The sequence below is a fragment of the Staphylococcus sp. Ze2 genome (assembly GCF_048568365.1).
GTDB lineage: Bacteria > Bacillota > Bacilli > Staphylococcales > Staphylococcaceae > Staphylococcus > Staphylococcus xylosus.
Genome location: NZ_CP183486.1, coordinates 1,787,814 through 1,903,156 on the forward strand (window position 1 = coordinate 1,787,814; position 115,343 = coordinate 1,903,156).

Here is a 115,343-nt window from a genome sequence, read left to right on the forward strand (position 1 = left end):
TATTAAACATGCGCTTGAAATCATTCAGGATGTCCCGTTGTTCGAGCAGAGCAAACAAAACATAGATGACACACTTGCACGACTAGATAACAAAATAGTCAAAATAGGTGTATTCGGAACATTTAGTGCAGGTAAAAGTAGTTTAATTAATGCTTTGTTAGGCGATAATTATTTAGTGAGTTCGCCGAATCCTACAACGGCCGCTATGACAGAATTAACATACGGGCACGATAGCCAAATTACTTTAAAATCAGCCGCACAACTTTTAGAAGAAATAAACCAAGTTTTTGAAGTGGAAAATATAACATTTGATAGTATCGAGGCGCTTTTAAATAAAAATACAAATAAATTAAAAGCATCATTAGAAAAAAATAAGTTAGCTTTCGTAAACGCTGTAGAAAAACACTATGACATGTATCAAGACATGTTAAAAGAAGGTTTAATACACACAATAGACCAAGATGAAATTAAAAAATGGAGCGCAGAAGACGAGTATGCTACATTTGTTAATACTGTTCATTTAAAATTACTTGTAGATTGGTTGAAAGATAAAATTATAGTAGATTCACTTGGACTCCATTCTAATAATCAGCGTCATACTAATGAAACTGAAAAAGTATTAACATCAGCTGATTTAATTTTGTATGTAAGTTATTTTAACCATTCATTTACAGATAACGATAAACGCTTTATTGAACATATGAAAGCAATGAACCAATTAAACGAAAATCAAGCATTTAAAATGATAATTAATGCAACAGATTTAGCAGAAACAGAGGAAGATTTAAATGCAGTTATTGAATACGTAGGGGATGCTTTAACCCAAGTTAATATGGATTCAGATATCTTCGCTGTTTCAAGTAGAGAAGCATTAAAAACAAACGACATAGGTATCGATAGACTTAAAAAGAGTATTGAACATTTTGTTCAAGTTGAATCCAAAAACATTCTGCAAAAACAAATGTTGGGTCAACTTAACCATATTTCTGAAGCATATGAACAAATGATTGAAGCATTTCATAATGATAAAGCAGAAATCACCCAACGCAATCAGAAGTTAAAAAGTTATGCTAAAGCAACAATTTTCAAAAACAATCTTCTTCAAATCGCTGAACAACGCACATCAAACGAAGTAGATGACCAGATTTATCATTTAAATGAACGATTAAAATTACAATTATTAGATGAAGTAAAATCAATCTATAACGGGCAAATGACTAAAAACTCGAATTTCAATGAGGAAAAACGTCAATCAACAAAATTATACTTAGATCAAATTCACCAACGGTTATATCTGGAGCAATCATTGCTTGTACAACGTATTAAAAAATATTTCCATGAACAATTACACACTGAAATCGCACCATTAAAACAAAAGTTACAGCAGTTGCACGTGTTTATTGAACCTGAATTTGATAAAAATGAAATTGAGTTAGATAATCCTTACTTAAAAATCGATTTAACGCATATGATTGACGCGTTACCAAAATCACTTTCCAAAAAGAATATTTTACAACCTAAAACACAAAGTACAATTCAAGAACAAATCACACAAGAAACAATTAATTTATTAGCACCTTGTATTGCTAATTTAAGAAAAGCAGTTAACGAAACAGTTGTACAAATGCAAAGTAATGCCGAAGATAAATTTAACCAATTTGAAAATGATGCACATAGTCAAATTAAGGAACTTTTATCTTTTGAAGTAGACGATGCATTTATTCAACAACTACAAGAAACAAATGAAAATTTAAAACCATATATGTAATTAGAGGAAGAGGTACTTTTATGTCCAAAAAAATATTATTAATTGATGGCATGGCTTTACTATTTCGCCATTTCTTTGCCACAAGTCTTCATAAACAATTTATGAGAAACTCTTCAGGAACACCAACAAATGGTGTTCAAGGGTTTGTACGCCATGTCTTCAATGCAATAAATGAAATTCAACCAACACATGTAGCTGTATGCTGGGATATGGGTAAATCTACTTTTAGAAACGATATGTTTGATGGTTACAAACAAAATCGCCCTGCACCACCTGATGAACTGATACCACAATTCGATTACGTTAAAGAAGTCTCTAACCAATTTGGTTTTGTTAATATTGGAGTCCAAAATTTTGAAGCAGATGATGTCATTGGTACACTAGCAGAAGCCTATTCTGAACAAAACCAAATCTATATCGTGACAGGGGATAGAGATATTTTACAATGTATTAATCCAAATGTTGAGATTTGGCTAACTAAAAAGGGGTTTAATATATACAATCGCTACACATTAAATAGATTCCAAAGTGAATATGGTTTGAACCCATCGCAACTTGTAGACGTGAAAGCATTTATGGGGGACACTGCGGACGGATATTCTGGCGTGAAAGGTATCGGAGAAAAAACAGCAATCAAATTAATTCAAAACCATGGCTCAGTTGAATCTGTTATTGCTGCTTTAGACCAGTTAACCCCTGGTCAACGTAATAAAATAGAAGCCGATATGGACAATCTTAAACTTTCAAAAAACTTGGCTAAAATCCATACTGAAGTTCCCTTAAACACGAGTGACTTATTGGATGATATGGCATTTGGTACTGAAATAACAAAAGTATTAAATATATGTAAGGAACATGAATTATATGTATCTGGTAAATATCTAGCTACTCATTTTAGCTAACTCAAATACATGAAACTAAGACTAATAAACAATAAATAGAGCGGGCACATGAAATCAAAGTGAAAACTTTAAACTCATATGTCCGCTCTTTTCATTTTTAATAATTTACTAGTAGAGAACTTACTTTTTATTTTGCTTTGTTATTTTATAAAGTTCATTTTTAGCATGATGATTCGCTTCTTTGTTTTGGTTTCTAGGTACCCATCTTACAAAAAATAATTCGAAATGCTGTTCTAACTCTAACATCTTATCGTAATAAAGTTTGAATCTTTCATTTTTAACACTACCTTTATGAATACTATCTTCGATAAGTTTCGAATCTGTATACACTAAAGCTGTAGATATATCATGTTTAACAGCACATTCCAAAGCAAATATTAAAGATGCCCATTCAGCACTATGATTATCCATAACACCTAAATCTTTTGTATAGTGAAAACGTTCATTATCAATTGCTAACACGACCGCACATGCGCTTATGCCAGGATTACCAGCTGTAGCAGCATCAAAGTAAATTTTCGCCATAATTTCCACCTTTATCTATCAATATATGTTTATTTTATCAAACCAAGGACATATATACTATTTACTCGGCATTTAAATATTTGTGAAATTAAATGATATAGCTTATACTTTTAATTATTCCTACTAATAGAGTCGGATTTGAAAGGCGTTGATATATTTGAAAAATATGTTTATTATACACGGTTATCAAGCTACTACTGAAAGTCATTGGTTTGAGTGGTTAACTACCGAAATGAAGCGTTTTGGTTACTCTACGGAAATCGTATATTTACCGAATACAAACCATCCCGTTTTAGATGAATGGATCACAGCTATACAAAATAGTTTAGAAAATAAGCTAAATTCAGAAAGCATCATCGTTGCACATAGTTTAGGTGTCATAACTATACTTGATTATCTATCTAACCTAAAACACACTCCGAATATTAAAGGTCTATTTCTTATTTCTGGGTTTAATGAGCAATTAATAAATTTACCAGAACTTGATTGCTATATATCACAAACCCAGATTGATTATCGTAAGATTAATGCACAACACATCGTAACGATTGCCGGTAGCCATGACCCTATTGTTAATATTGAAGCAACCGACAGATTATCTCACGAATTGAACACAGAAACATTACGTGTATCACATAAAGGGCATTTCCTTGATAGCGATGGATATAAAACATTTGAGTTTCTAAAAAATCAAATCACTCATTCATTAAATAATAAAAACTCTAGAATTGGTAGTTAACCAATCCTAGAGTTTTTTAGTAACCTTCATCTAGTTTATTTATTTTACCCTTACGGTACATTGATTTAGCCCAATAACCAAAAGGAACGTTAAATATTGTTGATATTACTTTCAATAGGTAAGTAGTTATAAAAATCTCGAAAACTGCGGCATTTGGCATAGAACCAATAAATGCAATTGATACAAATAATGCAGTATCAATAATATTACTGATAATTGTACTACCATATGCTCTAATAATAAACGTTTTATCTGAACTAAAAAGTTTTTTTATTAAAGTAAATAGTAATACGTCTAGATGTTGGCCGATAATGTAAGCAATCACAGACCCCAATGCGATTCTAGGAACAAGGTTAAAGATACTTTCTAATGCTTGTTGTGAACTATCAATTGGCGATGGTGTGAAATGTAAAGACAATTGCATAACAATAATCATAACCAATGTAGAACTAAAACCTATCCAAACTGCACGTTTTGCAACTTTCCTACCATAAATATCATTTAATATGTCTGTCGCAAGATAGATAGAAGCGAACATGACATTACCCAAAGTTGCAGAAATCGTAAATATATCTACAGTTTTAATCACTTGAATATTTGCAATAATGGTACCTATTGCTATCCAAGCAATCAGACCATGTTTACCAAATAATCTATACATGGCTACTAATAAAAGAAACGTTACTAAAAATGTTACTACTCCAAATATTTCATTAAACAATTTATTTGCCTCCTAAATTTTGTTGATGCGGGTGTTTAGAAACCGCATATTAAACAACTAAATAATTCTATCAAATAAGACAAAAAATACAAGTACCTCAGATAAAATCATTGGTATAAGCTGATAAAAATTATGCATAAATTTTAAGATTAAACAAACATTGTTACAAATGATATAATGACTCTAAGTGTCAAAACCTTGTAAATTAAATGTATTTATTAGGGACATTTTATTTATAGAATAACAGGAGAGTGACGAGTATTCTAACTTATTCTGAAAAAGAAGCAATTGAAGCAATAGATCATCTAATGAATACGTATTGCAATAAATGCTTACTTAAACATCACATTAATAAAACCCAAGGAAAAACACATGCCCACCATTTTTGCATATCAGAATGTTCGGTAGGGAAAGAAATTAAACAATTAGGCAATGAGCTGCAATAATTAGGAGGAATTTTAAATGGAAATCGTAGAGGTATCACAAACACCAAACCCAAACACAATGAAAATCGTTTTACAATTATCAGGTGAAGACTATAAACCTAACACTTATACTTCTGTAAAAGATGGTCAACCTGATTTTATCAACGCAATACTTGAATTAGAAGGCATTAAGTCTATTTTTCAGGCCATGAATTTCATATCTGTAGATAAGAATTCCGATTCCAATTGGGACGACTTATTACCAAGAGTAACCGAAACATTGGAACATATTTAATAAGGAGGTTCTAAAAATGGAAATCGTACGTGTTGAACCAACGCCAAGTCCTAATACGATGAAAATTGTATTAAATGATAAGAGAAAAGATAACAAATCAAATACGTATAATACTATCCAAGATGACCAACCTAATTTTATCAATGACGTATTAGCCATAGAAGGTATTAAATCTATATTTTATGTTATGGATTTTCTTGCAATAGATAAAAAGCCAAAATACGACTGGGAGTCATTATTACCTAAAGTCACAGCTACATTAAATAATGATGTTGTAGAAATAGAAGACCCTATGCCAGATGAGCATTTTGGAGAAGTTAAGGCTGAAGTTTTAAAATTTAAAGGTATACCTTATCAAGTAAAACTAACAACTAATTCAGAAGAAAAACGCAAGCAATTACCAGAAATTTATATAGATAGCATGCTTGCAGCACAGAAAGACGACGATAATATCGTTTTTCAACGCAAATGGGAAGATTTAGGAGTTCGTTACGGTGAACTTGATGAAATTATGTCAGAAGTTTTCGAAGAGATATTAGCAGTTTATCCCCATGACAAATTAGAAACACTCGTACAAGATGCATTAAACACAGATGTAGTAATTCCTGAAAAGCATTACCAGCATGTGACACTTGAAACTTATCAGGCTACAGAAGATTGGAAAGAACGCTTAAGAATGTTGAAAGCTTTTCCAACACCAACAGAACAAGATTTCCCGTTATTAGGAGATGCTGTTAGTGAAGAAGAGAAAACACCTTTAAGACGTGAGGCTATCGTCTTACTTGGCATGGTAGAAGATACGGCTGTACTGCCATATCTATTCAAGGGTTTACACGATAAGAGCCCCGCAGTAAGACGAACTGCAGGTGACTGTTTAAGTGATTTAGGATTTAAACAAGCCTTACCCGAGATGGAAAAAGCATTAGACGACCCACAAAAAATTGTTAGATGGCGAGCAGCAATGTTCATCTTTGATGAAGGTGGCAAAGAGCAATTAGAATCTCTACATGCACATGTGAACGATCCAGCATATGAAGTAAAACTTCAAATCGAAATGGCGATTGAAAGAATTGAAAATGGGGATCAAGCTCTAGGCTCAGTTTGGAAGCAAATTGCTAACAGAAATAAAGTATAATTGTTAGAATATTTATTATAAGATTTTAAGGAGTGTTTGAAATGAATGCGTATGAAGCATATATGAACGAACTGGCTACACAAATGCGTAGCGAATTAACTGGGCGTGATTTTGAAAGTTTAGAAACTTCAGATGATGTGACAAACTATATGAACAACGTTTCACCAGACGACACTACATTCGTTGTAATCAATTCAACGTGTGGATGTGCAGCTGGTTTAGCTAGACCAGCTGCTGTAACCGTTGTAGAGCAAAATGAACAAAAACCAACAAATAAAGTAACTGTTTTTGCTGGTCAAGATAAAGAAGCTACTGAGACGATGCGAAATTACATTCAACAAGTACCATCAAGCCCATCGTATGCATTGTTTAAAGGACAAGAACTGAAACACTTTATTCCTCGTGAACACATTGAAGGTAGAGATATTCAAGATATATGCATGGATATCAAAGATGCCTTTGATGAGCACTGTTAAAGTAGCCAAAATATATTTTATCTTAAGTAAGTTAACTAATATAAATGCGAAGCGGTAAAATAATTTTATACAGTTTCAAATAAACACTAATAAAACAAATTGAAATGCCAACTTACTACATATCTATTTTCAATCTTGAGATATGTCTAAGTTGGCATTTATTTTTAAAAAATAATGCGACTTTTATAACGTTTACACTGAAATGTTGTATAATTTACCTAACATGCAATATTTTTACACAATCTTTTTTACACAATCTATAGTAAATTCTTTTATTTGTTGCTAATATCCAATAAGATTAAATAAAAATATAATTGAAAGGAGTGTGCTATTATGCTAAATAGTTTTGATCAATCTTACCATAATATGTGCGAAGAAATTCTTGAGATAGGAAAGCAAAAAAATGATCGTACAAATACAGGTACAATTTCTAAATTTGGACATCAACTCAGATTTGATTTATCAAAAGGGTTTCCTTTACTAACAACAAAAAAAGTTTCATTCAAATTAATAGCTACTGAATTATTGTGGTTTATTAAAGGGGATACAAACATCAAATATTTACTTCAATACAACAATAATATTTGGAATGAATGGGCTTTCGAAAATTACGTGAATTCATCAGATTATCACGGACCAGACATGACCAATTTTGGCCATAAAGCACAAACTGACGAAGCTTTTAATGCAATTTATAAAGAAGAAATGCAGAAATTCAAGCAACAAATTTTAAATGATAATGATTTCGCCTCAAAATACGGTGATTTAGGTAATGTTTATGGTAAACAATGGCGTGATTGGGAAGATAAACAAGGTAATCATTTCGATCAGTTAAAAACAGTAATTGATCAAATTAAAAATAACCCTAATTCTCGTAGGCATATTATTTCTGCATGGAATCCGACTGAAATTGATACAATGGCTTTGCCGCCATGTCATACAATGTTCCAATTTTATGTTCAAGACGGAAAATTGAGTTGTCAATTATATCAGAGAAGTGCGGATATATTCTTAGGTGTGCCATTTAACATTGCTAGTTATAGTTTGTTAACTCACTTAATAGCTAAAGAATGTGGTTTAGAAGTGGGCGAATTTGTGCATACTTTTGGTGATGCCCATATTTACTCAAATCATATCGATGCAATAGAAACACAATTATCACGTGAAAGTTTCGATCCACCTAAACTTAAAATTAATTCTGACGCTTCAATTTTTGATATAGATTATGAAGATTTAGAAATTGTAGATTATGAATCTCACCCTGCTATTAAAGCACCGATTGCAGTTTAAAAATAAGCTATTATTTAAATTAATAAACCTTTTACTATATAATTAAAACCACGAAATTTATAGATGCTTATTTATAATTTCACTATTAGGAGGAAAATTATGACACTATCAATACTAGTAGCTCATGACCAACAGCGTGTCATCGGGGTAAATAATCAATTACCTTGGCACTTACCTAGTGATTTGAAACATGTAAAAGCTTTAACCACGGGCAATACGCTAGTCATGGGCCGTGCAACATTCGATTCTATTGGGAAGCCGCTTCCTAATAGACGTAATGTTGTTTTAACAAGGAATAAATCATTCCATCATGAAGGTGTAGATGTCATACATTCAATGGAAGATATTTATAACTTACCAGGGCATGTATTCATTTTTGGTGGTCAATCTCTTTTTGAAGAAATGATTGATAAAGTTGATGATATGTATATCACTGTGATAGAGGATAAATATAATGGCGATACATTTTTCCCGCCATATACTTTTAAAGATTGGGAAGTTGAATCATCTGTTAAGGGGAAAATTGATGAAAAGAACACAATTCCTCACACTTTTTTACACTTGACGCGTAAGGAAACTTCATAGGAGGAAATTATGATGAAAAAGAAAATTGTAACCGATTCAACATCTGATTTATCACACGCGTATTTGTCTGATAATGATATACATGTGATACCACTTAATTTAACAATCAATGGCGAAGCCTATGTAGACCAAGTAGATATTTCATCTGAAGCATATATTCAAAAAATGCAAGAAGATGCAGATGTTAAAACAAGCCAACCAGCAATTGGTAAATTTATTGAAATGTACGATGAACTAGGTGCAGATGGTTCAGAGATTATAAGTATTCACATGACTTCAGGTTTAAGTGGCACATACCAAACAGCGCTACAAGCAAGTCAAATGAGTGATAGTAAAGTAACAGTAATTGATTCTAAATCAATTTCTTTCGGGTTAGGCTATCAAGTACAGCATATTGTAGACTGGAGTAATGAGGGATACGACACTGCAGATATCGTCTCTAAAATTACTGAATTACAAAAAAATATAAAACTATATGTTGTAATTGGTCAATTGAACCAACTAATTAAAGGTGGACGTATTAGTAAAACTAAAGGTTTGATAGGTAATATGATGAAAATTAAACCAATTGGTACGCTTGAAGATGGCAAAATCGAATTAATACACAATTCGAGAACTCAAAATGCAAGTGTACAATTTTTAAAGAAAGAGATTAGCGCATTTATAGGCGATAGAAATATAAAATCTATAGGAATTGCGCATGCAAATATTATTGAATTTGTAGATAAAGTAAAAAAACATTTTTCAGAAGAATTCAACTTTACACAGTTCGACACAAACGTAACAACACCTGTAATTAGTACGCATACAGGTCAAGGTGCGATTGGTCTAGTCGTGTTAAGATCATAAGAACTGTTAAGAAGCCGCTATAAATATACTTAATGTAATATGTCTTAATTAATAAATAAACAATTTTATAGCGTATCTCTTAAAATAATGGTAACTTTATGACAAAATAGATTTAGGAGGTATATTATGGCTTTTGCAACATTAGCTGGAGGTTGTTTTTGGTGTTTAGTTAAACCATTCACTTCATACCCAGGCATCGAGAGTGTTGTTTCTGGATACAGTGGTGGTCATACTGATAATCCTACTTATGAAAGTGTAAGTACTAATCAAACGGGTCATGTAGAAGCAGTTCAAATCACCTATAATCCGGAAATTACTTCCTTCGAAAATATATTAGATGTTTATTTTAAAACTTTTGATCCAACAGACAATGGCGGTCAATTCTTTGATCGTGGCGAACATTATGAGCCGGCAATTTTTTATCATGATGAAACGCAAAAAAAAGCTGCTGAAGCAAAGATACAACAATTAAACGAACAAGCTATATTTGATAAGCCTGTTATCACGCCCATTAAACCATATAAAAACTTTTATCCTGCTGAATATTATCATCAAGATTATTACAAAAAGAACCCGCTTCATTATGAACAGTATCAACGTGGTTCAGGACGCAAAGGTTTTATAGAAAAGCATTGGGGGAAACAAAATGATTAAAAAGAATAAGAATGATTTAAACGAAATGGAGTACTTAGTTACACAAGAAAATGGTACAGAACCTCCATTTCAAAATGAATATTGGAATCACTTTGATAAAGGTATCTATGTTGATAAAATTTCTGGAAAGCCATTATTCACTTCAGAAGAAAAATTTGAGTCAGATTGTGGTTGGCCAAGTTTTTCAAAAGCAATTGATAATGAAGAAATTATTGAACTTGTAGATAAAACATTCGGTATGGTAAGAACAGAAGTACGTTCAGAAGATGCCAATAGCCATTTGGGCCATGTTTTTAACGACGGACCAAAAGAAAGTGGTGGTTTGAGATATTGCATTAACTCTGCTGCAGTACAATTCATACCATACGACAAGCTAGAAGAACTAGGTTATGCAGATTTAATACCACATTTTGAAAAATAAGGAGCGAACAAGATATGTTTAAAAAATTATTCGGTAAAGGTAAAGAAGTAAATAAAGATAGCGCTATTTATGCACCACTTTCTGGAGAATATGTAAAAATTGAAGACATACCAGATCCAGTCTTCGCCCAAAAAATGATGGGTGAAGGTTTTGGCATTAATCCGTCGATTGGTGAAGTCGTTTCACCAATCGACGGTAAGGTAGACAATGTTTTCCCGACAAAACATGCTATTGGCCTAAAAGCTGATAACGGCTTAGAATTACTTGTTCATATTGGTTTAGATACTGTTCAATTAGACGGTCAAGGTTTCGATATTCTTGTCGAAAGTGGCGATACTGTAAACGTTGGAGATCCACTCCTTAAATTTGACTTAGACTACATCAAAGAACATGCTAAGTCTGTAATTTCTCCAATCATTATTACAAATTCTGATAATACATCTTCAATTTCTGTTTCTGATGTAACTACAGTTACAAAAGGTGAAACTAAAATCGTTGATGTAACAATGAACTAATGAAAGACCATTCATTTTATCAATTTGCACTTACGGCACGAGGCCGTAGAGATTCAAAAGGCGAATTAGCAGAAGAAATTTTTGATGACTTATCTTTCCCAAGACAAGAAAAAGATTTTCATATACTTTCTGAATATATCGAAACTCGAGGAGACTATACAGTTTCACTAGCCGTATTCGATGATTTATATGAAGAATATACAGAGTGGCTAAAATTTTAATACTTAAATAATTGAGGAGATATAGTAAAATATATTAAAATATTTAAGTATCATTTACAGGGCTGGGATTAAACTAAATGGTTCAATCCCAGCTAATTTTATTTTTACATATGTATTGGAAGTGATTAAATGTCAGATCATAAAGACATGAACGAGCAAAATATTGACGCTAGCGAAGATAAAGAGCACCAATCTTATCCAAAAACTTTTAAATTCAAACGCAGTTATTTCATTTTACTATTATTAGCTACCGTGATGATTACAGTAGTAATTACTGTTTTTGCTACAATAGGAATAAGTAATTGGAAAAGCGGCTTAACAAGTAACCAAAGGCAAGAAGTACAAAAAATAGAAGAAGTATATAAAACTTTAAACAATGAATACTACAAAGACACAAATCCAGAAAAACTCTCTTCTGCAGCAATTGATGGTATGGTAAAAGATTTAGGTGATCCTTATTCAGATTACATGACTAAAGATGAAACAAAATCCTTTAATGAAGATGTTTCTGGTGATTTTGTTGGTATAGGAGCAGAAATGCAAAAAAAAGGTGATAAAATTGAGATTACAAGTCCAATGAAACAATCACCAGCAGAAAAAGCAGGTATACAACCAAAAGACATCGTTAAAAAAGTTAATGGTAAATCTATAAAAGGACAGCCTTTAGAAGCTATTGTAAAAAAAGTGAGAGGTAAACAAGGTACAGAAGTTACTTTAACGATTGAACGAGCTAATCAAACTCATGATATTACAATTAAACGTGATAAAATCCATGTAAAAAGTGTTGAATATAAAAAACATAAAAATGTGGGCGTCTTTACAATTAATAAATTTCAAAATAGTACTTCTGGCGAACTCAAATCAGCATTGATTAAAGCACACGAAGATGGTGTACGTAAAATCGTTTTAGATTTACGTAATAATCCTGGTGGCCTTTTAGATGAAGCTGTAAAAATGGCTAATATTTTTATAGATAAAGGAAAACCTGTAGTTCAACTTGAGAAAGGTAAACACAAAGAAGAAATACAAACATCAAATGACGCATTAAAAGAAGGAAAAGATATGGATGTATCTATTTTAGTTAATAAAGGATCAGCAAGCGCATCAGAAGTTTTTACCGGGGCTATGAAAGACTATGGTAAGGCAAAAGTATATGGCTCTAAAACATTTGGTAAAGGCATTGTTCAAACAACACACGAATTTGATGACGGCTCTTTATTAAAATTCACTAATATGAAATGGTTAACACCAAAATCTCATTATATCCATGGCAAAGGGATTAAACCTGATACTAAAATAAACGAACCAGCATATCAATCTTTAAATGTAATCCCTAATGATAAAACATATAAGTTGGGTGATAATGACAAAAATGTTAAAACAATAAAAGTAGGTTTAACTGCATTAGGTCATAAGACGTCAAATGAATCCAAAGAATTTGATAGTTCATTAGAGACTGCCATTAAGTCATTCCAAAAAGAAAACGACTTAAAAGTAGATGGCACTTTTAATAAAGAAACAAATGCGAAGTTCACACAACAATTAGTAAATAAAGCTAATAAAGAAGACACTGTACTCAATAAACTTTTAAAAATAATAAATTAAAATTAGTGAGGTATAAGTTTCATGATTAGAATTGCTAACAAAAATGATTTGTTAAGTATATTAAATATTGTTGAAGAAGCTAAAGCGACGATGCAACAAGATAACAATAACCAATGGGATGAGCATTATCCATTAGGAGAACATTTCGAGAGAGATATAGAGAAAGAATCACTCTTTGTACTAGAAGAAAATGATAAAATTTATGCGTTTATTGTTATCGACCAAGAACAAGCAGAGTGGTATGATAATTTAGAATGGCCTGTTAATAGACAGGGTGCATATGTCATTCATAGGCTTGCCGGTTCAGCAAGCTATAAAGGGGCTGCAACACAATTATTTGATTTCGCAGTTAATCTTGCACTTGATCATGGCATTCATGTGATATTGACAGATACTTTTGCACTAAATAAGCGTGCGCAAGCTCTATTTAGTAAGTTTGAATTTAATAAAGTAGGCGAAGTAGAGATTGATTATCATCCTTTTAATAAAGGGGAACCATTTTATGCCTATTATAAAAAATTAGAAGAATAGAGGTAATAATATGACGAAAATCGCATTTACCGGTGGAGGCACAGTTGGCCATGTATCAGTTAATTTAAGTTTAATTCCTACTGCACTCGAAGAAGGTTACGAAGCTTTTTACATCGGTTCAAAAAATGGTATTGAACGTGAAATGATCGAATCTCAATTACCTTCTATCAAATATCATTCAATATCTAGCGGTAAATTGAGACGGTATGTATCATGGGATAATATCAAAGACGTTTTTAAAGTTTTAAAAGGTATTTTAGATGCAAGACGTGTATTAAAAAAGGAAAAACCTGATTTATTATTTTCCAAAGGTGGTTTTGTTTCTGTACCTGTAGTTATGGCTGCTAAATCATTAAAGATTCCTACTATTATACATGAATCTGATTTAACACCAGGCCTAGCAAATAAAATTTCACTCAAATTTGCTAAAAAGATTTATACGACATTTGAGGATACCTTGCAATTTTTACCTAAAGAAAAAGCGGATTTTGTAGGGGCAACTGTCCGAGAAGATCTTAAAACTGGTGACAAAATGAGAGGTTATCAACTCACAGAGTTTAATGATAACAAAAAAGTGCTATTAGTCATGGGAGGCAGTTTAGGAAGTAAAAAGCTTAATAGTATCATCAGAGAAAATCTTGATGCATTGCAGACATCATATCAGATTATTCATTTAACAGGTAAAGGCCTAATCGATGAACAATATACGAATGAAAAAGATTATATTCAATTTGACTTTGTTAAAGATGATTTAACCGATTTACTTGCTATTACTGACACAGTAATTAGTCGTGCAGGTTCAAATGCAATTTATGAATTCTTAGCGCTTCGTATACCGATGCTTCTAATACCATTAGGACTCGACCAATCCCGAGGCGATCAAATTGATAACGCTAAGAACTTTGAAGCTAAAGGTTTTGGTAAAACGATCCCTGAAGATGCTTTAACAGAACAAAAATTAATAGATCAATTAAATGATATTGAAACGAATCGTGATACAATAATTAATCAAATGCAAACGTATAAAGAAAGCTTCACACGACAAGATTTATTTAGAAAAATAATTAAAGACGCATTAAATTAATAAGGAGGTTATGCAATGAGTCGTTGGAAAAGAATATCTTTACTCATCATTTTCACGTTAATATTTGGCATCATTGCATTCTTCCACGAATCTAGGCTAGGTAAGTGGATTGATAACGAAGTCTATGAGTTTATATATTCTTCCGAAAGTTTTATCACTACAACTATTTTCCTTGGGGTGACTAAAATTGGAGAAGTTTGGGCAATGGTTTGTTTATCGCTTTTATTAATAGCTTATTTAATGTTAAAGCGCTTAAATATTGAAGCACTATTTTTTGCAATTGCTATGGGATTATCAAGTACACTAAATCCACTATTAAAAAATATCTTTGATAGAGAACGTCCAACATTACTTAGACTCATAGATATCTCAGGTTTCAGCTTTCCAAGTGGTCATGCAATGGGCTCTGCAGCATTTTTTGGTAGCACCATGTACATTGCCAATCAAGCAATGAAAGGAAAATCAAAAGCATTCATGATTGGTTTATCTGCTTTATTTATTATTATGATTTCAACATCGCGCGTGTATCTTGGCGTGCATTATCCTACCGATATTATTGCAGGTATTATCGGAGGTGCATTCTGCGTAATTCTATCAACATTAATATTACGCCACAAGTTACAAATTTAATTCTTTTCAATTCAATGCTCTCCTAAAAGTTCATACTTTGCGAGAGCATTTTTGTATTAACTTAATAGAGCAACAACTTAAATGAAATTATAAACTGATAGATTATTAACATAAAAAAGGCAGCTAAATGATAATTAAATCATCTTACTGCCTTTTTATGTGTCAAAATTTATTATAAAAACCGATTTTACAAAGTAAAACCGGTTTTTATATTCACGTTGTCTCGCAACGTTAGTCTTTTACGGGCATATAAAAGGGGATATTTTTGAAAATGATCAATCCAATTAAGAACGAAATATGTGTGGGGGGGAATGTCTTAAGTTTGGAATTGATAATCATTTTCAATTACATTATACAACAATGAGAATGATTGTCAATTAAATTTTCTAAATTTTTTCATTTCATAAGAAAACTCTATAAACTTGCATTAATCACATTAATTCATCATGTCTTTTAATATATAATTATTTTTAGTAATGACTTTCTACAATGGGCTATTTCATTTAATATATAACTTGAGGTGTTACTTATGACAAAAATTTTAATAGTGGAAGATGAACAAAATCTTGCTCGTTTTATTGAACTTGAACTCGAGCATGAAAATTATGAGGTCGACATTGAATATGATGGACAACCTGGTCTAGATAAAGCGTTAACTAATGATTATGATTTAATCCTCTTAGACTTAATGCTACCAAATATAAACGGCCTAGAAATATGTAGACAAATTCGCCAACAACAAACTACGCCAATTATCATTATTACAGCAAAAAGCGATACATATGATAAAGTAGCTGGATTAGATTACGGCGCAGATGATTATATTGTAAAACCATTTGATATAGAAGAATTATTGGCTAGAATTCGCGCTATGTTACGACGCCAGCCACAAAAAAATGTAATTGATATTAAAGGTATTATCATTGATAAAGATGCATTTAAGGTAACTGTCGATGGCCATCCTTTAGATTTAACTAAAACAGAGTATGATTTATTATATCTATTAGCAGATAATAAAAATCATGTATTACAAAGAGAACAAATTATCACGGATGTATGGGGATATGACACAGAAGTAGAAACAAACGTCGTTGATGTTTATATCCGCTATTTAAGAAATAAACTTAAACCATTTGGCAAAGATAAATGTATAGAAACTGTTCGTGGCGTTGGGTATGTGATTAGACAATGAAGCAACGTAAATTAAAAACTAAATGGATGATGATTACTACAACCATTACATTTTTAACTATATTCGTATTTAGTCTAATTATTATATTCTTTTTAAGTAGCTCTCTCAGACATAATGAATTAAGTGAAGCTAATCGTAGTTCTAAAGACATTGTCCAATTATTTGAATCTAAAAACATTGATCATATAACGCCATTGGACTTAAATGCTTCATTAGGAAATTTTCAAAAAGTGATTCTCTTTGATAATAATGAAAAAAAATTAATCGAAACCTCAAATGACAATTCAATTACATACTCACCTGAAGTAGTGCCTAAAGATAGGAATAATATCGTGATTAAAAAACATCACAACACTGATTATTTAATCATCACGGACTATATAGATTCACCAAAATTCAAAGGCTACAGTGTGATTATACATTCCTTAGAAGATTATAATGCACTCGTTAACTCTCTTTACTTTATCGCATTAATATTTGGGGTAATTGCAACGTTTATTACAGCAATTATTAGTTATTTCTTTTCATCACAAATTACAAAACCTTTAATATTAATGTCTAACAAAATGCAACAAATACGTCGAGATGGTTTCCAAGAAAAAGTTGAGCTCTCTACAAATTACGAAGAAACGGATAACTTAATCGCTACGTTCAATGAAATGATGTTTCAGTTAGAAGAATCTTTTAATCAACAAAGACAATTCGTCGAAGATGCTTCACATGAACTTCGAACGCCTTTACAAATTATACAAGGCCATTTGAATTTGATTAATAGATGGGGCAAAAAAGATGCAGCTGTTTTAGAGGAATCTTTAGATATCTCGTTAGAGGAAATGTCTAGAATTACAAAATTGGTAGAAGAATTATTATTACTTACGAAAGAAAATAATAACAGTCGTGATGGAAATATTGAAAATGTAGAAATCAATGCAGAAATTACGTCACGAATTAAATCCTTAAAGCAACTTCACGAAGATTATACTTTTGAATTTGACGCGTTTCCTAAGCCACTAAATATAAAAATCGATCGCTATCAATTAGAACAAGTCTTGATTATTTTTATTGATAACGCTATGAAATATGACCAAGTTAACAAACATATTCGTATTCAGACAAGGTTAAGAAATAAACAAACATCTATAGAAATTACAGATCATGGTGTTGGCATTCCCAAGGAAGACATTGAATTCATCTTTGATAGATTCTACAGAGTAGATAAATCACGTTCACGTAAACTAGGCGGTAATGGACTGGGTCTATCAATCGCCAAAAAAATAATAGAGTTAAATCATGGTAAGATCCAAGTAGATAGTGTGGTAGGTCAATATACAACTTTTAAAATCACATTTTAATAATGCTTTGATTAACTTTCAAATCATAGTACGAGACAAAATCATTTGCATTATAATTTAAAAATATCTTCAGTGTGAGTTAATTCTAATCTATTGTTGTTCGAAAAATGTACAAGTGACACTCCTTATAGCAAACAAAGTACACTTAAAACGAACTTTTTCACCATTATAATTACTTACTGGCGGTGAGAAAGAAATCTTATTATTATAAATAGATTTCTTTCTCACCTCTTTTTTCGTATAAGTAAGTTATTGGTACTTTAATTTGTATATATTTAATGCTATTATTGATTTGTAAGCGTTTCAACTATTTTGTGGAGGGTGTAATATGAGCAACGAAAGTCAGGTTTCCGAGGCACCTGTAAATTTCGGAGCAAATCTTGGATATGTTTTAGATTTATATGATATATATCTAAATGATCCTAGTGCAGTTCCTGAAGATTTGCAAGTCCTTTTTAGTACAATTAAAAACGGTGAAGCAAACATCACAACAAATAATGAAGGTCAGAGTAACATAACTAAAGGGGATAGCACAATCAAACGTGTTATGCGCCTTATAGATAATATTCGTCAATATGGGCATTTATTGGCAGATATTTATCCAGTAAATAGACCAAAAAGAGAAAATGTTCCCAAGTTAACAATCGAAGATTTTAATTTGGATAAGGAAACACTTGAATCTATTTCAGCCGGTATTGTTTCTGACCATTTTAAAGACATTTATGATAATGCATACGAAGCAATTGTGCGTATGGAAAAACGTTACAAAGGTCCAATTGCCTTTGAATATACCCACATTAATAACAACAGAGAACGTGTGTGGTTAAAACGTAGAATTGAAACTCCATATAAAGCAACATTAAATGATAATCAAAAAATTGAACTATTTAAAAACTTAGCCCACGTTGAAGGTTTTGAAAAGTATTTACACAAAAATTTTGTTGGAGCTAAACGTTTCTCCATCGAAGGTGTTGATACTCTTGTACCTATGCTACAACAAACAATGAGAATTGCTAGCGACGAAGGCATCCAAAATATCCAAATAGGTATGGCTCATCGTGGTAGATTAAATGTTTTAACACATGTTTTAGAAAAACCATATGAAATGATGATTTCTGAATTTATGCACACAGATCCTATGAAATTCTTACCTGAAGATGGCAGCTTAGAATTAACATCGGGTTGGTCTGGTGACGTTAAGTATCATCTTGGTGGGGTGAAAACAACTCAATCATATGGTATTAAGCAAAAGATTTCCTTGGCTAACAATCCAAGTCATTTAGAAATCGTATCACCAGTAGTCCTTGGTAAAACACGTGCTAATCAAGATACAACAGATAAACCAGGCTCAGTAACTACCGAATTCATAAAATCTATGCCTATATTAATTCATGGTGACGCCGCTTATCCTGGGCAAGGTATTAATTTTGAAGCTATGAACTTAGGTAATTTAGATGGATATTCAACAGGTGGTTCACTTCACATTATTACAAATAACCGTATTGGCTTTACAACCGAACCGCAAGATGGACGTTCTACAACATATTCCTCAGATGTTGCAAAAGGATATGACGTTCCAATCATGCATGTAAATGCTGATAATGTTGAGGCGACAATTGAAGCAATTGAAATTGCTATGGCGTTCAGAAAAGAATTCCATAAAGATGTAGTCATCGATTTAGTTGGTTATCGTCGCTACGGACATAATGAAATGGATGAACCATCAATTACAAACCCACTACCATATCATGAAATACGTAAACATGAGTCAGTTGAAATCTTATATGGTAAACAACTTGTCAGTGATAATATCATTTCAGAAGATGAAATGAATGATATTATTGATGAAGTTCAAAAAACTTTAAGAGCTGCTCATGACAAAATTGATAAAAACGACAAAATGGACAACCCAGAAATGCAAAGACCTGAAAGTTTAGCAGAACCAATACAAAATGACGACTCGGAGTTAAGCTTTGAGCAATTAAAAGAAATTAATGATGCAATGCTTACTTATCCATCGAATTTCAATGTATTGAAAAAACTAAATAAAGTACTAGAGAAACGTAAAGAGCCATTTGAAAGTGAAGATGGATTAGTTGACTGGGCTCAAGCAGAACAATTAGCTTTTGCAACTATTACTCAAAATGGAACACCTATACGTTTAACTGGTCAAGATAGTGAACGTGGTACATTCAGTCACCGTCACGCTGTATTACACGATCCAGATACTGGCGAACAGTATGTGCCATTACACAACGTGCCTGATCAAAAAGCAACGTTTGAAGTGCATAACTCTCCATTGTCAGAAGCCGCTGTTGTAGGTTTTGAATATGGCTATAATGTACAAAACAAATCATGTATGACTATTTGGGAAGCACAATATGGGGACTTTTCAAACATGGCTCAAATGATTTTTGACAACTTCTTATTTAGTTCACGCGCTAAATGGGGAGAACGTTCAGGACTGACTTTATTCTTGCCACATTCATTTGAAGGACAAGGCCCAGAACACTCATCTGCACGTTTAGAAAGATTTTTACAATTAGCTGGTGAAAATAATTCAACTATCGTTAATTTATCTAGTTCAAGTAACTATTTCCATTTATTACGTGCTCAGGCGGCTAACCTTGGTACACAGTCTATGAGACCATTAGTAGTTATGTCACCGAAGAGTTTATTACGTAATAAGACTGTTGCAGATCCTATCAGTAAATTCACTTCCGGTAAATTCGAACCAATTTTACCAGAAGATCACGATAAAGCATCAGTGAAAAAAGTTATTTTAGCATCAGGTAAAATGTTCATTGATTTAAAAGAGTATTTGGCTAAAAATCCAAATGATTCAATTTTAATCGTAGCAGTAGAAAGACTTTATCCTTTCCCTGCTGATGAAATTAATGCATTATTAAACGAATTACCTAATTTAGAAAATGTAGCTTGGGTACAAGAAGAACCTAAGAACCAAGGTGCATGGTCATTCGTCTATCCTTATCTAAAAGAATTAACAACTGATAAATACGATTTAAGTTATCACGGTCGTATCCAACGTTCAGCTCCTGCTGAAGGTGATGGTGAAATTCACAAACTCGTACAAAATATGATAATCGAACAAAGTACAAACATTAACTAGGGGGAAGTTAAGCATGCCAGAGGTAAAAGTTCCAGAATTAGCAGAATCCATAACAGAAGGTACCATTGCAGAATGGTTAAAACAAGTAGGTGATAGCGTAGATAAAGGTGAAGCTATTGTTGAATTAGAGACAGATAAAGTTAACGTTGAAGTTGTTTCAGAAGAAGCAGGTGTGCTTCAAGAATTATTGGCTGACGAAGGCGACACAGTAGAAGTTGGTCAAGCCATTGCAGTAGTTGGAGAAGGCAGTGGTAATAATACTTCTGAGTCACCAACGAAACAAGAAGATACAAAAGCAACTGACAATTCAAATAACGAACAACAATCTTCTGAATCAACAGAAAGCAAACCAGAAGCGTCATCACAAGATAACGGCCAACGAGTAAATGCTACACCATCTGCTCGTAAATACGCTCGTGAAAAAGGTATTGACTTATCTGAAGTATCACCATCTTCTAACGATGTAGTGAGAAAATCTCATGTTGATCAAAGTCAAAAACAATCAAGCACTCAACAATCACAACCAGCTGCTAAAGAAGAAACTAAAAAACCAGCACAACAAAACCCATCAAAACCAGTTATTAGAGAAAAAATGTCTCGTCGTAAGAAAACAGCTGCCAAAAAATTATTAGAAGTATCTAATAATACAGCTATGTTAACTACTTTCAACGAAATCGATATGACAAATGTTATGGACTTACGTAAACGTAAGAAAGAACAATTCATCAAGGATCATGATGGTACGAAACTTGGTTTCATGTCATTCTTTACAAAAGCAGCTGTAGCAGCATTGAAAAAATATCCAGAAGTAAATGCTGAAATTGATGGCGATGACATGATAACTAAACAATATTATGATATCGGTGTTGCAGTTTCTACAGAAGACGGTTTACTTGTACCTTTTGTTAGAGATTGCGATAAGAAAAACTTTGCTGAAATAGAAGACGAAATTGGTAATTTAGCTAAAAAAGCGCGTGACAAAAAACTTGGATTAGATGATATGGTTAACGGATCATTTACAATCACAAATGGCGGCATCTTTGGTTCAATGATGTCTACACCTATCATTAACGGTAGTCAAGCTGCGATTTTAGGTATGCACTCAATTATCACTCGTCCAATTGCTATCGATGCAGATACAATTGAAAACCGTCCAATGATGTACATCGCTTTAAGCTATGACCACAGAATCATTGATGGTAAAGAAGCTGTAGGTTTCTTAAAAACAATTAAAGAATTAATTGAAAATCCAGAAGACTTACTATTAGAATCTTAATCCACAACACAAAATAGTTTACTAACCCTAATACAACGGCGTTCAGCGTCGTTGTATTTTTATGTATTTATATATAATTTAAAAAGCACCTAATAAAAAACTATCAAAATTACATAGTGTCATGTATTAAAAAAGCATAGAAAACAAAAGGAAGTGTCATATAAGCATAATTTTCAAATTAATGGGGGACAAAGCCAGAATTTCTATTGTTAAGCTAAATACACCTTTAAAATGCAAATTTTAATTACATAACACTTAGGAATTTAAAAAACACACTTTCGCAATGATAAAATATGCACAATATAAAATTGTTATTATAAAGTGTGAAGTATAAATTTAAAAACATTAGTAAAAGGAATGATTTTATGACTTTTAAAAACGCATTGAGATTCGGTATCATTATGTCATTAGTCATGTGCACAGCATTTTATATTATCTCACCACCTGAACACATATTAGGAAAAACAGTTTATTCTTTAATTACTAACTTGCATCGGTTTATTACTAACTTATTTTATACTAGGCAAAGAAAACATGAAAAGAAAATAAGGTTATAAACTTATGAATTTAATAAATAATATCTATAATGATATAGATATTAAACTATGTTGATGATACTCTGAATAAGTTAATAAATTAAATCCAACACCTATTAATAAAGCGTGAAATATTCAGGAATAGTTATAGTAATTATTCATATAAAACATTATTAATCAATACAAATCGCTATAGGAAAGTTGTATTATGCATTAAATTGTCAAACAGGAAAGAAGGGATAAAAACTATGTATCATCATCAAATCAATTATATAACACCTATAGAGCGTGATTTCACGCTAATTTTCAAACTAAATTCTGATTTAATTAATCAGCTAATGAAACGAGGAATACATCACTATGAAGATATTAGCAGTTAGTATTTTCGTTATTACCTTAATTTTTGTTATTTGGCAACCAAGAGGTTTAGACATAGGTGTATCCGCATCTATTGGTGCAATTTTAGCAATAGTAACTGGTGTCGTTAGCTATGCTGATATATTAGAAGTTACAGGAATCGTTTGGAATGCAACCTTAACATTCGTCGCTATTATACTAATTTCACTAATTCTAGATGAAATAGGATTCTTTGAATGGTCTGCTATAAAAATGGTTAAAGCTTCTCATGGCAATGGATTAAAAATGTTCATCTATATCATGATATTAGGAGCAATTGTTGCAGCATTCTTCGCAAATGATGGAGCTGCACTTATATTAACTCCTATAGTTCTCGCTATGGTACGTCATTTAGGTTTCAACAAGAAAGTAATTTTTCCATTTGTTATTGCAAGTGGCTTCATTGCTGATACAACTTCTTTACCGCTTGTTGTGAGTAATTTGGTCAATATCGTTTCTGCTGACTTTTTCAACATCGGGTTTTTAGAGTATTTTTTAAGAATGTTTATCCCAAACATTTTCTCATTAGTGGCTAGCATAGCAGTACTATGGTTATATTTTAAAAGTTCTATACCAACTAAATTTAATTCCGATAATATAAAGGATCCATCTACAGTAATTAAGGATAGACGCCTTTTCAAACTTTCATGGATTGTCCTCGCTATTTTAGTTATAGGCTATTTAATCAGCGAATTTATCGCCATACCAGTATCGGTTATTGCTGGTCTTGTAGCATTGATATTTGTTATTCTTGCTCAAAAATCAAGTGCCGTACATACGAAAAAAGTAATAAAAGAAGCCCCTTGGAACATCGTCATATTCTCTATAGGAATGTATCTTGTTGTCTTTGGCTTAAAAAATGTAGGTATCACATTAATACTTGCTGACATTTTGACGCACATTTCAAATTATGGCTTGTTTAGTAGTATTATGGGAATGGGTTTTATAGCAGCTATACTATCTTCGATTATGAATAATTTGCCTACCGTTTTAATAGACGCAATTGCTATCAGTCAATCTAGTGCTACTAATATAATTCAAGAAGGTATGGTTTACGCTAATGTAATAGGCTCAGATTTAGGACCTAAAATAACACCAATTGGGTCGTTAGCTACATTATTATGGCTTCATGTACTCACAAACAAAGGTGTGAAAATATCATGGGGGACTTACTTTAAAACAGGTATTATAATTACTTTACCTGTACTATTCTTTACACTTGTAGGTTTGTACCTAACTTACCTTATATTCTAATAAAAAATAGCGCCTACGCAAATTTATGCGTAGGCGCTATTTTTAATAATGAATAATCATATTCATTCTCATCGTCGTCTCATGCTCGTTTAAATATTTATGAAACGTGTTCCCATTAAACTTTAGCGATTCATCTTTTTTCACAACAACGCGTTCGTCACCTAATATAAGCGTCAATGTACCATCAAATACAGTAATGTATTCACTTGCACTAGAGCCACGCGGTTCTCCATTCATGGTGCCTCCAGGCTCTATTACAACCATATGGCTTTCAAATTTTTTAGCAATATCAAATTTGAAGTAAGGATAAACGCTATATTTATGCTCAGATGATGATAAAGGTTGTATGTCTTGAATCGTAATTTTTTTAGCGAATTCCTCATTGTCTTGTGTCAATTCGGCAAAAGACATCTTTAAACCCTCAGCAATTTTCCACAATGTAGTAATAGATGGTACCGACTCTTTGCGTTCAATTTGTCCTAACATTGTTTTACTTACCTCTGTAAGAACCGATAAATACTCTAATGAATAACCATTTTGTTTTCTATATAATTTTAGATTTTCTGCAATAATATCATTAATTTCTTTCATCTAAAAACACCTCATTATACAATATAACGTACAAAAAGAACGATATAAAGTAATACGCTATAACGTTTTTATAAGCGTTATAGCGTATTAATAGGTGGGGTAGGGGAAGTGTATTGTGTATAAACCCCTTATCAACAACGTTCATAGGGTTCGTTAAATAAATTCATCTGATTAAATATTCACTCTAATAACATTAAATTATAATAATATTTATTATTTATAGATTTTCAAAAATTACACATTCAAGAAAAATATATTATTATATTTAATTAACCATTAGCTAAATGTTGTTGATAATAACTTTTAGGACTACACCCGTATATTGTTTTAAAACGTCTATAAAAATTCGAGTAATCACTAAAACCACATAATACTGCTACTTGCTGTGGGCTTTCTCCTTTTTTTAACATTCTTTGTGCATTTTGTAGCCTTATTTGTAATAAATAGCGGTAAGGAGGATATCCTACTATTCTTGTAAAATGCTGTGTTATTTTATATCGACTAACATAGAATTTCTTTTCCAAATCTTCTAAAGATATTTGATCAGCATAGTGTAATTCCATATAATCTAGGACTTGTCTAACTAACTGCATTTGTGGATCGTCCTCTATCTTTACTTCAGCATTTTCTATGGAAACTCTGTTAAGTAGAATGAAAAATTGAGTCAACATAGATTCTTCAGCTAGTTTTTTGCCGTATTTATTATTTTCTTGCTCATTCAAAAGGCCTTGTAATAAATAATAAAGCTCACGTTTTTGTACCTCTGTTAGTTGTAGTGAGTGCTTAAAATTAGGTGATTTGGTATCAAAACATTGCATTAAATTACACTCAGGAGTGGAAAGCGACTCTAATAGCTGTCCATCAAATCTCAGACCAATTCTTTCCGCATGTCCATCCATTTGTTCATTTAGCTGATGAAATTCATACGGCGTAATTACCAACATAGAACCCACGTCTAATTGAAATTGCTCTCCCTCAATTGTGTACATCATATTTCCAGATAATGAAAAGAAAATTTCATAATGATCATGATAATGTAGCTCGTTACCAAAGTGGCCATCACTAATTTTATGCCATACTGCATATTCTCCCTCGAACGGTAGTGAAATAGTATCAAATTTCAGTTTAAATGTTTCATCGTCTAACATCGATATACCTCCCACTCAAAATACAATCTTTTTATCTTTTTTTACAATGTTTAAAATTTTCTAATAATTTATACTCACATTATAGCACTTAAAGTTGATTATCATGAAAGGATGATTTATATGGTTAAACCACAAATTGGTGTACAAATGATGATGTTAAAGCAAAAAGTGGAAAAAGATGGAATCTACAATGTATTGCGAACGATTCATGATCTTGGGTACCAAGCTGTAGAAGTCTCACAAATTGAAATGACTCCTCATAACATTTCTGAAATGCAAAAAGCCATCAAAGATTTTGATATGAATATTGCTGCTATGTCATGTGGAGTAGAAGATATTTCAATTAATCAAAAATATCCTGGTGATACTTTACAAAATGATTTTGAAAAGATTGTTGCAGATTGTAAGGCGGTTGACTGCAATATATTAAGAATTGGTATGTTGCCGATGAATTACATGGGCTCAAAGGAGCGCACACTTAACTTTGCAAAAATTTGCGATGACTATGCACAACGATTAAAAGCAGAAGGCATTGATTTATATTACCACGCACACAATCTTGAATTTGTTCGCTATGATGGGCAATTTATGCTTGATTTAATGCGTGATAATACAGAAAATCTAGGGTTTGAATTAGATGTGCACTGGATATGGAGAGCCGGTCTTAACCCTATAGACGTTATACCAAATTATGCGCAACGTATTCGTGCAATTCATTTAAAAGATTTTCGTGTAGGCGAAATAGACATGGATCAATATCCTGGTGAAGGTCACGAGAAAATATACTATATGCTACATATGATTACGCAATTTGCAGAACTAGGTGAAGGCACTTTACCTTTAAAAGATATTATTGAGGTTGGGTTAGAAAGTGGTAGTGAATACTTCTTCGTCGAGCAAGATGAATTATATGGTGCCGATCCTTATGATTGTTTAGTTACAAGTCTAGATCATTTATTAGAATTAGGTTATAAACATTGGTTTTAATATCTGATTACAATTATAGACAAAGTGGATATTTCACAAATTCACGACCAAAAAATTGTAAGCGATTACAATAATAAGCGTTATTCTTTTAGAAATTGGAGGTAATTTCATGTTAAATAACATTGCTATATCAGGTTTTTCTGATGAAATATCATCAGATTTAGACACACAATTGCAAAAGGTATCAGAATTAGGTATGCATTACATTTCATTACGTGGCATTGACGATGAAAATATAGGTGATTATACAGTCGAGAAAATAAAAAAGAATGTTATTCCAAAATTAAAAGAATGGAATATCTCAGTTTCTTCTATTGGCTCTCCGATTGGTAAAATATATATTCAAGATGAAGAAGCGTTTGAAAAACAATTAGAAGTCTTAAAAAACATGTGTCAAATCGCAAATGCAATGTCTTGTAAGTATATTAGAATTTTCAGTTTCTATATACCTAAAGAGCAAAATTTTGATGATTATCAGCATACAGTTATTAAGAAATTAAAAGCATTTGCAAAAATTGCAGAGCAATATAACGTCGTTTTACTGCATGAAAACGAAAAAGATATTTTTGGTGATATAGCTCGTCGTTGTAAATTCATCCTTGATGAAGTAGGGTCAGACCATTTTAAAGCGATTTTTGATTTTGCCAATTTTGTTCAATGTGGAGAAGACACACAAGCTTGTTATGAACTATTAGAATCTGACATTGAATACATCCACATCAAAGATGCGGTCTATAAAGACAGTATTAACGTTGTTTGTGGCACAGGCGATGGCCAAATTGAGTCTATTCTTAAACAAGCGATAACTAGTGGCTATAAAGGATTTTTAACTTTAGAACCTCATCTTGTTGTATTTGATGCAATTAAAGATTTAGAAATAGAGCATTCCACCGAAACAATTCAAAATACAGCTGCAAAAGATGGCGCTGAAGGATATCAAATTCAATACGAAGCGCTTTTAGAAATTTTAAAGAATATTGAAAATAAGGAGAATGTATAATGACAAATATTCGTTTAGGTATAATTGGATTAGGGGCACAAGGCAATACTTATGCTGACTTTATCAACGAAAACAAAGTAAAAAATGTAGTGATTGGTGCCATTTGTGATATCGATCCTGATAAAAAAGCACTAGCTACCGAAAAATACCCAAATACGCCTTTTTATAATGATTATATTGATTTATTAGAAAGCGGAGATGTCGATGCTGTTGTGACAACAGTACCACATTATTTGCACACTGAAATAGGTAAAGCCGCATTAAACAGAGACATACATGCGCTATTGGAGAAACCAGCTGATATCTATGCCGAAAAAGTAAAAGAAATTAGCGACTTAGCCGCTTCAAAACCTGAATTGACATTTGGTATTTTCTTTAATCAAAGAACTAATCCACTTTATCAAAAAGTTAAAGCCTTAATTGATGATGGTGAAATTGGACAAATTAGACGTACAAATTGGATTATTACTACTTGGTGGCGACCACAAGCATATTATGATCAAAGTTCATGGCGTGCAACTTGGAATGGAGAAGGCGGTGGTGTACTAGTTAACCAAGCACCACATCAAATTGATTTAATGCAATGGTTATGCGGACTACCAGAAAAAGTATATGCCAATGTAAAATACGGTTACCAGAGAAATTTAAATGTTGATGATGATGTGACGACCGTATTAGATTACGGTAATGGGGCGACAGGTGTTTTCATTACATGTACGCATGACATCATTGGCACGGATCGACTAGAAATTACAGGAGATAAAGGAAAAATTCTAGTAGAAGATAGTAAGAAAATAACAATCAAACGTTTAAAACAATCTGAAAACGAAATGAATGAAACTATGACTTGGGCAGATGTAGCAGAAATATTCAAAGGTGATGGTATGGGAGATATCTATGAAACAGACACCTTTGAATTTGATAGTGTGTGGGGAGAGCAACACATCAATGTACTCGAAAACTTCGCTGCAAATATCATTGATGATACACCGCTTATAGCACCTGGTAGTGATGGAATTAATGGTGTTAACTTTGTAAATGCAATTTATCTTTCTAGTTGGTTAGGTAAAGAAGTAACACTCCCTGTAGACCCAACAGAATTCAAAAATGCGTTACAACATAAAATTAATTCAGAAGATCAATAAATCCAGCTATAACAGGAGATGGTAAAATGTTGAAAGTTGGTGTAGTCGGTTTAGGCGATATCTCACAAATTCATATACATGCAATACAACAAAATCCTAAAGCTCAATTAATCGCAGTATGCGATGAAGATATGACATTAAAAAACAAGGTGCCTCATAGCAATTTTTACAATGATTTAAATAGCATGTTAGATTCAGAGACATTAGATTGCGTTCATATTTGTTTACCTCACCATTTACATGTATCTGCAACTACAACATGTGTTGAAAGAGGTGTTCATGTATTACAAGAAAAGCCCTTAGCTGTAAATGCAAAAGAAGGACTCGAATTAGTCACACTACAACGTCAATTTCCAGAAATTAAGATAGGTATATGCTTTCAGAATAGATATAATGATACCTTCCAAACATTAAATCGCATTGTTAGAAGCGGACAATACGGTGAGGTCATTGGAGTAAAAGGTCTAGTAACATGGTTTAGACCTGAATCCTACTACACAGAGAAACCTTGGCGTGGACAAATGGATTATGCAGGTGGAGGTGTTCTAATCAATCAATCCATTCATACATTAGATTTAATGCAACTACTTTGTGGCAATATAGCTTCGATTAAAGGAACTGTATCTCAGTTATTAGATTATGATATCGAAGTAGAAGATACCGCATCCGCACATATTAAATTTGAAAATAATGCAAACGGTATGTTCTTTGCTACTAATGCTAATTTCGGAAATTCCAGCGTAGAGTTACAGGTTATATTTGAAAACGAAAAATTAACAATTAAAGATAATATACTTACACGCATGAATAAACAGGGTTATAAGATTCAAATTAAAGAAGATGAAAAACTAGATGGTGATAAATCATATTACGGACCTAGCCATGGTAAACTGATTAACCAATTCTACGATTGCATTATTAATGATGAAAATGATTATATACAACCTAAAGATGCATTAGCATCTATCGCCATGATTGATGCTATACAAAAATCTTCCAAATCAAATAGTGCGGTCTATTTTACAAGTAATTAAATAAATTTATTATCATTCGAAATTATTGCACATCGATTTTTATCGTTGTGCATTTTTAATTCGAATTTATTTATATTAAAATTATTATCAATTGAAATCATTCATATATTTCCATATACTAAATATAAAATCGATAATGGCAGGTGTTAAGGTGAACAATCAATCGAAGGTTATTTTAGATCTCGCCGTAAGTCTAGATGGCTATATAGAAGGACCTAACGGAGAAGTTGACTGGTGTATTATGGACCCCGAAATGAATTTCAACACTTTTTTAAAACAGATTAGCGCTATCATATATGGCAGAAAAAGTTATGATTTATGGGGAACTTATACCCCTCCACTCGGTAATGCAGAAAATGGGGACGACACTATGTGGCAAGAGATCCATAGTAAACAGAAATATGTATTTACTCACCAAAAAAGTCTTGTTTCTGCTAATGCTGAATATATACATTCAAAAGATATGGTAGTAAGTTTAGACGAAATCAAAGCACAACAGACTAAAGATATTTGGTTATATGGCGGTTCAAGTATTATAACTTCTTTTATAAATAATAACTTAATAGATGAATATCGCTTATCTATACACCCAGTTGTGTTAGGTTCTGGAAAACCTTTATTTGAACATTTAACAAATAGAGTTAACCTGATACATGTAGAAACTAATACATATCAAAGCGGTGTCGTGCAACTTATATATAATAAAAACAATTCATTATAGCTAAGCATTGTATAAAGGAGTATATTTATGGCTGAAATAGCAGTAGCAATGGACCAGGTTACATTAAAGCTCAACAACAAAACAATCATCAATAATTTATCATTTCAAATACCTAAAGGCTCAATCACCTTGTTAAAAGGGAAGAATGGCGTTGGTAAAAGTTTAACACTCAAATTGATGACACAGTTAATAACACCTAACGCTGGTAATATTACTGTCTCGGGCCATACAAGTTACGCGCCTGATAGTTTTCCTGAAAATATAAAACTAACAACAAAATCATTTCTAACAACTATTCAAAATTTGAATATGAAGCGGAAATCTGACAGCCAAACCGTCGATGACTATTTAGCACTATTAAACCTATCTTCACTTCAAAACACTAAATTACATCATCTTTCAAAGGGCTCTTTACAAAAAGTGAACATTATCCAAAGCTTATTAACGGATGCTGATATATTAGTATTTGATGAACCTTTTTCAGGTTTAGATAAAACGTCAGAAGCACAATTTTTAACCCGATTACAACAATTATCGAAAACTAAAACAATAATTATTACAGATCATGATGCAAATATTGAACATACAATTGCGACTCATATATTAAGTTTAGATGATTATACATTCATCCCACAATCTAAGCATCAAGAGTTGAAGACTATCACGATTAGCAACCAACAATCTGTTGGTGATGTCATTGAACATGATTTAGCGTCATGGGTACACGTTAAAGCAACTTCTAACCATCAATATGTAACCTTGCAAGTTGACAAAGAAAATGTAAATATCGTTTTACAACATTTGCTAAAGCACAATTGCGAAATCATCGAAGTAAAGGATCTTTAAAATGATATATTCTTTTTTAAAATACGAACATTTAAAATTTTTAACATCATATCAATTCATTGCACCAGTATTCACATATTTACTGTGGATCATTGGCATTTATATCTATCGAGATATGCCTGTGCTATCAAGCTATGGTTCTACAGCGATTGGTTTATTTATAGTGATGACGTGGATAACTATTATTAATTTCGGTCGTGACACTTTAAATGAACGTCATATCTTCTATATGCAATTACAATCAAAAACTACTTATTTGTTAATAAAGATACTTTATATATTTTTATTTAGTACATTATTGGTTATTGTTTCATTGATTTATCCTCTTTTACTTAATGTATTTGATAAACCTGTTTCATTGAATTTCGTCTTAATTGGCATAGTTACCCATCTATTGTTAAGTATGTTTGGTATTATGTTAGGCGCTTTTATTACAAATACGCACATTGCCACTAAATCTTACAGATGGTTATTAACAATATTTATTATGCTCATCATTTTCACTAAAGAGGTAATTATAACAACTGTACCTTTTACAAAATGGTTACTCTGGTTATTACCACCAATTAGTAATCTTTTAAACCAATTGAATAGCGATAATTTGTCAATTCTGAATAGCCATTTTCTCCTGATATGTTTATTTGCTGTGATTTATATTCTGATAGCACTTAAATTGCTTATTGTACTATTTAAAAAGGCCTGACTAATTCGTAAAAAAAGACATCCCTACAAGTTAGAATGTACAACAAACTTGTAGGGATGTCTTTTTATTGATTTAAAGAGTCAAAATATAACTAAAATTACAATTAAGCAATATAAACAAACAGCTCAATAATAGCAATAATTAAAAATACCAAAAATACAACGCCGTAAATATTATTCTTTTTAGCGCTTTGCTCATTTTGAGATTTTTGTTTTGCTTTATTGTTTATGTTAGTGAAGAAGGTAATACCAGAATAAACTGCAATAAGTACGGTTATACCAAACACAAACCACATACCACCCATTATGACAAACCTCCTTTAAAAATAATCAATATGCTACTAATCTTTTTTTAAGATTAAAATCATGATATATACCTATATTAATACATTTTTGGGGTTCATCCAATGTATATTCTAAAAATTTAATTAATATACATATTTACCTTAAACTTCATCGTATAAATAACGCATGAAATAAGTTATAATGATTGAAAAGCTATGAATAAAGGAGTTAATATAATGAATGGTCTTAGAAGTGTAACCACAGGGACAGATAATTTAGAAAAAACTAAAACTTTATTTAAAGATGTATTAGGTCTAAATGTTGCAGATAAGGGGCAAGCTCTCCGTTTCGGCGATGCAGAACTCAACTCTGGCACACGTATCCATTTTGTAGAAATACCAAATTATACGAATCAAGACAATCATATTGAAAATATTGGTTTACGTTTACCAAGTGACGAAGGTTTAGATGAATACCGAGCTATCTTAGATGACCATCAAATTGATCATAGTGAAATTACTGATTTAAATGGGCATAAGTATTTTGAATTTAATGACCATAATCATCAGACATTCAATATATATTCAAACGAGCATAATACGGGTGCCCCTCTAGGGATGCCCACATTTGATAGTACTGTTAATCCACTGCATCAAATTCAAGGATTAGGGCCAGTCTTACTTAAAGTAAATGAATTACTACTTACTCAATCTATTTTGACAAAAGTGTTTGGACTTACGCATTTTGCAGAATACACATCACATCCTGAATCGGACTATAAAGTACAAGTATTCCGAATCGGAGAAGGCGGTTTAGGTGGAGAATTGCATTTATACGCTGCTGATGAAGATTTGAAGATGCCGAAACATGGTATTGTAGAACAAATTGAGTTTGCAACTGAATCCAAGGCACAATTCCAAAATGCATTACAACAACTTGAATCTATAGGTATCCCTTATCAATCATTAGATCAAGAAGGTGAAAAATCCTTAAGAATTAGTGAAAAAAGTGGTATCACTTTTATATTGACTTTAGAAATTAAATCATAGAAAGAGGAATGTTTATTTATGTTACATGAAACATGGAAAGAAAATACACCAGTGAAAAAAGTTGAAGTTATCCATACAAATGCTAAGAAATTTACAGTTTCTGATATGCTAACTGTTGGGCAACAATATAATGTTATAAATGAAACTGAAGAATATTACCAAATCATTGATAACTCTGGCCTTGTTGGTGGTTATTACAAAGAATATTTCAAAGAAGTATAGAATTAATTTGAATTAGTTGATAAATATTGCGCTCATATTGTGTTGCGCGTTTAAATAATTTCTTAACAAATAAGGCTAGGGCGAAATCTGATGATGTATTCATGCCCCAGTCTATTTTTAATGATTTCTTATTAAACAAATAAGCCATATTTTATATAGAGGAGACAATTCACAATGACAAGTACAAACTATATTAATAGAGATGAAACAGTCTTTAACGACGCAGAAGCTTTGATGCAATTAAACAAAAATATCTTACTAAAAGGGCCTACAGGATCTGGTAAGACAAAATTAGCAGAAACATTAAGTGAAACAACAAATCGCCCAATGCATCAAATCAACTGTTCAGTCGATTTAGACGCGGAAAGCTTACTCGGTTTCAAAACTATACAAACCAATGACAATGGGACACAAGAAATTGTTTTTATAGATGGACCAGTAATTAAAGCCATGAAAGAAGGCCATATATTGTATATAGATGAAATTAATATGGCTAAACCTGAAACGTTACCTATTTTAAATGGCGTACTAGACTACCGTAGAAAACTAACGAATCCATTTACAGGGGAAGTAGTCAATGCAGCACCCGGATTCAATGTAATTGCGGCAATCAACGTTGGCTACATAGGAACCTTGCCAATGAACGAAGCATTGAAAAATCGTTTTGTTGTCATTCAAGTAGACTACATCGATGGTGATATTTTAAGTGATGTCATTAAACAACAAAGTCAGTTAAATGACGATGCGTTAATTCAAAAAATCATTAAATTTAATGAAGATTTACGTACAATGACTAAACAGGGTCAAATTTCAGAAGAAGCGGCTAGTATTCGTGCACTTATAGATTTAAGTGATTTAGCTACTATTATGCCAATCAGACGTGCTATTCAACGAACAATAATAGATAAGTTAGAAGATGAGCGAGAACAGCAAGCTATTTTAAATGCAGTAGAATTAAACTTTTAGTGAGGGATAAACATGAGTGATCGTTTTATAAAATTTAATGACGAACAGCTAGATGCTAAACAAGTGATGATGCTTCAGGATTTAGCACGTCTTTTACTGAAAAATGAGCAAACACAAGTTAAGATTCAAAAGTTCCCTTATTACGATCCAATTAATAACACTTTAATCACTAGTTCTTTTTGGTCACATAGAGATGCTAATGTTGAAACTACGGGATTAAAAACTGACGTCATGCTCGCTGCTTATGGTTATCAGATGATGGACGAAAAGATTGTGAATCATGTTATACAGAACCAGGAGTTCAAACATCCCAAATTTTATCAACAACTTTTCAAATTACTTGAAGATCAACGTATCTTAGGCGCAATAGCAAAAGAACGTCCATCGACGAAATCAGCTATTCAGATGCGTAATGAAGTTAGACTCAACTACACTAAGACACAAATCAATGTATATAGAACCAAAACTACTTTTACAGATTTATTATTTTTATATTTAGAAGCTTCTTTTATAACAGAAAACTTTTACGATATACCACAAATACATCCACAAATTGATGATGTGTTAAATAATATGTATATGTACTTACCAAACTTTTTCTATAACAAGTCTTCCGAAGATAATATGTATTTAGTTGAGCGCATTATGTTCCAAATTGACGATATATTAAAAGAGGATATGCTAAACGAGTATTATCATTTACCAAAAAAAGTTTATGAATCTATACAAGCACTTCAATTTGAGGATTTAACTAGAACAGATGCGAGCAATACGGACGGTACTTCAAAAGAAGACAAAGACGAAGATTCAGTAAGTGAAGAGATGGAATCAAATAACCAAGATAGTGCCTCACAAGGTGGCGCGTACTTAGAAATGGAATTACACGAAGGCGAAAATAGTGACGTTATGGGAGATAATGATAATGCGCGTGAAGGCGATGCCGGCGATGATATGACTGATATGCAAACTAAAAAGGGTAAAGGTTCATCTAACAATATAGAAGACGATCAAGGTGGTTCAGTTGGACTTAATCAAGCGTTTGCCTTAAAAGGAATTAATGAAAATGTCGAAATCAAATGGAACATCCCTGAAATCAAACCCCAATTTATTCATGAATACCACGAGGTTGAATCTGATGTCCAGTTTGAAACCAAAGATTTAATTCAAATCATACAAAAAACCATTGATAGAGAATATCAAGATGAACGACATAATTTAACAAAAGGTAGATTACAGAAGAATCTACTCAATTGGTTTATAGATGATCAATATAAGTTATTTTATAAGAAACAAGACTTAAGTCAGTCATTCGATGCTACGTTCACGTTATTAGTAGATGCTTCAGCCAGTATGCAAGATAAAATGGAAGAAACAATAAAAGGCGTCGTGCTATTTCACGAAACATTAAAGAGTCTCAATGTAAAACATGAAATATTGGCATTCAATGAAGATGCTTTCGATGCCGATGAAGCAAACCAACCTAATATTATTGATGAGATCATCACATATAATCGTTCTATGATGGATAAAGAAGGTCCAAGAATAATGGCGTTAGAGCCTCAAGATGATAATAGAGATGGTGTTGCTATTAGAATTGGTAGCGAAAGACTCATGCGTCGCTCTCATAATCAACGTTTTTTAATTGTCTTTTCAGATGGAGAACCTTCTGCATATAATTATAGCCAAGATGGTATATTAGATACGTATGAAGCGGTTGAGACAGCTCGTAAAATGGGCATCGAAGTCTTCAATGTATTTTTGAGTCAGGAGCCTATCACAGAAGATATTGAGCAAACGATTCACAATATATATGGACAATATGCTTTATTTGTAGAAGGTGTTGAAAATCTTCCATCCCAATTATCACCATTATTGAAAAAACTATTATTAAAGTCATTTTAAATAGGCTATTTTTGATAAATAATAAACGATATATTTAAATATTCTGAAATTTATATAGACGATATCTAATTAACCATGATAGAATAGGTAATATTATTTTATTGGTTAGAAGGAGCAAGTCATATGAATAAAAATACATGGATTATAGGTTTTACATTGTTCGCAATGTTTTTTGGGGCAGGTAATCTTATTTTCCCACCAAATTTAGGCTTAGATAGTGGACAGTATTTCTGGCCATCAATCTTAGCATTTGCTTTAACTGGTATCGGACTACCACTATTAGGCGTTGTCGTAGGCGCGTTAGATAAACAAGGTTATATAGGATCGTTAAATAAAATTTCACCTAAATTCTCTATCATATTCCTAGTCATCATCTATCTTACAATTGGACCACTGTTCGCGATTCCTCGTACAGCATCGACATCGTTTGAAATGACAGTAACACCTATTGCACACACAAATAGTAGTTTAGCATTACTTATCTTTACGGTTTTATTTTTCTTGATAGTCTTATATTTATGTATTAACCCAACTAAAATGGTAGATCGCATTGGTTCTCTATTAACACCACTGTTATTGATCACTATTTTAGCAATGATTATCAAAGGATTTGTTGATTATGGCAGTAATTCGCATAGTCAAGCTGCTGAAACATTCACATCGAACTTTGCAGGTTTCTCACAAGGATTTACAAATGGTTATCTTACTATGGATGCCATCGCAGCTATAGCTTTCTCGATGATTGTCGTTAATGCAGTAAAATCAACAGGTATTACACATGCCAACCAAATCTTCAAGCAAACGTTAATGGCAGGTATTATCGCAGCTGTAGCTTTAATGTTTATTTATATCTCATTAGGATTTATAGGTAATCATATGGCTGTTCCTCAGGAAAAAATAGCTAGCTTGAATGCAAATGACCAAAATATTGGTACATATTTATTAACGACTATGGCCAGTGTTGGCTTTGGGACATTTGGTAAATATTTATTAGGTATTATTGTGGCACTTGCTTGTCTCACAACAGCTTGCGGATTAGTCGTAGCTGTATCAGAATATTTCCATAGAATTTTCCCAAGAATTTCTTACAGAATATATGTAATTGTGTTTACACTAATTAGTTTTATTTTAGCAAACCAAGGACTTAACTCAGTCATTACTATGTCTGTGCCAGTATTAAGTATTGTGTACCCTGTAGCAATTACATCGGTATTACTTATTTTATTAGCACGTTTTGTACCTACAAAACCAATTGCACAACAAATTCCTGTTGCAATCGTTACGATTGTATCTATTTTAAGTGTCATTCATACACAAGGCTGGCTAAAATTGAGTTTCATTGAAAGCTTGCCACTAAAAGACTATTCACTTGAATGGTTCCCAATTGCTGTTGTGACAACAATCATAGGTTATATTGTAGCTGCAATGGTTAAAAATCAAAAACCAATTGTTTACGAAAAAGAATAATAATAATAAAGGCAAATTAGCGCTTAAGCTGGCGTTGATTTGCTTTTTTATGTAATTAATCGATAAATAGATACTTCTATCTTATTCAAACTTCTTGTTAACTGAATATGTAAACTTGAAGAAAATAAATTTGAAAAATCGATTTGATTAGTTTTTAAAAATAGGCTATACTCTTTACTTCAAGTGTTTCGTCAAAGAACAATATAAGAGTATTACAGTGATAGTCAATTGGTATTTACATAAGTGCGTAATAGTGTATTTTTTACGGAATGTGATTTTTTAATATAGATAAAACAGCTTACATAAAGTATTTGTGGTTGCCACACAAACGCTCAAACCTCTCATATTATAGATTCACCTTTACTATTTAATGTACCAATAAGTATCTTATTCAAATTATTAAAAGCGACATCATAAACTCAATAATTATATTGTTCAGAACACGTATAATAGAGGGGTCGAATAATATTAAATATTCACAATGGAAAGATAAATTAGATTGGCCAGTATTTTTGATTAGTGGGGGCATCCTTGTTTTATTTGTATTGATGTCATCCATTTTTACACAGACAACTTCGAATTTCGTACAAAAAGGTTTTCAAATTTCAATTACTTATTTTGGAGCTTTTTGGCAAGTATTACTTTTAGCAACATTTGCAGTAGGTGCATTTTTGGCATTTTCAAAATATGGTCGTGTTCGACTAGGAAATGCTTCTAAACCAGAAATGGGTTATTTTAGATGGGCTGCTATCGTAATCACATCGGGCTTAGGCGCTGGTGCTATTTTTTGGGCTGCAGCAGAACCGATGTATTATTTTATAGATGTGCCTCCAACCATGGATCCTGACATTAAAAATGGCAGTACTCAAGCCATTCCAGCTGCTATGGCACAAAGTTTTACTTCTTGGGGCTTTACAGCGTGGGCAGTTTATGGCGCTGTTAGCGGTATTATTATTATGTATGCACACTATAATAAACATTTAAAAATGCGTCCTCGTACACTACTATATCCAATTTTTGGTAGTAAAATAGAAAAAAATAAAATTGGATGGATTATAGATGTGTTTTGTATTTTAGGTGCTGTCGCTGGTACTATTGGAACAATTGGATTCTTCGGTTTTCAATTTAGTTACTGGTTACATAGCATTTTTGGTATACCCGATAATATAATCACTCAAATATTGTCTGTTACAGGCTTAATGGTTGTTGTAACTATCTCTGCTACTACCGGCATTGAGAAAGGTATTCAATTTTTAAGTAAATTAAATGTATGGTTAGCACTAGCACTTGCAGCATTTATATTATTATTAGGTCCTGGGCACTTTATTATAGATACATTTATATCTTCATATGGTGTTTATATCACTCATTTTCTAGAAATAAGTACATTTAGAGGAAATGATAAATGGGCTGGCGCATGGATGCTATTTTTCTTTGGTTGGTTTATAGGATATGGGCCATTAATGGGAATGTTAGTTGCTCGTGTATCTAGAGGTCGTACAATTAGAGAAATATTTTTACTTGTATCAATAGTAGCTGCAGTAGTTTCTCATATATGGTTTTCTATTCTTGGCGGTAGCGGACTTTTTTATGAAATCAAAAACAGTGGTGCAATCAGTGGGCCATTAACAGATAACGGCTTACCTGCAGCAGTCATTTCAATTGCGTCTCATTTACCATTAGGCACTGTTATTGTCATTGTTTTATTACTATTGACGTTAATATTTGTCATCACCACTGCCGATACGATGTCGTATTCAATTTCGATGTCTGTTACAGGAGAAGGTGACCCACCTAAAATGATAAGACTCTTTTGGGTTGTTATTATGGGCGTTATTTCAATTGTTCTAATTAATATAGGGGAAGGTAGTATCAATGCTATTCAATCTTTTATTATTATTACGGCCGTTCCTATATCAATCATTATGCTGCCAGCAGTTTGGACAGCACCAAAAATTGCACATAAATTAGCTGTAGAACAAAACATAGTAGCTAATAAAGATGCAGAGACTTCAAAAGACGATATTTTAGCTAAAAAAACTTCTAATAACGATTAAACTAATTGTAATTTCAAAACATATAATAGAAATGTTTCAGTTTAACACTAAAATTAAATTGAAAGTAAACTTATATTAGATTCAAAAAGGGCGTATCCATTATGAAAATGGGTACGCTTTTTACTATAATATTTTACTATAATAAATTTTTTGGCGTATACGCCCCTAAGAGAAAATAGACTTATAACAAGTTTTCACGACTTAATGTACTATCAACAAAAACTCCGAGACATCTATTTATGTCCCGGAGTCACTGCTCAAAGTAAATATTTAATTAACCATCAAGAATTATTTATTTTGTTTCATATCTAAAAGTTGATTTTGTAATTCGGTTTCAAGTTGATTCAATTCGGACTCAGCTTGTTTACGTTTATTACGACCTTGTTCTTGAATCTGTAATGTCTGTTCTATTGTTTCAATAATGTCATTTTGCGTTGTTTTAAGAGTCTCAATATCAACGACACCACGCTCATTTTCAGTAGCAGTTGCTAGAGCATTTTGTTTCAATAGTTCAGAGTTCTTTAATAATAAATCATTTGTCGTATCAGTAACGGCTTTTTGAGCAGTTACTGCATTTCGTTGTCTCATTAAAGTTAATGCAATTGACATTTGATTTTTCCACAATGGTATACTTGTCAGAATAGAACTTTGAATTTTTTCTGCTAATGCTTGGTTAACATTTTGAATCATTCGTATCTGTGGCGCTGTTTGTATCGCAATTTGTCTAGATAATTGTAAATCATAAATACGTTTGTCTAAGCGATCGATAAATTGCTCCATATCAGATGCAGCTTGCACATCCATTTGATTACCTGTTGATTTTGCTTGCGCTCTTAATTTAGGCACATCCTCTTGTTGCAAATCATGCTGCTTCTTTTTGGCAGCTTCAATATACAGTGATAATTCATCAAAATAGTCTTTATTCATATTATATAATTCATCTAGCATATCTACATCTTTAACTAAGTTGTTTTTATGCTTATCTAACTCAATAGATATGCGATCTATCTGTGAGCCAACCGACTGCATCTTTGAAAATATTTCATTTACAGAGGCTTTTGTTCTTCTAAAAATACGCTTTAATTTCGATTGGTTTTCTGGATTCAATTCATCAGGATTTACTGATTTTAATTTGCTCATCAGTCCATTTAACGATTCACCAACTGGTCCAACGTCAGTTGTTTTGACCTCATTTAATATACGGTGTGAGAATTGTGACATATGTGATTGTGCTTCCGTACCATAATTTAGTAAGCCATCATGATCCATAGGTTTTATTTTTTCGCTCAACTCATTAATCTTTTGTTGCTCTTTTTCAGTATATTGGGTAGAGTTGACCACTTCAGACTTACTTGTAGAATTTTCTTCTATATATTTATCTAATGGATGCGAATTTATATAGTCTTGTTCTCTTGCCATAAAATCTCTCTCCATTCTTATTTTAATTTGCTACTTCTTATTTCGACTTTGTTCAATTTTGTTTAATTCCATCTCTATATCTAACTTGCTATAATCTTCATCATTAATTCTTCTTAAATCAGCTACCAATGTTCTTTTAACTTCATCCAAAGTAATTCTTGTTTGTTCTAATTTTTGTTTTTCTTCTTTAGTTTTCTTAGGTGACTTAGACAATCTTGTATATGCTTCAATTAAATTCAATGCATTATCAATATGGGAGTAGAAGAAACTTTCGACTTTAAAAAATGAACTTGGTTGTTGTTTTACTGCATAAAATATAGCCCGAGATATTCTATAGATTTCATTTACTTGTCTAAAGTCTTTAATAGATCTAACATTTACAAATGATTTGAATATGCGTCTAATTTTATCCTGTGTATTGTTTAATTGACCGTTTACAAAGTGATAATCTCGACGAGTTAAACCAATTTCTTTTAAATATTTTCTAGAAGTTAAACGTTGAATAGGGAAGTAAAACGTTATAAATGTTGCTACGGAAATCAATAAATCAAAAATAAAATAAATATCTAAGGCAAATATACTAACAAACCATGCGATAACTGCTGCTGGCAAAGCAATAATTGACCCGAAAATACGAGAAATATTATATCTCAAACTTCATCTTCCTTTATATAGTTTTAAAATCTTTCAATGATTGCTCAATTTCTATCTCTTCAGTAGTAAAGTCCTCAACATGGGATGCGGGCGAAGCGCCATCTGTAACTGCGTTAATAAACTGTGTTAAAGATGGTTCATCACCTTGAGCATATATATCAACGTAATTATCTACATTTTCAACGGTACCAACAATATGATATTTTCGTGCTATTTTTTGGGTATAATAACGAAAACCTACACCTTGTACCATCCCAAATACTTTAATGTGTTTACGTTTCATAAAATCACCTCTTAATTAACATTATACGAAATTTAACGCTACAAAACTAATATTTAAGTTTATAAATTGATAGTCTATCGGTCTAAAGTATGAGTCAGATAACTTGATTTTGTATATTAACTCTTTAAAATATTACACATAGACAAAAAAATTGTACGTCTCTAAATCAAAATAAAAACGTCTATATTTAGTTTTATTTTATTTCTATTTATAAACATGGGGGATTTAATTTAGAGTATATGTGTGATCGAAATACATACATAAGTATAAGCACTTTGTTCTATAAGTCTAAATAGCGAGGTGCGATCTCAGTTACACCAAAAAATGATTTAGACTATATATGAAAGGGTGAAGATTTATAATGTGGACAGTTGCAAAAATTCGAGCTGATTATGAAGGCTGGTGGTTATTTAGTGACTGGACTGATCATATCGTAGAACAGTATGACTTCGAGACTTACGATGAAATGTTAAATTTCTACAAATCATTAATTTTAAAAAGCAAAAATTCATTTGATAACTATTTAGTTGGAAAGCACAATATTCATGCATTTTATAACAATTGCGAATTAGGATTTTGTGAGGATTGCGATGAAGATTTACAAATATTCTATAGTTTTATAGTTTTAAATAAAAATGAAGTTTATTTTAATTTGCCTATAATTGAATAAACTATAAATTAACGTTTGCCTTGCAATTCAACTGAAAATATCCTATAATGTTAGTCAAGCAATTGTTTTATTCCATATTGCAAAGAATATTGTACTTACAGACTCGTACTGTCTTATTGTATTTTTTGTAATATGCGAATAACGCATATTGAATGAATATTAGTCTTGGAGGTTTCACATTTATGAAACAAGGTACAGTAAAATGGTTTAACGCTGAAAAAGGATTTGGTTTTATCGAAGTTGAAGGAGAAAACGATGTATTCGTACACTTCTCAGCAATTAACCAAGAGGGTTACAAATCATTAGAAGAAGGTCAATCAGTTGAATTTGAAGTAGTTGAAGGCGACCGCGGTCCTCAAGCTGCAAACGTTGTAAAACTATAATATAGATTGCAATATTGACTATTTAAAGAACCTTGTTAAAGGTTCTTTTTTTATAGAACCCCTTGCTTATTTGATAAACAAGGGGTTCTTAATGCATGCGTTCTCGCATGTATTCCTATTTAATGCTTATTTATAGAACTAGATATTTTAAATAAAAAGTGGTTCCATCAACCTTAAAGGAGATGGAACCACTTTTTTAAATTTATTTCGTATCATTAATGATTAATTGACGTAATGATTGACGTTTAATAACTTCTCTAGCTTTACCGTCTTTTAAGAAGAATACTGAAGGCTTCTGCATTTGATTATAGTTTGAAGCCATTGAATAATGATAAGCTCCTGTAGATAAAACTGCTAAATAATCGCCACGTTTTACTGTGCTAGGTAATTTTGCATCTTTGATAATAACATCGCCAGACTCGCATAATTTCCCTGCAATTGTAACCGTTTCATCTTTAGGGTCATTTCTATTAACAAGTAGTGCTTCATATTGCGCATCGTATAATGACGTTCTAATATGATCGCTCATACCTCCATCAATAGAAACGTATTTATTAACATTAGGGATTTCTTTAATTGTCCCAACTTCATATAAAGTGATACCAGCTTCACCTACAATTGAACGTCCAGGTTCAATACCGATTTCAGGAATAGGGTAATTAACTTCTTCTACAATCGATCTAACCGCAGTAGTAATTTCCTCAATCCCTTCTTCGATAGGAAAACTTACATCTCCTTCAACATATTTAATGCTGAAGCCACCACCAAGATTTATTAACTCTACTTCAATATTATTCTCTTTCAACCAGTGAACTACAAGTTTTGTAGTCTCAATCATTGCTTCAGTACCCTCAATTTGAGAACCTACATGAAAATGAACACCTTTAAGGTTTAAATGTTTTGAAGTTCTAACTTTCTGTACACCTTGAATAGCTAAACCATGCTTAATAGATAAACCGAATTTACTATCTTCTTGTCCTGTTTGAATAAATTCATGCGTATGTGCTTCAACACCTGGGTTTAATCTAATGACTACATTGACTTCTTCACTTGCGTAACGATCAATAAGATCAATTTCTTCCAATGAATCTATAACGATATAACCAACTTTACTTTCTAAAGCATATCGAATTTCATGTTTTGTCTTATTATTCCCGTGAAAGTGAATATGTTGTGGGGCAAACCCAGCTTCTAAAGCTGTGTATAGTTCACCTTCAGAGACAACATCTAACTCAAGATTTTCTTCTTGTACCAACTTAACCATTTGTAAACAAGTAAATGCTTTAGATGCATATGAAACATTGTAATTTAATCCACTTTTTTTAAAAGATTCATGAAAACGTCTCATTTGATTTCTAATTTGCACTTCATCATATACAATCGTAGGCGTCCCAAAACTTTGCGCTATAGTTTTAAGACTTGTACCTCCCATTGTAAGTTCGCCACTATCATTATATTCTACTACCATAATTTATCTATACTCCTTTATTAGTGAGTCGTGATTCATTGCACTCAGTTGTTCAGAATTGGCACCGACACCTTTAAACGTATATTCATCAACACGTATATCATTATTATATAATATAACTTCATCTCGTGCATTCACGCTATCATCGACTTCTACAAACATATGACTCATCATCAACGCACAAATAGGGAAACGTTTGCCGTTTATCATCGCTTCATGCTTCGCTCTTGATTTAAGAATGCCGTCACCATAACCAATATCAACCACTGCTAGTTTAGTTTGATCTCTTGTAGCTTCAAACGCAAAACTATAACCGCAGTAATCACCTTTATTTACTTCTCTTACTTGAATGATATTGCCTTTAACGGTTAATGATTGTTGAATGACCGTTTCGTCTATCTTACTATATGGTCTAGATCCATACAAAGCAATACCTACACGCGCATGTGTATGATTAGGGAATATACCTTCTTCTCTATAATAACTTGCGCTATTTTGAGCATGAATCATATCAAATTGGTAGTTTTCAGCTAATAATGCTTCTACAATATCTAACCATGCCTCACGTTCAATCTTATAATCAGTCACATCAAATTCATCTGCATAACCAAAATGGGTCCACAATCCAACAATGCTCATTTTATTAGTATTTTGGTTTTGCTCATGGTGTGAAAGCAGTTCTTTAATTTCAGCTATCGTTTTCATTCCTGAACGATGTAATAAATTCTCATATTCTACATGTACTTGTATATCATATAGTTCATTTAAATTCTCATAATAAAATGATAGGGAAGGTAACGTCATTTGTATGTTATAAGCACGCACTTTATCAAATTCATAGACAGCATTCATTAAAAAAATAGTAGCATCTGGAGCTAGTTTACGAATCCGTATAGCTTCCCTTAATGAAGTCGTGCTAAATGTATTAATGCCTATTGCCAAAAATTGTGTAACAGCAAACTCTAATCCATAATGATATGCATTGTTTTTGACGACAGCCATCAATTGGTTGTCTTGTTTTACATTTTCAGCGTTTTTTCTAAATGTTGCTGTATCCACAGACCAAATAGCTGTCATTTTGCGCGCACCTCACTGTAAGAATTTAATATTTGTTCATAATAATCAGCAATTCTAATAAGCATATGTTCATTAAAGTTCAAATGAGAGGTATGTAATCCCGTCACAAATCCTTTGGCTTCATCGCGTACACCTACGAAAACAAAATAACTTGGAGCTAGTTGGCTATAAAAACTAAAATCTTCTCCAAATAAATATGGCGTAGGTTTATCAATCACTTCAAATTTCGCATTTTTCAAGCCATTTTCTACATGTTTACGTAAATTCGGATCATTATAAGTAGGGGGATAACCTTCTTCAAACTTCACTTCACAGTCTACATTGAATAATAATTTGACACTTTCTGCAATTTTAGCCATTTGTTGCTTAACTATTTCTAAATCATTAGTATCATAAGTACGAATAGTACCCTCCAAATATCCATGGCTAGGTACCGTATTAATAGCTTCTCCAGCTTCAAAATGACCCATATGGACTATATTTCGTTTTAAACCATTTAAATGATATTGTTGAATTTGACCAACTTGACTCAGTACATGTTGTAATGCCTCTCCACAAGAATATCCTTGTTCTTTATCCGCTACATGACTTGATAGACCATTCAAGAAGAATCTATATTCTGTAGCACTCGCAGTAATCTCTTCATCTCTGATGACAACACGACCTTCATTTTCAAATGGCATCACATGGACTCCAAACACTGCTTCAATAGGGTATTGATTAAATGCTCCGGCTCTAATTAGTCGATTTGCACCACCACCTGTTTCTTCAGCAGGTTGAAAGATAAAGACAATATTTTGAGGAAGCTCACCACGATCAGCTATGACTTTACAACGTTTAACAAAGAGCATTAACGCCGTTGTATGTCCATCATGCCCACATGCGTGCATCACATTATCCGTTTTACTTCTAAAATCTATATCATTTTCTTCGAATATTGGTAACGCATCGATATCTGCGCGATAAGCAATTGTGTGTTCACCATTACCAGGTATGTATGCAATAATCCCTGTATCAAGTGGTTTTTGATATGCGACTCCCAATTCATCTAAAAAGTTAGCAATATATTCAGTTGTTTCATATTCGTGTAGGCTCAATTCTGGATGTTGATGTAAGTAACGTCTATGTGTTGTAACAAATTCTAACTCATTCATTAAAATCAAATCCTTTTAGTTAAAGTTATATTTAGACTCTAGTTCATTCGCACAAGCCTATTATGTATCATTAAATATTATAAAAATGAGGAGGTAAGACGACCTTTTAATATATGAAATCACTATCACATATTAAAAGTTGAGACATTATAATAAATTTTATGCAGTCTCGTCTATACCTCCCATTTGGCTATTTCAATATTCATTTAAATGAATATCTTTGTTTTAATTAAGTATTAGTCATTTAATTTTCTTAATGCTGAAACAATCTCGCGTTTAGAATCTTCAACTTCACTTGTTTGCTTAATGACTTTTGCAGGAGTACCAGCTACTACAGAACCTTCTGGTACATCTTGGGTAACGATTGCGCCAGCCGCAACAATAGAACCTTTACCAACACGAACACCTTCAAGAATTACTGCATTGGCACCAATTAACACATCATCTTCGATGACTACTGGCGATGCACTTGGTGGTTCAATTACACCTGCTAATACTGCACCAGCTCCAACATGAACATTTTTACCAGTAGTAGCGCGTCCACCAAGCGTTGCATTCATATCTACCATAGTACCTTCGCCAACTACAGCTCCAATATTAATTGTAGCACCCATCATGATTACTGCACCATCTTCAATAATCGCTTGTTCACGAATAAAAGCACCAGGTTCAATTCGTGCATTTGTATTTGTTAAGTCTTTCAATGGAATTGCAGAGTTACGACGATTCATTTCAATTTCTAATTCATCAATACTTGATTGATTGCTTTCGTAAAATTGTTTCCATTCATCAGCTTCACAAAAGATTACTTTTGAATCAGCTGAACCAAATACTTTAAAGCTTTCAGGGAAACTCACATTTTCAAAATTTCCGTTTGCATAAACTTTTAGTGGTGTAGATTTTTTTGCATCACTTATAAATTGAATAATTTCTTCTGCCGTTAAATGTTGTACCATAATTAAATACGCTCCTTAGGGTTTATAGGTTGTCAAATGTATAATAATCATTTGCTTTATTGATTAATTTTTCTGCTGCGCCAATTGCACCATTGGCAAAAATATCTTTAGACTGTGCACGATGCGTTATTTCAATCGTTTCATCTGTACCGGCAAAGAGCACGTCATGTTGTCCTACAATTGTACCTCCACGAATTGAATGAACTCCAATTTCATCTTGAGTACGTTTTTCATTGTTTTCATGTCTATCATAAACTGGTGTAGATTGTGAACGTAAGGATTCAATAACATCGTAAAGTTTAACTAACGTACCACTTGGTGCGTCAACTTTTTTATTATGGTGAGCTTCTGTAAGCTCAATATCAAAGTCTTCGAGTAAGGGCACAGCAGCTTCTAAAATTTTAGTTAACGCATGAACACCATAACTCATATTTGCACTGAAAAATACAGGCATGCGATTACTTAGTTCTTTTAGTTTATCAATAATTGTATCTTTTTCACCAGTGGTCGCAATAACCAATGGTAAAGTGAAATCCTCCTCTAATAGAGGTAATAATAATTCAGGATTTGAAAAATCAATAGCCACGTCTGCGTCTTTGACATCCGCAATATGTTGAAAAGTAGGGTAAGAGTAGTCTTTAGTTTCATCCCTTACAATTAGCCCTACAATTTCATGTCCTTTTTCTTCAGCTAGTCTAGCAACACGTTGATTCATTGCTCCATAGCCAATAAGTACTACTCTCATGCTTTTTCACCTGCTTTAAAATTTTCATAAGCTTGTTCTAATGTTTCACGTTCAGCATCTTCAAGTGGAACTAGTGGTAAACGCACTTCATAATTTCCAAATCCTTCCAATGCTGTTAATACTTTCACTGGAATAGGGTTTACATCTACTGATAGGGCATCAAGCAATGTTTGAATTGGTTGAAATTGCGTTTCAATATTTTGCCCATTTTGTTTAGCATCGTATAACGCTTGGAATGACTTCGGAATCACATTTGCAACAACTGAAATTACACCGTGACCACCTTTATTAAAATATTCAACCACATTATCGTCATTTCCACTATATAAAGCGAACTCATCTAGTTTTAGACGTTTTTTTAAATCATCTAAATAATCAAAATCATTTGTTGCATCTTTTAGTGCGACGATATACTCATTTTGACTTAATGTTTCGACAGTTTCTGCTTCAATTGTCATATTGGTACGAGAAGGCACATTATATAAAACGACTGGTAATTTAACTGCATCAGCAATTGTCGTAAAATGCGCAATTAAACCACGTTGATTTGTTTTATTATAGTAGGGCGTAATCAACATGATTGCATCTGCGCCTAATTCTCTAGCACGTATCGAAGCTTGAATAGATTTTTGTGTATTGTTAGTGCCTGTGCCTGCAATTACCGGTACTCGGCCATCTACATGGTTAATAACAATCTCTAATATTTTATCTTTTTCATCGTCAGTAAGTGTAGGATTTTCTGCAGTAGTACCATTGACTACGATAGATTTTGTATCGTTTTCTATCAAATAATCAATATGTCTTCTAATGGCTTCATAGTCTACTTCATTGTGTGTGAATGGTGTTGCTAAAGCTACACCAACGCCTTCAAAAATGTGTCCCATCTTATTTAACTCCTTTCAAGCTCATTACTTGTTCAAGAATTTGCACTGCATTTAATGCTGCACCTTTCAATAAGTTATCAGAAGTACACCATACGTGGAATGTATTGTCTAAACTATCATCACGACGAATACGTCCTACAAAAATTTCATCTTTATCAGTAGAATGTATCGCTAACGGGTATTCGTTATTCTGTGGATTGTCTACAAGAACAACGCGATCATCATTTTCAAATAATGCTTGTATTGCTTCAACCGTAGCTTCTTTTTCTAATGTTACGCTCATGTGTACACTGTGGCTATCTTGCACTGGTACACGAACACAAGTCGCTGTAACTTTTAAATCATCTGCATTTAGGATTTTACGTGTTTCATCAATCATTTTTTGTTCTTCTTTTGTATAGCCATCTTCAAGAAAACTATCTATATGTGGTAACACATTATTATAAATTGGATGTGGGTATGCTTCTGGCGCTTTGCCATTTGCACCTTCTGCTAAATCTGCTTTACCTTTAACACCAGATCCAGACACTGCTTGGTAAGTTGTGTATGCGACACGTTTCAAACCATATGTTTCTTGTAATGGTTTAAGTGGCACAACTGATTGAATCGTAGAGCAGTTAGGATTTGCAATGATTTTTCTATCTAGTTTAGGTTCATTGACTTCCGGTACAATTAAATCAATACCTTCAGTCATTCTCCATTGGCTAGAATTATCAATGACGATAGCTCCTGATTCTTCAAAGATAGGTGAGAAGTGTTCACTTGTACTTCCACCAGCGCTCATCAATACATAATCAAATGGTTCTTTAGCCGCATCTTCAGTTAATTCTCTAACAGTATATGTTTGACCTTGGAATTCTACTTGTTGTCCAGCTGAACGTGCTGATGAAAATAGCACCAATTCATCAAAAGGGATTTCTTTTCTATCAATAGTTTCTAACATTTTTCTTCCTACTAAACCGGTTGCACCTGCGATCGCTAATCTTGTCATATACAATACACTCCAATATTATTTTTTAATAGTACTATAATTTTGAAAATTCAGATATCAAAAGTTTGATAAAGGGTTTGAACAGCACGTTCGCCATTCACAGCATCAATAACACATGAAATACTAATTTCTGAAGTTGTTGTTTGATAAAATGAAATATTATTTTCAATTAATGTTTTGAATGCTTTTGAAGCTACGCCCGACATGTCTCTCATGCCAGAACCAATTAAAGAGAGTTTAACGTAATCTTCATTTATCTTAAAGTCTAACGCACTAAACGATTCTTTTAAAGACTCTAAAATCGTAGAAATTTGAATGACATCTGTATCTTTAATCGTAAAGGACATTTGTAATCCTTCCAAATTGATGATTTGTGATATCATATCAACATTAACAGAACCATCTTCTAAATGATTGAATAATGCAGTTAATAATTCATTATCGGGTAGGGGATAACTAATTGTAACGTGCATCATATGCGTATCTAACGCAACGCCTGTAACGGCTTTTCTTTCCAATATTTCAGTTTGGGGCATAATCCATGTTCCTTTCACATTTGATAAAGTTCTTCCTAAGTATAGTGGAATACTATAATTGTTTGCCAATTCTACACTTCTTGTTTCGAGCACACCTGCGCCTAAAGCACTCATCTCCATCATTTCTTCATAAGAGACATAGTCTAAACGCTTAGCATCCTTGTACAGTCTCGGATCTGTTGCATAAACACCATCAACATCAGTATATATTTCACATGATGTGTTATTGCTTGCTGCTAATGCGACTGCCGTAGTATCGGATCCACCACGACCTAATGTAGTTACTTCAAAGTTATCATTAATACCTTGAAAACCTGCTATGACTAAAATGTCATTTTCAGTAAATGCTTGTTCGAATGTATCAGGGTCAATTTCTGCTATACGACTCTTCAAATGATGGCCAACAGTCTTAATACCTGCTTGATAGCCAGTCATAGCTTTGGCGTTAATACCGATATCATTTAAAACCATCGATAAATAAGAAACTGTTTGTTGCTCTCCAGTGGTAAGCAAGAGGGCAAGTTCTTGATCTTTAGGGCTACTAGTTAAAGTCGAAACATTGGCCATTAATTCATCTGTTGTTTTACCCATAGCACTTACAACCACAATTAATTGTTCACCTTGCTCAACTCGTAATCTAAGCATTTCGGCAATATTTTTAATTTTAGTAAAATCACTTACTGAAGAACCTCCAAATTTTAAAACACTTCTTTCCAATTTCTATATCCTCCTCAACGAATAGGGGAGAATCACAGTATTATAAAAAAAGAACAAGTTCGGAATGCGAACCTGTTCTATAATATATATACAAGTGATGCACTCCATTATTTTAAAATAATGACAGACTCTTAGCTCTTAACCATAAAGTCCAACGTGTTATAAGCTGCTATTATAACTGTTTCGGCATCTCACCCTTTCAAAATTAGCTGCTAGCAGGCAGGTTCTTCTAATAATTACTAATGATTGATGCGCCTCATCAAAACCATATTTAATTTTTTGTTTATGATTCATATTATACATAGGCATACATGTACTGTAAACCGCTTTTACAAAGTTTTTTTAATTTACTGAAAAATATAATGTTCTATAAATTATTTTTGCAACTTATGTGTAAAAAGTATCGAAAAGTGCCTTGTATTTTTATTTTTTTAATTTTAATACTTCGGAGAGTGAACTAAAATTCTTCATAAACTGCCGGATCTTGTCCTTTTAATCTACCATCTTTTTGAGTTAATGTATTTATTTTTTCTATATCCTCATGCTCTAAAGTAAAATCAAAAACTTCTTTATTTTGAATTTGTCTAGCAACAGAAGTTGCTTTTGGAATAGGGACCACACCTTTTTGAATATGCCATCTCAAAATAACTTGAGGAATAGTTTTATCATATTTTGTTGCTATTGCCTCAATATCTTTATCATTTATAACTTCTGAAGCACGACCAAGAGGACTCCATGCTTGTGTGATGATTCCTTTGTCATTGTGATAACTAATCATATCTTCTTGATTAAAATAAGGGTGTAATTCTATTTGGTTTACTGAAGGCAGAACTCCTGTTTCTTGTTCTAACGTTTCAATGTGTTCAGGTAAGAAATTACATACGCCGATAGATTTAATTAATCCAGCACTTTGTGCATCAATCATCGCTCGCCAAGCCTCTACAAATTTACCTTGTCTTGGATTCGGCCAATGTATTAAGTATAAATCGATATATTCCACATTCAAACGATAAATCGATTCTTGAATAGCAATCATTGTCGCATTATAGTCTTGATAACGTCCAGGAAGTTTAGAAGTTACAATAATTTGATCTCTTGAGACATGACTCTGTTCAATCGCTTTACCAACGGCGCCTTCATTCTCATAATTGTACGCAGTATCTAATAAACGATAACCTTGATTTAGCGCGCTAACAATCGCATGCACCCCTGATGCGCCATTTAACTTATATGTACCAAAGCCTATTTGGGGTATTATCTTTCCATCAATCATATTTAAATTTTGCATTTTCAAATTCCTCCTAGCTTAAACTTATAATTATTATATAATTCTAGAAAAGCTTTTCAAAGTAATCGGCCCATTCAACGTTTCTTTTATAAACATCAAAAGGGGAGTAATAAAAAAAGTCTGTCAGATTATAATCTGACAGACAAACATATTTCCACTCTTTTTATTTAGTTATAATTTAACAATCAATAATTATTTCGTTAATACGCCAGTTTCTTCTAAATAAGCTTGGTATGAAATCTCTTTAGATACAGATCCAGCTGGATTTAAGTCGATTACACGATTTGCGATTGTATTGATGAATTCAAAGTCATATGAAGTGAAAATAAGAGAACCTTTAAAGTTCTTCAAGCCATCATTTACAGCAGTGATACTTTCTAAGTCTAAGTGGTTCGTAGGCTCATCTAGCAATAGTACGTTTGCACTTGATAACATCATTTTACTTAGCATACAACGCACTTTTTCTCCACCTGATAGCACGCTTGCTTTTTTCTTAACTTCTTCACCACTAAATAACATACGACCTAAGAAACCACGTAAGAACGTTTCAGTTTGCTCATCCTCAGGCGCGTATTGGCGTAACCAATCGACAAGATTCGTGTCAACACCTTCAAAGAATTCTGAGTTATCTTTAGGGAAGTAGCTACGAGATGTAGTAACACCCCATCTTACTGTACCTTCATCAGGCTCCATTTCTCCGGCTAGTATTTTTAGTAATGTTGATTTAGCAAATTCACTATCTCCAATTAATACAGCTTTATCGTTTGGATCCATTGTAAATGAAATGTTATCAAGAACTTTAACACCATCTATTGATTTCGATAGGTTTTCTACAAATAATAAGTCATTACCAATTTCACGTTCTGGTGTGAATTTTACAAATGGATAACGTCTAGAAGAAGGTTGAATATCATCTAGTTCAATTTTCTCTAATTGTTTTTTACGGCTTGTAGCTTGTTTAGATTTAGATGCGTTTGCAGAGAAACGCGCAACGAAATCTTGTAACTCTTTAATTTTTTCTTCTTTTTTCTTGTTTTGATCTTGAGCCATTTTCATAGCTAATTCACTTGATTGATACCAGAAATCATAGTTACCTACATAAATTTTAATCTTACCATAATCTAAATCAGCAATATGTGTACACACATTATTTAAAAAGTGTCTATCATGTGATACTACGATAACTGTATTATCAAAATTGATAAGGAAATCTTCTAACCAACTTATAGCTGGAATATCTAGTCCGTTGGTCGGCTCATCTAGTAATAGTACGTCTGGTTTACCGAATAGACTTTGTGCTAATAACACTTTAATCTTTTGGTTATTTTCTAATTCTGACATAGTTTTGTCTTGCAAGTCAGCTTTAATACCAAGACCAGAAAGTAGGGAACCAGCATCTGCTTCTGCATTCCAACCGTCCATTTCTGCGAATTCACCTTCAAGTTCAGCAGCTCTAATACCATCTTCATCACTGAAATCTGGTTTCATATAAATTTCATCTTTTTCTTTCATTACTTCATATAAACGTTCGTGACCTTTAATAACAACGTCTAAAACACGTTCATCTTCAAAGGCGAAGTGATCTTGTTTTAATACTGCTAAACGCTCATTTTTCCCCATTGAAACATGGCCAGTTTGAGCATCTAATTCACCCGATAAAATCTTCAAGAACGTTGACTTACCAGCTCCATTTGCCCCAATCAAACCATAGCAATTGCCATCTGTAAACTTAATATTTACATCTTCGAATAATTTACGATCGCCAAATCGTAAACTTACATCAGTAACTTGTAACATGCATTTACTCCTTTTCGTTAATCTACCGGACAAATTATAACACACTTAGCTCGTACTTTCGACCATTCTCGCTATACTGATGCTTGTTTCCTTATAGCATGTTATAATGAATAAGAATAAATTTATGTACGAAGGAGAAAAGTATGGCCCAAGATGAAAAAGATATAGTAGGTTCAATAGAATTTCTTGAAGTTGTTGGCATAGAAGGCTCAACATACCAATTAAAAGGACCAAACGGTGAAGACGTAAAACTAAACCAATCCGAAATTAACGAAGAAGATGAATTACAAATAGGAGAAGAATATAGTTTCTTCATCTATCCAAACAGATCAGGCGCATTATTTGCTACACAAAATATGCCTGATATCACAACAGATAAGTATGCTTTTGTTAAAGTAATCAAAACAGACCGAGATGGTGCACACGTTGATGTCGGTTTACCAAGAGAAGTATTGATCCCTTGGGTAGATTTACCAAAAGTAAAAGAAGTGTGGCCAATACAAGGTGACGAATTATTCGTTACTTTACGTGTCGACAGAGACAACAACATGTTTGCGCGTTTAGCAACTGAAACTATCGTCGAACAAATGTATACCCCATCATTTGAAAATGAAAAGCAAAATCAAGTTATCGAAGCTAGACCATACCGTCTATTAAGAATTGGTAGTTTCTTACTATCTAAAGATGGCTATAAAATATTTGTCCATGAATCTGAACGAAAAGCAGAACCACGTCTTGGTGAAAATGTACAAGTGCGCATTATTGGTCAAAATGAAAAAGGTGAATTAAACGGTTCATTTTTACCATTAGCCCATGAAAGATTAGATGATGATGGACAACATATTTTCGATTTACTCGTAGAATATAATGGCGAGCTACCATTTTCAGACAAATCAAGCCCTGAAGCCATTAAAGAAATTTTTAATATGAGCAAAGGATCATTTAAAAGAGCAATTGGCCATCTTTACAAAAACAAAATCATTAACATTGAAAGTGGTAAAATAGCATTAACTCAAAAGGGCTGGGATCGAGTAGAAAAATAGTCCACAGTGTTGTACCTTAAAAAGTTATATTTAATAGATTGCTTGATAATACAGAACATAAAATATGGTTTGTCAAATTATTCCTCAACAAACCCTTCTATATTATATATTTATAAAAAATTTTAAAGCATCACATAGCAGGGGACGTTACAACCTGAAAACACTACGGGACAGTAGTTGTTTTCAGGTTTTTTTAGTTTTTATATTACAAATTATCAATTTTTGTAATATATCATCTATGCTAAGAACACTGTTACTAAAGTATTTTTAGCACTAATGCACTTTATAACATGACAAATATAAACATTGTAAACGACGGAAATTTTTTCTTAACGAAACATTTACACTAACTATATTTCTATTTAATAAACAGAGTGTAGTATAGGAACTGTAATAAATACATATAACTTTTGGGTTATTCACTTATTAGGAGGATGTTTCAATGAAAAAATGGCAATTATTTGGTACTACAGCAATCGGTGCTTCACTTTTATTGGGTGCTTGTGGCGGCGGTAACGCAAACTCAGGTAAAAGCGAAGGAGAAGTTAAGGGCGATGGCTCTTCCACAGTAGGTCCAATCATTGAAAAACTAAACGAAAAATTTGCTAAAGATAATTCAGATGTAACAGTTTCTTCTGGTACTTCAGGTACAGGTGGTGGTTTTGAGAAATTTATAGCAGGGAACACAGATTTTTCAAATGCCTCTAGACCAATCAAAGATGAAGAAAAGAAAAAACTAGATGATAAAGGTATTAAATACGATGAATTCAAAATTGCCCAAGATGGTGTAACTGTAACAGTCAATAAAGATAACGATTTTGTTGATGAACTTACAAAAGAACAGCTCAAAAAAATCTATTCTGGCGAAGCAAAAACTTGGAAAGATGTTAATTCAGAATGGCCATCAAAAGAAATCAAAGCTTTCTCACCTGACCAATCACATGGTACTTACGACTTCTTTACTGAGGAAGTGATGGATAAAGGGGATATCAAGGCTGAGAAAAATGCTGATACAAACGTAATCGTGCAATCAGTTCAAAACAATGAAAATGGTGTTGGTTACTTTGGTTACAACTTCTATGAACAAAACAAAGATAAATTAAAAGAAGTTAAAGTTAAAGACGACGAAGGTAAAACAACTGAACCAACTAAGAAAACAATCCAAGATGGCTCTTATGCTTTAAGTAGACCATTATACATTTATACAAACGAGAAAAAATTAAAAGATAATAAAGGATTCCAAGACTTCATGAAATTTGTACTTGAAGACAAAGGTAAATCAGCTGAAGATGCAGGCTTCGTAGCATTACCTGAAAAAGATTACAAAGAACAACAAGATAAATTAAAAGATATTATTGGGAAAGATAGCAAAAAAGAAGAAAAATAATTTTTAATTAGATCGTTAAGGGTTGGGGTTCTGGAATGGACACAAAGTAAACTTTGTACACTACTTTGTCATCACACTTCCAGTCCCAACTTTTTTAAATAATTGGGAGTTTACAAGAAGGAAGGAATTCACATGGCGAATAATAACCTCTCCGTAAGTGAAATGATAGCAAAAAATAATGCTAAAAAGAATGGCAAGAGCGATAAAATCGCGCCAATCATTTTAGGCATTATTGCAGTTTTCTCTATTTTAGCAACAATTGGCATTATCGTAACACTGCTCACAGAAACAATCACATTTTTCACACGCGTTTCATTAGCAGACTTTTTCCTTACAATGGAATGGAATCCATTTTCATCAACACCTAAATATGGTATCTGGGCTTTGATTTTAGGAACATTAAAAATCACTGCCATTGCTACCGTTGTTGCAGTGCCACTTGGTTTAGGCGCAGCATTATATTTAAGTGAATATGCTTCAAACAGAGCAAGAAGCATTATTAAACCAATATTAGAAATACTTTCTGGTATTCCGACAATCGTATTTGGTTTCTTTGCCTTAACTTTTGTTACACCATTATTACGTTCTATATTCCCGGAATTAGGTAGTTTCAACTCTATCAGTCCAGGACTAGTCGTAGGGGTCATGATTATACCGTTAATCTCAAGTATGAGCGAAGATGCAATGTCTTCTGTTCCAAACAAAATGCGTGAAGGTGCATTAGGCCTTGGCGCAACAAAATTCGAAGTTGCAACTAAAGTAGTCTTGCCAGCAGCTACATCAGGTATCATGGCATCAATTGTTTTAGCTATATCACGCGCTATAGGTGAAACAATGATTGTATCTCTTGCGGCCGGTAGTACACCAACAGCTTCATTGGATTTAACTGGTTCTATTCAAACGATGACTGGTTATATCGTACAAGTAGCAACAGGGGATGCAACTTTTGGATCAGATATTTATTACAGTATATATGCTGTAGGCTTTACATTATTTATTTTCACTTTAATCATGAACTTAATATCACATTGGATTACAAAACGTTTCAGAGAGGAGTATTAATATGGCTGAAACAAACAATAGTAAAGTACTTGTCGATCAAAACACCGTTGAGAAAAAACTCTCTGGACGCTTATTCGTTAATAAAATTAATAAATGGGCATTTTTTGCTTGTACGATGATTGGTTTACTTGTCTTAGCAGCATTAATCATAGATACACTCTTCAAAGGTGTAGGTCATCTGACACCATCATTTTTCACAAGTTTCTCATCTTCGACGCCGTCTATGGCTGGTATTAAAGGCGCCTTAATCGGAACAGTATGGTTGATGATTACAATTATTCCAATTTCAATTATTTTAGGTGTGGGAACAGCAATTTATTTAGAAGAATATGCTAAAGATAATGCATTTACTAATTTCATTAAAGTTAGTATTTCAAACTTAGCAGGTGTTCCATCAGTAGTATTCGGTTTACTGGGTTTAACTATTTTCGTTCGAGGTATGGGCATCGAAGCTTTAGCATTAAGCAACTCTATCTTAGCCGCTGCGCTGACAATGTCGTTACTAATTCTACCAGTAATTATTGTAGCCAGCCAAGAAGCTATAAGAGCAGTACCTAATTCAATTAGAGAAGCTTCATACGGGCTAGGAGGTAATAAATGGCAAACTATTCGACGCGTCGTATTACCAGCAGCAATACCTGGTATATTAACGGGTTTTATCCTTGCACTATCTAGAGCATTAGGTGAAACTGCACCATTAATTCTTATCGGTATACCAACTGTATTACTACAACTTCCGTCAAGCGTATTCGATCAATTCCAAGCTTTACCAATGGCAATTTACAACTGGGCTAAATTACCTCAGGCAGAATTCCAAAACGTGGCTTCAGCAGGAATAATCATCTTACTAGTAATCTTATTGTTGATGAACGCTATCGCAATATTCTTAAGAAATAAATACAGCAAAAAATATTAATCTAGTAATAGAGGGCAAGATATTATCTAACTAAGCTATGAAATGGGAATAAGCTAACACGCTCGAAAACGTTAGCACATAGCCTTAAAAAAGGAGTTTTAATTATGACTAATAAACAAATTAAAGATATAAATGATGATTTACAGTCACATACGAATCGTAATGACACACCTATAGCAACAATAGACCCAAATGAATCAGAAAATAAAATACCTGATACGCAAAAAAATATTGTGTATTCTACTAAAAATTTAGATTTATGGTATGGTGAAAATCACGCTTTAAAAAACATTAACCTCGATATTCTAGAAAATAATGTAACAGCTATTATCGGACCTTCTGGTTGCGGTAAATCAACATATATTAAAGCATTAAACCGTATGGTAGAACTTGTACCATCTGTTAAAACGGCAGGAAAAATTTTATATCGTGATAATAATATTTTCGATGATAAATATTCTGTTGAAAAATTAAGAACAAATGTTGGAATGGTATTCCAACAACCAAACCCATTTCCAAAATCAATTTATGATAACATCACATACGGCCCGAAAATTCATGGCATTAAAAACAAAAAAGTTTTAGATGAAATTGTAGAAAAATCATTACGCGGCGCAGCAATATGGGATGAATTAAAAGATCGTTTAGATACTAATGCATACAGTTTATCAGGTGGACAGCAACAACGTGTATGTATCGCTCGTACTCTAGCTATTGAACCAGATGTCATCTTGATGGATGAGCCAACTTCTGCTTTAGATCCAATTTCTACATTAAAAGTTGAAGAACTTGTTCAAGAATTAAAAGAAAAATACTCGATTATTATTGTGACACACAATATGCAACAAGCAGCTCGTGTTTCTGATAAAACTGCTTTCTTCCTTAATGGCTATGTAAATGAATACGATGATACCGATAAGATCTTCTCGAATCCTTCTGACAAACAAACAGAAGATTATATATCTGGTAGATTCGGATAATTTAAATATGGCGATTATTAGACGCAAATATGAAGGCCAACTCGATGATTTAATCAAAGATTTACGTCGACTTGGTCTTCATGTATATCGTAATATTGAATACGCATTAACGTCATTAAGTGAAGAAGATCGTAACTATGCTAGACAAACTATAGCCAAAGATAAAGATATCAATGAGATTGAAACTGAAATTAACGAAAAAGTTATCATGCTTATAACTAAACAGCAACCTATCGCCAGCGATTTGCGTTTAATGATGGCAGCAATGAAAATTGCTTCTGACTTCGAACGTATTGGAGATAACTCAGCTAACATTGCTGAAATTAGACTTAGAGCTAAAATTATTGATAATTACGTCCTTACAAGGCTCAATACAATGGGGAAACTCGCACTTTTAATGTTAAAAGATTTAAACGATGCTGTAAGAGACAATGATATTACCTTAATTAAAGAGATCATCGAAAGAGATGTAGATATCGATGATTTATATAGAAACATAGTCAATACGACTTATTTAATAGATAACGATCCTTTTGTAGCTGGCCAAGCACATTTAGCTGCGAGATATCTAGAACGTATAGGAGACCACATTACAAATATCGCTGAAAATATCTACTTTTTCATCACAGGTGATCGCTACGAATCTTATAATAAATAAAAGGCCCAATAGTCGCATAGGAATTTAACGCCTTGCGATTATTGAGCCTTTTTATATTATTCTACAAGCTTTATGCTTGCTCAATTTCATCTGTAAGCTTTTCTAATTCATCAACTAGACTCCCTATATAACCAATCGTTGATTTTAAAGGAGCATCTGTACGAATATCAATATTAGCGATATCTGCAAGTGCTACCGGCGATTTACTGCCACCAGCTTTCAACGTTTCTAACCAAGCATCGACTGCGGGTTGTCCTTCGTTTTGAATACGTTGAGACATAACTGTACCAATTGTTAAACCAGCAGAATACGTATAGGAATATAATCCCATGTAATAGTGAGGCTGTCTCATCCATGTTAATTCTGTACCTTCAGTTAATTTAACACTATCACCAAAGAATTGGCCATATACATCTAACATAATTTGATTGAGTACAGGAGCAGTTAATGATTCTCCATTATCTACTTTATTATAAACTTCGCGCTGATATGCTGCTTCTAATAAATGCGTAACCATATTATGATAATATGTTCTTGAAACAATTGAACCAATTACCCAACGCTTAAACTTAGAGTTATCACTATTTTCAAATAGATAATTAGACATTAGCATTTCATTCATTGTTGACGGTGCTTCAACAAAATACATAGAAGCTTCTGATTCCAAATAATTTTGATAATTCTGCGCTAAAGTAAAGTGACCAGCATGACCAAGCTCATGTGCTAGAACAAACGTCTCTGTCATTTTACCAGTCCAAGAGATAAAGATATATGAATGTGATGCATAAGGACTTGCACAGTATGCACCAGTATCCTTACCTTTATTTTGAGCAAAATCTATCCATCTGTCATCGTAGGCTGATTCAACCATTTTTAAGTAATCTTCACCTAAAACTTCTAAAGCACCATAAATATATTGTTTAGATTCTTCAATTGAAATTTCTGGTTCATAATCCGGATCAATAGACACTTTCAAATCTTCGAAGCCCATAACTTCTAAACCGTGAACGCGTTTGATGAGCTTAGCGTATTTTTGCATAATTGGCGCCAAATCACTCATAATCACATCAATTTGGCGATTAAACATATCACGTGTGACTTCTTGATCTTGTAATAAATAATCAATAACTGAATCATAGCCCCTTAAATCTGCTTCTATTTTCTCTTGCTGAACTTGCATATTATATGTAGCAGCAGTAGTATGTTGGTATTTACGTAATGCATCACTGAAATATTTGAAGCTTGTTTTTCTAAACGTTGTGTCAGGGTTATCTTCATATTCATTTTCAAATGTTGCATAATCTAAAGGATAGAGTTGATTGTTGTGTTTAAAAGATTCAAAGTTTATGTCTAACATTTTAGTAGTGCCATATAATTCATACGCGCTATCAAAAGTAGGGGACAAGCTTGCTAATACTTTTTCAACTTCTGGTGATAATTCATATGCTTTTTTAGATTTAACCTTAGTAAGAAAATGAGGGTATTTCGATATATTAATTAGTTCATCTAAATCTGATTCGGATAATGATGTAATCTCTGATACGACAAAGGATAACTCACTTGCAATTTTGCCGTAAGATGTTGATAATTTTGCACTTAGCGTCTGTGAATGTTCGTTGGCTGTATCTACACTTAAGCGTAATTCTGCGTAATTAGCCATTCTATCTAATTGAATTAATATTTCAGAATAGTCATCCAAAGCTTGTTCAATTATCTGTACATCATTCAACTGATTAACATATTGAGCATTAAATGCCTTAGCCGATCTAATAGTTTCTGTTAAAGTTTGATAAAATTCATCATCTGAGGTGAATAAACCTGAAATGTCCCACGTTTCTTCTAATGGAACTTCTTTTCTGAACGGTAATGTTTTAGTCATTGAATCACTCCTAAAATTTATTTTAGTATTCACAGTTAATTATACATGAAAGCCGTATAAGAAATACAACTGTTAGTTTTGTAAAATTCAAAGTAGGGAACAATGATAAAATTGATTGACTTCACATAAATTCACAAATATTATTAAAGTATACTCCCGCAGTCGGACACTATTCATATAAAAATATAGTACAATTAAATAAACACCACTTAAAATCAGGGTTTAAAATATAAGGAGTGCAATAGATGACGATATTTGATATGCCAAATTTTTTATGGATCTCAATTGTTGCGGTTATAGTCGTAACTGTGTTTTGTAATCTCGTATTACATAAATGGTTTGCTACAGCCGTTCTAACATTTATAGTGTTGGCAATAGCCGCGTTTTTAATTCCTAATTTCCAAGACATTACATATGAGCCATTACTAGGGTTTGCAGCGTTTATGGCTGTTCTAAGCTTAATTATCAGCTTTTTAGTATGGTATTCTACGAGAAATTGGAGACGTAAACGTCGAGAGAAAAAAGCCAAAAAAGAGATTCGAAAACGTGGAGGAATACCACAAGACGAAATCGAAAATTACAGAGAAAAAAGATAAATATTTATAAAAGGAATTGTAGCAATTTACGTTACAATTCCTTTTATTATTATCGTTAAATAGGTTAGTGGGGGTTATTTATAAGCTTTTTGTATTTGCTCTAACTGTTCAATAGTTAATCCAATACCACCTTCACCAAAAAACCAACTATTCGCTTCAAATACTGTAACATCATTATTTTTAATTGCTTTTGAATTTTTAATAACATCATTTTGTAATGCTTGAGGTATAGCTTTATCCTGTCTATTAGTTTTTTTAGTTCTATCAATAACAAATAATTTATCAGGATTAATTTCATTTAAGTATTCATTAGAAATAAGTATGCCACTTGAATTAGCTTTCATTTGTTTATCAGGGTGTTTAATACCTAAATCTTTATTTAAGAAACCTCCGAATCTCCCTGTAGAACCATATGTTTTTAAACCTTTATCATCAACATTTAAGAACAAGACTGATTCATCGTCAATTCGTTTTTTAGTTTCAGCAATTTCATCATCCAGTTGTGTAACTAATTTTTTTGCTTCTTTTCTCTTTTCAAAAATCTTACCAATATTTTCAGTGTTTTGCTTAATTGAATTTATGTAATCATCATTCTGGGGGCTTATAAAAATAATTTTAGCATTTGGAGCAGCTTTCTTCATTTCTTCCAAAGTTTTCGTATGTGCTTGTCTGAAAGACGCAAAAATAACGTCTGGTTTTGACTTTGCTAACTCATCATAATTAGGTTGACCTGGATTACCAATATTTTTATATTTTTCATTCTTAAATGTTTTTAGTCTATTTGGTAAAAATGAAGCTCCTTGTCCCTTAGCAATAGCAACTATACGATTTTCTAATTTTAATTGTTGCATTACATCTAAAGCTCCGTAATCCATAACTACAACTCGTTTAGGATTAACAGGAACCTCAATAGTCTCATGTTTCATTTCACCTCTATTATGGTCTTTATTCTTATCTTTGAACTCATAAGAAGTTTTGATTTTAACTGTTTGTTTCGATTCTTTATCACTTTGAGCATTATTACAAGCACCTAAAAATAAAATACATAAAGCTGTTATTATAAATAATGTGAATCTATTCATATGTAATTCCTCCTTTGATCTAGAAGTTAATTATATATTAAATGAAAATCATTATCAATTAGACTTTTAGTAATACTTAAGTATTGTATGATATTTTTAGCAACTTTAAATGTTCATTGATATTTTTCAAAATTGCAAACAACTACATCTATAAGAAACAAGTTAAACATTTAACTAATACTAGTAAAAACTAACTCTAAATCGGGTATATACAGATGGTTTTAACATATAAGTAATAATTAAGTCTTAGCATTTAACAAATAGACGTACTAGAACAAAATACTTATCAGTAATCAAATCACAAATAGATTTATATATGATGAAATAGGGTCATGAGTATAAGTTATATTGAAATACTAATAACTTCCTATAATATATATTATGTAAACTAAAATGAATTTCAAATTTTTACTCATCTATATATAATCAATCTAGCATAAAGACCATTATTTTACATACGTATTAGATCAAACATATTTGCACACATATTCATTATATTAAAATATCGACTAGTTACATATGAACCTGAACATGTTATATATACTACAATTCATAACATACGTTTACTTATGATCATCGCGTTTTACAGATTTTCTGAAAAGATCTTATAGATAAACGAATTTATTACATTACAGCAACTGTTAAAATACTAAGTATAACACCAAATAACACATAGGCATTTATTAGCATTTAAACGGTTAATGATACACGGACATATAATTCGATGCTCAGAAATCCAAATCTCAGCGTCAATATCCATACAAATAATATAGAAATCAATCTTAAGCAAGCGCATTCATTGAGTTGCGCTACTCTTCCTAGATGAACTAGCAATCCTTATAATATATTTTTGATTTTGCTATTACTTATATAGGGTTACATAACATAATTATAGTCCACTTAAAAAATGGTGTTTTTTTCTCGTTTTTGGGTATATATTAGTTAGTAAAAAGTTTAGGAGTGACATTTATGCATCAATCTTCAACCATTAAATGGTCTAGTTTAATCATCGGCGTAAGTTTTCTTATTATAGGTGTATTTATCATAAGTTTTCCAGAAGAAAACTTATTTGCTATAACTTGGTTAATTGGTCTTTTATTTATAATTAATGGTTTTTTAGAAATATTTGTAAGACAAGTAATTAAAAGAACAGCAAATCAAAGTGCTACAATGCTTGTTATATTAGGTATTATTAATATAATCCTCGGTTTATTAATCTTGTTCAATGTAGTGACAAGTACGACATTTATTGTTTATTTGTTTGCAATTTGGTTTATTATTAATGCGTTTTTCAATATGTTTAATGTGACGCCTTTAGAAAAATCAAATAAGATTTTTCATATTATCTCAATTATTTTAAATATTTCAGCTATTTTATTCGGGATTATATTGTTATTTAATCCACTCATAGCTGCATTTATTATTGCTATATTTATTAGCGCTGTATTCTTTATTATAGGTGTCAGTTATATCATAGATGCATTAAATTAGTCTTTTTTATTTATTGAACTAACTTTTATATGGATCGAGAACACCTTTGTAACCAAAAACACCCTAAAATGTTAAGTTTTAGGGTGTTTTATGTATTTTTTATAATATAAAAACTTTTTTTACTATAAAATTATTTTTATTCTTAAATATTGAAATTGTTTTACCCTATGCTATACTAAAATATGTGGAGTGCAACTAGAACATAACTTCTCAGACTATTCCACACTTTAGTTCACTGTTATATTGGAATGCCATCCTAATATAACCAACTTCAGAACGAAAGAAAGCATACTGACCAGGGCTTAACATCATCAGTATGCTTTCTTTTTTTATTTTCTAACTTTTTTTCTTAAATTATTCAGTGTATTAAACAACCAGTATTTCGTTTTCTTGATTGGTTTGTAGAAGTCACCGATTAATTCTTCGATTTGTACATTAAAACCACGTTTAAAACGATAAACTCCGTAATCCTCACTATTTTCAGTGAAATCACCTGATAGTCCATAGAAATTATAACGTCCATATCCATGATCAAAACAATAATTTAACATGAACCAATGCATCATATAAGGCCCCATATATTGGTTATATTTCTCTGAAGAACCACCTGAGAAATAATTTACTTCATACGCATTTGCAAAGTATACACCTGCTGCTAGATTCAATATCGCCCCATCAGTTTGTCTTAATTCACTTGCATGTAGCAATTCTTTTTTATCATGCTCGATTTGTTTATCTAACTCAGCAATTTTTTTCAATTGTTTGTCCGATTTGTTTTCATTTTGCATCATTTGATCTCTACGCGCTTCTTTTTCATTAATACCCTCTTGCGTATTATTAATATATTCATCTAAATCAATATATGCCAATGGTACTAACGCTTTATCGCCATAATTATCAATGAAATTGTAGAAATATTCATCTGTCTTTGAAACAAAACCAGCACGTTCTTCCGTTTCACGATAAAGTTCTAAGAATATACCAAATTCTTCTCTTGGTAATAATCTAACTTTAACACCGTAATTAATCGCTTTATTTATGTTTCGTTTACGCTGACTATCAAACTGTTTTTTTAATGATGCTGGCGTTTCACCATCAAGTTTTAATACACCCATCCATCTCACTTGGCTTGATGTATCATATTCCGTTGTAAAACCATGATGCGTATAATTGTGTGACTTAAATAAATTTACTAATGCATCATTCTTATCTTGATTTGATAAAGGATTAATATCTTTATCGTAAATTTGATATATCCAATAAGGATCCATCTTTACATACAAACAATTATGTTGCTGTAAATACGTATCTAATTCACGTAAATAGAAATCTACTAAACCTAAATCATTGTAATCCATCACTGGTCCACGATTTGAATAATAAACATAGCTTCCCATTGTTGGGATTTTAGAGAAAAGACTAGCAGCAATAACTTGATTGTCGTCATCTTTTAAGCCTAATAAAACAACTTGAAATCCATCTTCTTCTCTTGTCGCAATATTTTCTTTCACTTGAAAGTAATGACTCTCTAGTGCTGGATTCTGTACAAAATTATCATATTCTTTGACAGTTAACTCTGTAAATTTCATTCTAGCTTAGTTCCCTTCTATTAAATGTTTATTTCTTTTTATCTTTAATTTTCTTTAATGTCGTATAAATTTTGTACATTGGTTTATTGATTGGTTTAATAAAATCACCAACATATTCCACTACATCCGCATTAAATCCTTTTTTAAATTTAACTACACCGGCATCTTCTGCATCCTCTGTAAAATGACCACTAATTCCATAAAAATTATATCTATCAATATTATGATCAATAGCATAGTTAATCATCTTCCATTGAATGGCATAACTACCCGCAAAATGTCTAAACTCATTTGACGTTCCACCAGCATAATACACTACTTCATAAGGATTAATGATGAAATATGCTGCTGAGATTGGTAGTTCATTACCATGCTTCTCTTGTAGAGTTTTAGCTTCATCAATTTTTTGTTGATTCGCTATAAGTTGTTTCTCTAGATTATCTTTTTTATTATATGCTTTTTTATTTTCAGGTCTTTTCTCGATATCTTTCACTGCTTTATTGATATCTTTGCTTAACACCTCACGTTCAGATTGCAATTCTTCAATATATTCATTGAAATCCATATAAGCTAGAGGTACTAATACACGATCTTTATAATACCTTAATCTATTATAGTAAAAGTCATCGTCTCTATCGTCAAAGTCTTTAGTTTCAGATGTATCTTCCATGAATGAACGGAAAATTGGCAACTCATCTTCCCCTAAGAACCTTACTTTCACGCCATTTTTTTGTACTTTTTTAGTATTTCGTTTACGTAAACTATCCATACCATTTAGTACATCTTTAGCAGTTTTGCCTACTAAATCCAGTACAGAGTGGAACCTAATTTGAATAATTGAATCGAAACCAGTTAAAAATCCTTGGTGTTTATATCCAAGCTGCTTCATTTTATCGAAAATCCAATCATGTCCTGCATTTTCCAATACCTCACCATCATGATTACGATATTGATATGCTAAATAAGGATCAACTCTTAAGTAAAGCGCATTATGTTTTTTCACATATTTAGATAGTTCATTGAAAAAGTAATGCACTAATTCTTTATTTTCAAAATCTATAACCGGACCTCTATTAGTGTAAAAATACTTAAAGAATTTCATTACTGGTACTGCAGTTAATAAACAAGCTGCAATGACTTCATTATCATTGTTTTTTATACCTACTAAATGTGTTTCAGTACTTTCTGCAATTTTTAATTCATAATTCCCTACCATTTGCGTGAAATGGCTATTTGGCATTTTATCTGAAAATGCACCAAACTCTTTTGCAGTTAAATTTGTAAATTTCATTTTTATATACTCCTAATTGTCTATAATTCTTTTTCGAGTTAAACTTCAATCTTAATTATTATACAATATTCATTCATAAAACAAAATCAATACCCTGTCCAAAACGCTTTATATTCATTATGTGTCTTACAATTATACCATTACTTCTATTCTAACAAAGTATTTATATTTAATCTTTCATCAGCATTATTTTAATTATTAAAAAGTGTTTTAATATACATTTATTTACTAAAAACATCTTAATGACAATAGGTTAGACAAACAATATTTTCACTTTATATTACATTATTAAAGCTATCAGCCTTGCGTATATGTGTTTAATTCGACTTTCTTCATCTACATTTAAATTTAAATATTAATATATATTAGTCTACTTCTTAACATATAATAAAAACTGGGAAACTTCATAAGTCTCCCAGTTTTTATTTAGCGCAAATAACTAATAAATTATCATTGTGTTTATTTTAATGCATCGCGTAATGCTTTACCGATAGCAACACTTGATTGTGGATTTTGTCCAGTTATAAATTGACTATCTGTTTCTATATGTTCGGTAAAGTTTTCTTTAGTTACGAACTTAGCACCTTGATTTTCTAATTCTGTTTGAGTTAAGAATGGCACTTTATTTTCTAAGCCCATTGCACGTTCTTCTTCATCTGTAAATGAAGTAAGTGTAACGCCATTAACTAAGAAATTACCTTGTTTATCTTTGGCGCCAACAAATGCACTTGGTCCGTGACATACAGATGAAATAATTTTATCTTCATCTTTAAAATCTGCTAATATCGATGATAATTGTTGATTGTGTGCATAATCAAATACTGTTCCGTGACCACCAGGTAGATACACAGCGTCATACTGAGCTACATCTACTTCTGCAATACTAGGTACATCTTTAATTTTTGCTACAAATTCTGCATATTTATCAAGTTCGTTATTTTGTGTTGAATTTGGATCTAAAGGAACTGCACCGCCTTCAATAGAAGTTATATCTACAGCAATGTCTGCTTCAGTTAATATATTATAAGGCTCGCTCGCCTCTTCTAACCATAATCCTGTTGGTGTTCCATCATCATATTGATTTCTACTTGTTAGTATGAATAAAACTTTTTTACTCATTTTATATCACCTCTTTATAAAATAAGGATTATCAATAATCCTCTGATAATCTGATACCCTTATTTTAACAAATTCATACATAAAATTATTGTGGAATTTTATTGATTAAGTGCATTTCTTATAGATTTCAAGTAATTCAACATATTTTTTTCGCTATCATTTTCAAATCGTTTAACAATTTCACTACCTATAACTACTCCATCTGATGCCTCAGTAATATCTTTAACATGTTCTGGTGTTCGTATACCAAAGCCAGCAACTACGGGAACTTCAGATTTATCTTTTATTTTTTTTATTCTATCTTTTAAATCTGGATGGAATTTACCATTTTCACCAGTTGTAGCGTTCATTGTTACAGTATATATAAAACCCTCTGCGTCTTTAGCGATTTGATCACTTCTAGATTCAGATGTTGTCATAGCGATTAATGAGATGATTTTTGTCTTTCTATGTGGATGACGTGCTTTAAATTGTTGCACTAATTCATGGGGTAAGTCAGGTATAATTAATCCATATACTCCGGCACGTTCGCATGCTTGTAAAAAGTCTTCTTCACCATAATAATTGATGATATTATAATACGTCATTAATACATAATCACTTTGGATTTCATCACGATGTTTTGTGAGTTGATCCAAAATGAATTGTATATTCACACCTTCTTGAATTGCTTTATTCCCGGCATCCATAATCACAGGACCATCAGCGACTGGATCTGAAAAAGGCACCCCCACCTCAATTATATCAGCACCTACATGACTTAATGTTTTCACATTTTCAATAAAATGCTTATTTCCCATTACATATGGTATAAATAGTTTATTCATGTGTGTCACCGTCCTGTTTCATATAATTTCTGATTGTTTCCATATCCTTATCACCACGACCTGACACTGTAACAACTAGGATTTCATCTGAGTTCATAGTCGGTGCCAATGTTTCTACATAACTTAACGCATGCGCGCTTTCAATAGCAGGGATAATGCCTTCAGCTTTAGTGAATCTAACAAGTGCATCCATAGCTTGTTTATCACTTGCGGTTGCATACTTCACTCTGCCGATATCATGATAATACGAATGTTCAGGACCAACGCCAGGATAATCTAATCCAGCTGAAATAGAGTGTGCTAATTCTATTTGACCATGCTCGTCTTGTATTAGGTACATTTTAGTACCGTGTAACACGCCTTCTTTACCTTTATTTATTGCTAACGCATGTTTGTCAGAATCAAAACCTTCACCAGCTGCTTCGACGCCATATAATTTTACATCATCTTCGACAAATGGGTAAAACGTTCCAATTGCATTTGATCCTCCACCCACGCAAGCTACAATGGCATCAGGTAAGCGACCTTCAATTTGTTGAACTTGAGATTTAATCTCAGTACCTATAATTTTTTGAAAGTCTCTTACAATAGTAGGAAACGGATCTGGACCTAACGCAGACCCTAATAAATAATGGGTATCTTCTACATGACTCACCCAATATTGTAGCGCCTTGTTCACTGCATCGGACAGCGTTCCTTGCCCTTCAGTTACTGGTTCTACTTTTGCGCCTAATAATTCCATTCGAAAAACATTTAGTGATTGTCTCTTAATATCTTCTTCACCCATAAATACAACAAGTTCCATATCAAACAACGCAGCTACTGTTGCGCTAGCCACGCCATGTTGACCTGCACCTGTTTCAGCAACCAGTTTGTTTTTGCCCATACGTTTAGCCAACAGTGCTTGTCCAAGCGCATTATTTATCTTGTGAGCGCCAGTATGGTTTAAGTCTTCACGTTTCAAATAGATTTTGGCGCCGCCTAATGATTCAGAGTACGACTTTGCATAAGTCAATGGTGTTTCACGGCCGACATAATCTTTTAAATAGCCATCGAGTTCTTCTTGGAATTTAGGATCTTCTTTTGCCTCTTGATATGCCTGTTTAAGTTCTTGTACTGCTGGCATTAAGGTTTCTGGTACATACTGCCCACCATAATTACCAAAGAAACCAAATTCATCTACTTCTGTTTGGATGTTTTTTACCATAATTAATTAGCTCCTTTTACAAGTTCTATTATTGATTGCATTTTACATTTATCTTTATCATTATTTGTTTCTATACCACTAGCAATATCATAACCACTATGTTGTAGTGATAATTTTTCTATCTTTTGAATATTTTCATAATTGATACCGCCTGCAATCAAATAATCAATATCATTAACAACTTTAAGTATTTCCCAATCATACACTTTACCTGTACCACCATAGTTTTGTGATGGTGTGTCTATAATAAATTGATCTACTACATGTTTATAATATTCAATTGCTGTCAGTAATGATTCACTATCTTTGGCTGGCAAGGCTTTAATAATCTTAATATCCTTACTTTTTTGTCTTATATATGAGATTGTGGATAATGGTTCCTCACCGTGTAATTGCATTGATGTGATCCCAGTTTCTTCTATTAAATTGTCTATCACATCATAATCAGGATTCACCAAGATAACTACCTTTTCCTTATCATCAGGGATAACATCTGTAAATTGCCTAATCGTTTGGATATCAACAAATCGCTTACTTTTGGGAAAATGGATAAACCCCATCGCATCGATGTCCAAATCTTTTGCTTTCTTCACATCTGATAGCTGACGAAAACCACAAAATTTCAACTTCATTTCTTCACCTTATCTAATTTTAAACCTGGTAAAAACTGGCTTAAATCATCACATTTCATTAACGATTCACCAATCAATAAACCATCTATACCAGAATCAACAACATTCGCTACATCTTGTTCATCACGAATGCCACTTTCCGAAATATAATAATAACCATCTTTTTTATTTTCTAAAATTTCATTAGTATGCAAAACGTCTGTAACAAATCTTTTTAGATCTCGGTTATTCACACCAATAATTTGTGGATTTAGCTGATAAGCACGTGATAACTCTTCTTTATCATGCACCTCAACAAGTACTTCTAAATTTAATGAAGTTGCATATTGATATAACTCTTTCAATTGCTGATCGGTTAAGACATTGACTATTAATAGAATAATTGAAGCGCCTGCTTTTTTAGCAACATCTATTTGTATTTTATCTACGACAAAGTCTTTGCATAATACTGGTAAGTCAGTTTGAGTAGTTAAGGATTGTAAACGTTCATAGCTCCCCCCAAAGTATTGCTCATCAGTTAATATTGAGACTGCATTAGAGCCGTGAGCTTCATAATCTTTAACTTGTTGCGCTAAATCTCTACCTGGCAATTCATTTAATGTTGGACTTTTAGATTTAATTTCTGCAATAACTGCTAATCGATCTGATTCATCTATTTGTGCCTTAAAAGTAGTTTTATGTGAAATATCTACATCATCAAGGGTTTTTAATTTTTCTTCATAATAGCCCTGTTCGAGCAAATCCTTTTTATATAATACTATTTCATCCAATATAGTCATACGTTTTGCCTCCCATTTTGTTATATTGCGCTAATGCTTCGCCTTCATCAATCAATTTCTGTGCTTTACTTACACCTTCTTGAATTGTACTCACTTGCTCTGACACATATAGTGCAATACCAGCATTCAATACAACGACATCTCTTTTAGCACTGCGATCTGTACCATTCAGAATATTTTTAGTTATTTCCAAATTTTCAACTGGTGTACCACCGATTAATTCTTCATTTGGCGCATAATCTAGTCCAACATCGTTAGCATTTAAAGTGTAAGTTTTAACACTTTCATTTGCGTTCACTTCATATATAATATTGTCTCCAGACAAAGTTGCTTCATCCATACCATTAGCCCCATACACTACAATTGCTTTTTTTCGCCCTAAATCTGCTAACGTTTGAGCAATTTTATCTAGTTTTGAAGTTTCATAGACACCCATAACTTGATAATCCAATTTAAAAGGATTTATTATCGGGCCTGTTATATTAAAAATCGTTGGGTTACTCATATGTTTTCTTATAGGTTGTATTTGCTTCATAATTGGATACGTTTCTGTTGCACTTAAAAATGCTAACCCTGTATTGTCTAATTGGCTCGGTGTCTGTTCTACAGAAGTAGTTTGAATTTGCATAGCATTTAGTAAATCTGTACTTCCTGATGATGACGTAACACTCTTATTACCATGTTTAATAACTGGAACGTTGGCACTCGCGATTACAAAAGAGACAGTGGTTGAAATATTGAAACTATTAGATTTATCTCCACCGGTACCGCAAACACACATACTATTTGGATAGTAAGGCTGTTGATCATACATAGAATGTATCAAACTTTTAACAATGTATGTTAATTCTTCCTGTGTAATTTCTTTTTCGGAAAACGAAGTTAAGTATTCTATTTTCACTTCATCTTTTACATCTTCAGAAATAAGTAACTCGATAAACGCATTCATTTCTCTCTGATTTAATGGTTTATATTGATTGAGTAATGCTTGTAATTCCATGGTTTGCAACCTCCTCTACTATCTTTAAAAAGTTTTTAATAATTTGTTCCCCAAATTCAGTAGCAAATGATTCGGGATGATATTGAATGCCAAAGTGTAATAACTGCAAATGTTCGAATGATTGAATACAATCTTTCGTTGTCGCTGTAATTGATAAAGATTCAGGCATCGTTTGTGGATCGCTAATAAGTGAATGGTATCTCATTATTTCAGAATATTCTGGAATATCACTGTATAACTTTGTCTCTTTTATGATTTGCATTTGATCTTTTTTACCATGCATAATATGTTCACTTTGGATCACATCTCCTTGATGATAACAAGTTAATGCTTGTGCACCCAAGCAAACACCTAATATAGGTTTATTTTCATAGTGCTTAATAATATTTATTAGATTATCAGTATCTAATGGATGACCAGGACCTGGTGATATCACTATACCTTCAACATCTAAATTATATATATTTGGGTCATCTGGATACTTAATAATCACTTCTTTATGCTGTGCTATCATATTTACTAAATTATAAGTAAAAGAATCGTAGTTATCGACAATTAATATCATGGTGATACCTCCAATAAACTTTTGGCTTTCAGTTTCGTTTCTTCAAGCTCTTTTTCAGGTATAGAGTCAAATACTACACCGCAGCCTGCTTGAACATTCACATGTGTTTCATCAATCATCATCGTTCTTATTGCTAATGCAAAATCTAAATCATGATTACAATTAATATAACCAATACCACCACTATAAACACCACGTTTATGTGGTTGTGATTCGTAGATACGTTGAATCGCTCTCAGTTTTGGCGCACCTGAAACCGTTCCTGTGGGTAATAAACTCGCAATTACAGACATTGGAGAATAGTTACTTTTTAATTTACCGGTTACTTCACTTACGATATGCATTACATGTTCATAGCGTTCGATTGTCATTAGTTTTTGAATTTTTGATGTTCCAGTCTGACTCACTCTATGAATGTCATTGCGTCCTAAATCAACTAGCATACTATGTTCACTTAATTCTTTATCATCATTTTTCAACTGCGCTTCATTTATTTTATCCTCATCTTCGGTAGCACCTCTTTTAATTGTTCCAGCAATTGGATTAGTGATTACCGTTTCACCTTGTACCTTTACAAAACTCTCAGGTGAACTTCCAACAATAATAGGTTCATCCATATTCATATAGTACATATATGGACTTGGATTTTGCCGTTTTAGATTTTGATAAAGTTGGTATGACAATTGTTGTAGCTGTTGACCAAAAAAGTGTTCGTAGCTATAAATAATCGATGGTACAACTTGAAACATATCTCCTTGTTGAATAAGTGTTTTCATATGTTCAACTGTTTCAATAAATTGTGTTGGTGCCATATTGGATTTTATGTCCTTCTCTGTTGAAAGATGCTCAATTTGTGTTGGATAAATTTTAATATATTGCAACTCTGCCACACGACGTTGCACACGCTCCTGTAATTGTGAGTCATTGTCATTAGAAAATAAGTTCGTCGCTATAACATATAAATGTTCTTTATAATGATCAAAAATATAAACATCCTCTACCATATGAAATTTCGTATCGTGTTGTGGATGATCTGCTAATTCGATTTTCTTTAATACCGGGAACTCATGTCTCACTAAATCAAAACTACATGATCCAACAAACCCTGATATAAATGGTAATTGAGCCAATATTTCGTCATCTATAGCTGTTTTGTATTGATCAATAAGTTCTTTCATCTTGTCATATGGTTGGTTACGTTCTATGTTAATTCCGTTCGGTGTTTCTACAGTCATTACGTCATTATCTAAAGTAACAGCTCCATATGTGTCGAAAATGACAATAGAATAACGCCCTTTTAATTGCGATTGATCCGAACTTTCTAAAATTATTTTATTATTTCTTAATCTTGCAAGAGCTTCTGGGCTAACTTCAGCTTTTAATTTTTGATATTGTACTTTCATATTACTTTCCTCCTTATAAAAAAAGTCAGCATCCTTAAACAATGTTTAAGGACGCTGACGCGCGGTACCACCTAAAATTAGTAGATATCTAGTTTTCTAAAAACCATCTACTCTCTCTTTATTTTATTCATTTTTTATCCAACAAAACCCAATTTCAGTATATGTAGGTGTTAGTTCTCATCAACCACTAACTTTCTGCAACTACCTAATCATCACTTACTTCATTTTGCCTTCTAATTCAGTTCAATTTAAATATAAAAAAACACCACACTAACGCATACTGTAAGGACGCGTTACCGTGGTGCCACCTTAGTTAACAAATTCATTGTTCACTTTAATTGCTATTTAATTTTCATTTAAAAGCCCAATTCACAATATATGCAGTGCTAATTTCCATCAACCATTAGCTTTCTTATTGCTACATCACATATTTGCTACGTTATCTTTCAAATGGCAACTTTTGTTGCGATAAGTAATTAAGTAAAATCCTACTAGTATAAATCGACTTTGTCAACACTTAAATTTAATTTCATAAATTTAAATGTCGTTTTCAAAGATGTGTCAATTATTAAAAACCTTGTATTCACAACTTTTATCGTAATCTATCTTCGTTATTTTGATATTTTTCATAATTATCTTTCGGTGCTACTTTCTTGATAATATTCGCACCTATTGCAAATAAAAATAAGAATATAATTGGATGATATGGTATCTTATCATCTGCAAATGTTACATAAGCAGCATATAACAATACTAAAAGCCAAAATATAGTAAATAGTACCGCTCTCAAACTTAGTTTTTTCATAGTTTATAATCTCCCAAACAGCATTTTCATTCTTAGATCAAAATTTAATTATAATTTCGTTCTAACTACTTACTCTCTATTTTAAAGCTATCACAATAAGATGCAATAACTAAAGTGAAAACTGTGGTCATATACCGTGAAATATAATCTTAAAAGTAATGATTTCATTTCTGATTTCACTTATTTTTAACCTTTTCTTTGGCTTAAACAATAATTCGCATTATTCCTTCAGTGTATACTTAGATAAATTTCTTCATAGATACAATATGTAATGACTTCTTATTTGGCTTATCAATAGTATAATAATCAAATATAGAATAACCTATATCTTTATAAAGACTAACATTTCTTTTTATATTCATGCGAACTTTACATATAATTTCTGCTACACCTTCATTTTTTGCATATAGTTCTAATGACTTTAACAAATACTTACCTACACCTTTTCCTTGGTATAGAGGATTTACAGATAGACGATAAAAATTCATTTTATATTGTTCTATTTTAAATCTAACCATTGCCACTGGCTCATCTGACTCATATGCAATTAAAGCTTTTTCTCCTTCTTGCGATAACGCTTTAGCAATATTGCTCTCTGTTTCTTCTAAAGCGCTAGACGGCATTTTATCATTTTTGTATTCTGAAAATGCTTTAATCATCAACTTATGAATTATAGGTACATCAGAAATCGTTGCTTCTTTAAAGTACATATTTATTCATCCCTTCTTCGACTAGAAATCGTTATAAACAATTTGTTTCACATTATTAATAGCTGTTGAAAAGGCAGTGTCAAATACTCCAATCCAAAATACTACATTTTATTTACTATAATTAAACAACTATAACGCTTACAAGTTAAATAATTTGATGTATTTTATGATAGCTCCACTACAACACTTAATTTCATTAGACTATGAATTATACATATGCGAAAAATTGTATACTTTTTGTATAACTCCTTATATTATTCACAATATAAATAAATAATAAACTCTATAACAGTTAAATATTCGATCCTTTTTTAATAACCTCACTTTAGTAAAACAATATTGAACTAAATTCATCTATTCAATTCGTATTGGACAATCTGTTTTAAAATATTACTTTTCAAGCACAATAAACAAAATTAATTTATAAATTGCGCAATTTTTATATTAAATACTTATATTGTTTGCTAATATGAATACATACTATATTTCATTCTTACTGGGAAGTTGAATTTTATTTAATTCATTAGAATAAAAATATTATATGCATGTGTTGTTTATTTATTTCAAAATATAAAGGAGGTTCTTATAAAAGAAAAATTTCTATAAAGTAAATGTAATGATGATTAATCAGAAATTCTATAAGGCGAATTTTAGAAAGTATTGCTTACTATTATTAAAGGGAAATTAAAGCCTCAAATCGAAGTATTATGTTAATTTTTATATTGCTCAGGATATAAAATCATTTTCATTAAACGGGCTTATTATTATTTAAGGAGTTTAAAATAATGATATATACAGTTACAAGTATACTTCCTCCAGTACACGGAGGAAGAACAAAATCTTTATTGGGAAGAACAAAATTTTTAGATGAAGTATTAGGTATCCCTTCTACAATATTAACTACTAATTACAATCCTAATTATAATGATGTATATGAAACGTTTTTAAAAGAAGAGAAAGTCACTGAAAACATAAAATATGAAAATATATATGACTGGTTAGCAAATTATAAGTTACTAACATCACCTCGAAGCAAAATACTAAAGAAAATCAAATATATAGAAACACCAATTGAAATGAATGATTTGAAATATAAGTTTGGGAAAACTGATAATATTGTACGTTACTACGATAGTAACGATTCCTATGTTTTATATAGAAAATATTTTAAAGACAGTAAAATATTAGAGTTTGAAGACTTTATGTCTCCTATTAGTAAGAAGAGAATTCAGCGTTGGCAATATAATAATTATGGATTATTACATAGAAAAATTTACTACTCTCCTAATAGTTATAAAAAAATTGCCGAAGAATTTTTTGATGCAAATGAAATAATTTATTGTAAGAAATTCTTTGAAGATAATGATGCTAACAATGTAATTCAAATACAAACTTATACAGACAATCGACCACACAAAACATTTAAAACTGAAAAACAATTATTCCAACATTATTTTGATAACAAATTCAGTGAAAATGATACAGTGTTTTGTGATGCTAGATTACTTGATAAACCATTACTCAACAAAAAAATCAACACTAAGAATATACTTGTTTTCCACAGTAGTCACATGAATGCTGATAAGGTTGAACCATCCTATAAATTTGCACTAGAAAACTATCATAAAGTATCTAAATATTTACTTTTAACTAACAAACAAAAAAATGATATACAAAACGTTAGCAATATTAGCTCAGATAAAATTTCTGTAATACCCCACTTTATAAACTCTAATCCATATTCTAATAATGTAGTGAAAGAAGATAGGTTTGTGTTTATAGGAAGAATTGCTGAAGAGAAACAAATTGACCATATACTAAAAGCATATTCTAAGTTTTTAGAAAGTGGTTATAATACTTCATTGGATATTTATGGACGAGGCGAATTTAGTGAAGTTTCAGTAATTGAGAATTTGATATTCGATCTCGGCATCCAAAACAAGGTACATATTCATGGTTTTACAAATGATCCCTCATATGAATTTCAGAAATCTAAGGCTTCGCTTTTAACTAGCTCATTTGAAGGATTCGGCTTGTCTGTAATGGAAAGTATAAATGTCGGGTGCCCTGTGATTTCATACGATGTAAAGTACGGGCCGTCTGAAATAATTGATCACGGTAAAAATGGTTATCTTGTAGAAAAAAATAATATAGAACAATTAACTAAATATATGCTAGATATTATTGAAAAGCCGTTAAGCAATGTTAAAACAAAACCTGAATTAACATTTGATAGCGCTAAAAATAATTACAAACAATTGTTTAATTCAATAGGCTATAACTTATAATTTTATATTAAGCGTTTACTTATTATAGTGATCCTTAGAAAAAGTGTAAAATTAGATTAATAGAAGGTGAAAAATGAAAAAACTAATTATGATAAGTTTATTTAGCTGCTTTATGTTGATAGGATGTAAAAGTAATATATTGGAAAAAGACTATATAACTATTGCACACAGAGGAGCTAGTGGTTCTGCTCCAGAACACACTTATGCGGCCTATGACAAAGCAATTGAACAAAAAGCTGATTACTTAGAACTTGACCTACAAATGACTAAGGATAAAAAGCTAATAGCTATGCATGATAGTGATGTAAGTAGAACTACAAATGGTAAAGGTTTAGTAAAAAATAAGACAAGTTCTGATATATATAAATTAGACGCAGGTTCTTGGTTTGACAATATATATTCAAAAGAAAAAGTACCTGAACTATCTAATGTGCTAAAAAAATATTATAATAAAACTAATTTTTACATTGAAACTAAAACACCCGAAATGTACCCAGAAATGGATAAGAAGTTAGTAGAAGAATTAAATAAGAAAACATTATTAACACCTCATAATTTAAACAATGGAAAAGTAATCATTCAGTCTTTTTCTTTAAATAGTTTAACCAACATCCATAAATTAAATGAAAATATACCCTTAATCAAACTAGTATACGATAAAGATATAAACAAATTAAATAATAAAAAATTGAAAAAACTTTCTAAATTAGTTTATGGTATAGGCATCAATCATAAAATGGTAAATAAATCTTTAATAAAACGTGCTCATGACAATGGATTAAAAGTACATGTTTTTACTTTGAATAATAAAAAAGAAGTTAACGAAATGAGGAAGTTAGAAGTAGATGGAGGATTTACTAATAATTTATAAACTTTAAATCAAAACCACCCGTATAACGGGTGGTTTGTTTTGCTACTATAAGCCTTCGTTACTGACCATCTCTAATAATGACTCTGAAAAGTTCATCCATGCATAATACTTTCAGTATCCCTAAAATTGAATATATTATCTCTACATTTATAAAAGTATTTCTTTATGAATTTAAGTCTTATCCTTCTACCTTATCTGATTCTTTTTTCGTCTTTTTCTTGTTATCTTTTTGTGCGCTATCCCATTGACCAAGTAGAAATAATAGTCCTATAATGCCAAATATTATAGCTCCCCATATATTTAGCCCTAGCTTTTCTGATAAATATAAATAGATAAGAACGCTTACAAATATAACAGGTACAATTGCTCCCACTATTTTATTTCCTGTTCTAGATAAAAAATATTGAATTGCTAATAACAGCGCATAAAATATGGCTGGTGATAGTATTGCTAAAATATTCAAGATAAATCAAGCTCCTTACTATTAAAAAAATCAAAAGTAAATTTTAATATAATCTTGGATAATAATTTACTAATAGGCTTCTATAAGTTTCGTAACAAGGCTTTTTATAACATCATTATTGGATAGGAGCTAAACAATATGCATGGAGCAGTGCTTGAGTTGCTCTTAAAGACTCTATGTGTGTACGCTCTAGCGCATGTGAAGATTCAATACCTGCACCAAACAAACCATGTCTGATATCAGCGCCTGCCTTTAGTGCTGCAGAGGCATCTGAACTATAATATGGATAAATATCTACTTTATAAGGGATGTTATTAAAGTGGCATAAATTAACTAATTGTTCACGTAACCCCTTATGATAAGGTCCTGATGCATCTTTCGCGCAAATTGATACTGTATATTCATCCGATGCTTGACCATCACCTAAAGCACCCATATCAAAAGCTATAAAATCAACAATTTTGGGTGAAATTGAAGCATTCGCCCCATAACCAATTTCTTCGTTGTTTGAAATATAGAATTGTGTAGTATGAGGTAATGTTAAGTTTTCGTTGTTCATTGTTTTTAAAAACTCTATAATCATTGCAACACTTGCCTTATCATCTAAATGACGGGATTTTATAAATCCTGATGGTGTGATTTGAGTTCTTGGATCAAAACTTATAAAGTCTCCTACATCTATACCTAGACTTTCAGTATCTTCTTTTGACAATACTTTTTCATCTAATCTGACTTCCATATGATCAATATTTCTTGATATATCGTCATTATTTCGATACACATGTACACTCGTCTCGTGTAAACAGATAGTTCCAGTATAAGTTTGTCCTGATGAAGTTTCTATTTCACAATATTCTCCTTCAATAGCGTTATAACTAAAGCCACCAATCAAGTCCAAGGCTAATCTTCCATCTTCTTTAATTTCTTTGACCATAGCACCAAGCGTATCAACATGTGCAGTGATACATTTTTGTGCTTCATCGTCCTCACCTTTCACAGTGATCAATAATGCCCCTTTGTTCGTCAGTGTTGTTGTATAACCTAAATGTTCAACTTCATCTTTAACGTAATTAATTGCCTTTTCTGCGTGTCCTGATGGGCTATTAATTTCTGTTAATTCTTGAATTGTGGTGAAAATTGATTCAGTCATGCAATCCCCTCCTAGTATATATAAGTCTATTTTAACTTTTATCCTAAAAAATTGGTATAATTGTACGAAATCCTTAACACTTATAACTGAAATAAACTTGCTTAATTCTTAACTAAATTTAGTATCCTTTACTGAAATCTACTTGATTAGATACTGATTCATTATTCTCTAACTTTTTCAATGTGTTACAAAAACATGATATGGCATCATCAATATCTGTTAACGCTGAAATATGGGGAGTAATCGTAACATCTTTCCTTTCCCATAACTCAGAGTCCTCTGTTAATGGTTCTGACTCAAAGACATCTAATACAACATGCCTTAACTTACCTTCATCTAAAGCATCTATTAAGTGGTCCGTATCAACTACTTTCCCTCTACCTACATTTATAAAATATACATTGTCTAAATAATCAAAGAGATGTTGATTTAATAGCTTTTCTGTATCTTGTGTTAATGGTAAGGTACTAATTATATAATTTGAGCTTTCAAGTATTATATCAGCATTTTCTATTTTACTTATTTGATTAAAATATGCTTTATCTTGACCACTATTTGAAATACCGTTTACAGTAGCACCAAATGCTGAGAATACTTCTGCAATCTTTTGGCCAATCTCACCTGTACCTAGTATTGTTATGATTTGATCTTTCAATGAACTTGGTGATTTAACAGACCAAACTTTAGCTTTTTGTTGTGCTTTGAATTGGGAGTGATATTGTAAATCAGATAATATATAACTCAAGCAATACTCGCTCATTTTTTCTCCGAAATCACTGATTGTTCTAGTTAACAGAGTATTATCCCACCCAGAAATGGCTAAATAATTATTCACTCCTGCATTAAAAGTGTGCACCCATTTGACTTTTGAAGGTTCAAAATTTTCATTAGGAGCAAATCCTACATATGTATCTGCCCAATTCATATCCTCTTGTGAAATAATATCGGCCGCTTTAAAACGCAAATTATAATTCTCTAACTGTTTTAAATATGGATAAAAATCAGATTCATGTTGACCTGCAATTAAAATGTTCTCTATTTTCAAATTCTACACTCCCCTTTTTTGAATATCGTTATAAATAGTCTTATTTTTTAAATAATTATCACTATACTTATCATATGTTAGATTGTTCATTGATTACTCTCCCTTACTTTAGCATAATTCTATTTGGTTTATGTTCTTATGTTTCACTGATTCATTTCTTACCTATTTGTTTTAGGTAATATTTCGTATTGTCAGCTCTAACAATTCATTCTCAATAAAATTATCACTACGATTTTAAAATTCTTAAAATATCATTAGTAGTTAAGCAAAAATTTCCTCACGTATTGCGTATTAGTAATACCTACTATACAATATTACTATTCTGAAAATTTTGATAGAGGTGATTCGCTTAATGAAACAGATACTTTTCGTTGGTCTAGGCCTTATCGGTGGCAGTCTAGCGAGTAATTTACGATACTATCATAATGATATAGAAATTACAGCATTTGATGCTGATACATCTCAATTAGATAAAGCTTTATCTATTGGTATCATTGATTTTCAATCGACAGACTATAAATCAAGCGTCGAAAATGCAGATATCATTGTATATGCAACACCCGTACAACAAACAATAAAATACTTACAAGAATTACCAAGCTATCAATTAAAGAAAAACGTTATTATTACAGATACTGGTAGTACAAAATCAACGATTCAACAGTATGAACAATTTCTTTTAAAATATGATATTCACCTTATCGGTGGCCATCCAATGGCTGGTAGTCACAAATCTGGTGTATTAAATGCTAAAAAACATTTGTTTGAAAATGCTTTTTATATACTCGTGCATAATGAACCAGCTAATGATCAAGCTTTTGAAGAAATCCAAGACCTATTAAAGACAACCGATGCTAAATTTATTTCAACAACTGCAGAAGAACATGATTTTGTTACTGGGATTGTCAGTCATGTCCCTCACATTATCGCTTCAAGTTTGGTCCATTTAAATGCCCAACATGTGGATGATTCTGCTTTAGTGAAAACATTGGCTGCTGGTGGTTTTAGAGATATCACTAGAATTGCAAGCAGTAACCCGGTTATGTGGCGTGATATTACAGTCGAGAATAAAGACACTATATTAAGTATCTTAAAAGAATGGAAAGATCAAATGGGAGAAGTTATATCGTTAATTGAGCGTAATAACGCCGAAGACCTTCATGCTTTCTTTAATGATGCTAAAACTTATCGTGATGAGCTTCCCCTTAAACAACAAGGAGCTCTTTCCGTGGAGTATGATCTATATGTTGATATTCCGGATAAACCAGGTATGATTAGCAAAGTGACAAACATTCTGAGTTTACATAATATTTCTATAAGCAACCTTAGAATTTTAGAGGTCCGTGAAGATATATACGGTGCATTACGCATTAGTTTTAAAAATCCTGAAGACCGTAAAGCTGGTGCTGAGGCCCTCAGTGATTTTGATACTTACATTGGTTAATATATGAAATTTTACAAGTGGGGCTACGAAATCAATTTTGGTAGCCCCATTAGTTTAATAGTTTAAGCAGTGGTTTTTAGGTATACTTGAGCTATTGCTCATGCGTAACTCCCACTATCTCAACTGAATTGAGAAGAAGTGAGACTTTACATTTTATGGCCTGCCATAAGACCAAGACGACCATGTTTTGTACCTGCATCTGTATAAGATACGGCTCTTGATACAATTCCTCGTCCAAATTTCCTATGTAAGGCGTCTATAGTTTTAGCTAGCTTTTCATTTCTTTTTCTTTCGTACTCATCAATAAATAAATTCAATTGTCTATCTTTCTCATCGATGAACTGAGTTAAAGAAATACTTACTGTACGAAATAATGCATAATGGTCACATAATTCATCTGCAAAACCTTCAACCACTTTGTACATATTATCTTCTAGATTTGTTGGATCTTCTAACGTATACTGTTTGCTTACACCACCTTCATCACTATAACCAAATGAAAAGTGAATCGTCTTAGCTAATTGATTTCTTCCTCTAACACGACTAGCAACATCCTCAATCAATTCACGCATAACTACTTTGGCTTCGCTGTAACGACAATCTCTCATGAGTATTTGACTCTTACAAATAGATGGATTTATCACTTTATATTTATCTCGCACTCTACTTTCATCAATTCCATTTGCATGTAAATGTAAATCGATACCAATGATGCCTAAGTCTCTTTTTAAATACGTATACGGGTAATGTGCTAAATCACCAACAGTAAAAATTCCTCTTTTATTCAATTTAGCTTCTGTTTTTCTGCTAATCCCCCAAAATTTACTCAATGGTTGAATTGGCCAAAGTTTTTTAGGTACGTCTTGATAACGCCATTCTGCAATTAAACTATCGTTATGTTTGGCTTCTATATCCATTGCAATTTTACTCAATAACATATTTGAGCCTATCCCTATTGAACAATTAATACCTGTTACTTCTTTGATTTCAAGTTGTAATTTTTGGCAAAATGAATGAACCGTACTACTAAATCTATGATAACTATTCGTCACATCCATAAAGAATTCGTCTATACTGTATTGATGCAAGTCTTCTGGCGCAATATATTGCAATGCAATTTTTGATATTTCTATAGAAACTTCTAAATATTTTCGCATACTTGGATTAATAATATAAATGTCATTTCTATGTGGTATTTCAAATAATCTAGATCCAGTTTTGATACCTAGTGCTTTTAGTGGTCCTGTGGCAGCTAATACTACTGAACCTTGTCTTTTAGTATCAGCAACCACTGCTAATTTTTCAGTCATAGGGTCTAACCCTTTTTGAATACAAGATACACTCGCAAAGAAACTCTTTTGATCTATACACAATACGTCTCTTTCTTCCACTAGATTATAATCATACATATCAAACAACCTCCCTAAAGTAACTTTATTATATACGAACATTTGGTCTCAATCAATACAAACAAGAACAAATGTTCTCATTTGATTATTTTTATAATTTTTTGAATTTTCGTGATATAATATCTTTAAATTATTTTTAGGAGGAATTACATATGCCAATCATAAATGTGAAATTATTAGAAGGTCGTTCAGATGAACAACTTAAAAACTTAGTAAGTGAAGTAACAAATGCAGTTGAGAAAACAACTGGTGCTAATAAAGAAGCAATACAAGTAGTTATAGAAGAAATGAAGCCATCACATTATGGAGTTGGTGGAGTTAGAAAATCTGACCAGTAGTAATAATCATTCTATTACAGAATATGAACACATCTTGTCTAAAAGCAAGCATTTCACAGCAAAAAGAGTAGGACAGAAATCTAATTTATTTTAAAATATTTCACCGCCCTATCTCTAAGGATAAAGGATTGACCTGAGCTTTCGCTCATGCATAAGTCACCTAACTCTCAGGCGTCAATTTGGCGTAGAGATAAGGTGTATTATTTGTTAACCTTTTGCGTTTATATCATTGTGCCAGTCATCAGTGGTTGCGCCATGGCATAGTTTACTTACTAGCTAAGTAAACGCGATAGATAATTAATAACCAACACTATAAAAAATCCCCCTCACTATAATAGTAGCGAGGGGGATTGGTGTATTAATGCTAATCTTTTTCGTTAAATTTATTTTAACATCGTACTGCGTAAAAATACGAAAACTTCACCAGTTCTATACTTCTTGCTAAATATATTTACTCGAACAGACTAACTAACGAAATATGATAAAAATCAAGTGCTGTATTACTTCTTTGTCTCACACTTATATAGCAACAATACTATTCATCCAAGAATTTCTTAACTGCTTCTTTATTCTTCTCTTTATCAATTTCTAAAGCACTGCCGTCCGTTGGTGACTGAATGTCTTGATAAGTTCCCTTAATCGGTAATGTTATAGAATCTACATTCTTGTCACCACGAATACCAAAGTTTAATCCTGATTGCACCAATGCAGAATCCGGCATGTTGGTATTTAAGTAACCTCTTAAAATACCTGCAACTCTAGGTAACTTGAGGATTGAATCTACACTCACAAGCTCCTCTTTTAGAGATTGCATCACTTGTTGCTGTCTACGGACACGTCCAAAATCTCCTTCAGGATCATGTCTAAATCTCGCATAACCTAAGAGTTCTTTACCATTTAAACGATGATGACCTTTTTTCAACGATACGCCAATATTTTTTGACATGTCTTTTTCAACGTCGATTGGTACACCGTTCGGTTCCAGTTCATCTATCATTTTTTCAAAACCAGTAAAATCTAAAACAGCGTAGTATTCAGGATCAATACCTAAATTTTTCTTCAACGTTTGTCTCAATAATTCTGGTCCGCCGATAGAATATGCAGAGTTAATCTTATGTTGTCCACTTCCAGGAATGTCAGCATAGATATCACGCATGACAGATACCATCTTCATTTTTTTGTGAACATAATCGTATTGAGCAATCATAATAGAATCTGTTCTAGAAATACCACCGTCTTCGGCGTCTGCTCCTAATACCATTACCGTAATCTTACCGTCATTTTTAGCGGCACCATTAAATTTTTCTTGCTTTAATGTTTTACCGTGGTCTTTGGCATAATCAATACCGGAATTATAACCATGTACTGCATAACCTACGATAATTGCTAAAATCACAATAAAAATTAAAATGATTATTGGTAATTTCTTAATCCGCTTCTTCTTGACCCTACGCATAGGCGCTTTTTTGGTGTTGTTGCTTGTGTTTGTATTGCTTCTTTGTTTGTCTTCATTCATTAGTATCAACCTTATATCTTCAAAATTGCACTGCTATGTACTATAATTAACATATATTAAAGTTATATAAAAAGAGTATAAAAATCAAGTGATATCTTTATATATGGTACTAAGGTCTAATACGGAAAGGATGTTAAGCATGAATATTAACAAAGCATACTTCGCTGGAGGTTGCTTTTGGTGTATGGTTAAACCCTTTGATACATTTGAGGGCATAGAAAAAGTAACCTCTGGTTATATGGGAGGACATGTAGATAATCCTTCATATGAGCAAGTCAAAAGTGGTAATACCGGTCATTTGGAAACTGTCGAAATCGAATATGATGTCGCACTGTTTTCCTACAACAAATTATTAGAAATTTTCTTTTCTGTAATAGATCCTTCTGATGAAGGTGGGCAATTTCAAGATAGAGGTTCACAATACAAAACTGCTATCTTCTACACAAATGAAGATCAAAAAGAACTGGCAGAAATTTATATTGAGAAATTAAAGGATACTATGGATAAAGATAAAGCGATTGCGACACAAATTCTACCCGCTTCTACATTTTATGAAGCAGAAACTGAGCATCAAGATTTTTATAAAAAGAATCCTGAGCGTTATGCAAAAGAACAACAAGATCGTCAAAATTATGAAAAAGGTTTAGACATCTAATTTACATCAAATCACTTCGTACCAAAGCAATAAATGAGATAAAGCTATTTATATAACTATATTTCATATAAATAATCATCAATTATATAAATTTCAAAGCCGGAGTAGTATTTGCTACATCCGGCTTTTTTCTAGATCAATACCATTTAATTTTGTTTTTTCATTTCTAATGGAATTTTGTTTTTCTTGTCTACTTTCTTACCATCAAATAAATCCATTACTGTTTTAATACTTTCCTCTCCCATTAAATGAGGTTGTTGTGCTACAGTAGCATATAATTTATTGTTTTCTACGGATTTAATTGCATCCTCATTACCATCAAAGCCAATAACTTTGATATCCTTATTACCAACCGCTTCTACAGCACCTAATGCCATTTCATCATTTTGCGCAAAAATAGCTTTGATATCTGGATGTGCTTGTATAATATTTTGCGTCACATTCAATCCTTCTGTTCTATTGAACTTGGCACTTTGTTTCGATACCACATCTAGTGATTTATCTGCTACATTATGGAACCCTTTACCACGTTCTCTCGTTGCACTTGCACCAGGTATACCTTCTAATTCAGCAACTTTCGTATTTTTACCGAATTGCTCTACAATCAGTTGGCCACCCATTTCTCCACCTTTAACATTATCTGAAGCAATAAATGATGCAACTTCCCCTTTAGCAACTTCTCTATCTAAAGTAATTACTGGGATATTTTGATCATTCGCAATTTGTATACTACCTGAAATCGCATCTGAATCTGTTGGATTAACAATAAGGTAGTCTACATTTTGTTGAATTAAATCGTCTATGTCGTTTGATTGTTTTGCTGCATCATCTTGTGCATCGGCAAATTTTACTTTAACGCCTTGCTTTTTGGCTTCATCTTCAATACCATCTTTTATTTTTACGAAAAACGGATTATTTAACGTAGATATACTAACGCCAATGACAACTTCAGATTTTTTCTTGTTTAATTTATCCTTGTCATTCTTTTCTAATGGAGAATCTAGTGAACACCCTGCTAAAAGTATCAACATCGCAATAGCACTAATAAATAACTTTTTCATTAAATGACCTCCTCTATGATTTATTCTTTCTATCTATTAACACTGCAATAATAATTACTACACCTTTAACGACTTGTTGATAAAATGAAGATACACCCAATAGATTTAAACCATTGTTTAGCACGCCTATAATAAGCACTCCGATTAATGTACCGAGAATACGCCCTTTACCACCTGTAAGTGAAGTACCACCAAGTACTACAGCTGCAATAGCATCCAATTCATATGACATGCCCGCTGTTGGCTGTGCAGAATTTAAACGAGATGTTAATATAGCTCCTGCCATCGCAGACATTAAGCCAGCTAAACTATATATCATAACCTTCAACTTATTGACTTTGATTCCTGAGATAAATGCCGCTTTTTCATTACCGCCCATGGCATAAGTCTGTCTACCAAACACCGTTTTATGTAAAATAATATATAAAATAATAAATGTGATAAACATCGTAACTGCTGGTACAGGTATACCTAAAAAGTAGCCGCGTCCAAATAATTGGAATGCATAACTACCATTTAAATTTGTAATCGGATTACCATCAGTGATAACAAGCGTGAGGCCCCTAAATACCGTCATAGTTGCTAAAGTTGCGATAAATGGTGCCATCTTACCTAAAGTAATTAAAAGTCCGTTAATCGCCCCTAAAATAGCACCAAAGATACAGCCAATTAAAAACGCAACAATCGAATCAACACCTGATACCATTAATATCGCAATCATCGCACTAGATAACGCAAGTGTCGACCCAACTGATAGGTCTATCCCCCCTGTTAAAATGACGAATGTCATACCAAATGCTATTAAACCATTAATGGATACTTGTCTTAACAAATTAAACAAATTCGATGGCTCTAAAAAGGCACTGTTTAATGCACTTATGATAATGACTAATAATATTAATCCAATAAATGGTATGATTTTTTCTAAATATGAAAAAGATAACTTAGATTGATTCATTTATATTCCCTCCAGTAGCTAAAGTCATAATACGTTCTTCAGATAATGATTCCTTATCTAATATCCCAGCAATGTTACCTTCATGGACGACAGCCACATTGTCACTCATGCCAATAACCTCAGGTAACTCTGATGAAATCATAATAATAGACATCCCTCGTTCTGTAAGTTCATTCATTAATTGATATATTTCTCTTTTAGCACCTACATCAATGCCTCTAGTAGGTTCATCTAAAATCAATACGCGTGGTGCAGTAGCTATCCATTTCGCTAAAACTACTTTTTGTTGGTTCCCACCAGACAAATCTACGCACGCATCACCTTGTTTCCCTTTAATATTTAATCGCTTAATCATTTGCTGTGTATATTGCTCCATTGAACGTTGCGCCAAAAAGCCTGACTTTGAAAAACTTTTTAACGCAGGTAATGATATATTCTCTAAAATAGAATCTTGCAGAACTAATCCTTCTTCTTTTCTATTTTCAGTAATAAAAGCTAAACCATGTTTTATAGATTGGTTAGGGTTATTTATATCAATCTCTTTACCATTTAATTCTACTTGCATAGACCCTTTATCAAGACCAAACAACACACGCATAATCTCTGATCTACCTGCACCCATTAATCCACTAAAGCCTAAGATTTCTCCTTTATGCAACTCAAAGTGAACCGATTCTAGATTATGCTCATTCGAACTAAGCTCCTTTACAGATAACACTAATTCATCTTGCTCATAATCCCTTTCAGGATATTGGTTATCTAAATCTCTACCTATCATCGCCTTGACGATTTGTGGATGTGTTGTAGATTCGGTAGCAGACGTCAAAATAGAACGACCATCTCTCATAACGGTGATACGATCAGAAATACTAAATATTTCTTCCATTCTATGTGAAATATAGACAAAAGATACGCCTTCACTTTTCAACTTTTTGATTTGTTCAAATAACACTTCTATTTCGTTATTTGTTAATGCGGCAGTCGGCTCATCCATTATAATAACTTTGGCCTCTTGCATAAGGGCTTTACTAATTTCTAACATTTGTTGCATACCAATAGATAAATCTCCCGCTAATTGATTTAAATCAATGGTTATATTCAATTTCTTAAATATCTCTTGTGCTTGTATTCTCATAGCTTTATTATCTACAATACCGAAAGATTTAGTTATTTCTTTTCCTAAAAACAAATTCTCTAATACTGTCAAATTAGGCCAAATATTCAATTCTTGTTGTATAAATGCGATGCCATGATTTTCAGCATCTTTAGTATTCTTAAAATGAATCGTTTGTCCATTTTCTACTACTGTGCCACCATCCGCTTCGTAAACACCTGTTAGAATTTTCATTAATGTACTTTTACCGGCACCATTTTCACCCATTAATGCATGCACTTCTGCATCAGCAATTTCAAAATCCACACCCAACAACACATCATTTTGTCCAAATGATTTATATATTTGATCCATATTAATCATTATTAATCACCCCTTTAAAATAGAACGCCACTCTTTAATATCACATTTGCAAAAGGTTTAGCTTCGCCTGTTCTGATAATAGCTTTTACTTTCCCACTATCTGCTTTTAACTGTTCATGAGCTACAGTACTAATATCAATGTTTTCTGATATCAATTGTATATAGAGTTCATCATTTTGCTTAATCATTTCATTAGCAATCGTCATTTGCTCAATTACCATATGATTTTTTATTAAGTGAAATACTTCTAAGAATGATGGTTTCCCAAATTCTAAAGCAAGATCTATTTTCTTAACTCCTTGTGGTACTGGCAAACCACAATCAGCAATAATAATTTGATCTGTATGACCTAAATCACTTAGCAATTTTGAAATTTCACTATTTAAAATACCTGTTTTATACATCAAACCACTCCTTCATTTATGTAACCCGTTACATATTACGCATCAATGACGTGTACTCGATCGCTTTATTACGGATATTGCTACTTTTTCTAGCTCGACATAATCTTGATGATCATACAATTTAAGTAACTTTGACATTGCTAGTTCCCCTAAACGATAAGCCGACTGATCGATTGTACTAATTTGAGGAAATGTCATTGTTGAAAATGGTATATTATCATACCCCACAATTTGAACATCCTCTGGAATTTGCAAGTTATGTTGTTGTAGTATACCCATCACTTTAATTGCTAATAAATCATTACTGCAGATAATACTATCTATATTGCATGTCCTAATTAAATTAATAAATGAACCTTCATTGTTTAAATCCTGAGCTAAATATGTTTTGTAGCTAATACCATGTTCTTTAAAAATTGACGCCACACCTTTAAAGCGATGTTTAAAAGCATCAATAGTTAAATCTTCATGTACAACTAGACCGTAATTACAGCCGCCTTCCATAACTAGTTCTGCTTGACGTTGTCCACCTTCATAATGATCAGTTGAAACACCTGAATTTTCATTATTAGTACGATCGACAAATACAAAAGGCATATGAAGAGGTTCTAACATATTTTCAATTATATTTTCGTTAAGTGCAGTAGTAATCATACCTGCGCAATTATGAGATACAAATGTTGTTAAATAGGCCTTTGCCTTTTCTTTATCATTATCACTGTTACCAATTAAAACTTGATACCCATGTTCAACAGCAACATCTTCTACTCCTCTAGCAATCAATGTAAAGAATGGATTACTTATGTCTGGTAGGAGCAATCCAATCATTTTTGATTTTCTTTTATATAATGTTCTTGCCGCCTCATTTGGTTGGTAATTCAGTTCTGCAATTGCACGATCAATTTGCGATCGCGTTTGTGCCTTAACATACCCAGTATTGTTAATCGCTCTAGAAACAGTTGCAACTGAGCAACCGGCTAATCGTGCTACATCTTTTATCGTTGTCAGTTAAGCCGCCTCCTTTAGTGTAACCGTTTTCATATTACCACAACTTTACCTTATTTAATAGAGTATTTATCTGCTAAGATTACATTTATAAGCACTGACTTAAGTATTAACTAGACTTTTTTATAATAAGCAACTAAATTATTAACCGATAAAATGTTCGTTCAACAAATTATCTTTTTCTTCAACTAATTTAACTTCATATATAGCTAAGTTCTTTTTACATAATGCTCTAATTAAGTCCGGTATAAATTGCGGATTTGCTTTAAACAATAATACTGTTACATTATCCACATCTACAAATGTGTAACTATAATAATTAGGTGAATATGGTTTAATTAGTTTTTCAACGGTTTTTATAACTATTTTACGTACTTTATACCAATCTAACGCTCCGATATTTATCATAAAAACTTTTTCTTCATCTGCATATTCTCTATAATCTATCAATTTTGTATACCTCGTATTATTATTTTTAAGTATTTTAGATGATTGGCTAATAAAAAAACAATTGAAGTAAATTCACGTTTTATAAGTAACTAAGCATAGAATACAATTTTCAAATCCGTCACTTCAAAAAAGTAATAATACATATAAATGTTATTAAGAAAACACATGTATAATATGTTCATAATAAAGTGAATTAGATTTCAACACACCATTGAAAGCGTTTTCTAATGATGATATATTTATATTGTACCTTTTACAAAGGGGTAACGAGAAATTCAAATATAGTTAGAATCAAAATGATATTTAAAAGGGTAACAATTGTTAGTTTATTAAAGTAGTTAATAACTTCTCCAAAGATTAACTACACAAACCATTAAGCACTATTAAACTCCTTAAAAAGCACCCCACATGCAAATGACATGTGGGGTGCTTCATATTGTACTTTAATTATTTTTTCTAATGACGCGCATAACTTTTAACATGCTCACCCATAATGAGTGGCGTTTACGATAAACGAGAAATCTTGGCTCCCATTTCGGATTAAATTTCTCTTTATATCTTCTGAGACCTTGGAATCTATATAGACCGTTGAAATGTTCAAATACACGGCCAGCAATTCTTTCACCATAAAATGAATAAGGAATTTGTCCAACATTAGATAATGTCGCCATACCCATATTAAAATGTTCATAGTTATTGTCTTTTGACCAAAGTAGCATATTCAAATATAAACTATCCATTAATGGTAACTCAATGTCTTGTTTCCAACGTATTAAATCAACTGAAATCACGCCATTATAATAAGTTGGCATCAATGTGCAGAAAGCAATTACGGATTGTTCATTATCCTTTAACACGCCTATCGGAGCTTGTGATATATAATGTTCATCAAAACTACCAACAGAAAAATGCATTTCATTTTTATCAGCTAACCATTCATCACTTATGGCTTTTAAATCAGTAATCATTTGCTGTGAAAAAGGTGGCTCCAACACTTCAAACGAACAACCCAAATCATCAAGTTTATTTAGCGTCGCTCGCAGCCCCCGCTTTTTCTTCCCTGACGTTGTAAATGACGTTAAATTTATAACAGCTTCCTCACCTAATTTAAAGAATTGATTACCAAAACTATGATAGAGTGACATATGTTTATCCGTTACTTGATAAAAAATAATATCATAACCTAAATATTCCGCTTCTTGATAAAATGCTTCTAATAAGCTGTAAAATGATTCTGAATTTCCAATTGGATCACCTAAAATAATATACGTATTATTATGATAGCGATACATTACAAAAGCATCTTTATTATCATTTATGAAAAACTTCTTATCTCCACTATACATTAAGTGACTTAAATAATTCCCATTATATTTATCAATAATCGATTCACAAGTTGCAATGTTATCTCTACTATTTGATGATCTATATCGATATTCAAACCACCATACGATAACACCGACTATAATTGCTACTAATAAAACAGTAATCCAGAAATAATATCTCAAAATAGAAGTTAGCATTTCAATATGGTAAATTTCTAAAGAATAGAACGTACTCTTAATCACAAGATGATTAATATAGAGTATTATCGCACCTGTAATAACACTTAATAATAATTTAGAATATCTAAATGGTCGTTTGATAACCCGAGCTCTTCTATAAAATACGAGCAATAATATAAAAATTACAGTAAGCCAACTCAATAGTATGAATGATGCATACGTATACGCTGTTGCAATAAATATAAACAATACAGAAATAATTGAGAATAAAATCGCACGTTTAGACAATTTATATACACCAATGACATTTAATAATAATAGTAAACAAGCACAAGTATGAATTGAAACAATAATATAATAGATATAATGATTTGGATCATATAATCCATCATAAATAATTGTTAAATTATTCAAAAAGAATACTAAACTCGTAAACAGCAATAAGAGTGCAATAGCAAAAGACGGTATACGTGCAATTATGTCCTTTTGATATGAGCCTAATAAGGACGTCATATCCTTTACTGGCACTAATATACGTGAATCTTCCCAGTAACGTTTTGCAGTACTACGGAATTCAAATGTAGATAAAATCAGTGCAATAAGTACAGGGAATAAATAGTAAGCAAAACGATAAAGTGATAAACCTAACACGATTGCTTCCTCACTCACATTTAATGCCTTCAAACCTAACAGGACAACTAAATCAAATGTACCAAATCCACCAGGAATAAAACTGATCAAGCCTGACAACGCCGCTAGAATAAAAATCCCCATAAATGTAGCAAAAGGTATTTGAACGTCTACGATGGCCATTGACATGTATAATACTAATGCTGCAACAAACCATTCAACACCTGAAACAATAGTGCAATATACCCCAAGCAATCTATGTGTTTTTTGTACTGGCTTAATTATAGTAAATACAACAAATATCGGTAAAAACAATGCTACTACGTACATTAACCATTTAACCCATGGATACGGAGTAAAAATGTGTGAAATATCAAATACATGAAAAACTACTAAGATAGAAAGCAAACTCAAACCAGTTAACATTGAAATTAAAACAATGGAAATGGTATGAAACAGCGCTTTTTTATCATCAGTTGTATTTTTATAAAAAAGGAAACGCACACTGGCCCCTATAAATCCACCAAAGCCAACAACAGCATTCAGTGCATTGACAATATAACCAATTCTAATCGTTTTAGCTAAACCAATTTTTAGCTTTAATGTTTTAGCTAAAATCACATCATATATTGAAAGCACTATAATTGACGCGCCACCACTAAGGAACAGTGCAACAAGCCAAAATCTATTTATTTTACTAAATGATTTTATTGCGTCTTTAAGATTAATATGTGAGAGCTCTTTGTATAAAGTAATAGCAACAATTGTAAATAACGTTAATGCAAATGCAATTTTTAATATAGTAAATAATTTGCTTCTCAATTCTTTTGTCATCTTTTCACTTCACTTTTAATAATCTAATTGTTCCATAAAAATATAGCACAAGAATAATACATAATAAATAAAATTTTCAATCATAACTACTAACAAAATTGTTAGATGCATAATTTAATTTTAAGTGTCACGAGTTAAACACGCTTTAATGAGGTGACATTTATAACAATATAGCTATATAGTACATCACCTACACAGATGACGATAATTTAACTCAATATGTTAATAACACATCACTAAAACAATAAAGGACGAGACAAAAATCACATTTTAAAAAGTTGATTTCATCATCTCGCCCTCGATAGTTTTTTAACTATAATATATTATAAAACGCCTATAGCTTTCAGTATATAACCACATTATATCTATAGACACTTATCAATTTTGTGTGCTAGTCACACCACTTCAGTACGAACGCTGTTGATACAAACTCAAAATGAAAATGGCGTTTATTATCAAAGACATTGAAAAACTTATAGCAGTTTAACGAATGTCTTCATGTGTAGTAATTTCATAATCTCCAGCATCTTCACCATAATACTTATTATATCTACGTTTAAACATACTGTATAAATGTGAAACCAATACTTTTAATATCGCGTAAGCTGGTATACCTAAAATCACACCTACAACACCTAATAAGTTACCCGCACTTAATAAGATGAAAATAATTGTTAATGGGTGTATTTTAAGTGTTTTACCCATTACATTAGGTGAAATTAGATGACCTTCGATAAACTGAACAGCCGTCCAAACGACAATCAGTTTCAATAGCATAATTGGAGAAGTTATTAACGCAATAATAATTGCTGGTGATATCGCAATTGTAGGCCCTATGTATGGTACTACGCTTGTAACAGCAGCAATTGAAGCTAAAATCAAACTATAATCTAATCCGATAATGCTATAACCTATAAATAATAAAATACCAATACAGAATGAAACAATAATTTGACCTTGGATATAAGAACCAACTTGAACGCTCATTTTTTCTAATAAATCATGAAAATCTTTTCTGAATTTAGGTGGCATTAATTTTGTAGAAAATTCTTTAAAACGATGTCCATCTTTTAACATAAAGAATAATACAAATGGTGTCGTTGCAATTACCACACCAACGTTTACAATCGCCTCAGCAAAATTCTTAACCTTTGAGCCAAATCCGTTAAAGTAATCTGAAACCATAGATGGCAATTTGTTAGCCAAAGCATCCAATTGCTCTTGAATTTGACTATAGAAATTGGATATCAATGAATACTTAGTAACACTATCTATAAATTGATTAACCTTATCTACATATAACGGAAAATTATTACCAAAACTTCTGAATTGAGACCCTATTACAGGTATTAAAAGGTTAATAACAAGTGTTATGACACCTACAATTAATAGGAATAATATGATTACGCCCCATAATCTTGAAATATTATAACGTTCCATTAAATTGACTAATGGATTCAATAGATAATATAGAATCACTGAAACTATAATAGGTGCAGCGATAGTATTAAAAATAATAATAAACGGTTTGAAAATATAAGATACTTGATCAAATATAAATATAGCTATACCTACTAATATTAAAATTAACAAACCAAAAAGTAAGTCTTTGCCACCCGCAAACTTCATGAAGCGGGTTTCGGGAAAACTAAGTTTCAACTTATCTTTACCCTTCTTATTTTCTTGTCTTACGTTGTCTTCATTCGACATATAACTCACCATACCTTAAATTAATTCTAAAAATAGTAATTACTTGTTATGATTATAAAAAGAAGGTACAAAACTCTATTTAAAAAAACTTTAATAGTTTATTGTACTATGCTTAATAATAACACATCCTCTATATGACAATCATCTATTATACTAAATTATAATTGTCATCTCGCTTCTGCATAGATTATTCACTATTCAATTACAATTAAACACATTTTCCAAATATTTCTCAATTATATATAAATTAAAAGTAATATTGAACATAGAAAGGTATGTTGCTAATAATGAGCAAAATAAATAACAAAATATAAAAAATGAGAAGCCTTTATGGCCTCTCTTAGAAAATACTCTGTTTTTGTTTTTATGTCGTTACCTCATTACTAGTATCACTATTAACTTGAATATTAAGGCGTTTATTAACTTTCTTTTTTGGAATAGGTACAATATAATTACCAAATGGCAACTTACCAATTAAGTATACGATAAATACTGATAAAGCAACTGCTGCTATAAATACGCCCATAAATTTACTTTGAGCATCAATTTCTTCAACAAGTGGTAAACGCTTCACAAATTGGATTGCTACATAATGTACTAAATAGACACCCATAGAGTAATTTCCTATTAATGTTAGTGTACGCAAAACGATTTTATTTTTCTTTACATGTTCAAACATGTAGTTAAGAAATACAATGAAAAAAGGGATATAAATTATATTTGAGACATGGATTGAACTGTGTAAATTATCTAAATCAATACTGATTAATAAATCAATAAATAATATTGCTATAATAATAGAAAATAACGTCTTATATTTAAATATCAAAACTTTTATTTCATTGTAAAATTTTGCATAAACAATACCTAAAATAAAAAAGGATATCCAATTCATAATAAAGAGTTTATCATTTACAAACCGTTCTACTCCACCACCACCAAATGAAACAGGACCCAGCATTATCCAGACAATATTAGCTATGGTTGCAACTCCGAATAAAGTGAGAATCGGCCAACCTTTTTTAAATTTGTGTACGAATGGAAATAAAAAGTAAAATTGTATTACTGTTAATATGAAATATAGATGAAAATTTGCTTTGCCGAATATAAAATAATTTATTAGTTTACCATCATCTTCTAAGTTATGTAAAAAATAAGCCCTATATAATAAATAAAAAATTGTCCATATAATATAAGGAATTAAGATTTTGCTAAATCTTGATTTTATAAAATAATTCAAGCTAAAACCTCTATTAACCACAGAAATAGTTAATAAAAAAGCACTAATTACTGCAAAAACAGGTGTACCTAACCTTGCAATTTGATTTATATACCCCAATCCATCTGAAGTAAATGTACCTCCTGAAAGCGCGATACTATTAACTGTATGAATAGCAACTACAAGCATAGCAGCCACTGACCTAATTATAGGAATTTCATCATAGTACTTGATACAAAAACATCCCCTTTAAACAAAGCAACTTTAAAACTAATTCTATGTTTTTTAATTGGTACAGTAAAGTGAATTTGCAAACATAAATAAAAAAATAATACTTTCATTACACACAATTAAAGTTCTTAACTTTCACTTTATAATATGCAACTAATTACACATTTAATTTTATATAAACTTTCAATTTATCTTGAGTGTCAACAACCTACAATAAATATTTTTTACAAAAATTAAAAATACGACGCCACACAGAATTGTGACATCGTATTTATTATATATATACTAATTAACATCTTTATATAGGCTTATGCTTTAATCATGTTGTACAGACTAATTTTATTATCTTGTATTTATGAAATGTAAACTATCTAAAACCTTTAAGCATTAGGTGTATTCGTATGGTCGGCATCAACCATAAAGTGGTAGACATGCAAAGTTAAATAAATTACCTCTGCATCATATATTTTAATGCCCAATTCCTGTTGCAACATTTTCATTATTTTTAAAGCGATATTGAAACATAAAGGATACTGAGTTTTCAATAACTCTTCAAAAGCATTTGTTTTTTGCAAATTTTCCCCGGTTCTCAACCTTCTAATTAAAAATTGAATATGTCTAATAAAACGTTGATACTGGACTGTATCTTTTTCTATTTCACGTTTTAAGTCATGTTCTAAAATAAATATACTTTTATTGATTAAACGATTAGTCAATTCCATTTCACGTATAGATAAAGTTTCTGTATTCGAAGCTATGTGTAACGCTATAAAACCTATTTCTCCTTCTGGAAAATTCACATCTAATACATGGTTTAAGCGATCAATTACTTTCTCAGCGATGCCATATGCTTCTGTATATAATTGCTTTGTTTCTACAACAAAAGGATTATTTATTAATTGATTTTGTTTCAATCGGTTATATGCAAATATAATATGATCTGTTAAAGATATGACCAATTTTTGGTTATCAATCTTCATTACTGAATTCGTGATAATATTAACAGCTTCAATGACTGCTTGAATTAATGTATCATCAGCTTGTTCAACTAGGGATTTGTAATGGTCTTGTTGAGATTTTTGGTCTAATATATATATTTTCTCAACTGTTTGATTTTCTTGCAAAGTCATGCCACTTTTTTTATTAAAGCCAATGCCTTTAGCAATGAGCACATATTCTTCTTGTGCTTTTTTACAGATAATAACATTATTATTTAAAACCTTGGTTATAAGGTAATCACTCACATGAATCATCCTTCTTTTTCTGTCAATCAATATTATATAGTTAATTTTCAAAAATTGAAAGACATAAAAGAACCTTTCAAATTCTCACTAATAAGTGATCTATTTGAAAGGCTCTATGCATTAATACAAATAATTTTTAATTATTTTTTCATGCCCCAACTTTCAATACCAAATAAATTAATTTCTAATTCTTCTGGTCTGAAAATAGGTTTTTTACCGGCTCTACGTTGACGTTGATAGTCATTCATAACAGCAAACGCGATATTTGATAATCCAATGATCGCTACTAAGTTGACAATTGCCATTAATCCCATGAATAAATCGGCAGTACTCCAAACAACATCTGTTTTAGCAACTGCACCAATAAACACTAACACAACTACTAAACATCTAAATATAAATAAAATCGTTCTGTTTTTAGATAAAAATTCAATGTTAGATTGTCCATAATAATAATTACCTACAACTGAAGAGAATGCAAATAGCGTGATTGCAATTGTTAAAAAGATACCGCCTACACTGCCTAAATGTTCATTTAAAGCAGATTGTGTAACAGCAACACCTTGTGCAGCATTGTCACCAAATTCTAAACCTGTGTAAAGTAAAATCATGATTGCTGTAGATGTACATACAAGCATAGTATCAAAGAATACACCTAAAGATTGAATTAAACCTTGCTTAACTGGGTGTGGCGCAGCAGCTGTTGCTGCAGCATTAGGTGCTGAACCCATACCCGCTTCATTCGAGAACAAACCACGTTTAACACCTTGTAAAATCGTAGCACCAATTGCGCCACCTGTAGCTTGCTCAAAACCAAATGCACTTTTTATAATTGTAGAAATCATAGGAATGATTTGATCGAAATTTATGAATAAGATGATAACAACCATTAATATATATAATATTGCCATTACAGGCACAATTACTGATGACATCGTCGCAATACTACGTACACCACCAAAGATAATTATTGCTGTAAATACTGCCAATACAATACCTGTTATCGCAGGGCTAACATTATACTGTGTTTTCAATGATTCAGCGATTGTATTTGATTGAACCGTATTAAACACAAATGCAAATGTAATTGTTATTAATACTGCAAAAACAATACCTAGCCATTTTTGGTTTAAACCTCTCGTTATGTAATACGCTGGACCACCACGGAAGCCGCCTTCTTTATCAGGCACTTTGTAGACTTGTGCTAAAGTTGCTTCTATAAATGCACTTGCTGCCCCGATAAAAGCGATAACCCACATCCAAAATACAGCACCAGGACCACCGAGTACAATTGCAGTTGCAACACCAGCAATATTACCTGTCCCTACACGTGACGCTGCACTAATTGCAAACGCTTGGAATGGAGCGATACCTTTCTTACCATTATCTAATGTTTCAGGTTTTTCACCAATAGCACGAAACATTTCTGGAATCCATCTTAACTGAACGAATTTTGAGCCAATTGTAAAGAATATACCAGCTGTAATTAACAGTCCAATTAAATATTGTGACCAGATTAAATCATTCCCGACTTGAACAAATGTTTTGAACCAATCTGGAATTAAACTATCAAAATCTCTCAATTTAATCCCTCTCATCTTTATGTATATTTAATTTCAAAATTAGAGTAAGAGATTTATAGCTACACTCATGGTAATATGCCTTATATTATAACCATAAGTATAAAGATTGTGTCTGCCGATAGCTAAACACATCTTTTTACTGCGCTATAAACCTCTTTTTTAATTATTTATTGCACCTAACTGGTATTTTATCACTATATAGTTGTATTTACTAACAATTTTTTATAAGATGTTTTATTTTACTTCTAAATCTTTTATTTCACCAAAATCACTAGTATCTACGATAAAGCTACCATTTGTATATTGTTCTGATAAGTGGATATCATTGATTAAGCCAGATTCTTGCTGTTTATCAGAGTAAATTGTATAAGTTGTTTGTTCTGGTGTAATGACAGCAGCGTCTACAATGCGGTGCGGTGTTTTCTTCAATTCTTTTAATAACGTAATACCACGTTGTGCACGTTTAGCCGTTTGTAATACTTTAAAGCTGATACGTTTTAATGATCCACGTTGTGTGGCCATTAATATTTTATCATTTGAAGTTACAACATCTGTTAATACCGCATAGTCTTCATCTTTTAAGTTGATTGATTTAACACCTGCCGCTCTCAAGCCAGTATCAGAAAGTTCATCACTATCATAAGTAAGGGACATCCCTTTGTTTGTAACCACAGTAATCAATTGTGCTTCTGATATTCGCATAACACTTATAATTTCATCATTGTCTTTCAATTTCATGGAGACAAGTGGTTTATTATATCGTGTTGTTTTAAACATAGATACATTACTCTTTTTGATCATACCATTACGTGTCGCTAAGATATAAAATGCTTCTGGATTAAAGTCATTTTCACAATAAGCGTTAATAACGTATTCGCCTTCATCAAGTGGCACAATTTGAGAGACATGCTGCCCTAAATCTTTCCATTTTATATCAGCTAATTTATGAACTGGTATAAATAGATAGCGACCTTTGTTGGTAAACACTAATGCTGTATCTAAAGTATTTACCTCTTGATATTTCATGATTGAATCTCCATCTTTGGTACCTACTTCATTTACACCACTTGCATTAAAACTACGTAATGAAGTTCGCTTAATATAACCATGTTTAGTAATACTCATAATCACAGTTTCACTAGGGACCATCACTTCTTTATCAATCTTAATCTCTGAAATTTCAGCCTCTATAGAGGATAGACGATTTTGTTTAAATCTATTACGAATCTCTGTTAACTCTTCTTTAATTACATTTAATAATTCATCGTGATTATCTAAAATATTTCTTAAGCGCCCAATTAACGCTTTTAATTCGTCATGTTCTTCTTGTAGCTGAACAATATCTGTATTAGTCAAACGATACAATTGTAACGTCACAATAGCTTCCGCTTGAGCTTCAGTAAAATCATATTCAGTTACCAAATTATCTTTAGCATCTTTTTTATTCTTTGAAGCTCTAATAAGTTTAATTACTTCGTCTAATATAGATAAGGCTTTCATTAAACCTTCAACGATGTGCATTCTACTTTCGGCATGATTTAGTTCATAACGTGTACGTTTCGTTACAACATCAATTTGATGATTTAAATAACTATCAATAAATTGGCGAATGCCCATTAATACTGGACGCCCTTCACTAATAGCAACCATGTTAAAGTTATAAGAAACTTGTAAATCTGTATTCTTATAAAGGAAATTAGCTACCGCTTCACTGTTGATATCTTTTTTCAATTCTATTGCAATACGTAAACCTGTACGGTCTGTTTCGTCTCTTACTTCGACGATACCATCAACCTTTTTATCAGCACGTAATTCATCCATTTTTTTAACCAATGCACTCTTATTAACTTCATAAGGTACTTCTGTAACAATTAGTTGTTTTCTACCATTTCTTAATTCTTCAACCTCAACTTTTGAACGAACTACGATTTTCCCCTTACCTGATTCGTAAGCTTTCTTAATACCATCCACACCTTGGATAATACCACCCGTTGGGAAATCAGGACCTTTGATATATTTCATCAATTGATTCACTGTTATATCCGGGTTGTCAATATACTTAAGAGTTGCTTGAATCACTTCACCTAAGTTATGTGGTGGAATATCTGTAGCGTAACCAGCAGAAATCCCTGTACTACCATTTACCAGTAAATTAGGGAATCTTGCAGGCAAGACCATCGGTTCCATTGTCGTATCATCATAGTTTGGCATAAATGGTACAGTTTCTTTGTTAATATCTCTTAAAAGTTCTTCTGAGAGACGGCTTAATTTCGCTTCAGTATAACGCATTGCAGCAGCGGGATCGTTATCGATACTACCGTTATTACCTTGCATTTCTATAAGTACATGGCGCAATTTCCAGCCTTGACTTAAACGTACCATCGCATCATATACAGACGTATCACCGTGCGGATGATACTGACCTATAACATCACCGACAGTTTTAGCACTTTTACGAAAGTTTTTGTCGTAAGTGTTACCGCTTGAATACATTGCATATAAAATACGTCTTTGAACAGGCTTGAGACCGTCACGAACGTCTGGCAATGCACGCTCTTGAATGATGTATTTACTATATCTACCAAAACGATCGCCAATAACATCTTCTAGCGATAAATCTTGAATTACTTCACTCAATTTCCTTCCTCCTCATTAGGCGCTTCCTGTTCCAATATTTGAATTTCATTATTATCTAAAATACTTTGTTGTTCTTGTAAACCAAACTCAACATGATTTTCAATCCATTCACGTCTTGGTGCAACTTTGTCACCCATTAGTGTTGTAACGCGTTTAGATGAACGCAACTCATCTTCAACTTGTACTCTGATTAAGGTTCTCGTCTCAGGGTTCATTGTCGTTTCCCACAATTGATCCGCATTCATTTCACCAAGACCTTTGTAACGTTGTAATGAGAAACCTTTCCCTATTTTTCGTTGTAATTTCTCTAATTCTTCATCTGTCCAAGCGTATTCTACTTTTTTAGATGCACCTTTTCCTTTTTCAAGTTTATAAAGTGGTGGTAATGCAATAAATACTCTACCCGCCTCAACTAATGGCTTCATATATTTAAAGAAGAATGTTAATAATAACACTTGAATATGCGCACCATCTGTATCGGCATCTGTCATTATAATGATTCTATTGTAGTTACTATCTTCAATTTTGAACTCATTTCCGACACCAGCGCCAATAGTATGAATAATTGTATTAATTTCTTCATTTTTAAAAATATCGTCAAGACGTGCTTTCTCAGTATTAATTACTTTACCTCTAAGCGGTAAAATCGCTTGGTATTTACGGTCCCTACCTAGCTTTGCAGAGCCGCCCGCTGAGTCACCTTCGACAAGGTATAATTCTTTTTTCTCAGTGTTTTTACTTTGTGCAGGTGTAAGTTTACCAGAGAGTAAAGTATCTTTACGTTTGTTTTTCTTACCTGAACGTGCATCTTCTCTCGCTTTACGCGCCGCTTCTCTAGCTTGTTGTGCCTTCAAAGCTTTTTTAACTAACGATTTAGATAGTTGCCCTTTTTCTTCTAAATAATATGGCAGTTTGTCGGCTACAACTGAATCTACTGCGCTTCTAGCTTCAGGTGTACCTAGCTTAGATTTAGTTTGTCCTTCAAATTGTAACAATTCTTCAGGAATTCGAATTGAAATAATAGCAGTTAAGCCTTCGCGTATATCATTACCATCTAAATTTTTATCTTTTTCTTTTAATTCATTAATGCGACGTGCATAATCATTAAACACACGAGTCATAGCTGTTTTAAACCCAACTTCATGTGTTCCACCGTCTTTTGTACGCACATTATTAACAAAACTTAATATGCCTTCTGAATATTGATCGTTATACTGGAACGCAACTTCCACTTCAATATTATTGGCTTCCCCAGAGAAATCTGCTACATCATGTAATACTTCTTTTCCTTCATTGACATAAGCAACGAATTCTTTAATGCCATCTTCATAATGGAAGACATCTTCACGCTCTTTGCCTGCTCTTAAGTCTTTCAGGGTGATTCTCAAGCGTTTAAGTAAAAATGCTGACTCTTGTAATCTTTCACTTAAAACATCATAATTAAACGATGTAGATGCTTTGAATATTTCTGGATCTGGTTTAAATGTCACTTTAGTACCAGTCTTTTTAGTTTTGCCATGTTTTTTCAAACCAGTTGTTGGCTTTCCACCATCTGCAAAGCTTTGAGAATATATGTTACCATCTCTATAAATTTCAACTTCTAACCATTCGCTCAAAGCATTGACAACAGAAGCACCAACACCATGTAAGCCACCTGACGTTTTATAACCGCCTTGTCCGAATTTTCCACCTGCATGAAGTATCGTAAAAATGACTTGAACAGTAGGTTTTCCAGAAGTATGAATACCTGTAGGCATTCCGCGTCCATTATCTTCTATAGTAATGCTCTCATCTTTATTTATCGTAACAATGATTTCACTTCCGAAACCATTTAATACTTCATCGACGGAATTATCGACAACTTCATATACTAGATGATGTAAACCACGTTTATCGGTAGAACCAATATACATCCCAGGTCTTTTTCTAACGGCCTCTAATCCCTCAAGTACCTGAATGGAATCATCCGAATAATTATTTTTTTTATTCATTGCCAATCGTTTCGCCCTCCTACAAACGTACGTTCGTTTTTAAAACTATACATTAGTTATTCTTATATAAATCTTGATAAATTGCAAGTATCAAATCAATTTTCAGCAGATAAATACTTTTCATTCGAAATTTTTATTCGTATTATGATGCTCTTATGTGGTAAAATAATTTTAATGTCATTAAAGGATGTGGATTATATATGATGATTGTAATCATGTTAATACTAAGTTACCTCATTGGTGCTTTTCCAAGTGGCTATGTAATAGGTAAATTATTTTTCAAAAAAGATATTCGACAATTTGGTAGTGGCAATACCGGCGCAACAAATAGCTTTAGAGTACTAGGAAAACCCGCTGGATTTTTAGTTACTTTTCTAGATATATTTAAAGGTTTTATTGTGGTCTTTTTCCCACTATGGTTGCCTGTTCATGCGGAAGGCACAATAAGTACATTTTTCACAAATGGACTTATCGTAGGCGCTTTCGCGATTCTAGGTCATGTATATCCGGTTTATCTTGGTTTTAAAGGCGGCAAAGCCGTTGCTACAAGTGCTGGTGTCATACTAGGAGTTAATCCTGTCTTATTATTAATATTAGCAGTAATTTTCTTTGGAATATTATATTTAACAAAGTATGTATCACTCTCAAGTATCATTGCATCAATTTGTTGTGTTATCGGTGCATTATTAATTCGAGACTATATCCTCTTTGTTGTTAGTATTGGTGTAGGCGTTCTACTGATAGTCAGACACCGTACTAATATTGTAAGAATATTCAAAGGTGAAGAACCTAAAATAAAATGGATGTAACTATTACAAAAGTCACAGTATAAAAACGAATAAATTATGCAAACAAACGCTAAGCTGGGACATGAAGATGTTTCCAGCTTTTTAACATTGTATCTATTATACTACGTAAGTAACGTTTTATCATAGTATTTCTATAGTTCATATTTTTGTAAATCATTTGTCGAAATTAATCGAAAAATTATGTTATACTACTTTTAACATTACTCAAAGTGGGTATTGTATAAATTACTAATTTAAAAATTAGTAACCAACGTTCATAAGTGAAATCTTATGAATCGAAAGGAGACTTTTATTATGGAAATAGAACTTTCAGATAATGCTGTATCTTGGTTTAAGGAAGAACTAGATTTACCAGAAGATGACAAAGTCTTACAATTCTTTGTACGTTATGGCGGAGAATTCCAACTCAAACAAGGGTTTAGTCCTGCTTTCAGTGTAGACAAGAAAAATGACGTAGAAATTGGTTACGAAAACCATTACGATGGATTAGATGTCGTAATCGCTGAAAAAGATTTATGGTATTTTGAAGACCACAATTTATATATTGATGTTAGTAATAGTATTGATGAAATTTCGTATGCCACAAAATAAACCATAAATTATTCCAAGGTTTTTTAATTTCCTTGGCCTTCATTTTTGGAAATAAGCGTATGAAATCTTTATATATTTTAAATAAATCACAATAAATAGTAATAAAAAGCGTTCGGGTCTTCACCCGAACGCTTTTTATTTAACTTAATACTAGTTTTAATAGTGTTGAATAATACGTATGTCTTAGATATTTCAACGTGCTAGTTGCTATAACCAACACATCCCTTATATACCTTTAATCACTTCTAGATTTTCCCCTGCCTTATTTCTTTCAGCAACATCACTATATACAGCGTGCCATTCAGGAAAATATCTATCTAATCGAATTGGCTTGAAGTCTTCTTTTTTAATACAAGTCAATGTAGTTGATCCTGTCGTAGCTAATTCTCCAGCTTCATTGTATATTTCATAGCAATATATAGATCGTAATCTAGAATATTTTTCAACCCATGTTTTGATTTTTACGGTTTCTGGATAAAAAATAGATTTGATATATTTAATGTCTAAATCAACAACTGGAGAAATAACACCTGAATCCTCCATAGCTTTGTAACTAAAACCTAATTTAGAGATATAATCTGTACGCGCTACCTCAAACCAAGTAGGATAATTACCATGATAAATCACGCCCATTTGGTCAGTCTCTGAATACCGTGATTCAATTTGTGTCATACTGTAAATCATTATAAACGTCCTCTTTTCAATTGTTCATCTTATATCTTATTATTTACTATTAAATATTAACATAAAAAATTAACTATAGCATTCTACCAGTTCCTCGCTAAGTAGTACTCCAATTAAATAATCTTTAACTTCTTCTATATTGATTATACAAACATCATTTACAGATAATGATAGTTCAAAATACCGCTAAACCATACCATTTATTCTGATATATAAATTAAAGTATTTACGTCTTATATTCATACACCTTCAATAACAACTTTGAGGCTGAGACATATCTTTGTATGCCCCAGCCTCATTAAAATCTTTATTATTTAATTATTAGTACTTTGAACCGTAAAATTATTCAGCTAATTTATTTCTTAATACTAATTGAAGAATACCACCGTGACGGTAATAATCCATTTCAACATTAGAATCGAAACGAGCCATTGCTTCAAACTCTATTACGTCACCATTTTCTTTTTTAGCTTGTACTTTTACAAGATCATGCGGTTTTACATTTTCATCGATATCTACGGAAATAACTTCAGTACCATCGATGCCAAGGCTATCCGCGGATTCGCCTTCTTTGAATTGCAATGGTAATACACCCATCATTACTAAGTTTGAACGATGGATACGTTCATAACTTTGCGCGATAACTGTTTTAACACCTAATAAGTTTGTCCCTTTAGCTGCCCAGTCACGAGATGAACCCATACCGTAATCATTACCAGCTAAAACAACTAAACCTGTGCCGTCTTCTTTATATTTCATAGCAGCATCAAATATTGACATTTGTTCACCTGTTGGCCAGTAAGTTGTGAAACCACCTTCAGTTCCTGGCGCTAATTGGTTTTTAATACGGATATTCGCAAATGTACCACGTACCATTACTTCATGGTTACCACGACGTGAACCATATGAGTTAAATTGACGAATAGGAACACCATGTTCAAGTAAATATTTACCTGCAGGCGTATCTTTACCAATTGCACCCGCTGGAGAAATATGGTCAGTTGTTACTGAATCTCCAAATTTACCCATAACTCTTAAATCTTTTAATGAATCAATAGTACCTGGTTCTTTAGAAAGACCTTGGAAGAATGAAGGATTTTGAATATAAGTTGATTCAGGATCAAAGTCATATAGTGGTTGATCCGTAACATCAATTTCATTCCACATTTCATTATTATTGTATACAGTTTCATATTCTTCTTTAAATAGTTTCGGAGTCACTACTGTATCAACAGTGTCTGAAACTTCTTTAATTGATGGCCAGATATCTTTTAAGTAAACATCTTCTCCATCTTTACCTTTACCAAGTGGTTCATTTTGTAAATCGATATCCACAGTTCCTGCTAATGCATATGCAACAACTAATTGTGGTGAAGCTAAGTAGTTGGCTTTAACTAATGGATGAATACGACCTTCAAAGTTACGGTTACCTGATAATACAGAAGTGACAAGTAAATCTTCGTCAGCAATTGCTTTTTCAATTTCTTCTAGTAATGGGCCAGAGTTTCCGATACAAGTTGTACAACCATAACCAACAAGATTAAAGCCTAAATCATCAAGGTATTCAGTCAAACCTGAATCTCTTAAATATCCAGTAACAACTTTAGAACCTGGCGCTAATGATGTTTTAACATATTCAGGAACTTTCAATCCTTTTTCTACTGCTTTCTTAGCAACTAGTCCTGCGCCTAACATAACATACGGGTTAGATGTATTTGTACATGACGTAATTGCTGCAATCGCTAAATCACCAGTTTTCATTGTAGTTGATGTACCGTCTTTAAATTCGATTGTTGCAGTTTTATCGAATTCACTTTCATCAAAACCATGACCTTGGTTACCTGCTGGTGCAGTAACTGATTTTTCAAATTCTTTCTTCATATCACTTAAGAAAATTAAATCTTGCGGACGTTTTGGTCCTGATAATGATGGTTCAACAGTAGATAAATCTAATTCAACTACATCAGTGTATTCTGGGTCTTCTTTTTCAACAGTGAAGAACATGCTGTTTTCTTCTAAATATTTTTTCACAAGATCGATTTGTTCATCATTACGACCTGTTAAACGCATGTATTTCAATGCTTCTTCGTCTACTGGGAAGAAACCACAAGTAGCACCATATTCTGGAGCCATGTTAGCAATTGTTGCACGATCTGCTAATGGTAAGTGTTGTACACCTGGACCAAAGAATTCTACAAATTTTCCAACTACACCTTTTTTACGTAATTCTTGTGTTACACGTAAGGCTAAGTCTGTTGCAGTCGCACCTTGAGGTAACGCATTAGATAGTTTAACCCCGATCACTTCAGGAATTGGGAAATATGATGGTTGACCAAGCATGCCAGCCTCGGCTTCAATACCACCTACGCCCCATCCTAATACACCAAGACCATTAATCATTGTTGTATGTGAGTCAGTACCTACTAATGTGTCAGGGAATGCTACTGTTTCTCCATCTACATCACGTGCATGTACAACATTAGCTAAATACTCTAAGTTAACTTGGTGAACAATACCAGTTGCTGGTGGTACAGCGCTGTAGTTGTTAAATGCTTTTGTAGCCCAATTTAAAAATTGATAACGTTCATAGTTTCTTTCAAATTCTAATTTCATATTGCGCTCTAACGCCTCTGGATTTGCATAGCTATCAACTTGAACTGAGTGGTCAATAACTAAATCTACAGGTACTTCAGGATTAATTTTATTTAAATCTCCGCCTACATCATTCATTGCTTTACGTAATGACGCCAAGTCAACCACTGCAGGTACACCTGTAAAGTCTTGTAAGATAACACGAGAAGGTTTAAATGGTACTTCACCTTCAGTGCCTTTAGTAAATTCTGATAACGCTTTAATATGTTCATCAGTAATTACAAAACCATCCTCTTGTCTTAGTACAGATTCTAGTAATACTCTAATTGAATATGGCAATTTCGAAACTTTCGTTAAGCCTTGTTCTTCTAAAGTGTTCAAATCATAAAAAGTATATGATTTGCCGTTTAACTCAAACGATTTTTTCGATTGCTGTTTAATATTAGAAGCCATATAAATCCCCCTTGAAATTTTTGTAATATATATGCTGTTATTTAAATTGTATAATTATATGTAACTTAAAACAACTAGCTAAAGCCAGAAACATCTATAATTTAGATTTGAATTTTCAATCAGTATATATAAGCAAAACTTATCTTGAGTCTAATGTGTAATAAGTTATTATTATCAATTGAGAATCATTATCATCCTATTGTCGCACAATCCTTTAACTTTAAATAAAAAAACTGGGCATCCTAATGGATACCCAGTAATAAATTATAAAGTATATTTATCAATCATTTTTTTCTGCATTTCTAAGTGGTTTACGTTGTTCAATAATATCGTCTTCATAATCTTCTTGTTGATGCTGTAAATAATCTTGTAATCTATGCTTATTAGGTGTCAATGTTAAACCTAAGAATTTACGTTCTTGGTTAGCATCTTTATAGAATGAAATCATCATCATGATTACTACAAATGAGAATGGCAAGGCACTTATAATGGCGGCACTTTGAATTGCGTTCAGAGCCTCAGCGCCATTACCTCCACCTGCAAATAGTAATACAAATGCGATTAACGATTGCGCAACACCCCATGTCATTTTAACAACGTTTGATGGCTCTAACGAACCGTAAGTCGTTTGCATACCTAATACAAAGGTTGCGGAGTCAGCCGATGTAATAAAGAATGATGCAATTAATACCAAAGCAATGATAGATAATATCATACCCAATGGTATTTCATTAAACACTCCGAAAAGTTGTGTTTCAGCAGTCATATCGAATAATTCTGGATTTTTCTTACCAGTTTCAATACCTAATACACCAAATACACTAAACCAAACGAAACTTACAAGAGCTGGTACTAGCAATACGCCTCCTATAAATTCACGTATAGAACGTCCTTTTGATACACGTGCAATGAATATACCTACGAATGGGCTCCAACTTAACCACCAACCCCAATAGTAAAGTGTCCAACTAGACATCCATTCACGTTTTTGAGGATTTTGTGCTGCAGTGTCAAACGTATTCAATAAGAATGAGTTTAACAAACTACCTGCAGAGCTCGTCATCATATTTAAAATCAATACTGTAGGTCCAATAATAAGTACAGCAATCATTAAGACTGCACCTAAACTAATGTTTAAGTTACTTAAATATTGAATACCTTTACTTAATCCAGACCAAGCACTCATCATAAATAAAATTGTTACTACTACTATGATTATAGCTTGTACCCAAACGTTATTTGGTATACCGAATAAATAATTAAGCCCACCATTAATTTGTAAGGCACCCATACCTAGTGATACGGCGACACCTACTACTGTTGCAAATACAGCAAGTACATCAATGATTGTCCCAATTGGGCCTTCAACTTTGTTACCTAAGATAGGACGTAATGTTCTTGAAATAAGTCCTGGTTCGCCTTTT

Annotated in this window: 106 protein-coding genes and 1 riboswitch (2 of these 107 cut by a window edge); of the genes, 53 read left to right on the forward strand and 53 right to left on the reverse strand. The window is 32.2% G+C overall.

Translation table 11 applies throughout. The annotated features are described in order from the left end of the window. Together ACM591_RS08465 and ACM591_RS08470 are read left to right on the forward strand one after the other, a co-directional pair. Positions 1-1,768: the 3' portion of a dynamin family protein gene (locus ACM591_RS08465; RefSeq protein ID WP_326026733.1), read on the forward strand. 1,673 nt of this gene lie to the left of the window's left edge; the window shows 1,768 of its 3,441 coding nt (coding positions 1,674-3,441); the start codon falls outside the window, past its left edge; it ends in the stop codon at positions 1,766-1,768. A gap of 20 nt (positions 1,769-1,788) precedes the next feature. Next, positions 1,789-2,670: a 5'-3' exonuclease gene (locus ACM591_RS08470; protein ID WP_326026732.1), complete on the forward strand. Its 882-nt coding sequence runs from the start codon at positions 1,789-1,791 to the stop codon at positions 2,668-2,670. A gap of 120 nt (positions 2,671-2,790) precedes the next feature. Here the strand turns inward: ACM591_RS08470 and ACM591_RS08475 are convergent, their stop codons facing one another. Then, positions 2,791-3,195 (reverse strand): ribonuclease HI family protein, encoded by a 405-nt coding sequence (locus tag ACM591_RS08475; RefSeq protein WP_326026731.1) that lies wholly within the window; start codon positions 3,193-3,195, stop codon positions 2,791-2,793. A gap of 166 nt (positions 3,196-3,361) precedes the next feature. Here ACM591_RS08475 and ACM591_RS08480 point away from each other — a divergent pair, with 166 nt between their 5' ends. After that, positions 3,362-3,934, forward strand: coding sequence for an RBBP9/YdeN family alpha/beta hydrolase (locus tag ACM591_RS08480; RefSeq protein WP_306810317.1), 573 nt, complete (start codon positions 3,362-3,364; stop codon positions 3,932-3,934). A 16-nt stretch (positions 3,935-3,950) separates the two neighbouring features. Here the strand turns inward: ACM591_RS08480 and ACM591_RS08485 are convergent, their stop codons facing one another. Beyond that, positions 3,951-4,655, reverse strand: coding sequence for a queuosine precursor transporter (locus tag ACM591_RS08485; RefSeq protein WP_029377282.1), 705 nt, complete (start codon positions 4,653-4,655; stop codon positions 3,951-3,953). A gap of 251 nt (positions 4,656-4,906) precedes the next feature. Between ACM591_RS08485 and ACM591_RS08490 the strand changes: the two genes are divergently transcribed. The 20 genes from ACM591_RS08490 (at position 4,907) to arsB (ending at position 24,507) form a co-directional block, all read left to right on the forward strand. Then, the gene (locus ACM591_RS08490; RefSeq protein ID WP_029377283.1) at positions 4,907-5,101 is read left to right on the forward strand and encodes a zinc-finger domain-containing protein; all 195 of its coding nucleotides are present in this window, start codon (positions 4,907-4,909) and stop codon (positions 5,099-5,101) included. A 16-nt stretch (positions 5,102-5,117) separates the two neighbouring features. After that, positions 5,118-5,375: a NifU N-terminal domain-containing protein gene (locus tag ACM591_RS08495; protein WP_029377284.1), complete on the forward strand. Its 258-nt coding sequence runs from the start codon at positions 5,118-5,120 to the stop codon at positions 5,373-5,375. A gap of 16 nt (positions 5,376-5,391) precedes the next feature. Next, on the forward strand, positions 5,392-6,510 hold the full coding sequence (locus ACM591_RS08500) for a conserved virulence factor C family protein (RefSeq protein ID WP_326007727.1): 1,119 nt from the start codon (positions 5,392-5,394) through the stop codon (positions 6,508-6,510). Between the two features lie 41 nt (positions 6,511-6,551). After that, positions 6,552-6,986 (forward strand): bacilliredoxin BrxA, encoded by a 435-nt coding sequence (gene brxA, locus ACM591_RS08505; protein WP_029377286.1) that lies wholly within the window; start codon positions 6,552-6,554, stop codon positions 6,984-6,986. Between the two features lie 333 nt (positions 6,987-7,319). Continuing rightward, positions 7,320-8,276: a thymidylate synthase gene (locus tag ACM591_RS08510; RefSeq protein WP_029377287.1), complete on the forward strand. Its 957-nt coding sequence runs from the start codon at positions 7,320-7,322 to the stop codon at positions 8,274-8,276. Between the two features lie 99 nt (positions 8,277-8,375). Continuing rightward, positions 8,376-8,861 carry a dihydrofolate reductase gene (locus tag ACM591_RS08515; RefSeq protein ID WP_029377288.1) on the forward strand — a complete coding sequence of 162 codons (486 nt, stop codon included), beginning with the start codon at positions 8,376-8,378 and terminating at the stop codon, positions 8,859-8,861. A 9-nt stretch (positions 8,862-8,870) separates the two neighbouring features. Next, on the forward strand, positions 8,871-9,710 hold the full coding sequence (locus tag ACM591_RS08520) for a DegV family protein (protein ID WP_029377289.1): 840 nt from the start codon (positions 8,871-8,873) through the stop codon (positions 9,708-9,710). Between the two features lie 126 nt (positions 9,711-9,836). Then, a complete protein-coding gene (msrA, locus tag ACM591_RS08525) occupies positions 9,837-10,364 on the forward strand; it encodes a peptide-methionine (S)-S-oxide reductase MsrA (RefSeq protein WP_029377290.1) in 528 nt (175 codons plus the stop codon). Continuing rightward, positions 10,357-10,785 carry a peptide-methionine (R)-S-oxide reductase MsrB gene (msrB, locus tag ACM591_RS08530; RefSeq protein WP_029377291.1) on the forward strand — a complete coding sequence of 143 codons (429 nt, stop codon included), beginning with the start codon at positions 10,357-10,359 and terminating at the stop codon, positions 10,783-10,785. Before msrA (ACM591_RS08525) ends, msrB begins: the two co-directional genes overlap by 8 nt. Before the next feature lie 14 nt (positions 10,786-10,799). Next, positions 10,800-11,300: a PTS sugar transporter subunit IIA gene (locus ACM591_RS08535; protein ID WP_029377292.1), complete on the forward strand. Its 501-nt coding sequence runs from the start codon at positions 10,800-10,802 to the stop codon at positions 11,298-11,300. Next, complete coding sequence (locus ACM591_RS08540) at positions 11,300-11,521, forward strand: YozE family protein (RefSeq protein WP_326026730.1); 222 nt, start codon at positions 11,300-11,302, stop codon at positions 11,519-11,521. Before ACM591_RS08535 ends, ACM591_RS08540 begins: the two co-directional genes overlap by 1 nt. A 129-nt stretch (positions 11,522-11,650) precedes the next feature. Then, positions 11,651-13,126: a S41 family peptidase gene (locus tag ACM591_RS08545; protein ID WP_326026729.1), complete on the forward strand. Its 1,476-nt coding sequence runs from the start codon at positions 11,651-11,653 to the stop codon at positions 13,124-13,126. Between the two features lie 21 nt (positions 13,127-13,147). Beyond that, entirely contained in the window at positions 13,148-13,657 is a 510-nt protein-coding gene (locus tag ACM591_RS08550) for a GNAT family N-acetyltransferase (protein WP_217971563.1), read from the forward strand. Positions 13,658-13,667: 10 nt separating this feature from the next. Next, complete coding sequence (locus ACM591_RS08555; RefSeq protein ID WP_029377296.1) at positions 13,668-14,741, forward strand: undecaprenyldiphospho-muramoylpentapeptide beta-N-acetylglucosaminyltransferase; 1,074 nt, start codon at positions 13,668-13,670, stop codon at positions 14,739-14,741. Positions 14,742-14,756: 15 nt separating this feature from the next. Beyond that, complete coding sequence (locus ACM591_RS08560; protein WP_326026726.1) at positions 14,757-15,371, forward strand: phosphatase PAP2 family protein; 615 nt, start codon at positions 14,757-14,759, stop codon at positions 15,369-15,371. A gap of 529 nt (positions 15,372-15,900) precedes the next feature. After that, positions 15,901-16,563: a response regulator transcription factor gene (locus ACM591_RS08565; RefSeq protein ID WP_038678495.1), complete on the forward strand. Its 663-nt coding sequence runs from the start codon at positions 15,901-15,903 to the stop codon at positions 16,561-16,563. Then, positions 16,560-17,915, forward strand: coding sequence for a HAMP domain-containing histidine kinase (locus ACM591_RS08570; RefSeq protein ID WP_326026725.1), 1,356 nt, complete (start codon positions 16,560-16,562; stop codon positions 17,913-17,915). The genes ACM591_RS08565 and ACM591_RS08570 overlap by 4 nt, the downstream gene beginning before the upstream one ends. 328 nt (positions 17,916-18,243) lie before the next feature. After that, complete coding sequence (locus ACM591_RS08575) at positions 18,244-21,045, forward strand: 2-oxoglutarate dehydrogenase E1 component (RefSeq protein WP_326026724.1); 2,802 nt, start codon at positions 18,244-18,246, stop codon at positions 21,043-21,045. A 13-nt stretch (positions 21,046-21,058) separates the two neighbouring features. Beyond that, the gene (gene sucB, locus ACM591_RS08580) at positions 21,059-22,321 is read left to right on the forward strand and encodes a dihydrolipoyllysine-residue succinyltransferase (RefSeq protein WP_326026723.1); all 1,263 of its coding nucleotides are present in this window, start codon (positions 21,059-21,061) and stop codon (positions 22,319-22,321) included. Positions 22,322-23,217: 896 nt separating this feature from the next. Then, positions 23,218-24,507: an arsenite efflux transporter membrane subunit ArsB gene (gene arsB, locus ACM591_RS08585; RefSeq protein WP_326026722.1), complete on the forward strand. Its 1,290-nt coding sequence runs from the start codon at positions 23,218-23,220 to the stop codon at positions 24,505-24,507. A 42-nt stretch (positions 24,508-24,549) separates the two neighbouring features. Here the strand turns inward: arsB and ACM591_RS08590 are convergent, their stop codons facing one another. Next, on the reverse strand, positions 24,550-25,098 hold the full coding sequence (locus ACM591_RS08590) for an XRE family transcriptional regulator (RefSeq protein ID WP_326026721.1): 549 nt from the start codon (positions 25,096-25,098) through the stop codon (positions 24,550-24,552). A gap of 269 nt (positions 25,099-25,367) precedes the next feature. Further along, positions 25,368-26,246 (reverse strand): AraC family transcriptional regulator, encoded by an 879-nt coding sequence (locus ACM591_RS08595; RefSeq protein ID WP_029377305.1) that lies wholly within the window; start codon positions 26,244-26,246, stop codon positions 25,368-25,370. 120 nt (positions 26,247-26,366) lie between these two features. Here ACM591_RS08595 and ACM591_RS08600 point away from each other — a divergent pair, with 120 nt between their 5' ends. The 7 genes from ACM591_RS08600 (at position 26,367) to ACM591_RS08630 (ending at position 32,682) form a co-directional block, all read left to right on the forward strand. Beyond that, the gene (locus ACM591_RS08600) at positions 26,367-27,233 is read left to right on the forward strand and encodes a sugar phosphate isomerase/epimerase (protein WP_326026720.1); all 867 of its coding nucleotides are present in this window, start codon (positions 26,367-26,369) and stop codon (positions 27,231-27,233) included. A gap of 109 nt (positions 27,234-27,342) precedes the next feature. Further along, positions 27,343-28,233 carry a sugar phosphate isomerase/epimerase family protein gene (locus ACM591_RS08605; RefSeq protein ID WP_326026719.1) on the forward strand — a complete coding sequence of 297 codons (891 nt, stop codon included), beginning with the start codon at positions 27,343-27,345 and terminating at the stop codon, positions 28,231-28,233. Beyond that, the gene (locus tag ACM591_RS08610; RefSeq protein WP_029377308.1) at positions 28,233-29,378 is read left to right on the forward strand and encodes a Gfo/Idh/MocA family protein; all 1,146 of its coding nucleotides are present in this window, start codon (positions 28,233-28,235) and stop codon (positions 29,376-29,378) included. Before ACM591_RS08605 ends, ACM591_RS08610 begins: the two co-directional genes overlap by 1 nt. A 26-nt stretch (positions 29,379-29,404) precedes the next feature. Then, entirely contained in the window at positions 29,405-30,412 is a 1,008-nt protein-coding gene (locus tag ACM591_RS08615) for a Gfo/Idh/MocA family protein (RefSeq protein WP_029377310.1), read from the forward strand. A 136-nt stretch (positions 30,413-30,548) separates the two neighbouring features. After that, a complete protein-coding gene (locus ACM591_RS08620) occupies positions 30,549-31,133 on the forward strand; it encodes a dihydrofolate reductase family protein (RefSeq protein WP_419749107.1) in 585 nt (194 codons plus the stop codon). 27 nt (positions 31,134-31,160) lie between these two features. Continuing rightward, positions 31,161-31,979: an ATP-binding cassette domain-containing protein gene (locus tag ACM591_RS08625; protein WP_029377313.1), complete on the forward strand. Its 819-nt coding sequence runs from the start codon at positions 31,161-31,163 to the stop codon at positions 31,977-31,979. Position 31,980: 1 nt separating this feature from the next. Next, positions 31,981-32,682 (forward strand): hypothetical protein, encoded by a 702-nt coding sequence (locus tag ACM591_RS08630; protein ID WP_029377314.1) that lies wholly within the window; start codon positions 31,981-31,983, stop codon positions 32,680-32,682. Between the two features lie 103 nt (positions 32,683-32,785). Here ACM591_RS08630 and ACM591_RS08635 read toward each other — a convergent pair whose 3' ends face one another. Continuing rightward, positions 32,786-32,986: a hypothetical protein gene (locus ACM591_RS08635; protein ID WP_017724452.1), complete on the reverse strand. Its 201-nt coding sequence runs from the start codon at positions 32,984-32,986 to the stop codon at positions 32,786-32,788. A gap of 216 nt (positions 32,987-33,202) precedes the next feature. Between ACM591_RS08635 and ACM591_RS08640 the strand changes: the two genes are divergently transcribed. The 6 genes from ACM591_RS08640 to ACM591_RS08665 all read left to right on the forward strand — a co-directional run bounded on the left by ACM591_RS08640 (position 33,203) and on the right by ACM591_RS08665 (position 40,629). Then, positions 33,203-34,015 carry a VOC family protein gene (locus ACM591_RS08640; protein ID WP_326007711.1) on the forward strand — a complete coding sequence of 271 codons (813 nt, stop codon included), beginning with the start codon at positions 33,203-33,205 and terminating at the stop codon, positions 34,013-34,015. A gap of 18 nt (positions 34,016-34,033) precedes the next feature. Then, complete coding sequence (locus ACM591_RS08645) at positions 34,034-34,237, forward strand: DUF6501 family protein (RefSeq protein ID WP_029377316.1); 204 nt, start codon at positions 34,034-34,036, stop codon at positions 34,235-34,237. Between the two features lie 174 nt (positions 34,238-34,411). Then, positions 34,412-35,203 carry an ATP-binding protein gene (locus ACM591_RS08650; RefSeq protein WP_029377317.1) on the forward strand — a complete coding sequence of 264 codons (792 nt, stop codon included), beginning with the start codon at positions 34,412-34,414 and terminating at the stop codon, positions 35,201-35,203. A 12-nt stretch (positions 35,204-35,215) separates the two neighbouring features. After that, complete coding sequence (locus ACM591_RS08655) at positions 35,216-37,105, forward strand: hypothetical protein (protein WP_326007710.1); 1,890 nt, start codon at positions 35,216-35,218, stop codon at positions 37,103-37,105. Between the two features lie 123 nt (positions 37,106-37,228). Next, complete coding sequence (brnQ3, locus tag ACM591_RS08660) at positions 37,229-38,572, forward strand: branched-chain amino acid-like transporter carrier protein BrnQ3 (protein ID WP_029377319.1); 1,344 nt, start codon at positions 37,229-37,231, stop codon at positions 38,570-38,572. 467 nt (positions 38,573-39,039) lie between these two features. After that, positions 39,040-40,629 (forward strand): BCCT family transporter, encoded by a 1,590-nt coding sequence (locus tag ACM591_RS08665; RefSeq protein WP_029377320.1) that lies wholly within the window; start codon positions 39,040-39,042, stop codon positions 40,627-40,629. Between the two features lie 288 nt (positions 40,630-40,917). Here ACM591_RS08665 and ACM591_RS08670 read toward each other — a convergent pair whose 3' ends face one another. Genes ACM591_RS08670 through ACM591_RS08680 form a run of 3 tightly spaced genes read right to left on the reverse strand, consistent with a single transcriptional unit; the run spans position 40,918 to position 42,985 of the window. Then, positions 40,918-42,048, reverse strand: a complete 1,131-nt coding sequence (locus ACM591_RS08670) for a toxic anion resistance protein (protein ID WP_029377321.1) — start codon at positions 42,046-42,048, stop codon at positions 40,918-40,920. A 30-nt stretch (positions 42,049-42,078) separates the two neighbouring features. Then, a complete protein-coding gene (locus ACM591_RS08675; RefSeq protein WP_029377322.1) occupies positions 42,079-42,702 on the reverse strand; it encodes a 5-bromo-4-chloroindolyl phosphate hydrolysis family protein in 624 nt (207 codons plus the stop codon). A 13-nt stretch (positions 42,703-42,715) separates the two neighbouring features. Then, on the reverse strand, positions 42,716-42,985 hold the full coding sequence (locus ACM591_RS08680) for an acylphosphatase (protein ID WP_029377323.1): 270 nt from the start codon (positions 42,983-42,985) through the stop codon (positions 42,716-42,718). A 361-nt stretch (positions 42,986-43,346) separates the two neighbouring features. On the opposite strand from ACM591_RS08680, the gene msaA reads away from it, so the two are divergent. Together msaA and cspA are read left to right on the forward strand one after the other, a co-directional pair. Next, positions 43,347-43,655: a regulatory protein MsaA gene (msaA, locus tag ACM591_RS08685; protein ID WP_029377324.1), complete on the forward strand. Its 309-nt coding sequence runs from the start codon at positions 43,347-43,349 to the stop codon at positions 43,653-43,655. A gap of 182 nt (positions 43,656-43,837) precedes the next feature. Continuing rightward, positions 43,838-44,038, forward strand: a complete 201-nt coding sequence (cspA, locus tag ACM591_RS08690; RefSeq protein ID WP_001831260.1) for a cold shock protein CspA — start codon at positions 43,838-43,840, stop codon at positions 44,036-44,038. A gap of 202 nt (positions 44,039-44,240) precedes the next feature. Here cspA and lysA read toward each other — a convergent pair whose 3' ends face one another. From lysA to ACM591_RS08740, 10 genes are all read right to left on the reverse strand, one after another. Further along, positions 44,241-45,506 (reverse strand): diaminopimelate decarboxylase, encoded by a 1,266-nt coding sequence (gene lysA, locus ACM591_RS08695; RefSeq protein ID WP_326013217.1) that lies wholly within the window; start codon positions 45,504-45,506, stop codon positions 44,241-44,243. A gap of 3 nt (positions 45,507-45,509) precedes the next feature. After that, a complete protein-coding gene (locus ACM591_RS08700; protein ID WP_326026716.1) occupies positions 45,510-46,583 on the reverse strand; it encodes an alanine racemase in 1,074 nt (357 codons plus the stop codon). Continuing rightward, positions 46,580-47,737, reverse strand: coding sequence for an amidohydrolase (locus tag ACM591_RS08705; RefSeq protein ID WP_029377327.1), 1,158 nt, complete (start codon positions 47,735-47,737; stop codon positions 46,580-46,582). Before ACM591_RS08705 ends, ACM591_RS08700 begins: the two co-directional genes overlap by 4 nt. 236 nt (positions 47,738-47,973) lie before the next feature. After that, the gene (gene dapD, locus ACM591_RS08710; protein ID WP_326026715.1) at positions 47,974-48,693 is read right to left on the reverse strand and encodes a 2,3,4,5-tetrahydropyridine-2,6-dicarboxylate N-acetyltransferase; all 720 of its coding nucleotides are present in this window, start codon (positions 48,691-48,693) and stop codon (positions 47,974-47,976) included. A gap of 22 nt (positions 48,694-48,715) precedes the next feature. Further along, positions 48,716-49,438: a 4-hydroxy-tetrahydrodipicolinate reductase gene (gene dapB / locus ACM591_RS08715; protein WP_217971584.1), complete on the reverse strand. Its 723-nt coding sequence runs from the start codon at positions 49,436-49,438 to the stop codon at positions 48,716-48,718. Continuing rightward, entirely contained in the window at positions 49,435-50,322 is an 888-nt protein-coding gene (dapA, locus tag ACM591_RS08720; RefSeq protein WP_326007700.1) for a 4-hydroxy-tetrahydrodipicolinate synthase, read from the reverse strand. The genes dapB and dapA overlap by 4 nt, the downstream gene beginning before the upstream one ends. Before the next feature lies 1 nt (position 50,323). After that, positions 50,324-51,313 carry an aspartate-semialdehyde dehydrogenase gene (locus tag ACM591_RS08725; protein WP_058625586.1) on the reverse strand — a complete coding sequence of 330 codons (990 nt, stop codon included), beginning with the start codon at positions 51,311-51,313 and terminating at the stop codon, positions 50,324-50,326. Between the two features lie 50 nt (positions 51,314-51,363). Beyond that, a complete protein-coding gene (locus tag ACM591_RS08730) occupies positions 51,364-52,566 on the reverse strand; it encodes an aspartate kinase (RefSeq protein WP_029377332.1) in 1,203 nt (400 codons plus the stop codon). Positions 52,567-52,655: 89 nt separating this feature from the next. Further along, positions 52,656-52,834: riboswitch (Lysine riboswitch) on the reverse strand. A 189-nt stretch (positions 52,835-53,023) separates the two neighbouring features. After that, the gene (locus ACM591_RS08735; RefSeq protein WP_029377333.1) at positions 53,024-53,854 is read right to left on the reverse strand and encodes an aldo/keto reductase; all 831 of its coding nucleotides are present in this window, start codon (positions 53,852-53,854) and stop codon (positions 53,024-53,026) included. 192 nt (positions 53,855-54,046) lie between these two features. Further along, on the reverse strand, positions 54,047-55,651 hold the full coding sequence (locus tag ACM591_RS08740; protein WP_029377334.1) for an ABC-F family ATP-binding cassette domain-containing protein: 1,605 nt from the start codon (positions 55,649-55,651) through the stop codon (positions 54,047-54,049). Positions 55,652-55,794: 143 nt separating this feature from the next. Here ACM591_RS08740 and ACM591_RS08745 point away from each other — a divergent pair, with 143 nt between their 5' ends. The 6 genes from ACM591_RS08745 to phoU all read left to right on the forward strand — a co-directional run bounded on the left by ACM591_RS08745 (position 55,795) and on the right by phoU (position 61,697). Further along, complete coding sequence (locus tag ACM591_RS08745) at positions 55,795-56,694, forward strand: S1 RNA-binding domain-containing protein (RefSeq protein ID WP_029377335.1); 900 nt, start codon at positions 55,795-55,797, stop codon at positions 56,692-56,694. 442 nt (positions 56,695-57,136) lie between these two features. After that, positions 57,137-58,081 (forward strand): PstS family phosphate ABC transporter substrate-binding protein, encoded by a 945-nt coding sequence (locus ACM591_RS08750; protein ID WP_029377336.1) that lies wholly within the window; start codon positions 57,137-57,139, stop codon positions 58,079-58,081. A gap of 132 nt (positions 58,082-58,213) precedes the next feature. Continuing rightward, positions 58,214-59,143, forward strand: a complete 930-nt coding sequence (gene pstC / locus ACM591_RS08755; protein WP_029377337.1) for a phosphate ABC transporter permease subunit PstC — start codon at positions 58,214-58,216, stop codon at positions 59,141-59,143. Position 59,144: 1 nt separating this feature from the next. After that, positions 59,145-60,059 carry a phosphate ABC transporter permease PstA gene (pstA, locus tag ACM591_RS08760; protein WP_029377338.1) on the forward strand — a complete coding sequence of 305 codons (915 nt, stop codon included), beginning with the start codon at positions 59,145-59,147 and terminating at the stop codon, positions 60,057-60,059. Positions 60,060-60,163: 104 nt separating this feature from the next. After that, positions 60,164-61,039, forward strand: coding sequence for a phosphate ABC transporter ATP-binding protein PstB (pstB, locus tag ACM591_RS08765; RefSeq protein ID WP_029377339.1), 876 nt, complete (start codon positions 60,164-60,166; stop codon positions 61,037-61,039). Between the two features lie 7 nt (positions 61,040-61,046). Further along, positions 61,047-61,697 carry a phosphate signaling complex protein PhoU gene (gene phoU, locus ACM591_RS08770; RefSeq protein WP_029377340.1) on the forward strand — a complete coding sequence of 217 codons (651 nt, stop codon included), beginning with the start codon at positions 61,047-61,049 and terminating at the stop codon, positions 61,695-61,697. Between the two features lie 70 nt (positions 61,698-61,767). Here phoU and pepF read toward each other — a convergent pair whose 3' ends face one another. Continuing rightward, the gene (gene pepF, locus ACM591_RS08775) at positions 61,768-63,576 is read right to left on the reverse strand and encodes an oligoendopeptidase F (RefSeq protein WP_326026713.1); all 1,809 of its coding nucleotides are present in this window, start codon (positions 63,574-63,576) and stop codon (positions 61,768-61,770) included. Positions 63,577-63,821: 245 nt separating this feature from the next. On the opposite strand from pepF, the gene ACM591_RS08780 reads away from it, so the two are divergent. Continuing rightward, positions 63,822-64,172, forward strand: a complete 351-nt coding sequence (locus ACM591_RS08780) for a hypothetical protein (protein WP_029377343.1) — start codon at positions 63,822-63,824, stop codon at positions 64,170-64,172. A gap of 74 nt (positions 64,173-64,246) precedes the next feature. On the opposite strand, the gene ACM591_RS08785 is transcribed toward ACM591_RS08780, so the two are convergent. Continuing rightward, positions 64,247-65,254 (reverse strand): siderophore ABC transporter substrate-binding protein, encoded by a 1,008-nt coding sequence (locus ACM591_RS08785; protein WP_029377344.1) that lies wholly within the window; start codon positions 65,252-65,254, stop codon positions 64,247-64,249. Between the two features lie 969 nt (positions 65,255-66,223). Between ACM591_RS08785 and ACM591_RS08790 the strand changes: the two genes are divergently transcribed. Further along, complete coding sequence (locus ACM591_RS08790; RefSeq protein WP_038678462.1) at positions 66,224-66,745, forward strand: DUF308 domain-containing protein; 522 nt, start codon at positions 66,224-66,226, stop codon at positions 66,743-66,745. Positions 66,746-67,074: 329 nt separating this feature from the next. On the opposite strand, the gene ACM591_RS08795 is transcribed toward ACM591_RS08790, so the two are convergent. The 12 genes from ACM591_RS08795 to ACM591_RS08850 all read right to left on the reverse strand — a co-directional run bounded on the left by ACM591_RS08795 (position 67,075) and on the right by ACM591_RS08850 (position 78,672). Then, positions 67,075-68,334: an aminoacyltransferase gene (locus tag ACM591_RS08795; protein ID WP_029377346.1), complete on the reverse strand. Its 1,260-nt coding sequence runs from the start codon at positions 68,332-68,334 to the stop codon at positions 67,075-67,077. Between the two features lie 28 nt (positions 68,335-68,362). Further along, positions 68,363-69,625 (reverse strand): aminoacyltransferase, encoded by a 1,263-nt coding sequence (locus ACM591_RS08800; protein ID WP_029377347.1) that lies wholly within the window; start codon positions 69,623-69,625, stop codon positions 68,363-68,365. A 459-nt stretch (positions 69,626-70,084) separates the two neighbouring features. Next, complete coding sequence (locus ACM591_RS08805; protein ID WP_029377348.1) at positions 70,085-70,744, reverse strand: type 1 glutamine amidotransferase domain-containing protein; 660 nt, start codon at positions 70,742-70,744, stop codon at positions 70,085-70,087. Between the two features lie 98 nt (positions 70,745-70,842). Beyond that, entirely contained in the window at positions 70,843-71,571 is a 729-nt protein-coding gene (gene trpA / locus ACM591_RS08810) for a tryptophan synthase subunit alpha (protein WP_029377349.1), read from the reverse strand. Continuing rightward, entirely contained in the window at positions 71,564-72,778 is a 1,215-nt protein-coding gene (trpB, locus tag ACM591_RS08815; RefSeq protein ID WP_029377350.1) for a tryptophan synthase subunit beta, read from the reverse strand. Before trpB ends, trpA begins: the two co-directional genes overlap by 8 nt. 2 nt (positions 72,779-72,780) lie before the next feature. After that, positions 72,781-73,410 carry a phosphoribosylanthranilate isomerase gene (locus ACM591_RS08820; protein ID WP_029377351.1) on the reverse strand — a complete coding sequence of 210 codons (630 nt, stop codon included), beginning with the start codon at positions 73,408-73,410 and terminating at the stop codon, positions 72,781-72,783. After that, positions 73,407-74,189 (reverse strand): indole-3-glycerol phosphate synthase TrpC, encoded by a 783-nt coding sequence (gene trpC / locus ACM591_RS08825; protein ID WP_038678460.1) that lies wholly within the window; start codon positions 74,187-74,189, stop codon positions 73,407-73,409. Before trpC ends, ACM591_RS08820 begins: the two co-directional genes overlap by 4 nt. After that, a complete protein-coding gene (gene trpD, locus ACM591_RS08830; RefSeq protein WP_029377353.1) occupies positions 74,173-75,189 on the reverse strand; it encodes an anthranilate phosphoribosyltransferase in 1,017 nt (338 codons plus the stop codon). The genes trpC and trpD overlap by 17 nt, the downstream gene beginning before the upstream one ends. Then, the gene (locus ACM591_RS08835) at positions 75,158-75,754 is read right to left on the reverse strand and encodes an anthranilate synthase component II (protein ID WP_029377354.1); all 597 of its coding nucleotides are present in this window, start codon (positions 75,752-75,754) and stop codon (positions 75,158-75,160) included. The genes trpD and ACM591_RS08835 overlap by 32 nt, the downstream gene beginning before the upstream one ends. Further along, on the reverse strand, positions 75,751-77,157 hold the full coding sequence (locus ACM591_RS08840) for an anthranilate synthase component I (protein ID WP_225489190.1): 1,407 nt from the start codon (positions 77,155-77,157) through the stop codon (positions 75,751-75,753). The genes ACM591_RS08835 and ACM591_RS08840 overlap by 4 nt, the downstream gene beginning before the upstream one ends. 592 nt (positions 77,158-77,749) lie before the next feature. After that, positions 77,750-77,962, reverse strand: coding sequence for a hypothetical protein (locus tag ACM591_RS08845; protein WP_029377356.1), 213 nt, complete (start codon positions 77,960-77,962; stop codon positions 77,750-77,752). Positions 77,963-78,201: 239 nt separating this feature from the next. Beyond that, positions 78,202-78,672 carry a GNAT family N-acetyltransferase gene (locus ACM591_RS08850; RefSeq protein ID WP_081225061.1) on the reverse strand — a complete coding sequence of 157 codons (471 nt, stop codon included), beginning with the start codon at positions 78,670-78,672 and terminating at the stop codon, positions 78,202-78,204. A gap of 785 nt (positions 78,673-79,457) precedes the next feature. Here ACM591_RS08850 and ACM591_RS08855 point away from each other — a divergent pair. Beyond that, entirely contained in the window at positions 79,458-80,960 is a 1,503-nt protein-coding gene (locus tag ACM591_RS08855; protein WP_069796576.1) for a glycosyltransferase, read from the forward strand. Positions 80,961-81,033: 73 nt separating this feature from the next. Next, the gene (locus ACM591_RS08860; protein ID WP_038678455.1) at positions 81,034-81,831 is read left to right on the forward strand and encodes a glycerophosphodiester phosphodiesterase family protein; all 798 of its coding nucleotides are present in this window, start codon (positions 81,034-81,036) and stop codon (positions 81,829-81,831) included. A 178-nt stretch (positions 81,832-82,009) separates the two neighbouring features. Here ACM591_RS08860 and ACM591_RS08865 read toward each other — a convergent pair whose 3' ends face one another. From ACM591_RS08865 to ACM591_RS08875, 3 genes are all read right to left on the reverse strand, one after another. Then, positions 82,010-82,297: a hypothetical protein gene (locus ACM591_RS08865; protein WP_167751674.1), complete on the reverse strand. Its 288-nt coding sequence runs from the start codon at positions 82,295-82,297 to the stop codon at positions 82,010-82,012. A gap of 112 nt (positions 82,298-82,409) precedes the next feature. Further along, complete coding sequence (locus ACM591_RS08870) at positions 82,410-83,444, reverse strand: M42 family metallopeptidase (protein WP_029377364.1); 1,035 nt, start codon at positions 83,442-83,444, stop codon at positions 82,410-82,412. A 118-nt stretch (positions 83,445-83,562) separates the two neighbouring features. After that, a complete protein-coding gene (locus ACM591_RS08875; protein WP_038678452.1) occupies positions 83,563-84,489 on the reverse strand; it encodes a D-2-hydroxyacid dehydrogenase in 927 nt (308 codons plus the stop codon). Positions 84,490-84,841: 352 nt separating this feature from the next. Between ACM591_RS08875 and ACM591_RS08880 the strand changes: the two genes are divergently transcribed. Then, positions 84,842-85,933, forward strand: coding sequence for a prephenate dehydrogenase (locus ACM591_RS08880; protein ID WP_029377366.1), 1,092 nt, complete (start codon positions 84,842-84,844; stop codon positions 85,931-85,933). A 146-nt stretch (positions 85,934-86,079) separates the two neighbouring features. On the opposite strand, the gene ACM591_RS08885 is transcribed toward ACM591_RS08880, so the two are convergent. Continuing rightward, a complete protein-coding gene (locus ACM591_RS08885; protein WP_216715470.1) occupies positions 86,080-87,342 on the reverse strand; it encodes a Y-family DNA polymerase in 1,263 nt (420 codons plus the stop codon). 152 nt (positions 87,343-87,494) lie between these two features. Between ACM591_RS08885 and ACM591_RS08890 the strand changes: the two genes are divergently transcribed. Beyond that, on the forward strand, positions 87,495-87,680 hold the full coding sequence (locus ACM591_RS08890; RefSeq protein WP_029377368.1) for a 2-hydroxymuconate tautomerase: 186 nt from the start codon (positions 87,495-87,497) through the stop codon (positions 87,678-87,680). A 535-nt stretch (positions 87,681-88,215) separates the two neighbouring features. On the opposite strand, the gene ACM591_RS08895 is transcribed toward ACM591_RS08890, so the two are convergent. Beyond that, positions 88,216-89,196: an LCP family protein gene (locus ACM591_RS08895; RefSeq protein WP_058625572.1), complete on the reverse strand. Its 981-nt coding sequence runs from the start codon at positions 89,194-89,196 to the stop codon at positions 88,216-88,218. Positions 89,197-89,335: 139 nt separating this feature from the next. Here ACM591_RS08895 and msrA (ACM591_RS08900) point away from each other — a divergent pair, with 139 nt between their 5' ends. After that, the gene (gene msrA / locus ACM591_RS08900) at positions 89,336-89,851 is read left to right on the forward strand and encodes a peptide-methionine (S)-S-oxide reductase MsrA (protein WP_029377370.1); all 516 of its coding nucleotides are present in this window, start codon (positions 89,336-89,338) and stop codon (positions 89,849-89,851) included. A 146-nt stretch (positions 89,852-89,997) separates the two neighbouring features. Here msrA (ACM591_RS08900) and ACM591_RS08905 read toward each other — a convergent pair whose 3' ends face one another. From ACM591_RS08905 to parE, 13 genes are all read right to left on the reverse strand, one after another. Further along, positions 89,998-90,912, reverse strand: a complete 915-nt coding sequence (locus ACM591_RS08905; protein WP_029377371.1) for a D-ribose ABC transporter substrate-binding protein — start codon at positions 90,910-90,912, stop codon at positions 89,998-90,000. 13 nt (positions 90,913-90,925) lie between these two features. Beyond that, positions 90,926-91,870, reverse strand: coding sequence for an ABC transporter permease (locus ACM591_RS08910; RefSeq protein ID WP_326026711.1), 945 nt, complete (start codon positions 91,868-91,870; stop codon positions 90,926-90,928). Next, positions 91,857-93,347, reverse strand: coding sequence for a sugar ABC transporter ATP-binding protein (locus tag ACM591_RS08915; protein WP_326008883.1), 1,491 nt, complete (start codon positions 93,345-93,347; stop codon positions 91,857-91,859). The genes ACM591_RS08910 and ACM591_RS08915 overlap by 14 nt, the downstream gene beginning before the upstream one ends. Before the next feature lie 14 nt (positions 93,348-93,361). Further along, the gene (gene rbsD / locus ACM591_RS08920; protein WP_029377374.1) at positions 93,362-93,751 is read right to left on the reverse strand and encodes a D-ribose pyranase; all 390 of its coding nucleotides are present in this window, start codon (positions 93,749-93,751) and stop codon (positions 93,362-93,364) included. Positions 93,752-93,793: 42 nt separating this feature from the next. Beyond that, the gene (locus ACM591_RS08925) at positions 93,794-94,759 is read right to left on the reverse strand and encodes a LacI family DNA-binding transcriptional regulator (protein WP_418354445.1); all 966 of its coding nucleotides are present in this window, start codon (positions 94,757-94,759) and stop codon (positions 93,794-93,796) included. 141 nt (positions 94,760-94,900) lie between these two features. Beyond that, a complete protein-coding gene (locus tag ACM591_RS08930; protein ID WP_326026710.1) occupies positions 94,901-95,206 on the reverse strand; it encodes a hypothetical protein in 306 nt (101 codons plus the stop codon). A gap of 443 nt (positions 95,207-95,649) precedes the next feature. Further along, entirely contained in the window at positions 95,650-98,175 is a 2,526-nt protein-coding gene (gene mprF, locus ACM591_RS08935) for a bifunctional lysylphosphatidylglycerol flippase/synthetase MprF (protein WP_326007672.1), read from the reverse strand. Between the two features lie 483 nt (positions 98,176-98,658). Continuing rightward, a complete protein-coding gene (locus ACM591_RS08940) occupies positions 98,659-99,885 on the reverse strand; it encodes an AI-2E family transporter (protein WP_029377378.1) in 1,227 nt (408 codons plus the stop codon). Positions 99,886-100,249: 364 nt separating this feature from the next. Next, a complete protein-coding gene (locus ACM591_RS08945) occupies positions 100,250-101,338 on the reverse strand; it encodes an acyltransferase (protein ID WP_418354446.1) in 1,089 nt (362 codons plus the stop codon). A 377-nt stretch (positions 101,339-101,715) separates the two neighbouring features. Beyond that, complete coding sequence (glcT, locus tag ACM591_RS08950) at positions 101,716-102,579, reverse strand: glucose PTS transporter transcription antiterminator GlcT (protein ID WP_029377380.1); 864 nt, start codon at positions 102,577-102,579, stop codon at positions 101,716-101,718. Between the two features lie 140 nt (positions 102,580-102,719). After that, a complete protein-coding gene (locus ACM591_RS08955) occupies positions 102,720-104,162 on the reverse strand; it encodes an alanine/glycine:cation symporter family protein (protein ID WP_029377381.1) in 1,443 nt (480 codons plus the stop codon). Between the two features lie 234 nt (positions 104,163-104,396). Further along, a complete protein-coding gene (parC, locus tag ACM591_RS08960; RefSeq protein WP_029377382.1) occupies positions 104,397-106,799 on the reverse strand; it encodes a DNA topoisomerase IV subunit A in 2,403 nt (800 codons plus the stop codon). Beyond that, positions 106,796-108,790, reverse strand: coding sequence for a DNA topoisomerase IV subunit B (parE, locus tag ACM591_RS08965; RefSeq protein ID WP_162496100.1), 1,995 nt, complete (start codon positions 108,788-108,790; stop codon positions 106,796-106,798). Before parE ends, parC begins: the two co-directional genes overlap by 4 nt. Before the next feature lie 200 nt (positions 108,791-108,990). Between parE and plsY the strand changes: the two genes are divergently transcribed. Both plsY and ACM591_RS08975 read left to right on the forward strand, forming a co-directional pair. Further along, positions 108,991-109,599 carry a glycerol-3-phosphate 1-O-acyltransferase PlsY gene (gene plsY / locus ACM591_RS08970; protein ID WP_029377384.1) on the forward strand — a complete coding sequence of 203 codons (609 nt, stop codon included), beginning with the start codon at positions 108,991-108,993 and terminating at the stop codon, positions 109,597-109,599. A gap of 294 nt (positions 109,600-109,893) precedes the next feature. Then, on the forward strand, positions 109,894-110,190 hold the full coding sequence (locus ACM591_RS08975) for a HesB/YadR/YfhF family protein (RefSeq protein WP_017724387.1): 297 nt from the start codon (positions 109,894-109,896) through the stop codon (positions 110,188-110,190). Between the two features lie 225 nt (positions 110,191-110,415). On the opposite strand, the gene menI is transcribed toward ACM591_RS08975, so the two are convergent. From menI to ACM591_RS08990, 3 genes are all read right to left on the reverse strand, one after another. Continuing rightward, complete coding sequence (gene menI / locus ACM591_RS08980; protein WP_029377385.1) at positions 110,416-110,874, reverse strand: 1,4-dihydroxy-2-naphthoyl-CoA hydrolase MenI; 459 nt, start codon at positions 110,872-110,874, stop codon at positions 110,416-110,418. Positions 110,875-111,216: 342 nt separating this feature from the next. Beyond that, a complete protein-coding gene (gene acnA / locus ACM591_RS08985; protein WP_029377386.1) occupies positions 111,217-113,919 on the reverse strand; it encodes an aconitate hydratase AcnA in 2,703 nt (900 codons plus the stop codon). A gap of 280 nt (positions 113,920-114,199) precedes the next feature. Further along, positions 114,200-115,343: the 3' portion of a BCCT family transporter gene (locus tag ACM591_RS08990; protein WP_029377387.1), read on the reverse strand. The gene runs 497 nt beyond the window's last position; the window shows 1,144 of its 1,641 coding nt (coding positions 498-1,641); the start codon falls outside the window, past its right edge; the stop codon is at positions 114,200-114,202.

Bases quoted from the DNA above. Each gene is read 5' to 3' on its own strand.
- dapD (WP_326026715.1), bottom strand. From the start codon at position 48,693: ATGGTACAACATTTAACGGCAGAAGAAATTATTCAATTTATAAGTGAT.
- ACM591_RS08545 (WP_326026729.1), top strand. From the start codon at position 11,651: ATGTCAGATCATAAAGACATGAACGAGCAAAATATTGACGCTAGCGAA.
- msrB (WP_029377291.1), top strand. From the start codon at position 10,357: ATGATTAAAAAGAATAAGAATGATTTAAACGAAATGGAGTACTTAGTT.
- ACM591_RS08680 (WP_029377323.1), bottom strand. From the start codon at position 42,985: ATGAAACGTAAACACATTAAAGTATTTGGGATGGTACAAGGTGTAGGT.
- ACM591_RS08560 (WP_326026726.1), top strand. From the start codon at position 14,757: ATGAGTCGTTGGAAAAGAATATCTTTACTCATCATTTTCACGTTAATA.
- ACM591_RS08835 (WP_029377354.1), bottom strand. From the start codon at position 75,754: ATGATATTAATTGTCGATAACTACGATTCTTTTACTTATAATTTAGTA.
- msrA (WP_029377370.1), top strand. From the start codon at position 89,336: ATGAATATTAACAAAGCATACTTCGCTGGAGGTTGCTTTTGGTGTATG.
- ACM591_RS08470 (WP_326026732.1), top strand. From the start codon at position 1,789: ATGTCCAAAAAAATATTATTAATTGATGGCATGGCTTTACTATTTCGC.
- ACM591_RS08595 (WP_029377305.1), bottom strand. From the start codon at position 26,246: ATGTTAGACGATGAAACATTTAAACTGAAATTTGATACTATTTCACTA.
- parE (WP_162496100.1), bottom strand. From the start codon at position 108,790: ATGAATAAAAAAAATAATTATTCGGATGATTCCATTCAGGTACTTGAG.
- ACM591_RS08565 (WP_038678495.1), top strand. From the start codon at position 15,901: ATGACAAAAATTTTAATAGTGGAAGATGAACAAAATCTTGCTCGTTTT.
- brxA (WP_029377286.1), top strand. From the start codon at position 6,552: ATGAATGCGTATGAAGCATATATGAACGAACTGGCTACACAAATGCGT.
- ACM591_RS08535 (WP_029377292.1), top strand. From the start codon at position 10,800: ATGTTTAAAAAATTATTCGGTAAAGGTAAAGAAGTAAATAAAGATAGC.
- ACM591_RS08510 (WP_029377287.1), top strand. From the start codon at position 7,320: ATGCTAAATAGTTTTGATCAATCTTACCATAATATGTGCGAAGAAATT.
- trpA (WP_029377349.1), bottom strand. From the start codon at position 71,571: ATGAATAAACTATTTATACCATATGTAATGGGAAATAAGCATTTTATT.
- ACM591_RS08845 (WP_029377356.1), bottom strand. From the start codon at position 77,962: ATGAAAAAACTAAGTTTGAGAGCGGTACTATTTACTATATTTTGGCTT.
- pstB (WP_029377339.1), top strand. From the start codon at position 60,164: ATGACTAATAAACAAATTAAAGATATAAATGATGATTTACAGTCACAT.
- ACM591_RS08910 (WP_326026711.1), bottom strand. From the start codon at position 91,870: ATGAATCAATCTAAGTTATCTTTTTCATATTTAGAAAAAATCATACCA.
- pstC (WP_029377337.1), top strand. From the start codon at position 58,214: ATGGCGAATAATAACCTCTCCGTAAGTGAAATGATAGCAAAAAATAAT.
- dapB (WP_217971584.1), bottom strand. From the start codon at position 49,438: ATGAGAGTAGTACTTATTGGCTATGGAGCAATGAATCAACGTGTTGCT.
- ACM591_RS08575 (WP_326026724.1), top strand. From the start codon at position 18,244: ATGAGCAACGAAAGTCAGGTTTCCGAGGCACCTGTAAATTTCGGAGCA.
- ACM591_RS08625 (WP_029377313.1), top strand. From the start codon at position 31,161: ATGGCTGAAATAGCAGTAGCAATGGACCAGGTTACATTAAAGCTCAAC.
- ACM591_RS08850 (WP_081225061.1), bottom strand. From the start codon at position 78,672: ATGTACTTTAAAGAAGCAACGATTTCTGATGTACCTATAATTCATAAG.
- msrA (WP_029377290.1), top strand. From the start codon at position 9,837: ATGGCTTTTGCAACATTAGCTGGAGGTTGTTTTTGGTGTTTAGTTAAA.
- ACM591_RS08615 (WP_029377310.1), top strand. From the start codon at position 29,405: ATGTTGAAAGTTGGTGTAGTCGGTTTAGGCGATATCTCACAAATTCAT.
- ACM591_RS08540 (WP_326026730.1), top strand. From the start codon at position 11,300: ATGAAAGACCATTCATTTTATCAATTTGCACTTACGGCACGAGGCCGT.
- ACM591_RS08605 (WP_326026719.1), top strand. From the start codon at position 27,343: ATGTTAAATAACATTGCTATATCAGGTTTTTCTGATGAAATATCATCA.
- ACM591_RS08795 (WP_029377346.1), bottom strand. From the start codon at position 68,334: ATGAAATTTACAGAGTTAACTGTCAAAGAATATGATAATTTTGTACAG.
- ACM591_RS08840 (WP_225489190.1), bottom strand. From the start codon at position 77,157: ATGAAAGTACAATATCAAAAATTAAAAGCTGAAGTTAGCCCAGAAGCT.
- ACM591_RS08515 (WP_029377288.1), top strand. From the start codon at position 8,376: ATGACACTATCAATACTAGTAGCTCATGACCAACAGCGTGTCATCGGG.
- ACM591_RS08570 (WP_326026725.1), top strand. From the start codon at position 16,560: ATGAAGCAACGTAAATTAAAAACTAAATGGATGATGATTACTACAACC.
- menI (WP_029377385.1), bottom strand. From the start codon at position 110,874: ATGATTTACAGTATGACACAAATTGAATCACGGTATTCAGAGACTGAC.
- ACM591_RS08590 (WP_326026721.1), bottom strand. From the start codon at position 25,098: ATGAAAGAAATTAATGATATTATTGCAGAAAATCTAAAATTATATAGA.
- ACM591_RS08745 (WP_029377335.1), top strand. From the start codon at position 55,795: ATGGCCCAAGATGAAAAAGATATAGTAGGTTCAATAGAATTTCTTGAA.
- rbsD (WP_029377374.1), bottom strand. From the start codon at position 93,751: ATGTATAAAACAGGTATTTTAAATAGTGAAATTTCAAAATTGCTAAGT.
- ACM591_RS08780 (WP_029377343.1), top strand. From the start codon at position 63,822: ATGACGATATTTGATATGCCAAATTTTTTATGGATCTCAATTGTTGCG.
- ACM591_RS08855 (WP_069796576.1), top strand. From the start codon at position 79,458: ATGATATATACAGTTACAAGTATACTTCCTCCAGTACACGGAGGAAGA.
- ACM591_RS08750 (WP_029377336.1), top strand. From the start codon at position 57,137: ATGAAAAAATGGCAATTATTTGGTACTACAGCAATCGGTGCTTCACTT.
- arsB (WP_326026722.1), top strand. From the start codon at position 23,218: ATGAAGATATTAGCAGTTAGTATTTTCGTTATTACCTTAATTTTTGTT.
- acnA (WP_029377386.1), bottom strand. From the start codon at position 113,919: ATGGCTTCTAATATTAAACAGCAATCGAAAAAATCGTTTGAGTTAAAC.
- trpB (WP_029377350.1), bottom strand. From the start codon at position 72,778: ATGGTAAAAAACATCCAAACAGAAGTAGATGAATTTGGTTTCTTTGGT.
- ACM591_RS08895 (WP_058625572.1), bottom strand. From the start codon at position 89,196: ATGAATGAAGACAAACAAAGAAGCAATACAAACACAAGCAACAACACC.
- ACM591_RS08740 (WP_029377334.1), bottom strand. From the start codon at position 55,651: ATGTTACAAGTTACTGATGTAAGTTTACGATTTGGCGATCGTAAATTA.
- lysA (WP_326013217.1), bottom strand. From the start codon at position 45,506: ATGGTAGTAGAATATAATGATAGTGGCGAACTTACAATGGGAGGTACA.
- ACM591_RS08640 (WP_326007711.1), top strand. From the start codon at position 33,203: ATGAATGGTCTTAGAAGTGTAACCACAGGGACAGATAATTTAGAAAAA.
- ACM591_RS08915 (WP_326008883.1), bottom strand. From the start codon at position 93,347: ATGATTAATATGGATCAAATATATAAATCATTTGGACAAAATGATGTG.
- ACM591_RS08975 (WP_017724387.1), top strand. From the start codon at position 109,894: ATGGAAATAGAACTTTCAGATAATGCTGTATCTTGGTTTAAGGAAGAA.
- ACM591_RS08880 (WP_029377366.1), top strand. From the start codon at position 84,842: ATGAAACAGATACTTTTCGTTGGTCTAGGCCTTATCGGTGGCAGTCTA.
- brnQ3 (WP_029377319.1), top strand. From the start codon at position 37,229: ATGAATAAAAATACATGGATTATAGGTTTTACATTGTTCGCAATGTTT.
- pepF (WP_326026713.1), bottom strand. From the start codon at position 63,576: ATGACTAAAACATTACCGTTCAGAAAAGAAGTTCCATTAGAAGAAACG.
- ACM591_RS08860 (WP_038678455.1), top strand. From the start codon at position 81,034: ATGAAAAAACTAATTATGATAAGTTTATTTAGCTGCTTTATGTTGATA.
- ACM591_RS08475 (WP_326026731.1), bottom strand. From the start codon at position 3,195: ATGGCGAAAATTTACTTTGATGCTGCTACAGCTGGTAATCCTGGCATA.
- mprF (WP_326007672.1), bottom strand. From the start codon at position 98,175: ATGACAAAAGAATTGAGAAGCAAATTATTTACTATATTAAAAATTGCA.
- cspA (WP_001831260.1), top strand. From the start codon at position 43,838: ATGAAACAAGGTACAGTAAAATGGTTTAACGCTGAAAAAGGATTTGGT.
- ACM591_RS08620 (WP_419749107.1), top strand. From the start codon at position 30,549: ATGGCAGGTGTTAAGGTGAACAATCAATCGAAGGTTATTTTAGATCTC.
- ACM591_RS08735 (WP_029377333.1), bottom strand. From the start codon at position 53,854: ATGCAAAATTTAAATATGATTGATGGAAAGATAATACCCCAAATAGGC.
- ACM591_RS08725 (WP_058625586.1), bottom strand. From the start codon at position 51,313: ATGACAAGATTAGCGATCGCAGGTGCAACCGGTTTAGTAGGAAGAAAA.
- ACM591_RS08785 (WP_029377344.1), bottom strand. From the start codon at position 65,254: ATGAATAGATTCACATTATTTATAATAACAGCTTTATGTATTTTATTT.
- ACM591_RS08600 (WP_326026720.1), top strand. From the start codon at position 26,367: ATGGTTAAACCACAAATTGGTGTACAAATGATGATGTTAAAGCAAAAA.
- ACM591_RS08650 (WP_029377317.1), top strand. From the start codon at position 34,412: ATGACAAGTACAAACTATATTAATAGAGATGAAACAGTCTTTAACGAC.
- ACM591_RS08630 (WP_029377314.1), top strand. From the start codon at position 31,981: ATGATATATTCTTTTTTAAAATACGAACATTTAAAATTTTTAACATCA.
- phoU (WP_029377340.1), top strand. From the start codon at position 61,047: ATGGCGATTATTAGACGCAAATATGAAGGCCAACTCGATGATTTAATC.
- sucB (WP_326026723.1), top strand. From the start codon at position 21,059: ATGCCAGAGGTAAAAGTTCCAGAATTAGCAGAATCCATAACAGAAGGT.
- ACM591_RS08905 (WP_029377371.1), bottom strand. From the start codon at position 90,912: ATGAAAAAGTTATTTATTAGTGCTATTGCGATGTTGATACTTTTAGCA.
- ACM591_RS08480 (WP_306810317.1), top strand. From the start codon at position 3,362: ATGTTTATTATACACGGTTATCAAGCTACTACTGAAAGTCATTGGTTT.
- ACM591_RS08790 (WP_038678462.1), top strand. From the start codon at position 66,224: ATGCATCAATCTTCAACCATTAAATGGTCTAGTTTAATCATCGGCGTA.
- ACM591_RS08800 (WP_029377347.1), bottom strand. From the start codon at position 69,625: ATGAAATTTACAAATTTAACTGCAAAAGAGTTTGGTGCATTTTCAGAT.
- ACM591_RS08520 (WP_029377289.1), top strand. From the start codon at position 8,871: ATGATGAAAAAGAAAATTGTAACCGATTCAACATCTGATTTATCACAC.
- ACM591_RS08940 (WP_029377378.1), bottom strand. From the start codon at position 99,885: ATGTCGAATGAAGACAACGTAAGACAAGAAAATAAGAAGGGTAAAGAT.
- ACM591_RS08805 (WP_029377348.1), bottom strand. From the start codon at position 70,744: ATGAGTAAAAAAGTTTTATTCATACTAACAAGTAGAAATCAATATGAT.
- ACM591_RS08890 (WP_029377368.1), top strand. From the start codon at position 87,495: ATGCCAATCATAAATGTGAAATTATTAGAAGGTCGTTCAGATGAACAA.
- ACM591_RS08555 (WP_029377296.1), top strand. From the start codon at position 13,668: ATGACGAAAATCGCATTTACCGGTGGAGGCACAGTTGGCCATGTATCA.
- ACM591_RS08635 (WP_017724452.1), bottom strand. From the start codon at position 32,986: ATGGGTGGTATGTGGTTTGTGTTTGGTATAACCGTACTTATTGCAGTT.
- ACM591_RS08870 (WP_029377364.1), bottom strand. From the start codon at position 83,444: ATGACTGAATCAATTTTCACCACAATTCAAGAATTAACAGAAATTAAT.
- ACM591_RS08700 (WP_326026716.1), bottom strand. From the start codon at position 46,583: ATGACAGCTATTTGGTCTGTGGATACAGCAACATTTAGAAAAAACGCT.
- ACM591_RS08495 (WP_029377284.1), top strand. From the start codon at position 5,118: ATGGAAATCGTAGAGGTATCACAAACACCAAACCCAAACACAATGAAA.
- ACM591_RS08885 (WP_216715470.1), bottom strand. From the start codon at position 87,342: ATGTATGATTATAATCTAGTGGAAGAAAGAGACGTATTGTGTATAGAT.
- ACM591_RS08645 (WP_029377316.1), top strand. From the start codon at position 34,034: ATGTTACATGAAACATGGAAAGAAAATACACCAGTGAAAAAAGTTGAA.
- ACM591_RS08610 (WP_029377308.1), top strand. From the start codon at position 28,233: ATGACAAATATTCGTTTAGGTATAATTGGATTAGGGGCACAAGGCAAT.
- ACM591_RS08705 (WP_029377327.1), bottom strand. From the start codon at position 47,737: ATGAATGAGTTAGAATTTGTTACAACACATAGACGTTACTTACATCAA.
- trpC (WP_038678460.1), bottom strand. From the start codon at position 74,189: ATGACTATATTGGATGAAATAGTATTATATAAAAAGGATTTGCTCGAA.
- msaA (WP_029377324.1), top strand. From the start codon at position 43,347: ATGTGGACAGTTGCAAAAATTCGAGCTGATTATGAAGGCTGGTGGTTA.
- dapA (WP_326007700.1), bottom strand. From the start codon at position 50,322: ATGGGACACATTTTTGAAGGCGTTGGTGTAGCTTTAGCAACACCATTC.
- ACM591_RS08550 (WP_217971563.1), top strand. From the start codon at position 13,148: ATGATTAGAATTGCTAACAAAAATGATTTGTTAAGTATATTAAATATT.
- ACM591_RS08820 (WP_029377351.1), bottom strand. From the start codon at position 73,410: ATGAAGTTGAAATTTTGTGGTTTTCGTCAGCTATCAGATGTGAAGAAA.
- trpD (WP_029377353.1), bottom strand. From the start codon at position 75,189: ATGGAATTACAAGCATTACTCAATCAATATAAACCATTAAATCAGAGA.
- plsY (WP_029377384.1), top strand. From the start codon at position 108,991: ATGATGATTGTAATCATGTTAATACTAAGTTACCTCATTGGTGCTTTT.
- pstA (WP_029377338.1), top strand. From the start codon at position 59,145: ATGGCTGAAACAAACAATAGTAAAGTACTTGTCGATCAAAACACCGTT.
- ACM591_RS08655 (WP_326007710.1), top strand. From the start codon at position 35,216: ATGAGTGATCGTTTTATAAAATTTAATGACGAACAGCTAGATGCTAAA.
- ACM591_RS08670 (WP_029377321.1), bottom strand. From the start codon at position 42,048: ATGGCAAGAGAACAAGACTATATAAATTCGCATCCATTAGATAAATAT.
- ACM591_RS08500 (WP_326007727.1), top strand. From the start codon at position 5,392: ATGGAAATCGTACGTGTTGAACCAACGCCAAGTCCTAATACGATGAAA.